At 39.5% G+C, this 106,552-nt stretch carries 94 protein-coding genes, 1 tRNA gene and 3 pseudogenes; 39 read left to right on the top strand and 59 right to left on the bottom strand.

Features of this window, described 5'->3' with window-relative positions:
- Positions 1-206: 206 nt before the first annotated feature.
- Complete coding sequence (locus C7B62_RS01760; protein ID WP_158260612.1) at positions 207-1,796, bottom strand: pentapeptide repeat-containing protein; 1,590 nt, start codon at positions 1,794-1,796, stop codon at positions 207-209.
- A 371-nt stretch (positions 1,797-2,167) separates the two neighbouring features.
- On the opposite strand from C7B62_RS01760, the gene C7B62_RS26415 reads away from it, so the two are divergent.
- The 6 genes from C7B62_RS26415 to C7B62_RS01730 all read left to right on the top strand — a co-directional run bounded on the left by C7B62_RS26415 (position 2,168) and on the right by C7B62_RS01730 (position 6,113).
- Positions 2,168-2,353 carry an excisionase family protein gene (locus tag C7B62_RS26415; protein ID WP_233219764.1) on the top strand — a complete coding sequence of 62 codons (186 nt, stop codon included), beginning with the start codon at positions 2,168-2,170 and terminating at the stop codon, positions 2,351-2,353.
- A gap of 228 nt (positions 2,354-2,581) precedes the next feature.
- A complete protein-coding gene (locus C7B62_RS01750; protein ID WP_106232879.1) occupies positions 2,582-3,571 on the top strand; it encodes a MarR family transcriptional regulator in 990 nt (329 codons plus the stop codon).
- The gene (gene dnaB / locus C7B62_RS01745; RefSeq protein ID WP_106232878.1) at positions 3,568-4,923 is read left to right on the top strand and encodes a replicative DNA helicase; all 1,356 of its coding nucleotides are present in this window, start codon (positions 3,568-3,570) and stop codon (positions 4,921-4,923) included. The genes C7B62_RS01750 and dnaB overlap by 4 nt, the downstream gene beginning before the upstream one ends.
- A 157-nt stretch (positions 4,924-5,080) precedes the next feature.
- Positions 5,081-5,377, top strand: coding sequence for a hypothetical protein (locus C7B62_RS01740; RefSeq protein WP_106232877.1), 297 nt, complete (start codon positions 5,081-5,083; stop codon positions 5,375-5,377).
- A gap of 117 nt (positions 5,378-5,494) precedes the next feature.
- Positions 5,495-5,722: a hypothetical protein gene (locus C7B62_RS01735; RefSeq protein ID WP_233219763.1), complete on the top strand. Its 228-nt coding sequence runs from the start codon at positions 5,495-5,497 to the stop codon at positions 5,720-5,722.
- A 1-nt stretch (position 5,723) separates the two neighbouring features.
- Positions 5,724-6,113 carry a type II toxin-antitoxin system VapC family toxin gene (locus tag C7B62_RS01730; protein WP_106232876.1) on the top strand — a complete coding sequence of 130 codons (390 nt, stop codon included), beginning with the start codon at positions 5,724-5,726 and terminating at the stop codon, positions 6,111-6,113.
- A gap of 33 nt (positions 6,114-6,146) precedes the next feature.
- On the opposite strand, the gene C7B62_RS01725 is transcribed toward C7B62_RS01730, so the two are convergent.
- From C7B62_RS01725 to priA, 6 genes are all read right to left on the bottom strand, one after another.
- Positions 6,147-7,148 carry an integrase gene (locus tag C7B62_RS01725; protein ID WP_106232875.1) on the bottom strand — a complete coding sequence of 334 codons (1,002 nt, stop codon included), beginning with the start codon at positions 7,146-7,148 and terminating at the stop codon, positions 6,147-6,149.
- Positions 7,149-7,388: 240 nt separating this feature from the next.
- Positions 7,389-7,462, bottom strand: a tRNA-Met gene (locus tag C7B62_RS01720).
- Between the two features lie 493 nt (positions 7,463-7,955).
- Positions 7,956-8,213: a FeoA family protein gene (locus C7B62_RS01715; protein ID WP_106232874.1), complete on the bottom strand. Its 258-nt coding sequence runs from the start codon at positions 8,211-8,213 to the stop codon at positions 7,956-7,958.
- The gene (locus C7B62_RS01710; RefSeq protein ID WP_106232873.1) at positions 8,213-8,581 is read right to left on the bottom strand and encodes a ferrous iron transport protein A; all 369 of its coding nucleotides are present in this window, start codon (positions 8,579-8,581) and stop codon (positions 8,213-8,215) included. The genes C7B62_RS01715 and C7B62_RS01710 overlap by 1 nt, the downstream gene beginning before the upstream one ends.
- Positions 8,582-8,694: 113 nt before the next feature.
- Positions 8,695-10,404, bottom strand: a complete 1,710-nt coding sequence (gene glpD, locus C7B62_RS01705; protein ID WP_106232887.1) for a glycerol-3-phosphate dehydrogenase — start codon at positions 10,402-10,404, stop codon at positions 8,695-8,697.
- 419 nt (positions 10,405-10,823) lie between these two features.
- Entirely contained in the window at positions 10,824-13,451 is a 2,628-nt protein-coding gene (priA, locus tag C7B62_RS01695; RefSeq protein ID WP_233219761.1) for a primosomal protein N', read from the bottom strand.
- 681 nt (positions 13,452-14,132) lie between these two features.
- Here priA and C7B62_RS01690 point away from each other — a divergent pair.
- On the top strand, positions 14,133-15,239 hold the full coding sequence (locus C7B62_RS01690) for an RNA polymerase sigma factor, RpoD/SigA family (protein ID WP_106232872.1): 1,107 nt from the start codon (positions 14,133-14,135) through the stop codon (positions 15,237-15,239).
- A 125-nt stretch (positions 15,240-15,364) separates the two neighbouring features.
- On the opposite strand, the gene C7B62_RS01685 is transcribed toward C7B62_RS01690, so the two are convergent.
- A complete protein-coding gene (locus tag C7B62_RS01685; protein ID WP_106232871.1) occupies positions 15,365-16,483 on the bottom strand; it encodes a branched-chain amino acid ABC transporter permease in 1,119 nt (372 codons plus the stop codon).
- A 278-nt stretch (positions 16,484-16,761) separates the two neighbouring features.
- On the opposite strand from C7B62_RS01685, the gene C7B62_RS01680 reads away from it, so the two are divergent.
- Both C7B62_RS01680 and C7B62_RS27035 read left to right on the top strand, forming a co-directional pair.
- Positions 16,762-17,859: a Stf0 family sulfotransferase gene (locus C7B62_RS01680; RefSeq protein ID WP_106232870.1), complete on the top strand. Its 1,098-nt coding sequence runs from the start codon at positions 16,762-16,764 to the stop codon at positions 17,857-17,859.
- A 258-nt stretch (positions 17,860-18,117) separates the two neighbouring features.
- Positions 18,118-18,234 (top strand): annotated as a pseudogene (locus tag C7B62_RS27035) (IS1 family transposase); the annotation flags it as partial.
- Positions 18,235-18,599: 365 nt separating this feature from the next.
- Here the strand turns inward: C7B62_RS27035 and recR are convergent.
- Positions 18,600-19,193 carry a recombination mediator RecR gene (recR, locus tag C7B62_RS01670; RefSeq protein WP_106232868.1) on the bottom strand — a complete coding sequence of 198 codons (594 nt, stop codon included), beginning with the start codon at positions 19,191-19,193 and terminating at the stop codon, positions 18,600-18,602.
- 356 nt (positions 19,194-19,549) lie between these two features.
- On the opposite strand from recR, the gene ppk1 reads away from it, so the two are divergent.
- Positions 19,550-21,706, top strand: a complete 2,157-nt coding sequence (gene ppk1, locus C7B62_RS01665) for a polyphosphate kinase 1 (protein WP_106232867.1) — start codon at positions 19,550-19,552, stop codon at positions 21,704-21,706.
- Positions 21,706-22,698: a 2-hydroxyacid dehydrogenase gene (locus C7B62_RS01660; RefSeq protein WP_106232866.1), complete on the top strand. Its 993-nt coding sequence runs from the start codon at positions 21,706-21,708 to the stop codon at positions 22,696-22,698. The genes ppk1 and C7B62_RS01660 overlap by 1 nt, the downstream gene beginning before the upstream one ends.
- A gap of 4 nt (positions 22,699-22,702) precedes the next feature.
- On the opposite strand, the pseudogene C7B62_RS27030 reads toward C7B62_RS01660, so the two are convergent.
- Positions 22,703-22,879: pseudogene (locus C7B62_RS27030) on the bottom strand (IS1 family transposase); the annotation flags it as partial.
- A 506-nt stretch (positions 22,880-23,385) separates the two neighbouring features.
- On the opposite strand from C7B62_RS27030, the gene C7B62_RS01650 reads away from it, so the two are divergent.
- Complete coding sequence (locus tag C7B62_RS01650) at positions 23,386-25,089, top strand: hypothetical protein (protein ID WP_106232865.1); 1,704 nt, start codon at positions 23,386-23,388, stop codon at positions 25,087-25,089.
- Positions 25,090-25,353: 264 nt separating this feature from the next.
- On the opposite strand, the gene C7B62_RS01645 is transcribed toward C7B62_RS01650, so the two are convergent.
- Positions 25,354-27,303: an AarF/ABC1/UbiB kinase family protein gene (locus tag C7B62_RS01645; RefSeq protein ID WP_106232864.1), complete on the bottom strand. Its 1,950-nt coding sequence runs from the start codon at positions 27,301-27,303 to the stop codon at positions 25,354-25,356.
- A 778-nt stretch (positions 27,304-28,081) separates the two neighbouring features.
- Here C7B62_RS01645 and C7B62_RS01640 point away from each other — a divergent pair.
- A complete protein-coding gene (locus C7B62_RS01640; RefSeq protein WP_106232863.1) occupies positions 28,082-29,173 on the top strand; it encodes a glycosyltransferase family 4 protein in 1,092 nt (363 codons plus the stop codon).
- Between the two features lie 48 nt (positions 29,174-29,221).
- Positions 29,222-31,627, top strand: a complete 2,406-nt coding sequence (locus tag C7B62_RS01635; protein WP_106232862.1) for an amylo-alpha-1,6-glucosidase — start codon at positions 29,222-29,224, stop codon at positions 31,625-31,627.
- Positions 31,628-31,767: 140 nt separating this feature from the next.
- On the opposite strand, the gene C7B62_RS26760 is transcribed toward C7B62_RS01635, so the two are convergent.
- Positions 31,768-31,890, bottom strand: a complete 123-nt coding sequence (locus C7B62_RS26760) for a hypothetical protein (protein ID WP_255413971.1) — start codon at positions 31,888-31,890, stop codon at positions 31,768-31,770.
- On the opposite strand from C7B62_RS26760, the gene C7B62_RS01630 reads away from it, so the two are divergent.
- Positions 31,889-33,883 carry a DUF3769 domain-containing protein gene (locus C7B62_RS01630; RefSeq protein ID WP_233219760.1) on the top strand — a complete coding sequence of 665 codons (1,995 nt, stop codon included), beginning with the start codon at positions 31,889-31,891 and terminating at the stop codon, positions 33,881-33,883. The genes C7B62_RS26760 and C7B62_RS01630 overlap by 2 nt on opposite strands.
- A 69-nt stretch (positions 33,884-33,952) precedes the next feature.
- Here the strand turns inward: C7B62_RS01630 and C7B62_RS01625 are convergent.
- From C7B62_RS01625 to C7B62_RS26405, 20 genes and pseudogenes are all read right to left on the bottom strand, one after another.
- A pseudogene (locus tag C7B62_RS01625) lies at positions 33,953-34,213 on the bottom strand (tetratricopeptide repeat protein); the annotation flags it as partial.
- Between the two features lie 186 nt (positions 34,214-34,399).
- Positions 34,400-34,549, bottom strand: a complete 150-nt coding sequence (locus tag C7B62_RS25555) for a hypothetical protein (RefSeq protein ID WP_158260611.1) — start codon at positions 34,547-34,549, stop codon at positions 34,400-34,402.
- Between the two features lie 2 nt (positions 34,550-34,551).
- Positions 34,552-35,076 (bottom strand): HAD family hydrolase, encoded by a 525-nt coding sequence (locus C7B62_RS01620; RefSeq protein ID WP_106232859.1) that lies wholly within the window; start codon positions 35,074-35,076, stop codon positions 34,552-34,554.
- Between the two features lie 177 nt (positions 35,077-35,253).
- Positions 35,254-36,099: a 3-deoxy-8-phosphooctulonate synthase gene (gene kdsA / locus C7B62_RS01615; protein ID WP_106232858.1), complete on the bottom strand. Its 846-nt coding sequence runs from the start codon at positions 36,097-36,099 to the stop codon at positions 35,254-35,256.
- Entirely contained in the window at positions 36,069-36,833 is a 765-nt protein-coding gene (kdsB, locus tag C7B62_RS01610; RefSeq protein ID WP_106232857.1) for a 3-deoxy-manno-octulosonate cytidylyltransferase, read from the bottom strand. The genes kdsA and kdsB overlap by 31 nt, the downstream gene beginning before the upstream one ends.
- On the bottom strand, positions 36,830-37,825 hold the full coding sequence (locus C7B62_RS01605) for an SIS domain-containing protein (RefSeq protein WP_106232856.1): 996 nt from the start codon (positions 37,823-37,825) through the stop codon (positions 36,830-36,832). Before C7B62_RS01605 ends, kdsB begins: the two co-directional genes overlap by 4 nt.
- 64 nt (positions 37,826-37,889) lie before the next feature.
- Entirely contained in the window at positions 37,890-38,717 is an 828-nt protein-coding gene (locus C7B62_RS01600) for an acyltransferase (RefSeq protein WP_106232855.1), read from the bottom strand.
- Positions 38,718-38,742: 25 nt separating this feature from the next.
- On the bottom strand, positions 38,743-38,967 hold the full coding sequence (locus C7B62_RS01595) for a hypothetical protein (RefSeq protein WP_106232854.1): 225 nt from the start codon (positions 38,965-38,967) through the stop codon (positions 38,743-38,745).
- 40 nt (positions 38,968-39,007) lie between these two features.
- Positions 39,008-40,123, bottom strand: a complete 1,116-nt coding sequence (locus tag C7B62_RS01590; protein WP_106232853.1) for a hypothetical protein — start codon at positions 40,121-40,123, stop codon at positions 39,008-39,010.
- A 62-nt stretch (positions 40,124-40,185) separates the two neighbouring features.
- Positions 40,186-41,370, bottom strand: a complete 1,185-nt coding sequence (locus tag C7B62_RS01585; RefSeq protein ID WP_106232852.1) for a glycosyltransferase — start codon at positions 41,368-41,370, stop codon at positions 40,186-40,188.
- A gap of 4 nt (positions 41,371-41,374) precedes the next feature.
- Positions 41,375-42,661 carry a tetratricopeptide repeat protein gene (locus C7B62_RS01580; RefSeq protein ID WP_106232851.1) on the bottom strand — a complete coding sequence of 429 codons (1,287 nt, stop codon included), beginning with the start codon at positions 42,659-42,661 and terminating at the stop codon, positions 41,375-41,377.
- A 349-nt stretch (positions 42,662-43,010) separates the two neighbouring features.
- Positions 43,011-46,634 (bottom strand): tetratricopeptide repeat protein, encoded by a 3,624-nt coding sequence (locus tag C7B62_RS01575; protein WP_106232850.1) that lies wholly within the window; start codon positions 46,632-46,634, stop codon positions 43,011-43,013.
- Between the two features lie 266 nt (positions 46,635-46,900).
- Positions 46,901-48,400 carry an FAD-dependent oxidoreductase gene (locus C7B62_RS01570; RefSeq protein ID WP_106232885.1) on the bottom strand — a complete coding sequence of 500 codons (1,500 nt, stop codon included), beginning with the start codon at positions 48,398-48,400 and terminating at the stop codon, positions 46,901-46,903.
- An 81-nt stretch (positions 48,401-48,481) separates the two neighbouring features.
- Positions 48,482-49,564 (bottom strand): dTDP-glucose 4,6-dehydratase, encoded by a 1,083-nt coding sequence (rfbB, locus tag C7B62_RS01565; protein WP_106232849.1) that lies wholly within the window; start codon positions 49,562-49,564, stop codon positions 48,482-48,484.
- A gap of 64 nt (positions 49,565-49,628) precedes the next feature.
- Positions 49,629-50,702, bottom strand: coding sequence for a glucose-1-phosphate thymidylyltransferase (locus tag C7B62_RS01560; protein WP_106232848.1), 1,074 nt, complete (start codon positions 50,700-50,702; stop codon positions 49,629-49,631).
- Positions 50,703-50,797: 95 nt separating this feature from the next.
- Positions 50,798-51,691, bottom strand: a complete 894-nt coding sequence (rfbD, locus tag C7B62_RS01555) for a dTDP-4-dehydrorhamnose reductase (protein ID WP_106232847.1) — start codon at positions 51,689-51,691, stop codon at positions 50,798-50,800.
- A complete protein-coding gene (rfbC, locus tag C7B62_RS01550; protein WP_106232846.1) occupies positions 51,688-52,233 on the bottom strand; it encodes a dTDP-4-dehydrorhamnose 3,5-epimerase in 546 nt (181 codons plus the stop codon). Before rfbC ends, rfbD begins: the two co-directional genes overlap by 4 nt.
- Positions 52,234-52,775: 542 nt before the next feature.
- A complete protein-coding gene (locus C7B62_RS01545; RefSeq protein WP_106232845.1) occupies positions 52,776-56,057 on the bottom strand; it encodes an alpha-mannosidase in 3,282 nt (1,093 codons plus the stop codon).
- Positions 56,058-56,235: 178 nt separating this feature from the next.
- The gene (locus C7B62_RS01540) at positions 56,236-57,735 is read right to left on the bottom strand and encodes a hypothetical protein (RefSeq protein WP_146132036.1); all 1,500 of its coding nucleotides are present in this window, start codon (positions 57,733-57,735) and stop codon (positions 56,236-56,238) included.
- Entirely contained in the window at positions 57,732-58,844 is a 1,113-nt protein-coding gene (locus C7B62_RS26405) for a DNA cytosine methyltransferase (protein WP_158260610.1), read from the bottom strand. The genes C7B62_RS01540 and C7B62_RS26405 overlap by 4 nt, the downstream gene beginning before the upstream one ends.
- A 373-nt stretch (positions 58,845-59,217) precedes the next feature.
- Between C7B62_RS26405 and C7B62_RS01530 the strand changes: the two genes are divergently transcribed.
- Positions 59,218-59,805 carry a Uma2 family endonuclease gene (locus C7B62_RS01530; protein WP_106232884.1) on the top strand — a complete coding sequence of 196 codons (588 nt, stop codon included), beginning with the start codon at positions 59,218-59,220 and terminating at the stop codon, positions 59,803-59,805.
- Between the two features lie 95 nt (positions 59,806-59,900).
- On the opposite strand, the gene C7B62_RS01525 is transcribed toward C7B62_RS01530, so the two are convergent.
- Positions 59,901-60,254, bottom strand: coding sequence for a helix-turn-helix domain-containing protein (locus C7B62_RS01525; protein ID WP_106232842.1), 354 nt, complete (start codon positions 60,252-60,254; stop codon positions 59,901-59,903).
- 108 nt (positions 60,255-60,362) lie between these two features.
- Between C7B62_RS01525 and C7B62_RS01520 the strand changes: the two genes are divergently transcribed.
- Together C7B62_RS01520 and C7B62_RS01515 are read left to right on the top strand one after the other, a co-directional pair.
- On the top strand, positions 60,363-61,451 hold the full coding sequence (locus C7B62_RS01520; RefSeq protein ID WP_106232841.1) for an alkene reductase: 1,089 nt from the start codon (positions 60,363-60,365) through the stop codon (positions 61,449-61,451).
- Positions 61,452-61,782: 331 nt separating this feature from the next.
- Positions 61,783-62,511 carry an SDR family oxidoreductase gene (locus C7B62_RS01515; RefSeq protein WP_106232840.1) on the top strand — a complete coding sequence of 243 codons (729 nt, stop codon included), beginning with the start codon at positions 61,783-61,785 and terminating at the stop codon, positions 62,509-62,511.
- Positions 62,512-62,627: 116 nt separating this feature from the next.
- Here the strand turns inward: C7B62_RS01515 and C7B62_RS01510 are convergent, their stop codons facing one another.
- Entirely contained in the window at positions 62,628-62,927 is a 300-nt protein-coding gene (locus C7B62_RS01510) for a Mo-dependent nitrogenase C-terminal domain-containing protein (RefSeq protein WP_106232839.1), read from the bottom strand.
- Between the two features lie 284 nt (positions 62,928-63,211).
- Here C7B62_RS01510 and C7B62_RS01505 point away from each other — a divergent pair, with 284 nt between their 5' ends.
- Complete coding sequence (locus C7B62_RS01505) at positions 63,212-64,273, top strand: Mrp/NBP35 family ATP-binding protein (RefSeq protein WP_106232838.1); 1,062 nt, start codon at positions 63,212-63,214, stop codon at positions 64,271-64,273.
- Between the two features lie 55 nt (positions 64,274-64,328).
- Here the strand turns inward: C7B62_RS01505 and fmt are convergent, their stop codons facing one another.
- The 6 genes from fmt to C7B62_RS01475 form a co-directional block, all read right to left on the bottom strand.
- Positions 64,329-65,330: a methionyl-tRNA formyltransferase gene (gene fmt, locus C7B62_RS01500; protein WP_106232837.1), complete on the bottom strand. Its 1,002-nt coding sequence runs from the start codon at positions 65,328-65,330 to the stop codon at positions 64,329-64,331.
- 230 nt (positions 65,331-65,560) lie between these two features.
- Complete coding sequence (locus tag C7B62_RS01495; RefSeq protein ID WP_106232836.1) at positions 65,561-66,076, bottom strand: HPP family protein; 516 nt, start codon at positions 66,074-66,076, stop codon at positions 65,561-65,563.
- Positions 66,073-66,591: a DUF1622 domain-containing protein gene (locus C7B62_RS01490; protein WP_106232835.1), complete on the bottom strand. Its 519-nt coding sequence runs from the start codon at positions 66,589-66,591 to the stop codon at positions 66,073-66,075. Before C7B62_RS01490 ends, C7B62_RS01495 begins: the two co-directional genes overlap by 4 nt.
- Before the next feature lie 135 nt (positions 66,592-66,726).
- Positions 66,727-68,712: a two-component system sensor histidine kinase NblS gene (gene nblS, locus C7B62_RS01485; RefSeq protein WP_106232834.1), complete on the bottom strand. Its 1,986-nt coding sequence runs from the start codon at positions 68,710-68,712 to the stop codon at positions 66,727-66,729.
- 111 nt (positions 68,713-68,823) lie between these two features.
- On the bottom strand, positions 68,824-70,080 hold the full coding sequence (gene purD, locus C7B62_RS01480; RefSeq protein ID WP_106232833.1) for a phosphoribosylamine--glycine ligase: 1,257 nt from the start codon (positions 70,078-70,080) through the stop codon (positions 68,824-68,826).
- Between the two features lie 72 nt (positions 70,081-70,152).
- Positions 70,153-70,785: a phosphoribosylanthranilate isomerase gene (locus tag C7B62_RS01475; RefSeq protein ID WP_106232832.1), complete on the bottom strand. Its 633-nt coding sequence runs from the start codon at positions 70,783-70,785 to the stop codon at positions 70,153-70,155.
- A gap of 167 nt (positions 70,786-70,952) precedes the next feature.
- Here C7B62_RS01475 and psaK point away from each other — a divergent pair, with 167 nt between their 5' ends.
- The gene (gene psaK / locus C7B62_RS01470) at positions 70,953-71,222 is read left to right on the top strand and encodes a photosystem I reaction center subunit PsaK (protein WP_370303716.1); all 270 of its coding nucleotides are present in this window, start codon (positions 70,953-70,955) and stop codon (positions 71,220-71,222) included.
- A 20-nt stretch (positions 71,223-71,242) separates the two neighbouring features.
- Here psaK and C7B62_RS01465 read toward each other — a convergent pair whose 3' ends face one another.
- Positions 71,243-72,904: an alpha/beta hydrolase gene (locus C7B62_RS01465; RefSeq protein WP_106232830.1), complete on the bottom strand. Its 1,662-nt coding sequence runs from the start codon at positions 72,902-72,904 to the stop codon at positions 71,243-71,245.
- 165 nt (positions 72,905-73,069) lie between these two features.
- Here C7B62_RS01465 and argF point away from each other — a divergent pair, with 165 nt between their 5' ends.
- Positions 73,070-73,990: an ornithine carbamoyltransferase gene (argF, locus tag C7B62_RS01460; RefSeq protein WP_106232829.1), complete on the top strand. Its 921-nt coding sequence runs from the start codon at positions 73,070-73,072 to the stop codon at positions 73,988-73,990.
- A gap of 60 nt (positions 73,991-74,050) precedes the next feature.
- Here the strand turns inward: argF and C7B62_RS01455 are convergent, their stop codons facing one another.
- Entirely contained in the window at positions 74,051-74,950 is a 900-nt protein-coding gene (locus C7B62_RS01455) for a DMT family transporter (protein ID WP_199194025.1), read from the bottom strand.
- A 38-nt stretch (positions 74,951-74,988) separates the two neighbouring features.
- Between C7B62_RS01455 and C7B62_RS01450 the strand changes: the two genes are divergently transcribed.
- Positions 74,989-75,381: a DUF1823 family protein gene (locus tag C7B62_RS01450; protein ID WP_106232827.1), complete on the top strand. Its 393-nt coding sequence runs from the start codon at positions 74,989-74,991 to the stop codon at positions 75,379-75,381.
- Between the two features lie 27 nt (positions 75,382-75,408).
- Here the strand turns inward: C7B62_RS01450 and C7B62_RS01445 are convergent, their stop codons facing one another.
- From C7B62_RS01445 to ftsY, 5 genes are all read right to left on the bottom strand, one after another.
- Complete coding sequence (locus C7B62_RS01445) at positions 75,409-75,864, bottom strand: NUDIX hydrolase (protein ID WP_106232826.1); 456 nt, start codon at positions 75,862-75,864, stop codon at positions 75,409-75,411.
- A 61-nt stretch (positions 75,865-75,925) separates the two neighbouring features.
- Positions 75,926-77,320, bottom strand: a complete 1,395-nt coding sequence (argH, locus tag C7B62_RS01440) for an argininosuccinate lyase (RefSeq protein ID WP_106232825.1) — start codon at positions 77,318-77,320, stop codon at positions 75,926-75,928.
- A gap of 86 nt (positions 77,321-77,406) precedes the next feature.
- Positions 77,407-77,643 carry a hypothetical protein gene (locus tag C7B62_RS01435; RefSeq protein ID WP_233219759.1) on the bottom strand — a complete coding sequence of 79 codons (237 nt, stop codon included), beginning with the start codon at positions 77,641-77,643 and terminating at the stop codon, positions 77,407-77,409.
- Positions 77,644-77,712: 69 nt separating this feature from the next.
- On the bottom strand, positions 77,713-79,143 hold the full coding sequence (locus tag C7B62_RS01430; protein ID WP_106232824.1) for a GAF domain-containing SpoIIE family protein phosphatase: 1,431 nt from the start codon (positions 79,141-79,143) through the stop codon (positions 77,713-77,715).
- A gap of 229 nt (positions 79,144-79,372) precedes the next feature.
- Positions 79,373-80,899, bottom strand: a complete 1,527-nt coding sequence (ftsY, locus tag C7B62_RS01425) for a signal recognition particle-docking protein FtsY (protein WP_106232823.1) — start codon at positions 80,897-80,899, stop codon at positions 79,373-79,375.
- Between the two features lie 404 nt (positions 80,900-81,303).
- On the opposite strand from ftsY, the gene C7B62_RS01420 reads away from it, so the two are divergent.
- Positions 81,304-81,876 carry a Uma2 family endonuclease gene (locus C7B62_RS01420; protein ID WP_106232822.1) on the top strand — a complete coding sequence of 191 codons (573 nt, stop codon included), beginning with the start codon at positions 81,304-81,306 and terminating at the stop codon, positions 81,874-81,876.
- Between the two features lie 16 nt (positions 81,877-81,892).
- Here the strand turns inward: C7B62_RS01420 and C7B62_RS01415 are convergent, their stop codons facing one another.
- The 3 genes from C7B62_RS01415 to C7B62_RS01405 all read right to left on the bottom strand — a co-directional run bounded on the left by C7B62_RS01415 (position 81,893) and on the right by C7B62_RS01405 (position 86,174).
- The gene (locus C7B62_RS01415; protein ID WP_106232821.1) at positions 81,893-82,888 is read right to left on the bottom strand and encodes a zinc-dependent alcohol dehydrogenase family protein; all 996 of its coding nucleotides are present in this window, start codon (positions 82,886-82,888) and stop codon (positions 81,893-81,895) included.
- Positions 82,889-82,947: 59 nt separating this feature from the next.
- Entirely contained in the window at positions 82,948-84,558 is a 1,611-nt protein-coding gene (locus C7B62_RS01410) for a reverse transcriptase domain-containing protein (protein WP_146132035.1), read from the bottom strand.
- A gap of 614 nt (positions 84,559-85,172) precedes the next feature.
- Positions 85,173-86,174, bottom strand: coding sequence for a glycosyltransferase family 2 protein (locus C7B62_RS01405; RefSeq protein WP_106232819.1), 1,002 nt, complete (start codon positions 86,172-86,174; stop codon positions 85,173-85,175).
- A 243-nt stretch (positions 86,175-86,417) separates the two neighbouring features.
- On the opposite strand from C7B62_RS01405, the gene dacB reads away from it, so the two are divergent.
- The 5 genes from dacB (at position 86,418) to C7B62_RS01380 (ending at position 90,615) form a co-directional block, all read left to right on the top strand.
- Positions 86,418-87,926 (top strand): D-alanyl-D-alanine carboxypeptidase/D-alanyl-D-alanine-endopeptidase, encoded by a 1,509-nt coding sequence (gene dacB / locus C7B62_RS01400; RefSeq protein ID WP_106232818.1) that lies wholly within the window; start codon positions 86,418-86,420, stop codon positions 87,924-87,926.
- 107 nt (positions 87,927-88,033) lie between these two features.
- Entirely contained in the window at positions 88,034-88,600 is a 567-nt protein-coding gene (locus C7B62_RS01395; protein ID WP_106232817.1) for an LCCL domain-containing protein, read from the top strand.
- A gap of 61 nt (positions 88,601-88,661) precedes the next feature.
- Positions 88,662-89,438: a pantothenate kinase gene (locus tag C7B62_RS01390; protein ID WP_233219758.1), complete on the top strand. Its 777-nt coding sequence runs from the start codon at positions 88,662-88,664 to the stop codon at positions 89,436-89,438.
- Positions 89,439-89,546: 108 nt separating this feature from the next.
- Positions 89,547-90,158, top strand: coding sequence for a chorismate lyase (locus C7B62_RS01385; RefSeq protein WP_199194023.1), 612 nt, complete (start codon positions 89,547-89,549; stop codon positions 90,156-90,158).
- Between the two features lie 121 nt (positions 90,159-90,279).
- Complete coding sequence (locus tag C7B62_RS01380) at positions 90,280-90,615, top strand: hypothetical protein (protein ID WP_106232815.1); 336 nt, start codon at positions 90,280-90,282, stop codon at positions 90,613-90,615.
- A 525-nt stretch (positions 90,616-91,140) separates the two neighbouring features.
- Here C7B62_RS01380 and C7B62_RS01375 read toward each other — a convergent pair.
- The 4 genes from C7B62_RS01375 to C7B62_RS01360 all read right to left on the bottom strand — a co-directional run bounded on the left by C7B62_RS01375 (position 91,141) and on the right by C7B62_RS01360 (position 94,290).
- Positions 91,141-91,728, bottom strand: a complete 588-nt coding sequence (locus C7B62_RS01375; protein WP_106232814.1) for a hypothetical protein — start codon at positions 91,726-91,728, stop codon at positions 91,141-91,143.
- Positions 91,729-92,131: 403 nt separating this feature from the next.
- Positions 92,132-92,758 carry an ImmA/IrrE family metallo-endopeptidase gene (locus C7B62_RS01370; RefSeq protein ID WP_106232813.1) on the bottom strand — a complete coding sequence of 209 codons (627 nt, stop codon included), beginning with the start codon at positions 92,756-92,758 and terminating at the stop codon, positions 92,132-92,134.
- Positions 92,759-92,790: 32 nt separating this feature from the next.
- Entirely contained in the window at positions 92,791-93,132 is a 342-nt protein-coding gene (locus C7B62_RS01365) for a RodZ family helix-turn-helix domain-containing protein (RefSeq protein ID WP_106232812.1), read from the bottom strand.
- Positions 93,133-93,324: 192 nt separating this feature from the next.
- The gene (locus C7B62_RS01360) at positions 93,325-94,290 is read right to left on the bottom strand and encodes a Rieske 2Fe-2S domain-containing protein (RefSeq protein WP_370303722.1); all 966 of its coding nucleotides are present in this window, start codon (positions 94,288-94,290) and stop codon (positions 93,325-93,327) included.
- Between the two features lie 208 nt (positions 94,291-94,498).
- Between C7B62_RS01360 and C7B62_RS01355 the strand changes: the two genes are divergently transcribed.
- The 10 genes from C7B62_RS01355 to C7B62_RS01310 all read left to right on the top strand — a co-directional run bounded on the left by C7B62_RS01355 (position 94,499) and on the right by C7B62_RS01310 (position 101,321).
- Complete coding sequence (locus C7B62_RS01355) at positions 94,499-95,374, top strand: TetR/AcrR family transcriptional regulator (RefSeq protein WP_106232810.1); 876 nt, start codon at positions 94,499-94,501, stop codon at positions 95,372-95,374.
- Positions 95,375-95,641: 267 nt separating this feature from the next.
- Positions 95,642-95,854: a hypothetical protein gene (locus C7B62_RS01350; RefSeq protein ID WP_106232809.1), complete on the top strand. Its 213-nt coding sequence runs from the start codon at positions 95,642-95,644 to the stop codon at positions 95,852-95,854.
- A 141-nt stretch (positions 95,855-95,995) separates the two neighbouring features.
- Complete coding sequence (locus C7B62_RS01345) at positions 95,996-96,337, top strand: cation:proton antiporter subunit C (protein WP_106232808.1); 342 nt, start codon at positions 95,996-95,998, stop codon at positions 96,335-96,337.
- Positions 96,334-97,842, top strand: a complete 1,509-nt coding sequence (locus tag C7B62_RS01340; protein ID WP_106232807.1) for a cation:proton antiporter — start codon at positions 96,334-96,336, stop codon at positions 97,840-97,842. Before C7B62_RS01345 ends, C7B62_RS01340 begins: the two co-directional genes overlap by 4 nt.
- Positions 97,815-98,201, top strand: coding sequence for a Na+/H+ antiporter subunit E (locus C7B62_RS01335; RefSeq protein ID WP_106232806.1), 387 nt, complete (start codon positions 97,815-97,817; stop codon positions 98,199-98,201). The genes C7B62_RS01340 and C7B62_RS01335 overlap by 28 nt, the downstream gene beginning before the upstream one ends.
- 32 nt (positions 98,202-98,233) lie before the next feature.
- Positions 98,234-98,485: a hypothetical protein gene (locus tag C7B62_RS01330; protein ID WP_106232805.1), complete on the top strand. Its 252-nt coding sequence runs from the start codon at positions 98,234-98,236 to the stop codon at positions 98,483-98,485.
- A complete protein-coding gene (locus C7B62_RS01325; protein WP_106232804.1) occupies positions 98,482-98,778 on the top strand; it encodes a monovalent cation/H(+) antiporter subunit G in 297 nt (98 codons plus the stop codon). The genes C7B62_RS01330 and C7B62_RS01325 overlap by 4 nt, the downstream gene beginning before the upstream one ends.
- A complete protein-coding gene (locus C7B62_RS01320) occupies positions 98,771-99,328 on the top strand; it encodes a DUF4040 domain-containing protein (RefSeq protein WP_106232803.1) in 558 nt (185 codons plus the stop codon). The genes C7B62_RS01325 and C7B62_RS01320 overlap by 8 nt, the downstream gene beginning before the upstream one ends.
- Before the next feature lie 2 nt (positions 99,329-99,330).
- The gene (locus C7B62_RS01315) at positions 99,331-99,993 is read left to right on the top strand and encodes a Na(+)/H(+) antiporter subunit B (protein ID WP_106232802.1); all 663 of its coding nucleotides are present in this window, start codon (positions 99,331-99,333) and stop codon (positions 99,991-99,993) included.
- Between the two features lie 344 nt (positions 99,994-100,337).
- Positions 100,338-101,321, top strand: coding sequence for a phosphotransferase enzyme family protein (locus C7B62_RS01310; protein ID WP_233219756.1), 984 nt, complete (start codon positions 100,338-100,340; stop codon positions 101,319-101,321).
- A gap of 177 nt (positions 101,322-101,498) precedes the next feature.
- Here C7B62_RS01310 and infC read toward each other — a convergent pair whose 3' ends face one another.
- The gene (infC, locus tag C7B62_RS01305; RefSeq protein WP_106232800.1) at positions 101,499-102,035 is read right to left on the bottom strand and encodes a translation initiation factor IF-3; all 537 of its coding nucleotides are present in this window, start codon (positions 102,033-102,035) and stop codon (positions 101,499-101,501) included.
- Between the two features lie 209 nt (positions 102,036-102,244).
- Here infC and C7B62_RS01300 point away from each other — a divergent pair, with 209 nt between their 5' ends.
- Positions 102,245-103,162, top strand: coding sequence for an alpha/beta fold hydrolase (locus C7B62_RS01300; protein ID WP_106232799.1), 918 nt, complete (start codon positions 102,245-102,247; stop codon positions 103,160-103,162).
- Here the strand turns inward: C7B62_RS01300 and C7B62_RS01295 are convergent.
- The 4 genes from C7B62_RS01295 to hemC form a co-directional block, all read right to left on the bottom strand.
- Complete coding sequence (locus tag C7B62_RS01295; RefSeq protein WP_106232798.1) at positions 103,146-104,312, bottom strand: iron-containing alcohol dehydrogenase family protein; 1,167 nt, start codon at positions 104,310-104,312, stop codon at positions 103,146-103,148. The genes C7B62_RS01300 and C7B62_RS01295 overlap by 17 nt on opposite strands.
- 19 nt (positions 104,313-104,331) lie before the next feature.
- On the bottom strand, positions 104,332-104,907 hold the full coding sequence (locus C7B62_RS01290) for a Ycf51 family protein (RefSeq protein WP_233219755.1): 576 nt from the start codon (positions 104,905-104,907) through the stop codon (positions 104,332-104,334).
- A 96-nt stretch (positions 104,908-105,003) separates the two neighbouring features.
- On the bottom strand, positions 105,004-105,333 hold the full coding sequence (locus C7B62_RS01285) for a DUF4175 domain-containing protein (RefSeq protein ID WP_146132034.1): 330 nt from the start codon (positions 105,331-105,333) through the stop codon (positions 105,004-105,006).
- A gap of 146 nt (positions 105,334-105,479) precedes the next feature.
- Positions 105,480-106,448 carry a hydroxymethylbilane synthase gene (gene hemC, locus C7B62_RS01280; protein ID WP_106232796.1) on the bottom strand — a complete coding sequence of 323 codons (969 nt, stop codon included), beginning with the start codon at positions 106,446-106,448 and terminating at the stop codon, positions 105,480-105,482.
- Positions 106,449-106,552 lie beyond the last annotated feature (104 nt).

Here is a 106,552-nt window from a genome sequence, read left to right as displayed (position 1 = left end):
TCGTCGGGCTACGATGGCTCGCTCAGGGAATGTTGAAATTCTAGATCTCTTCCCATGCCCGATTCGCTTCGCCGACTGACTTAGAGAGTCAAAATGGCATTTATTTATTGCTTTCACTCATTATTTGTCGATGTTTTCCTACTTTACATAAGGAATAACTTGCAACCAGTTTGATTGATTAAATTGGTTGGTTCTTTTGTCTCTATCTACATCACAAGATTTAGCAATATATTCTGAAGATTTACAAGATGATTATCATACACAGAAGATCTAATCATTTCTAACTGATTGCCAGCTATATTGCCCTTTGCTATTTCAATTCTTTCACCTTCAAAACCATGTGGTATTTCGCAAATAATTATTTCATCATTTATTCCCTCAATTGTACAATTTTGATTTGCAAATTTATTTTTTTTGGTTGAATAAAGTATTTTTTGTGCAATTGATATTGCTTGCTCAAACTTATCTTTCTGCTCTGTTTGGATATAGTCAAATGTTCGTTTTAAAATATCAAAATCTTCAAAGATAAAAGAACTTTCTACTAAATCATCTTTTATTTCTAAAATTTTTCTATGGCTATGGCTAAGTCTATTTACTTTTTCTGAATCTGCTCCATCATAGTCTGGAACAATTTCAGTATACAAATAGTTTTTCTCCTTAAAAACAACTACAAAAGGTGGAATTATATTAAGTCCTTGATGAGTTGCAAATAGACTAAACTTTCCTTTGTATCTATAATCTCCATATTTATTTACGAGAAGCTTAGAATATTTAACAATTTCAGTTTCAAGATTATAGTAACTAACAAATTTTTGAGTCAGAAGAGGATCATAGCGCTGTAAACAAGTATATTGTGCTAAAGCGAGATTGTTTACTGGAATCCCTTCAAATCCATTTGGTGAGATAAATATATCTTCAGTCTTTATATCGTCTATATTAGTTTGAATGAATGTAGAACCATAAATAGAACATTGGCTGAGAATAGCTTTTTTAAAAGAAGCTTGATTAAGATTAGCTTCTCTTAATTGTATGTTAGTTAATTGTGCAGATTCTAAATTTGCCTGTTTTAAATTTGCCCCTGAAAGATTAACTCTAGAAAAAATTACTTTTTTCATACAAGCTTTTTCAAAAGTTACTTCCTTAAAATCCGAATATAAAATATTAGCCTCGCTTAAATTAGTTTCTTTAAAAATAGCTCGATCAAAACGAGCATCTTTAATCTTTACTTTACTTAAATTTGCTCCTGAAAAATTAGATCCACAAAAAGATCCTCCCTCAAGCTGGGCTTTCTCTAAATTAGCTTCAGCCAAGTTGGCTTGCTTCATTTGTATGAAATTACCCCTCAATCCAGCTAAATTAGCACCTTGTAGGTTGTAACCATCTAAGTTATCCAATTTTCCAGCTACCAAATAGATACCAGATAATTGAGGAATTACATCAGGATTTTTCTCCCGCCAGTTATTCCAAGTCCTAACTCCTTTTTCTAGCATTGATAAATGCCGTTTGTTGTACTTAAGAGTTTTATTTTCTATATCCAAATCTTCAATCTTAGATGTTGGTTGTTCTATAAAGTCAATAAATTCTTCAAAAGATAAATTAAGCAATGAGGCGATTTTTGGAAAATGCATCATGTCAGGAGTCAGTTCTCCTTTCTCCCAGCGAGCTATAGCTGATTGAGTAACGGAAGGATCAAATAATTTTCCAAAATTTCCTTGCGTCAAATTATTAGTTGTTCTGATTCTTTTTATTAATTCTCCCAAAAGATAGCTACGTGAAGTCATTGTAGTATTGGTCACTGTCTTTTGCAGCAAAAGCTTATTTATACAATGTAATTTTAAGTACTTGTTATTCTAACATGGAATAAAAATTGAAAATACGTTTTTTTTATGAGTATAGATACTTTTGTGTCATTTTTATTAAAAAGTGTGATATCTTGAGACAAGATTCGATTTAATAATTTGAACAATAATGAAAAGAGCCGAGACAAATAGGGTTCACCGTGCAAAGTGAAAAAGCCCTTCAACGCTCGACTCTCTATTGCCAGCTTTCGCTGCGCTACTTATATTTTACTCGACGAAAGTGAAATATTACCTAGCTTATCGAACAGCTATCTTTTGGAGAGTCATTGTGTTTTGTATCTCGGCGCATAACCAAATAGGAGAACAACATGACAACTCTTACAGCGCATGAAACTCTAACTCATAGTAATTGGCTAAATAAACGCACTGCTGCCCAATTATTAGGAATTTCAGTCCACACTTTAAAGCTTTACCGCCAAAGGCATTGGACTTTAGGGATTCATTTTCAGTATTTGAATTCACGCACTATTCGATATCACGAAGGACTCTTGTGAGATTGGCTTGCCAATATTTCTCAGCCTTTGGTTCATCAAAGAGGTATCGAAATATATCTAGGATCTTTGCTTTCCAATCAGACCAGAAAGCGCCGTCAATTTAGATAATCAATCTCTAAACTGATTTCTACTTAGGCTTTTGCGTTCCTTCAAAATTAGACATTTTACCTTCTATTTTCACCTTAGAAGGTAACTTCTTACTATACATTTTTGCTTCACCTAAAAATCATGACACTAAACAGAATTCACAGAAAGTTTTATCCTCTTCAAAGTGATGAATGGCTTGAAACTGTGAAACAACTAAATCATTCCGAGCTAAAAGTTCTCTACTATGTACGCTCTCTAGATCCTTACAATAAAGGTATTTCCATCACCCCTATTAAGATAGCCAAGGATTTATCTACAGAAAAATCTAAAATGCACCGTTCTACTGTTGGTAGAGCATTGAAATCATTAGACAGCAAAGGTTTTATTCACATGGAACTGCTCCAGGTTCACATCAAAGTTAACCCTAAAGGTTTTTTGTCACAAGCAGAAATAGGAAATATTGCGGACACACAACCAAGTTGCGAGCAGACAACAACAGTTGTGTCACCGCAACCAAGTGTGCCTGAACACAACTTAGAGTGCAGCCAGGCAACAGAATGTGCGCTCAGGCAACAATCAAGACCTGAAGCCAAGTCAGAGCAAGGGTTTCAAACTCCTAAGATCTCTAAGACTTATATAGACTTTAAAGACTCTCTCTCCGAAAGCGAGAGGGAGAATTATTTGAAGTTTGTCAGAGAAACGATTCAAAACTTTAGGCAGCCAATACAAGATCTTGAGGCTTGGTTAGCCAGTCAAACAAAAGCTGGGCAAAATCGCTGGGAAGTTTATTACCTGAAATACCAGAAAGACAATAAAGTTCGTAAACCTAACTCTGATTCAACTTCAGTTCCTGATGGAGCAAAACAAAGAGCGATCGCCAACTATCAGAGACAGTTAGACCAAGAAAAAAATGGTCAAACAAAAACTGGAAATGAAGTATCTACATCAGAATTCAATCGGCTACTGGATAATCCTGACAACAAAATTAAAAGAATCGACCAACTAGAAAGTCAATCTAAACCCATAACTAAACCGTTCGGAAGATACGTCTCTGAAAGCTGCGAACATTTACGAAACTTGAGAATGACGAACCTCTTTTCTAACGAATCAATTCAAGGGAGTATAGCGTGAAAGAACCAAATTTACCTCCCGCCAATATTGAAGCTGAAGAGGCAATTTTAGGAGGAATCTTATTTGATCCTCAAGCAATTTTCCAGGTTGAAGCTTCTCTAGTTCCTTCTGCTTTCTATGTTTCGGCTCACAAAGAAATTTATCAGACTGCCTTAAAGCTTTATCATCAAGGCAATCCTACGGATTTTATGGCTATTAGTACCTATCTGGCAGATCGAGACAGATTAGATCAGGTAGGCGGAACTGCTAAATTGGCTAAGTTGTTGAACCGAACGATTTCGGCAGTGAACATTGATCGCTATGTCGATTTAGTGATGAATAAATACTATCGAAGAAAAGTAGTTGAGGCTGGTCATAAAATCATCGATCTAGGCTACGATTCCACGCTTGAACTGGAAAAGCTCTTGAATGATTCGGAGCAAGAAATATTCAGCGTCACCCAGCAAGGGATAAGATCTGATACAGACCAAAACAGCGAGATTGCTATGTCTGCTTTTAATCAGCTTGACGAAGAAAATCCGATTTATCCTACTGGTATTCTAGAACTCGATAAACTAATTATTGGATTTGAGCCAGGGACATTGACCCTCTTGGCTGCTAGAGCATCGATGGGCAAAAGTGCGATTTCTCTCTATCTCGGCTTGCAACAGATGATTCTACATAAATTGCCTGTAATCATCTTTTCTCTAGAGATGACCAAACATCAGATGGAGTATCGGCTTTGGAGCTTGATGAGTCGCATGGATTGCTATCAGCATCTAGATTTAGTTCCAATTAATGGACATCGCCTTCGTCAACATCGCGCTGGATTATCTTCTCTCACTGAAAAGGAAATGGAGAGCATCGCCAAGATTGTTGAGGTTGCTGTAGATCTGCCTCTTTACATGAATGATAATCGGGGAATCAACGTAGCGAGAATTGCTTCTGAGGCTCGTCAAGTTAAAGCCAGAGAAGGAAAATTAGGTTTGGTCATTGTGGATTATTTGCAAATGATGGCATCTGATAATGGTGGTAATCGCAGTTATGAATTAGGTGATGTGGGTCGAGGACTATATCAACTAGCTGGAGAATTGTCAGTTCCAGTCTTAGCCTTATCTCAAGTCGGTAGGGGAGTAGAAGGAAGGCAAAATAAACGTCCTATGATGTCAGATCTTTCTCAGTCGGGAATTCTGGAAATGGTTGCAGATAATATTATCTTTGCTTATCGGGATGAATATTACGATCCTGGAACTTCTCAACCTGGAATTTTAGAGTTGATTTTGGCTAAAGCCAGACATGGAGATACGGGAACAGTTGAAGTGCTGTTTGATAAGTCTTGTGGGATGATTCGCTCTCTTAAAGAATTTGCTTAGTTGGATGTTAGAGCAGCAATTATCAAGACTGACCGCCCTAAACTACAAAACTATTTTCAAAAACTTCCACGACTTATGAATGATCCTTTTGAATAGAGAAGTCGCTGAAAGATTCACAAGTCAAATCAATGTAAAGAAAAGCAGAACAGGGAATTTAATGAACAGATATATTACCGAACAAGAAGTCAGGGCAATATTTAAAGACGAAATGCGTAGAATGGTTGGAACTGTTGCTGAACCTCAAGATATTGAATGGCTGCCAACTTCAGAAGCCTGTAGAAAATTAAATTATCCATCTCAGGATAGTTTAAGAAAAGCAGTTTCTAACGGAACATTGCGATTGGGTTTTGAAGTGCAGGATAGACGTTCTCCTGAAAGTCGAAATTGCTCTTACTATTTCAATATTCCAGCTTGTGTGAAACGGTTAAATACTCCCCCAGAAAAAAGAGCTTAGGCAGTTAAGAGTTTCGGTCAATCAATCAGCAACTTCTAATTCACATCAAACGTAATTTAGAAATTGCTGATTTTAATCAATACAATAAATTAAGTAAGCTTTGATCAGCGAAAAAGAATGATGAACACAAAATTAATTGATTCTTTAGTACAGATAATTAGTTCGTTGACAACAGAAGAGAGAATAAATCTCGAACAAAAGTTGCAAGTTAAAACTATATCTACGGAAATCAAACTGTCTAACCCCCAGGATGAACCTTTTGTGGGTATGTGGAAAGATCGAGAGGATATGGAGGATAGTAGTCAGTGGGTACGTCAGGTAAGGCAGCAAGAATGGACAAGTTAAAGTGAAACAAAAGCTTTTAATTGATACAGATATCCTAATCGATGTTAGTAGAGGAATTCCAGTTGCTATTAATCGCCTTCAATCAGCAGCAAACAACTCAATTTCAGCTATTAGTACCATTACTCAAATGGAGTTAATCGTTGGCTGTCGGAACAAAACAGAATTACAAAATCTTGAAAAGTTTCTGCGATATTATGCAATTATCAAAGTTAATGAATCTATCTCTGAGAAGGCAGTTGAACTATTGAGCCTGTACCGTCTAAGTCATGGTTTACTAATTCCAGATGGATTAATTGCAGCAACTGCAATAGTAACTAATATACCTTTACTTAGCAAAAATCAAAAAGATTATCGTTTTATCTCAGAACTTAATTTACTTTCCTATCCTTGAAAATAGAAATTATTTTTGCCCTCGTATAAAACCTCAGACAGTCGGGGGTTTAGGTCTATCTGACCTGTCAATTAGCAATCGGTAAAATCTATCCTCATCATTTTCATTGATCCATCGCTTATAAGTATCGTTATGTACTTGAGTTTTATGAGCCATCATTCTCGCTGCCATTGAATCGGGAATGAAGCCCATCGCTCTAATTGCCCAACAATGGCGTAAATCTCCAGGTTTACATAAACCGTATCTTCTAAATGCTGTACTTACTCTATGTCCCAAGTCGCGATTATTTTGTCCTGTTATTTGGGGTAAATCTATATGTTTATATAGCTCCCATTCTTTGTACCATTCAGGATATAAGCAGTAGATTCTACGAATACCATAATGATTTTTGCGGTAAGTGGATATCAAATGCCCTGGCGGTTCAAGTAAACTATCCAAATCGACATAAAATAGTTCGTGATTTGATATACCATAAGCAGCCATTAATCCAAAAGCACGTTGCCAATGAGGGTTTGGTATTGACCAGTAATGCTTAATTATTTCTTCTTCAGTTGGCAGTAACCGATCATTATTTTTTAAGTAAGAATAATTTCCTTTATATCTTGATAAATCAACTTCTATTTCTGCAAATTTAGCAAGACTGCTTGCTGCCATTACTGCCCTCTGTCGTTGTCTAGTATCTGGGTCAGTAGTTAAAACAAGCTGAATTAATATTTCTTCTGTTAAAGTTTCTTCAGGGTTCAGCCGTTTAAAAATATGGTTATAATCGGTGTTCCAAGTAGTTTGGCTTTGCTTGTTTCTCTCTTTGCGGTTGAAGTAATCTGCTTCAAACTCTTCAATCCAGTAACCAGAGCGATCGCGATTTTTTGATTGACTACTACCCCATTCATCCCACCTAAATTCTTTTAAGGCTAATTGACAGGCTAGCTTCTGAGCTTGCTTTTCTGCACTTTGAATTCCCGCAGCATTACAATAAATTCCTAGACTAATAACCTGTTGAGAAGTTTGATCTTTACCTTTCTTTGGGGGAAGCATTCCCCTGAGTGATAATTTCTGACCTCGTTTAAATATCTTGATTCCAGAGTTTGAGGTCTTGAGCCTACTGTTGGCTTTCTCCAGAAGAATGGCTAACTTATCCAAGCTCTAAAACTGATCTAAATTTGATCTAATTTTAGAGCATTTTTAAGAGGGTTTGGTCTGTTTCGAGAGTTTTAATGATACTGCTAGAAACTATTAACCTTTGCTACTATTGGCTCCACGCCTTACTTCTTAAAGTGTCAGAGGGGAGACTTGAACTCCCGACCCTCGGCTTATGAGTCCGATGCTCTAACCAACTGAGCTACTCTGACATATCTAACATAAATACAAATATAGCAAAATTACCTACTTAAGTAAAATTTATTTGGTACTGAAATTTTGTTCTCATTTATTCTAGCGATTGACATACATTGAGTTTAACCAAGGTAGATGAGATAGTAACTAAACCAATATAGCTTGATCGGGCGAAAAGAGGATGCTCATTTTCTTTTAAGATCAGGTAAATTCAAAATGTTATTTTATACATATAGTCATTTTAATTAATTTCCCTATGGTTACTTTGTATTAATGATGATGGTGAATTTTACTTGTTACTTGTTACTTGTTACTTGCTACTTCGTTATAAGATCCACTGGTTGCTATTTGAAATGACTATAAAAGCTTTGGCTCTGGCGTTGTCAAGTTTTTTTGCTTAAAAATTGGTTAGGATACTGTGGTAGAGATCGCTATTTAATCGTGTTTTGCTCAAACTTCTGATTTTTCTTGGTACTTGGATACTGATACTGTTTGCGGGTAATTCGGTTGCTAGTCGATCTCATCTTCTAAGGGGGTTTCCACTATTAGAGCATTTACCTCTGGCTTAGAAAGAGTAATAATTTTTTCCTGAAGCATAATCTGTACTGCACCTTGAGGAAGATTTAAGCTCAACACAACAAAAGGAGTCCCTGGTAGTAATCCTTGAGATATTAGTTTCCCCACATAGCCACCGTAAACTCGACTGTAGCCCACGATAGTACCTATTGAGCCAGTCGATAATTCGGGAATATTAATTGCGCTCCTCATTATTTTACTTCACCCGCTAAAGTAACCACAATTCTCTGAGCAATTTCTTTGCTAATGCCAATCAAACTGTTGTTTAGCTTTACTACTACCGAACCAGTATCAGTTCTACTGACTATTTGCACTCTTCTATTAGGCTTAAGCTTGAAATTCTGCAACTGACGCATTATATTTTGTGGTGCGTGAATCTGTTTAAGAGTAATCAGATCTCCTATCTCTGCTCGATCTAAGAAACTACTATTAAGATCTAACTGGAAGCGATCGCTTAATACTGGGGTCAGCTTAATGGCAGAATCACTGACGAAAACAAATTCCTGAAATCTTTTAGACTTATGTGATGTCTGGTGTTTAAAGTTGATAACCTGATTCATGAGGAATAAAAGTTATTGATAGTAATTTCTATTTAGTTTTCCTTATCTATAGATATATCGCGATTAGTGCTTATTGACAATATTTTTAAATAGATTTAAGAATTGGGGGGCAATCAATCAAACTTGCGGAGTTGCTGACATAATTGATAATCGGGGATGCAGTTGTATTCCATATAAAAACGATAATCAGCACAGGCGCGATCGCATTCTTGGAGATTCCAACCACAGTATTGTTGCAGGGTTTTAGTAACTACAGGCAGTAGATTTAAGCCATAATGACCGTTAATTGCTAAAGTGCTACGACGACGCAAAATATCCACTAGGGTATGAGCAGACTCTTTGGTTACGGCATAAACTATCTGAGCTTTGATATCAAGTAAATCTGGGCTAATACACTCTCCTAAAGTCGGGTTTTCCTTCGTTAAAGCTAAAACCTCAAGAGCGATCGCCCCATAAACAGAGAACAGATAGTAAATTGTCTCAATTGAAAGGCTAGATCCATATTCGTTAATTGTCTGTTGAATTCGTTTGTCTTGGGGTAGAATGCAGCCAGGCAGGGGTAGAAAAGCAGTTTGACAAGATCTAGGCGATCGCTTCATGCGTCTGAGGATCTGATCTACCATTTCTTCCCCAACGTGGCGATAGGTAGTTAACTTCCCACCAATTAGGGAAAATAAATTGTCCACACCTTCTTGGTGGTGATCAAAAATAATATGCTTGCGGGTAATGCTGCCTGGTTTTTTTCCTTCGGAGTTGGGTAAAGGACGCACACCCGAATAGGTAAACCGAACATCATCCCGTTTTAAGTTAGCCGTGGGGATAACACTATTAACTTCTTGCAATAAATAGTCAATTTCGTGGTTGTCAGCTTTAATCTGCTTAAGATCACCTTGATAGGATAGGTCGGTAGTGCCAATGAGGTACTTACCTAACCAGGGAATAATAAAAAAAGGACGACCATCAGATTTCGCCTCAACGTAGAGAGTTGTTGCGGGTGCGCCAGGAAATTTGTCAACTACAAGATGACTACCTTTGGTGCCACCATTCTTGTTTGCGTTGCCAATAGTAAATTGATTTCCCGCTTTGCTACCTCGTTGACATACCTGATCGATCCAAGGTCCTGCGGTATTAATAATTACGGCATCTGGACTACCACGAAGAACGATTCTTTGTCCCGTTAGCTTATCCTGGCAGACAACGCCAGTAATGCGAGAATTCTCAAGGGGCAATTCCATCACTTCTAGATAGTTAAGAGCGATCGCTCCAGCATTTTGAGCCGAGATTATATTTTCCAGGCAAAGACGCTCCGCTAAAGCGACTTGAGCATCATAATACTGTGAACCACCGACCAGATTTTCTGCTTCCAGGGTGCGAAATAACTGCTTAAATTTTGCCTGGGGCAACATCCGATGAACAGGAAGGGTTTTATCAAAGCTCAAGAGATCGTAGAGCATCATCCCTGCCCAAATCTGCCAATAAGGACGAGAGCGATCAGCTTTGCTGTTGCGCTTCGCGCAATCGCGATATACAGGGATAGTAAGCTGTAGTGGCGCGACTAAATGAGGTGCGATACGGAGTAGAATTTCTCGTTCTTTTAAAGACTCTCTAACTAAGGGAAATTCAAAATGCTCTAAATAGCGCAAACCACCGTGAATCAGACGGCTAGACCAGCTAGAGCTACCGCTAGCAAAGTCATTCTGTTCGACCAGGATCGTCTTGAGTCCTCTTAGAGCAGCATCTCTGGCGACACCTGCACCGTTAATTCCGCCACCGATAATAATTACGTCGTATTCTGTTTGTTGAATTTGCGCCAAATCTCGCAGGTTGTTGATGGGAAACATGAGTAAAAAGGTAGTAACGCACCATCATAGATTTTCGATTATATGATCAAGATCGATCGCGTTACTCCAATTTAATGGATAAATACCAGAGCGAATAAATCGATGAATGCTAGAAAAAGCTCCTCCCTGTGGTTGATTGCACAATCCATGATGAACGGGATTGTAGTGAATATAATCACAATGATTGACAAAATCTGTCTCATCTCTAATAAAATGTTCCCAGAAACGACGCTGCCATAAATTACTTTCTTTACGTGCGATTCTCGATTTAGAAATATCAAGATCAATTTCTAACTTTGTACCATAATATTTAGGATGGGATTAGATGAGATTAGTGCGTTATGCTTCGCAGTAACACACCCTACCTTTTATATTTCCCTAAATAGAACTATGGCAACTGTTTATTCAATATTAATCGGATCGACATCAATAGTCATGCTGACGGATCGAGGTAAATGTGATCGCAGTAAAGTATTAAGATCGGGTAAATTATCCTTGGCTGCTGCGGGAAACTTGAGGAGAATTTGCCAGCGATAACGACGGGCAACCCGCATAATATTGGCTGGTGCTGGACCTAAAATTTCGTATTCTGGGTTTAAGGTTTCAATCAATATATCTGCCAAGCTTTGGGCAGCTTGAGCTACTTCCTGCTCGTCAATACCGCTCAGTTTAATCAGAATTAAATTTCCGTAGGGGGGATAGTTTAGTTCGGCTCTTTGCTCTAGCTCAGTTAGGCTAAAATCATGATAGTTATGAGTTTGAACAGCCTGAATGACAGGATGTTCGGGGGAATAGGTTTGCAAAATTACTTTTCCTGGAAGCTCTCCCCGACCGGCTCTACCTGCTACTTGGGTCAAAGTCTGAAAAGCTCTTTCGGCTGCACGGTAGTCACTGCGATGTAACAACCCGTCTGCTGCAACAATACCCACAAGGGTAACTCCCGCAATATCTAAACCTTTGGTGAGCATTTGAGTGCCGATCAAAAGATCTGCTTCTTTGTGAATAAAGCGATCGATTAACTGACGATGTGCGCCTTTATTTCTGGTGGTGTCGCTATCATAGCGAATTGTGCGTAAGTCAGGAAATAATTTGGCTAATTCCTGGGTAACTTTTTGGGTGCCGCTACCAAAAAACTTGAGATAGGGAGAGTTACATTCTGGACAGATTTTCGGCTGGATCTGAGTATAGTTGCAATAGTGGCAGCGCAATAGTTTGGCTGCGCCCTCATGAGTATGATGATAGGATAAAGAAACATCACAGTTTGGACAATCCATAACATATCCACAACTACGACAGGAAACAAAAGTACTGTGTCCTCGCCTGGGGATAAATAAAATCCCCTGTTGTCCTTGGGATTTCATGTCGGCGATCGCATTTTGCAAAGATAAACTGAAGATAGATCTATTCCCGCGACTCAATTCCTGACGCAGATCGATAATTGATACTTGCGGTAAGGGGCGTGAAGCAATCCTTTCGGGTAACGATAAATAAAATACAGATGAGGCAGCTGATTTTTCTGTTCCTGTTTCATTCTGTAGGGGCGATTCGCGAATCGCCCCTACTGCGGTTAAACTTTCTAAAGAAGGAGTGGCAGAACCTAAAACTAGAGGGCAATTTTCTAACTCAGCCCGCCATTGAGCCACTTGACGGGCGTGATAGGTAGGGGTCGGACGATCCTGCTTAAAACTGGAGTCATGTTCTTCATCCAAGACAATTAAGCCCAAATTGGGCAGAGGAGCAAAGATCGCCGAGCGCGTACCAATGATTACTTGCGGTTCTCCCTGAATTGTCTGTCGCCAAGTATCGTAACGTTCATTAGCCGATAATTTACTGTGATATACGCAGACTTGTGTCCCAAATCGAGCGCGAAAACGGTCAGTCAGCTGAGGGGTCAAACCAATTTCAGGGACTAACACTAAAGCAGATTTTCCCTGTTCTAAGATCGGTGCGATCGCCTGAAGATAAACTTCGGTTTTGCCTGAACCTGTTACGCCATGCAGCAGAATTTGAGCATAATTTTGTTGGGCATTAATTACTGCAAGAGCATCTTTTTGATCCAGACTAAGCTCTTTGGGTCGATCTGCTGCTTGGAGAACACCCTGTTCTTGACGCAAAATTTCTCGTTCAGAAAGAACAACGCAACCTTTGGCCTCTAAATTTTTAACCGTAGTGGAAGTAGTACTGCATAAATCAATTAAGTCTTTGAGCCATAGCTCTCCTCCCCTGTTTTTGAGCATTTGTAATATTTCTTGCTGTCTGCTAGTGAGATCCTCAAGCAAAATACTGGTTGCTAGAGTGACGGCAGTTTTCAGCTTGGGCTTGGCTCGTTGAGGCGGTTCGAGGTAATTTTCTACCCACCCCCTTTTGCTTAGTTCTTTAATCCCACGGCTTGCCCCTTTTACCTTATTTCTGAGATAATTAACACTATAATCGCCGTCTTTTTGACTTTGTAACAATCTCAAAACTTTTCCTGCTACTACACTACAGAAAGTTTCTGCACCAGGAGGCAGAGTGGAACTTAATCTAACTCTTCTTTGCGATCGCCCTAATAAACCAGGAGGCAGAGCCACCCGAATTGCACTCATTAGATCAGTACAGTAATAGTTAGCAATTTTTTCTAGCAACTGCCAATAGGTATCTTGAAAAAACCCTGAAGTAATTACGTCTTCTATAGGGCGAATTCTGGCAGGATTCAAATCCGCAGGAGGAGAGGGAATCAGACGGATCGCAATCCCCCCTATTATCTGCATACCGAAGGGAACAGCTACTATGTCTCCAGACTGTACTTTTAACTCAAGCGGTAGACTGTAGGTATACAATCCTTGAGTTTCCCCTGGAGAATCAACTAAAACTTCTACCCACTGCGGAGGATCAATTTGATAGTCTACTTCTGGTTCAGCAACTAACAAGCTAGTTTGAATCGCTGATTTGTAGAGAGAAGCATACGCAGTGGGTTGACCATCAAGCGTTAGTTTATGGCGATCGCTACTATTTCTTGAGGACATATCCTGATCTGTATCAGTTGGCATTGAAACCTTATTTTAGTCTACGTACAAGAATACTATCTTAAGAGCCACTTTATGTGGATAATTAGTTTCATTGACTTGCAGACAATAAAATATTGGTAGAAACACTTTTTTTTGTATGTTAAATAACATTAATGTCATAAATCAACAGCTAAAATCTTAATGTCAAATAAATCACCAATATTAATAAACATACCTTGAGGTCATTACCTTCTTACAAACAGCAATTCAAAGTAAAGAGGAATACATTTTTTTATCTAATTTTGTGACAGTATATTAAGAGATTATGCTGGAATAATACACTGACAAACGGATTCAGTTTCAATCATTTAACTAAGCTCTAACCAATATTACAAGCTAAACACAGCTATTCATTCTAGGTTAAGTAATCTATAAAAATACTCTATCTACAGTAAAAAAAACCTTAAGAAAATCTGTCTTTTTTATATAAAAACTCGGAAGTGTGAGAGCTTAATAACCAAAGTAAAGCTTAGATAACAAAAAATTATTTTTCTGGTTGATAAGTTACATTGCTTATCATTCATATCGGTATTTATGCTCATAAGTAAGTTCGTCGATTGATATAAGCAAAATAAATGTAAACTCGTTTTTTAATTCAAGAACACCTATAAATTTTCCGTTAAACACCTAAAAAATCTTTTTAGTAAAAGAGGAAATAAGCCCATGACGACAGTGAAATTGACAGAAAAAGACAGCTACATTATAGACATTGCGATCGACGAAGTTACTGATGATCTGAGCGAAGACTTTAAACTGGTTGAGGCAGAATATTCTGATGGGAATCAGGTTTCTGGGACGGGTAGTCGGCGCAAGCTTCCTTTGGAAGATAATATTGGCGCGTTTTTTAAAGAGATGGCTCGTTATCCTCTTTTAACCGCAGAAGAAGAAATTATCTTGGCAAATGATGTCAAATTAATGTTGCAGGTTGAAAAGGTTAAGCAAAAGCTGCGAGAAAAAAATCAGCAACAGCCGACTAAAGAGCAATTATCGGCAGCGATGGAATTAGAATCTCCAAGACAGTTAGAAATGCTGCTATATCGCGGGAAAGTCGCAAAACGTAAAATGATCCGCTCCAATTTGCGTTTAGTAGTTTCGATCGCCAAACGATATCTTAACCGAGGTGTTCCTTTCCTAGACTTAATTCAAGAAGGTGCAATTGGACTGAATCGAGCCACGGAAAAGTTCGATCCCAACAAGGGCTACAAGTTCTCCACCTATGCCTACTGGTGGATTCGTCAGGCAATTACCCGTACCATTGCCAATGATGCCCGTACTATTCGCTTACCGATTCATATTGTTGAAAAATTAAACAAACTCAAAAAAGCCCAGCGCCACCTCAAACAAAAACTTCAACGCAATCCCAGCGAAGATGAGTTGGCTCAAGAGTTAAAAACATCCCCTACCCAACTGCGTCAATTATTAGAATTGCGCCGTCAATCTTTGTCTTTAAACCATCGTGTCGGAAAGGCAGAAGACACAGAATTAGTTGATTTGCTAGAAGATAGCGAACTACAACTGCCTGAAGAGCGAATGAATGAAACCATGATGCGCCAGGAGATCACTGATGTTTTAGATGATGTCTTGACTCAAAGAGAAAAAGATGTGATTTGCTTACGTTATGGTTTGTCTACCAGTCAACCCTACACCCTTGAAGAAGTTGGGGGTATGTTTAGTCTTTCCCGTGAAAGAGTACGTCAGATTCAAAGTAAAGCAATGCGTAAACTGCGCCGTCCTCAGGTAGCTCGTCGTCTTAAAGGCTGGTTAAATTAATCGTTATTGTTGATTTAAGGGTTTAATTTCCAGATTTCAATTATGCAGCATCGATTAATCAAATTAATCAATACTTCCCAACCTCTCTTGTAATTAGGAGAGGTTTTTAGTTTCAATGCTCATGGCTAACTGCTCAAAGTTAACTCTTCTTTCTTGCCCAAAATTCCCTGAGGTCGCCACACCATTAGGATCATCAAAATTAAACCGATGATCATGATGCGAAAAGCGCCTTCTTGTGAACTATCAAACCAACCTAATTTGGGTAAATAAAAGCGAGTTAAAGCATCATAAGCCCAAAAAATAATTGCGCCCAATAATGCCCCAGGATTTTTTCCTGCTCCCCCGAGAACCACCATTGTCCAAACGTTAAAGGTAACAAGAGTTTCAAAGTTACTCGGATAAATAGTAGTTAACTGCCAGGCGTAAAATGCGCCTGCAATACCAGCGATCGCACCACCGAGCATAAATGCCTGAAGCTTATACCAAAAGACGTTTTTACCCAACGCAGTGGCAATTTCTTCGTCTTCGCGAATCGCTTTTAATACTCGACCCCAAGGTGATTTGGCTAGTAGCTCTAGACCCCAATAAACTATGGCTACCGTCCATAAAACCAAGAGCATTAAACCTGCTTTATAGTTATAGTCCAACAAAGCAAAGCAACTGTTAACATAAATACCCAGAATTACTCCCAAGCCAATAATTCCCCAGATCAGCAAACTAACTTTTTGAGTAGGTTGATAGCTTGTACCCTGAATTTCTTTCCCTTCTCGCCATTGGGATCGCAAACCACGCCATAGTTGCCCCACAGCGAATATAGCCAGCACAGTTAAAATGGCAATCAAAAAATATTTTTGCACTAAATTAGGGTCAAAACGTTCTAAAGGTAGAGGAAAGCCTCGAACTCCAAAAGACCCTTTGGTTAACCAGTCCTCATTGAGTGCTACTAAACGTAACATTTCGGAAACTCCAATGGTAACGATCGCTAGATAATCTTCCCGCAGTCTTAAAGTGGACAAGCCAATTAATAATCCGAGCAAAGCAGCGATCGCGATTCCTGCGATCGCTGCTAAGATAAGTGGTACGCCTTGAGAACTCAGCAGAACTGTTGTATATGCCCCCACAGTCATAAAGGCTACGTGACCAAAGTTAATCAACCCGGCATAACCCCACTGCAAATTTAAGCCCAAAGCAAATAAGGCATATAATCCCACATAGATTGTTAGAAAAACTAAATAACCAACCATTAGATTTTAAAGCTATAAAGCTGTTAACTGCATTCTTGCAGCAGATTGTAGCTTAGTTCTCCTAAATTTGCTGGAATATATATATTACATAAAATTCAAGTTAAGCTCAAATAAGTTGATTTGTCGGCAGAAATAAGTTACTTTGATGAGACTAAAAATAGCTTTGGCGATCGCCCAAGGAAATTCAGAATTTATTTTCAATCGAAAATATCAGTAAAATTAAAGATTCAAGCAGTAGGTAAATTTCAGTTCAAATAAAATATTACCACTATATAAATATGGAATTAACCCAAATATTTCAAGCTATTGAAGAAACGAGGTTTTTGAAACAGCTATCAACACATACAAGATTGTTTTTTGTCGGGGATGCTGCTCCTTTAACCTACATTAAAAACTTTTTTAGTAATCATCAAAAGATAGATCAAAACTATTACTATGATTTGTCTACTAAGACAATAGTAGAACTCAATAATGTTCCCGACTTAAATTCATATCAAGCAATTGTAGTGGTTTCTTTAGAAAATGAAGCATCTTTATTGTTTACCGTTGCTCAACAGCTAAGTACGGTTGTTCATCCTGTTATATTGCAATTATTTGCTGATATATTTATTAATTTGTTGTGCGATCGCTATTTATTGCAAACTGCTTCTCAAGATCATCAAAAACCGAAAAAATCTTACGCTATTCTAACAACACCTCGCTCTGGTTCAACCTATCTTTGCGACTTGCTTGACTCTACTGCGATCGCTGGACATCCTTCAGAACATCTGCGGTTGGCGACGCAAGAATTAACTCGTCACTGTAGTTTTAATTATCTTAAGTTACTACATAATCTGATGGAGTATCGTACTACTAGTAATAGTGTATTTGGTACTAAGCTAATATCCCATTTCTTGTTTGAACTGCAACGAGCAAAACCTGAATTTGAACAAATTTTTCAGTCTATCGATCAGTTTATTCTCTTAATTAGAAAAGATAAGCTAGCCCAAGCTATTTCATTAGTCTTGGCTCAAAAAACTGAGGTTTGGCATCTTCATAGCGATGCTAAAAAAAATAGCTATCAATCTCAATTGGAAAGTATTAAAATTGACGATAATTTACTTAATGATGTAGAACAGAAAGTTCTCTTTATTGAGCAGCAAGAAGATCGTCTCAAAAAAACCTTAGCCAATTATCAAATAGAGCCTTTAATAGTAATCTATGAAGATATCATAGATGATGCCCCAGGACAGATTAATCGCATTTTAGACTTTCTCAACATAAACAAACCAGCACAATATATCATGCAAATTAATTCTGGAGTTAAGCGTATGCCTTCAACCATCTCACAGAAAATTATTTGTCAATATCAGGAAAGAAAAAGTATGGTGCATTAGGCTTTACAGTACTTTTTAAGTGGTTAGACTACTATTAGATTAACTTTTTTCCTGCACTTATTTATAGAGTGTTCGGGTGAGCAGAGACTGTAACACTGTAACAAACTTCAGCATCTGCTCACCTGATTTGTCGATCCAGCAGCGCTAAAACTATGCTAGCGGTACTTAAACAATTTTAGTAGTTATAGTCATTCCAAATAAGGGTAGTCCTAAAGATGTAAGGATATAAAATAGTGAATTGTAGATTCTTTGATTTTCATGGCAGTAATTTTTCCATCTTGTCCTTCATGTAATTCGGAACAAATTGTTAAAAACGGAAAAATTCACAATGGCAAGCAAAATTATAAATGTCGAGACTGCGGCAGACAATTTGTGGAAAATCCACAGCATAAAACTATTCGTTAAGAAACCAAAAATCTGATTGACAAGTTGCTTTTAGAAAAAATTCCTGTCTTCTGGTATTGACAGAGTTACCGATGTTTCAGAACCTTGGTTACAGAATTATGTCAATAATAAATATAAATCAATTCCTAAACAAGTAAAAGTTAAGGTGAAAAAAAAGGACAAATAACTATCCAATGTGATGAAATGTCCTAAAGGATTCCTAAAGCTATTAGCTTAGAGCTAATAACCATTTGACAAACAGCGTAGTCTCTTAACTTGTCACCAATGGCTGAGAGCTAATAGCTACGAACAGTAATACTATCAATTTCATACCTGGATTCAGCAACGCCAGAAAATCAATCCAATTCCCGTCTACCTTCTAAGGCTCTTGCCAGGGTAACCTCATCGGCGTATTCTAAATCCCCGCCCATGGGTAAGCCAAAGGCAATTCTCGTAACTTTAGTAAAAGGTCTAAGCAATCCATTAATGTATAGCGTAGTAGTTTCTCCCTCAACGCTGGGACTAATCGCTAAAATAACCTCTTCAATTTGTTCTTTAGTGATACGACGCACCAATGCCTCAATATTAAGCTGCTCAGGACCAATACCGTCCATCGGCGAAATTACTCCCCCCAGGACATGATATAGACCACGGTATTCTCTGGTTTTTTCCAGGGCAATGGTATCACGAGAGTCAGCAACAACACAGATCGTAGTGCGATCGCGATTTTGATTACTACAGATCGAACAGATAGGTTCGGCAGAAAGATGGAAACAAACCTTACATAGGCCAACTTGTTGTTTGGCAAAGATCAGTGCCTGAGCGAGTGCCTGGACTTCTTTTTCTGGGCGTTTGATGAGATGCAGGGCTAATCTTTGGGCGGTTTTCGGCCCGACTCCAGGCAAAAGCTGTAGCTGCTCAATTAAACGAGCTAAAGGAGGCGTATAAATGGCGAACTCCGATAATTATCTTGATGTCTAAGAAAATGTATTATATCAAATTAGTACTTACTACCGACAAGAGTTACTTAAAATCAGCAAATAATTTAGCTATCAAAAGCTACTTCTTAATCAATCCTTAGACAGCATTTATTACTATGGGCAGATGAAGTTCCTGTATTAATTTAGGATAAGATTTTAACAGCCAACTTGACTAACTAAAATCTTTTATAAGATGAAATACAAAAAAGAATGATCCAGATAAACTCTCCCCCAGTCATGTCATTTGTAGTAAATATTTAAGTTTAAGTATTTCAGATAATCTCTCTACTCTACATATTCATATTCATTCGGTAAGCGCCCAAACAATGACCAGTACCAAATCCACTAATAGTGCCATTAATCTCAGCGATCCTCAGTATTATTTCAATCGAGAATTAAGTTGGCTAGAATTTAACCGACGAGTTTTAGCTGAAGCACTAGATGAGAGAACGCTATTATTGGAACGTCTTAAATTTATGGCGATTTTTAGCTCGAACCTAGATGAATTTTTTATGGTCAGAATTGCTGCTTTAAAACAACAGGTGGAAGCAGGAGTGAGTAAACTGTCGGCAGATGGGCGTACAGCCCAACAGCAGCTAGAGGCGATTACTAAAATTCTGACCCCGATGTTTCAAGAACAACATCAGCATTTTGAAAAAGTACTGAAAAAATCCTTGACCAAATCAGGAATCTATCTGCTTAATTATGTCGATCTTAATCAAGAGCAAAGAACTTATATTAATAGTTATTTTGAAGACTATATTTTTCCTGTTTTAACTCCTCTGGCAGTAGATCCATCTCATCCGTTTCCCTATATTTCTAATCTGAGCTTGAATCTGGCGGTAGTTTTAAAAGATCCTCAAATCGATGAGGAATTGTTTGCCAGAGTAAAAGTTCCCAAAGTACTACCTCGCTTCGTGGCTTTACCAGAAGAATTAAGACAAAAGTATCGAGGTAATCCTGGAGTTTGGACAGGTGTGCCGATAGAACAGATTGTGACTCATAATTTAGAGTATTTATTCTCGGGGATGAATATTTTAGAGTCTTACGCCTTTCGAGTGACACGTAATGCCGATATTTCGGTCGAAGAAGACGAGGCAGATGATCTATTGCTAGCAATTGAAAAAGAGCTACAAAAAAGACGTATTGGGGGGTCGGCGGTGCGGTTAGAAGTAGAAGCTTCGATTCCTACTGAACTACGCTCGATGATTATTCAAGAACTTAGTTTAGAAGAAAACGATGTTTATGATGTTGATGGCTTACTCAGCTTAGGGGATTTGATGTCTTTTTTATCCCTACCCCTAAGCAATCTTAAAGATAAACCCTGGAACTCCGTACTTCCTCATCGTTTGAGTTGGTTAAAGGAAGAAAATGACTCCATGAGTGAAGGAAACAACTTTTTTAACGTGATTCGTAATGGTGATTTGCTAGTACATCATCCCTATCATTCCTTTAGTAACACTGTTCTGCGCTTTGTCACCGAAGCTGCCCACGATCCCAATGTCCTGGCGATCAAAATGACTTTATATCGTACCTCTGGAGATTCACCAATCATCAAAGCTTTGATTGCCGCAGCACAGAATGATAAGCAGGTAGTGGCATTAGTCGAGCTTAAAGCGCGCTTTGATGAAGAGAATAATATCCTGTGGGCAAAAAAATTAGAGCAGTCAGGAGTTCATGTAGTTTATGGTGTCACTGGACTTAAAACCCACACTAAGATTACTTTAGTAGTACGACAAGAAAAAGAGAAAATTCGCCGTTATGTTCATATTGGGACAGGCAACTATAATCCTAAAACCGCAAAACTTTATACAGATTTGAGTTTGTTAAGCTGTCGAGAAGACTTGGGGGCAGATTTAACGGATTTATTCAATTTCTTAACTGGTTATTCTCGGCAAAAATCCTATCGTAAATTGCTGGTTGCTCCAGTTAATCTGCGAGAGCGCATGGTCGAGATGATCAATCGCGAGGCGGAAAATTGCCGTCAAGGCAAAACAGGACGGATTGTCGCTAAAATGAACTCATTAGTCGATCAGCCAGTAATTAAGGCGCTGTATGAAGCTTCTCAGGCTGGAGTTGAAATTGATTTAATTATTAGAGGGATCTGCTGTTTGCGACCAGGATTACCCAAGATCAGTGATAAGATTCGCGTTATTAGTATTATTGGGCGCTTTTTAGAACATTCACGTATTTTCTATTTTCATAATGACGGACAAGAAGAAATTTATATCGGTAGTGCTGACTGGATGACCCGTAATTTGAGTCGTCGAGTCGAAGCGGTTACGCCAATTGAAAGCCCTGAAATTTTTCGCGATCTTCAGGAAATTTTGGGGGTGATGCTGGCGGATAACCGTAAGGCTTGGGAATTGCAGTCAGACGGAAGTTTTAGACAAAGAAAACCGCAAAAAGGAGAAGAGGTTCATAGCACCCACGATATCTTTATGGAAATGGCGCAACAATCGGCTGGAATGGCTTCTAATTGATGAAAATTGCAGTATTTAGCGCAAAACCTTACGATCGCCAGTTTTTGGCTCAAGTTAATCAAAAATATGGTCATGAACTCAAGTTTTTAGATGCTGGTTTAGATGCGCAAACGGCAGGTTTAGCCTCTGGGTTTGAGGCGGTATGTGTTTTTGTCAATGATCGCCTGGATCGAGAAACAATTCAAATCTTGAGTAGTCAAGGGGTTAAATTAATTGCCCTGAGATGTGCGGGGTATAACAACGTCGATCTTGAAGCTGCTGCTGAATTGGGGCTGGCGGTTGTTCGAGTACCTGCCTATTCTCCTCATGCCGTAGCCGAACATGCGATCGCCTTAATTTTAACTCTCAATCGCAAAATACATCGGGCTTATTATCGTGTCCGTGAAGGTAACTTTGCCCTGAATGGACTACTGGGTTTCGATTTGCATGGTCGCACTGTGGGCATTGTTGGGACGGGAAAAATTGGTCGTCTCACGGGTCAAATTCTCCATGGTTTTGGCTGTCGGATACTGGCTTATGATTTAAATCCTAATCAGGAGTTTGCCGAGCAATTTGGGGAATATGTAAGTTTAGAGGATTTGCTTGCTCAATCAGATATTATTAGTCTCCATTGTCCCCTCACGGAAGATAATTACCATTTAATTAATACCGCAGCAATTAGCCAGATGAAGCCAGGAGTGATGTTAATTAATACTAGTCGCGGGGGATTGATCGATACGAAGGCGGTAATTCGAGGCTTAAAATCCCAACAAATTGGTTATTTAGGACTAGACGTTTACGAACAAGAAGGTAAACTGTTTTTTGAAGATTTATCTGGAGAAATTATCCAAGATGATGACTTTGAACGGTTGCTTACTTTTCCTAACGTAATTATTACAGGACACCAGGCTTTCTTTACGGCAGAGGCTTTGAATAATATTGCCGAAACCACTTTGTCTAATATTACCGCGATCGCCTTAAACCAACCCTGTGAGACGTTGGTGAATGCGTAATGCTTTAAATAGAAGCAGGTATAGTTTTAAATTTCAGATAGAATAGCAACAGGCGGATGGAATACTTCAATATATCTATGGATTTAGAGCAAAAGAAAGTTTTACGCCGTATTCTAGCCAAATAATGTTTAAGACGCGTATTTTCTCCCTCAACTCTGGTCATGTAAGTCTTACTTACTAAATGATCTTCAGGTGAACGGTACACTTGAATTGAATTCAAGTGCCTGCGTTCACTGCATTCCGCAGCTGAATATACATTGGATAAACTTTCCAACCATCCGTCACGTACCAGAAACTATGCCAGCATTGAAAAAAATGTTCCCTAAAGGACTAGCTAATCCTTGAGGGCATATGCATCAAGAAGATAAATACGGATGATTGATTTGTTTACCAACTGACCCTGGGTTTTTGCTCGCTTATTGATCGTGAAGCTAGCGAAATTTTTAGATTTATCTCTCTAGTAGACGTAGGCATAAATAAAGCTACCATTTTGTCAGCCTGAAACCCTGATTATATCTAACTTGCTACTTGAGACCGAAGGGAATCCTTTAGGGCTACTTACTACTTGCTACTTAAGCGAAGCGGTACTAGCTATTTTTGAGAATTGGTATAAACTGTTTTTTGAAGATTTATGCGCTTAAACCAACCCTGTGAAGATTTGTCTCGATTACCTAGTTCTTAAATTAAATGCCCTATCAACATTATTGGCTATTGCTGTTATGGATAACGATTGGAACTTGTCTACGCTTTATCCATCTAGAAACATTGCCACCGTGGACTGATGAAAGCGCCACCCTTGTTTTTAGTCTTGGAAATAGTTTTTATGATGTTCCTTTAAATCAATTTATTGGGGGACAAACTCTCTTAGAACCACTTCAGCTCAACCCCCAAGCAGGAATCGGTGATGTTATCAGACTTTTGCAAACAGAAAGTACTCATCCTCCTTTCTATTTTGTGTTAACTCATTTGTGGTTAAAACTTTTTCCGCCCGTTAACGGGTTAGTTTCTATTTGGGCAGCAAGATCGCTTTCGGCTTTATTGGGAGTTCTTGCCATCCCCGCAATTTTTTACTTCTCCAGATTTGCTTTTCGTTCTCTGGTGGGCGGACAAATAGCTGCTGCTGTAATGGCAATTTCACCGTTCGGCATTTTTTTATCAACTCAGGCGCGTCATTACACCCTGGTGATTTTAATCATTATCGCTTCTTTAGCATGTTATGTCTGCGCTGTTCGAGCAATTAAGCGACAAAAAATTATATCTTTTGGGCTGGTGACTATTTGGATTGTCGTTAACTGTCTGGGGATTGCCACCCACTACTTTTTCGTTTTGAGCCTAATGGCAATGGCGATCGCTATTGCCCAGCTAATGTGGCTGCAATGGCGACAAGATCGAGCTGTTCTTACTCAACCTTATTGGCGACAACTATACCTTGTAGCTTTAGGTTCTTTAAGTGGCTGTTTAGTCTGGTTGCCTACCATCTTGGCGGATCGCAATAGCGCCCCAACTGAATGGATCTATGCCAGTAATGCTGCGGAAAAATGGCTAGAACCAATCGGCAGATTTTTGTTATGGTTGATGAGTATAGTAATTCTGCTCCCTTCGTCCGTATACAATGCCTCTTTGGGTATATTTATTGTTTCTGGACTACTAACACTAATTTTTTGGTGGCGCAACTTACCTCGTATAACTTTGGGACTAAAACTACAACGTCAAGATCCTCAGCAACAAGACGCAATTTCTGCCTTAAGCAAATATTTTCTAGCTGCGATCGCGCTTTTTTTTAGCATTACCTATAGTTTAGGCATGGATTTAACTCTAGCAGGCAGGTTTCAGTTTGTTTATTTTCCTGTAGTTATAGCCTTAATAGGAGCTAGCTTAGTCCCTTTTTGGCAAGAAGACTCGTCTAAATTTACCTTCCCAGAGCAAAAACTAGCAACATTTCCGTCAAACTCAAGCAAAAAAATCGTCATTACGTTTCTATCCATTGGGCTATTGAGTGGAGCGATCGCCAACTTAAATCTAGGCTATCTCCAAAATCATCGTCCCGATATCATGACCCAAAAAATCATCAAAAGTTCAACAGCCAGAATTGCGATCGCCACCAGCTACAAACATCACGGACAGACGGGCAGAATGATCGGTATTGCCTGGGGCTTAAAAAGTCTAAAAAATATTGATTCTCCCCTATTTTTTCTAGCTCAGGACAATAATGCTCAAAGTTCAGCAGCAATACTAACCCAACAACTAAGTAAAATAAAACGTCCTGTTGATTTATGGCTGATCAACTTTCCAGCTGAAATTGATCTAACAACCCAAAATTGTGTTGCCGATTCTCAGTCTGATGGTGTGTTAGGACAACATGATTATGAGCTTTATCGTTGTCTGAATTAACCTGAGTTCGGGATTAGCTCAAATCCTTATTTTGAAGGTATTTAAAAAATACTATTTTCCGTTCTTCTTTCATAGTAGAGTTGCATCCAAACTATCTCAAAAGCTAGAGCTTAGAGCTTAGAGCTTAGAGCTTACAGCTATCTCCACCAATTAATCTGCTTAACCCGAACTCAGGTTGAATTAGAAAAATGGGAGGATAAATCAATAAAAATGGCTTAGAATTTATCTAAGCCACAGCAGCAGATTAATTTGATGGGGCAGATTTTACCTAGCTGCTGGTAAAGCCTTTAAAGTCTGAGGTTGAGGATCTACTAGCAAGCTTCTAATCAATCTGGCTGCTAGTTTTTGAGCTAGACCTTCAGCAACTCTCTGTCCAATTTTTTGGGTTTCTGGCTTAGTAATAATTTTAGCCACAACGGAAATTAAACGAGTCGGATTAAAGCCTGGAGTTTGCTGTAAAATACCTACAATATTTTTGAGGTGAGTCATAGTGTAAGAGTCTTGCCTATATTCTACGGGGGTTTCTTGCACTGCCAAGCCTACTCTTTGACGGAAAGTAGTCGAGATATTAAAGATAGTTCGCCGACCAATACTATCGATCGCACTAATTAACTCTTCAGTAATGCGATCCCGAATAAAAGCTCCGCGATCGCTATATAAATAATCAAGCGCCTGATCCACTACGCTATCAAAATCATAGTCTCTAGAGTCTGTCGCGTTGTTGAGCAGGTTTTCTAAGCGATGCCAGCGGAAACCCTCCTCTTTAAACAGCAAGTCTTTTAGAGATGCTCGTAGTTCAGGTGCGGGGTCAGTTAAAAGTCTTTTGGCAATATAGGGATAAGCCTTACTTAAAACCTTAAACTCAGGATCGACACCAATAGCAATTCCTTCTAAAGTAACCATTGAACGGATAATTAGGGCATAGTACGCAGGAACAGTAAAAGGAAATTCGTACATCATTGCCGACATCTGATCGGTAATACTCTTAAAATTTAGTTCCGCAACACTAGCACCTAAAGCATTACCAAAGACATTAGCTAAGGCAGGTACAATCGGTCTTAAGTCTGTATCGGGTGTCAAAAAGTCTAGTTTCACATAATCTTCTGACAGAGCCTCAAAATCGCGGTTAACTAGATGAACTACTGCTTCAATCAAACCATATCTTTGATAGGGTTTGATTCGGCTCATCATGCCAAAGTCTAAGTAGGCTAACTTACCGTTGTCCATTGCCAACAAGTTACCAGGATGAGGATCGGCATGAAAAAAGCCATGTTCTAGCAACTGTCTGAGAGAACATTCCACGCCAATTTCAATAATATGAGTAGCATCGATTCCTTTTGCCTGCACTGCTTCAATATCGGTAAGTTTAGTGCCATCGATCCATTCCATAGTTAGGACTCGCTTACCCGTATATTCCCAGTAAATCTTTGGCACATAGATTTCTTCCATATAGCCATAAAATTCCTTGAACTTGTCGGCGTTACGACCCTCTTGATTATAGTTAGTCTCTTCAAAAATTCGTTCCGCTAGCTCATCAATAATGGCGCGTAGATTAGAACGTACCTGCTTAATGTTGTCTTGGACAAATCCTGCCAGTAGTCTCATAATGTAGATATCAAGACTAATACGACTGTTAAGACCAGGACGCTGCACTTTGACTGCTACTTCTTCTCCTGTTTTAAGACGACCCTTATATACTTGACCTAAAGATGCAGCAGCGATGGGTTGTGGAGATAAATCAGCATAAATTTCTTCTGGTCTTGCGCCTAATTCTTCCTCAATAAAGCGAAATGCTACTTCATTGGGAAAAGAAGGAATCTTATCTTGGAGGGTAGTTAATTCTTCCAAATAAGCAGGAGGAACAACATCTGGCCTGGTAGATAACGCCTGACCGATTTTAATGTATGCAGGACCTAGCTTAGTTAAAATTTTAATTAATTGGCGCGCTCTGGTTTTTTGTTTAAGCAGAGAATTACCAGTAAAAGTATCCCACCATACCCCTAGTGCAAAGCGAGTAAAGGGAAATAAAATAGCAATTAAACGACCTACGACCAAAAAAGGACGCTTACGATATTGAGCGTTATTGGTTTCTGGGTTATAACGCCAGTCCGCATTAGGCTCATCATAAGCTAACTCAGTATCCTCATAGGTGTCGATCCCCTGGGAGGGAACGGTAATGATGTCTGTTTTAGATAAGACTGTCTCTTGAAGCATAGATAGTTTTAAAGACTGACGTTAACAACTTTGTTAATAATTGTAACAAGAGATCGAAATAAACTGTTCTTTCTTGGGATTAGTCGGGATGATTGAGGGCAAATTATAGCCATTACGTATAAAAGTTAGGGCAACTTTTAAACCTTGCTACTTGAGACCGAAGGGAATCCTTTAGGGCTGCTCGCTACTTAAGCGAAGCGTTCCTAGTTTGCCTAATTTTTAGTTCTCAATATCAAGATCAAGCAGAGATTGCTGTTACGAATAACCCCCACATAATTAGAGAGTGAATCAATTGCGACCAAGCTTTTACTGATTCAGAAATTGCTAAATTCATCATCTTTTTATCTTTTTAAACCCCAATAAAAAATTGTTCCAATAGTTCTACTTCAGTCTTAAATAGATTCAAATTCAAGAGATTAATATTAAATAAGCGATCGCTGATTGAGAAAATAGCGATCACCTCAATATACTGTCTAAAAGCTTAACTACGGTAGAAAGAATCTACTTAGATTGTTAGGGAAGTAAGACTTATTAATGCTTATTTAATTGAAATATGCATTTACTATCACAATTACTTACTCCAGTCATACCTAAAACTATCTGTATATTTGGCGTCTATTTCTACCCTCAGGAAGAGGTATTTTAAAAGAGTTATAAGATAACCTAAAAACAAAATCACTAATTATTACCAAATAAATAAACTGTAGAAATCTATCAAAAAGTAGATAGTACAGCTGGCATTTTTGATTGATATCGCCAATTTTTAGGAGTTTTAAAGATGAAAATTGCTCAAATTGCCCCTCTCAGCGAACGAGTACCACCAACTGCTTATGGTGGTACGGAAATTATAGTTAGCTTACTTACAGATGAATTGGTGCGGCGAGGTCACGAAGTTACGCTTTTCGCTTCAGGGGATTCGCAAACTCTGGCTCATTTAGAATCATGTTGTCCTAAAGGTTTACGCGAGGCACAAGCAAGCTCAGTAGAAATTCCAGTTTATCAAAGTCAACAGCTCAATCGAGTCTTTAATCAAGCTGGGGAATTTGATTTGATTCACTCTCATATAGGAGAAGTTGTCTTTCCCTATGTAAATCGCGTTGAAACTCCCACCTTACATACAGTTCACGGTATAATCCCAGCTCAGATTGAACAGTTGTGGCGAGATGCTCGCCAACAGAATTTTATCAGTATTTCCAATTCACAACGACGCAACGATCTTCAATTAAATTACCTAGCTACCGTTTATAACGGGATTGATACAGACAAGTATCATTTCTATCCTCAGCCAGATAATCCTCCTTATCTGGCTTTTTTAGGTCGAATGTCGCCAGAGAAAGGGCCGCAGTTAGCAATTGAAATAGCCAAACGTACTGGCTGGCATTTAAAAATGGCAGGAAAAATAGATCCTGTAGACCGTGAATTTTTTCAAAATCGAATTAAACCCCTGATTGATGGTCAACAAATTGAATTTTTGGGTGAATTCAATCATCAGCAAAAATGCCCCCTGTTAGGGAATGCAGTAGCAACTTTGTTTCCAATTACCTGGTCAGAACCTTTTGGCTTGGTAATGACAGAATCAATGGCAGTCGGTACACCTGTAATTGCGATCGCTATGGGTTCGACTTTTGAAGTAATTGAAGATGGTAAAACTGGATTTTTATGTCACAATGTCGAGGAATGTATTGCTGCTCTTGACCGCATCAGGGAAATAGATCGAGTTGCCTGTCGGGATCGCGTTGAGGCAAAATTCAGTGTTGAGCGCATGGTTGATGACTACGAAGCAGTTTATCAAAAACTGTTAACTAAACAGTCCCTAGATAATAATCGCGTGACCAATTTAGCGGTCGATAATAATCGCTTAACGGCGTAAAATTTTAACTAATGAACTAAGCCTAAATTGTTAACTTATTAAGGTGCTATGACAGAGCCTCTCGAACTTGATGGCAAAACCTATATTCCAGCCGAAACTGCTCCGCTCCCTCAGTGGCCGTGCGTGATCAACAATTCGAGACTTTCAACTTTAACTCTTAAAGACGACGATATTTTCTTAGTTACGGACACTCTGGGCAATATTCCTGGCTGTTTGCCAGGAGAAGTAACCACAAGTGTCGGACTATTTTGCCAAGATACTCGCTTTTTAAGTCGTTTGGAGTTACAAATTGATGGTCAGTTACCGATTTTACTAAGCAGTAATGCCAGCCGTGGTTTCGCTATGTCTATTCTTTGTGCCAATCCTCATTTGGAAAACCGACAAATCGGTGCAGAAACGATTGGCATTGAACGAGAAATTGTGATCAATGGCGGACTGTTTGAACAATTAGCGATTACTAATTACAGTACTAGTCCAATTAGTTTTGAACTTAGTCTGAGTTTTGATGCCGATTTTGTCGATCTGTTTGAAATTCGTGGCTGGGAACGCAAGCAGCATGGCAAATTGCTACGTTTAGTGTCTGAGACAGAAAATAGCACAGTAGAAATAGAAACAGTAGAAGCAGAAGCTACCTCCCTTGAGAATTTAGAATCCGCTCCCTCTGAAGCCAACCTCGACCAAGCGATTAGTCCTTTTATCTATGAATCTCGCTCCGAGTTTTCGAGCAGTAATTTGGCGCGATCGCCATCAAGGACAACTCCAATTGAAGATTTGATTTTGGCCTATCAAGGGTTAGATGGTGCGGTAAGCTCGTCTCGCATTCAATTTTCTGCTCGCCAGCCTGACTATTTGAAAGGTTATACTGCTATTTGGCGCATCGAGTTGCATCCCCACCAAACTACACATTTGGGCTATCGCGTACAGTTGCTGACTAATAATCGTTCTATTTCCAAAGTTGGGACACCCATGACTTTAATGCAGGCAAAAGCAGCAGAGTCGATGGAGTTACAAGAATGGCAGCAGCAAGTTACCATAATTCGCTCTGATAGTAATACCTTTAATCGCCTGATTGAGAGGGGAGAGCAAGATATTTATCTGCTGCGCCAAAGTTTTGAAGAGCGAAAATTCTTATCGGCGGGAATTCCCTGGTTTTCGACCTTGTTTGGTCGAGATTCAATTATTGCAGCTTGGCAAACCCTGATCCTCGATCCCAAAATTGCCAAAGATACTTTATTTATCCTCGCTCAATACCAGGGTACAATCGAAGACCAATGGCGGGAAGAATCACCAGGCAAAATCCTGCACGAATTACGTCTGGGAGAAATGGCTCGCTGTGGCGAAATTCCTCACACCCCCTACTACGGTACGGTAGATGCTACACCGCTGTGGCTGATTCTTTATGCTGAATATTATGCTTGGAGTGGCGATCGCGATACGATCGAACAGTTGTGGGAAAACGCTCTGGCTGCGATGAGTTGGATTGATCGCAACAGCAACTCAACAGGTTATCTAGCTTACACTCGTTATTCTCCTAGTGGTCTGCTCAATCAGGGTTGGAAAGATTCTGGAGACTGCATTGTTAATCGTCAAGGTCAATTAGCCACAGGGCCGATTACCCTCTGTGAGGTTCAAGGTTATGTTTATGGGGCGAAAATGCGTCTATGTGCGATCGCTGAACTCATGAAAAGAACCGATCTAGCTGGCAGATGGTATCGAGAGGCTTTAGAACTCAAAAATCGCTTCAACAAAGACTTTTGGCTGCCCGATTTAGATTACTGTGCTTTGGCTTTAGATGGCGAGGGAAAACCAGTAGATAGCATCACAAGTAATCCAGGTCATTGTTTGGCAATGGGTATTCTTAAGCCTGATAAAGCGATGAACGTAGCTGAGAGATTACGTGCGCCAGATTTATTTAGTGGTTGGGGCATTCGTACCTTGAGCAGTTTGTCTCCTGCTTATAATCCGATGGGGTATCATGTTGGTTCGGTTTGGCCTCACGATAATAGCATTACTGCTTTGGGTTTACGCGCTACCGCCAGGGAAATTGTGGGAGACTCTTCTAGTTTAGTCGATCAAACCCTCGAAGTGGCGACGGGAATTATTGATATGACTCTTCAACAACCCTATCTACGACCACCAGAACTGTTTTGTGGATATGAACGGAGGGAAGAAAACACTCCTGTGCGCTATCCCGTCGCCTGTTCTCCTCAAGCTTGGGCAACAGGTACGCTATTTCAACTTTTACAAGTGGCAATTAATCTTGTTCCCGATGCTGCTAATAATCGCGTGCGCGTCATTGAGCCAGTTTTACCCGAATCTGTTAATCGTCTTTCCTTACACAATCTTAAGGTAGGTTCGACCATACTTGATTTAGAATTTGAGCGTTCGGGCAATACTACTGCCTGTCGGGTGGCGAAAAAGCGTGGTAATTTGAGGGTTGTTTTTGAAGCTTAGGAGATAGCTATAAGTTATAAGTGATGAGCTAATTGCCATACAAGGGATCGATCGACAAAGTAGTATCTTAATTTACCAATTAAAAGAGTTATACTACGGAGTTGTTGCCAAGACCCCTTTATGGTTAGTTTGTTGCGCTGTTACATTAGCATAACCTTATGGGTGTGTTTGCTACAGTCCTCTTTATCGGCGGCGGAGTTGCCCAAAGTGGCAAAAGCTGCTGATTTACCGCATAAATTGCGACCAACCCAGAGTAGTTTCATGATTGCGCCCAAATCTGCTTACTATTCTCAATATTTAATTACCCAATCCAGAAGCGATCGCCAAAAGCTGATCATCCCTACTGACAAAGATGCTCCATCTGGAGCTGCAATCGAACAGGTAGAGGTAATTGAGGTAATTGCCGATCGCCAAGAATACGATCAGTTAAAAGGAATAGTAACGGCTCAAGGGAATGTGGTGATGCGCTTTGCGCAATCTGTCCTGACCAGCGATCGCCTGGAGATTAATTTAAACGATCGCCTGGCAATGGCGCAAGACAATGTAGTCCTCAAGCGAGGGCAACAAGTTTTGCGAGGGCAGAAATTTGAATATAATTTGGTGGCGGATCGAGGGACTGTTTTTGCTGCGGGAGGAGAAATTTATCAGCCTACTTTGAGTCAAGATACGAACTTGAACCAGCGGTTAAGATCAGGTAATGTTGCAGAACCAACCTTGAGCGAGCGCTTAATTAATAGTCAACCATTAACGAACGTTACTGCTACAGAAGGAATTGAGCTTAATCTGGGCAGCCAAGGAATCGACCTTTTGGGAGATAATGATAATACTACTGGTGGTTCAACCATTAAACGATTGAGGTTTGAGGCAGATAAATTAGACTTTGAGGGTAATAATTGGACAGCGGCTAATCTTCGCCTGACTAACGATCCTTTTTCCCCTCCTGAATTAGAGTTAAGAGCCAAAACAGCTACTTTTCAACAGTCAGAGTCTACTGATGGCAAGCTGGCCACGACTGAGTCTAAATTAGTGATTGATGATCGTTTAAAAATTCCGCTTTTAGTTAGCGCATTTGCCTTTAATAGTCGTGCTTTTAGACCAGAACTGTTTAATTTTGCCTTTGATGGAGATGAGCGGGGTGGATTATATCTAGAGCGTACCTGGAAGCTGTTTGATGGTCAGCAGTTTAGCTGGAGCATTACCCCGCAATATTTTTTACAGCGAGCATTATTACCTTCGGCGTTTGGCTTTAGTGATGAAGATCAAGGAGGACTAATCGATCCCTCTGTGTTTGGTGTAACTACCGCTATTCAAGGCGATTTTAGTCCGAGAACAACCTTGAAGGGTGATCTTTCCTTAGCTGGGATCGAGCTAGACAATTATGAAGACAATTTAAGAAGCAAGGTTGAGCTACAGCATCGACTCGGCAATCTCAACAATCCCTATCAACTAGCCCTAGAATACAACTATCGCGATCGCCTATTTAATGGCTCATTAGGTTTTGAAACTGTGCAAGAGAGTATTGGCGGGGTAATCACTTCGCCTCAAATAACTTTAGGCAAAACTGGTGTTAATTTAAATGTCCAAGGATCGATCAAAAACATTGATAGCGATACCGATCGAGCAGATTTACTAGCAGCAGACCGAAGCAACGATCGCATTAATTTAACTCGATACCAAGGAGCCGCATTTCTCGATAAGAATTTCTCTTTGTGGACTGGTAAAGCGTTACCCAGCACTAAAGAGCAGGGATTACGCTATACTCCTGTTCCCATAGTTCCCTATCTAAATCTATTTACACAGGTTTCGGGAGTCGGCAGTTTCTACAGCAACAATGATTCTCAGCTATCTTTGGAAGGAAAGATTGGGATCGAAGGACAAGTCGGTCATTTTTCCCGCAACTGGCTCGATTATACGGGTTTTCAATTCAGCTATTCCCAAAATCTTCGTGGTGATGAATCGCCGTTTCGCTTTGATCGTTTAGTAGATCGGCAAATTTTATCCCTTAACCTAACTCAGCAGATTTATGGTCCAATTCGAGTCGGGTATCAAACATCAATTGATTTACGCGATCGCGATGTAATTAGTAGTGACTATATTCTGGAGTATAGTCGCCGTACTCATAATATTATCTTGCGTTATAATCCTGTCTTAGAAATTGGTTCTTTTAGCTTGCAGATCAGTGATTTTAATTGGCAAGGAAATCCACGGCCTTTTGAAAATGAAGGAATTACTCCCGTGATCCAGGGAGTTGATTAAACTGAGAGAAAAAAGGTGGCTGAATTTCACTTGCTATGAAGCAGCCAGACCTTTTTCTTAATAACTAATTTAGACTAATTGTGGTTCGCGCTCGTTAACATGGATATGAACCTGGGTTTTTTCTTTAATCACTACACTTATCTGAGAAAAGATCTTATTCATTTGTTGGGGATTTAATTCAATCGCTTGTTGATAGGAAGCAAAAGCTTCATCAATATCACCTTTTTGCAGTTGAATATTACCCAATATGTAATGAGAATTAGGATTGTCGGGATTTAGTTCAATCGCTTGTTTATAAGATTTTATTGCTTCATCTAATTTATTTTGTTTAGCTAATAACTTTTATGCTTAATTAACCTGAGTTCGTTCGGGATTAGCTCAAATCCTTATTTTGAAGGTAATTAAAAAATACTATTTTCCGTTCTTCTTTCATAGTAGAGTTGCATCCAAACTATCTCAAAAGCTATTAGCTTACAGCTATCTCCACCAATTAATCTGCTTAACCCGAACTCTGGTTTAATTAGGAACAGTCGATTTTTGTTGGATTAATAAATGTACAGGGAATCTATGAATCTGATATTCTTGATTAAAAGCTGAAGATTGATTTAAATATTTGCCAATCAGTTTATTTTGGCAGTTAGCATATACGATGCAAATTTTTTTCATGATTAATTTACTCTGATATCTGGAGAATTAACTTTAGTTTGATTTAGCAAAAGATTACAAACTTCTCTGACAGCACCTTGACCACCTAATTGTTCTGTAACGTAGATAGCGATCGCTTTATTTTCAGGAATTGCATCGGCTACGGTGAGAGGAACACCAACTGATTTAAGCACAGGTAAATCATTGAGATCGTCACCCATATAGGCTACTTGAGATAAGGATAAATTCAGTTTTTGACACAGATTTTGCAAGACAATCATTTTATCGGCTACACCAATAAAACAATTGGTAATACCTAATTTTTGCGCCCGATGGTTTGTGGCAGGAGAGTCATTCGCACTGATAATAGCCACTTCTATTCCCGCTTGCATAATTAACTTAATTCCTTTGCCATCTTTGACATTAAATTTTTTACAGACTTCTCCTTTTTCTGTATAGTAAAGTCCGCCATCAGTTAGTACGCCATCCACGTCCAAAACCAATAGTTTAACTTGAGCAAAACTTGATCTTAATTTAGTTTCTATCATAGTCAATTTATACTAAATTCTTTTTGTAGCATATAGATTTAGTCTGATTGTATTTACCAATTCGATTAATCTTAAACAATTAATAGACAAGTGTTAATGTTTTGTTAAAAATTCGGTTAATTTAATTAGAGGAAAGGAAAAACTTGGATTTAACCAATCCTCTTTAAATTTACTATCTTAGACCAAGACTGGTAGAGAAAGATCGGCTTCAAGGCTATTACGAACGTTTAAGATCGATTTCAAGACACTTTCTAACTGCGCCAAATAAATCATATTAGGGCCATCACTCAAACCCCGATCGGGATCTTCATGAATTTCCATAAACAATGCATCCATGCCAATGGCAGCAGCAGCACGAGCTAGGTAAGGCACAAATTCTCGCTGTCCTCCTGATTTATTCCCCTGTCCTCCAGGCATTTGCACACTATGGGTAGCGTCAAATACGACAGGATAGCCTAAAGCACGCATCTGAGGTAGAGAGCGAAAATCGACAACTAGAGTGTTATAGCCAAAACTAGTACCGCGTTCGGTTAACAAGATCCGATTATTGCCACAGGATTCTAGTTTAGTCACCACATTTTGCATGTCCCACGGCGCTAAAAACTGACCTTTTTTGACATTAATAGTTTTACCTGTCGCAGCAGCAGCCACCAAAAGATCGGTTTGTCGACACAAGAAGGCAGGAATTTGCAGCACATCGACAACTTCAGCAGCGATCGCCGCTTGTTCGGGAAGATGAATATCAGTCACTAGGGGTACACCGATTTCGTCTTTCACCCTTTGCAGAACTTTCAAACCCTCTTCAATCGGATAGCCACGAAAGGAATTGATCGAGGTGCGATTTGCTTTGTCAAAGGAAGATTTAAAGACAAAATTAATCTTTAAGCGATCGCATACTTTTTTAATCTCTCTTGCCATCTTCAGGGTGAATTCTTCAGATTCGATTACGCAAGGTCCACCAAATAAGGTTAAAGGACAATGATCACCAACGGCTAAGCTATCTGTGATTTGAGTTCTGACCATAATGTATTTGTCTCCAAAATTAGTTTTTGAGCTTTAATTAAATCTTCAGCAGTGTTGACTTCCACTACGGCTTTAGCCGTTTGACAGACTCGAATAGTGTAGCCATGTTCTAAAACTCTCAGTTGTTCTAAACCTTCACACTGTTCAATCGGCGTAGCGGAAAGCTGCGTATATGTTGCCAGAAAATCTTGACGAAAGGCATATAGCCCTAGGTGATGATAAACTGGCACTTTGACGGGATTGCGATAATAAGGAATCGGCGATCGCGAGAAGTAAAGAGCCTGTTGTTTTTGGCCACACACAACCTTGACCGAGTTAGGATCATGATATGCTGTATCCTGGTCTAAAGGACAAGCTAGGGTAGTCATTTCTGGCAATTCTCCTTCTAGATATGGTGTGACCAATTCTCTTAACATCTCAGGAGTTACAAAAGGTTGATCTCCTTGGACATTTACCACCACCGCAAATTCAGGATATCTGGTGGCTACTTCGGCTACACGATCTGTACCTGTAGTATGTTGAGAACTGGTTAGTTCAACTTCGCCACCAAAAGCCTCGACGCGATCGGCTACCAGTTGACTATCAGTCGCCACTACAACTTTAGTAAATACTCGAGAGCTTACTGCTGCTTCATATACCCACTGCACCATCGGTTTATCACCAATCAATGCTAAAACTTTGCCCGCTAGTCTTTGAGAATTATAACGGGCGGGAATCACTGCTAGAATTTTCATGACAAACCACTCCTCACGATATCGTGTAGACGAATTAGACCAATGCTTTTTTGTTCGCGATCGACAACAGGTAAAACCGAAATTTGTGACTCGCGTTTTTCCATCAGCTGCAAAGCAGCATAGGCTAAAGTTTCAGGCGCAACCACCGTCGGATTGATGGTCATCATGTCTTTAGCCGTCAAACAATCCAATTCAGTTGATTGAATTTTCATGATCCAGCGACGTAAATCACCATCTGTAATAATCCCCAGTAACACCCCCTCTAGGTTAACTATATTGACCGCACCAAATCCTCCTTGAGTTAAAGCACAGACTACTTCAGTCCATTTTGCTTCGGGAGTTAGTTTAGGATAGTCAATGCCATGCATTAAATCTGCTACCCTTAAGGTAAGGCGTTTCCCTAGCCTTCCCGCAGGATGATTAAAGGCAAAAGCTTCTGGAGTTAAACCTTTGATCTGCATCAGGGTCATTGCCAAGGCGTCACCAATCGCCAAAGCAACGGTAGTGCTAGTAGTTGGGGCTAAATTAAGGGGACAAGCTTCGCGATCGACAGAAGCATCTAAAACCGTATCGGCAAGCAGAGCCAAGGTTGACTTAGTATTACCTAAAATGCCAATAATTGGCACTGAGCGCAGTTTTAAATGAGGAATCATGGTTAGCAATTCATCAGTCTCACCACTATTGCTCAACATGATCACAACATCTTCTTTCGTGACGATCCCAAAATCACCGTGAAGCGCATCGCAAGGATGCAAATAGATAGCTAATGTTCCAATGCTGGTAAGAGTAGCGGCAATTTTTTTTGCCACAATCCCCGATTTGCCTACCCCAGTCATGATTACTTTTCCCAGGCAATTCTTTAATAGCTCAATACTTTGAGCTGCCTGTTCTCGATCTAACTGTTCAGAAGTTCTATTAATAGCAGAAGCTTCAATTTTAAGCAATTGATAGATATGAGACGCAGGAGAAGTTTGAATTGGTTCTGTATACATTTTAAGTAGAGTATCTAAATAATACTTAGTGAGGAATCAAGCGAACAATCTTAGCCTTCAGCAGTTAAAAATGTTTAACTGGCAGCAACTTCTCTAATCTCATTAGTTCATCTTTGCGTTCACTTTCTACTTTGGTTCTATGCCAAGAAACATTTTGTTTGATAACTTTTGCTGGCGAACCAATAGCTAGAGAAAAGCGAGGTATCTCGCTCGCAACTAATGATCTAGCCCCTATAATCGATCCTGATTTTATTTTTGCTCCTTTGAGTATTAGTGATTCTTGAGCAATCCAAACATGAGATTCCACCAACACGTCAGCAGCATTGTTAATAACTTCATGGGAATCTAGATCGAATATATCGTGCATATCTGAACACCTAATCCAGGTATTGGCTGCAACCATACAATCGTCATCTATAAAAATTCCTTTGGAATCATTAGTTACACAAGTGACTCCACTAGAGGTTGAATCTTTACCCCAATAAACACAAGAATTTGGTGAATGCATCCAAACTGTAAACCAATTTTTGTGACGACTGTTTTCATTGAGAATTACCATGCCTTGTGAGTCATAAAACCTAATATCACCAACTCCAATTTTGCTTTTGTTGGCAGCAAAAAAGACATTATTAGAACCATGAAATTCAAGAGCAGTTTTTTTCAAAAAAGGATTATAGTTTTTGCCGATAATAATATAATTTACGGCTTCGCTTGATTGAGGAAGCTTATTTATCGATAAATTATTGGGTAGTTGTTGCTCATAAGTAGAATTTTTTTTAACACAGATTATTTCATAGGTATCTAATTGGGATAAGAAAGTATTTCTGTCTGATTTAGAAAAATTGCTTTCAATTAAATTGAATATTTCTAGACTTAGCTGATGATAATTCATAAGATATTGTTCCTAAACAATTTTTCTAGTAAGATTTGGCTGGCATTGAAGCAATTTTTTTTAAATTATAGTCAAATTGAGTAATAATTTGTTGATAATTTGAGCTGTCTATTGTATTAGTTAAAAATTCTCCACAAAATACTCCTAAATAATCAATAACATAAACAATTGAACTATTTTCGTCTAAAATCTTTCTAACTTGAGATTTTAGTTGAACGGTAAAATATTTCTCAATTTTTTTAGTCGACAATTCAGCTCAAATCAGTAAATAAAATCTAAAAGAGGTTATCCTACTGTTTATATAATTGACAAATTATATCTGTATCAACAAAATTAAAGCCCCAAAAGCTACGTAATGAAGTTCTAATTCTGTTTGGTTTTTTAGGTATTTTTACCTCTGTAATTGGACTAGTTGCTACTAAAGGTGCAAGAATTTTACGCCAAAAGTCTGCTGAAAAAATTACATCGTCAATAGTAAAGAAAGAGCCTAATTGAAATTCACCTTCGTTAAAGTCATCTGTAAAGCGAAACGGATATTTTGCCAAATGATGACCTTCTTTCCCTAAATATCTAGCTTCAATTGAGGTACTCGAACTAATACTATATACTGCCTCGATATTTTCGTGAGACATTAAATAGTAAAAGTTATCTGTAACCGTCATACAGTTATTAAATAGACGAGAAATTGAGATGGCTTCAAAGGGATCGGCACTGTAGGGATGAGATTTAATAATTAAAGTATCATATGAATTAGAAATTTCACTAAACTTATCGAGGAAATTACTAACCTTGTGAAATTTACCTTCATTAATTAAAACTTTATCATCTGTAGTTTGCCCTGCAAAGAGTGCAGCCTTGCCTGAAATATCTAATCGCTTTAAACGATTCATTGATGCCATGACAATTCCAGCTTGAATTAAAATAGATTCTTCGGGAATCAAATAATTATGTAATAGCTGAGAGATTTCACGATTGTTACTTCTAATCCCAAAAATAAGGTCATCGAGAAAGCGAATCGGATGAATGATAATATCTATAAAAGGAATATGTAAATGATCCAGAGCAGATTTTAACAATTCTGGTAACTCAAAGGCAATAACAATTGAGTTTCTAAAGCTTAACCAAACCTGCTGCAAAAATTCTTCACTAAAATCATTATGATAAAAAAGTTTAGGCCATCCTTCCATAGAGATATCTTCACCAATCATGCGATAGCCTGAGCTAACCAAAGATATATCTTGTTTAGAAAATAATTCTGTTTCTACAGGTAAAGAAGTCGCTAGCTGTAAAGGATTTTTAAGAGCGTGATATAACCATTTGATATTTCCATCTTGAGTAGGTCTTTGGTGATAACTAACTCGAAAAATATCTCCTGTGAATTTTATTTGTCTGTAGTTAGTTTGCATAAATTTAAATCGTTACAACTAAAGATAGAACACAAATAAATGATGATGATGTCTGTAGACAATTAGCAGTAACTAATTAAATCGATCAGCGGTTGATAGCAACTTTCAGGTGAAAACTGTTGCTCGATAGTATTTTTACCCTGTTGAATTAATTTGGCTGCAAGATTTGGCTGTTTGACTAATTTAATTAAACCTTCAATAAATTCCAGACGATTATGAGCAACAATCATGCCATTTTCATCTTGATTGTTTATCCCAACACTACCTTCTTGGGATGAGATGAGCGGTTTAGCATAAGCTAGTGCTTCTAAGGTTTTGATTTTTAATCCTCCGCCCACAAAAACAGGGTTGATCATGCAGTCTACTAACGAATAGATTTCTGCTTGAGTTAAATTGTCTGACATGTTGATGATGGATTCATCAGCATCACAAAGATCTTGAAATCTATCTCCAACCTTGCCAAAAATATATAGATTAAGATTTAGTTGCTTAACTATTGGCCAGACCTGCTGTAAAAACCAATCTAAACCACTGCGATTAGCTTCGTTATCAGCACCGATAAAGCCAATATTTTTGATTTCAGTTGATTTTTGATATTGAGCGTCATATGTTACTGAATGAGGACATAGTAGCAGCACTTTTTGAGGCAGCATTTTACGGAGAATTTCATATTCGTGATTTTGAATTGCTATGACTGCATCAAAATGATTCAGAATAAACTGTTCCTGTTGATAGGAAACTGACATAGAAATTGCGTTGAGCATTTTATGCTGATAAAAACGATACTCTCGAAAACACATAACGTCGTGAGTGTCGATTAATTTTAAGCAATTGCTGGGTATAGCATCCTGTAAATAAGCAAGATATATATACTCAATTAGCACTACATTTGGTTGAGCCACAGCAAGATACTGAGCAAATGTTGTGTAAAAAGCATCATGTCTTCTTTTTTTTAATCCCTGCACGTTAGCAAAAGAAGATAATTTGGGTAAGCCAGCTTCTTCTGGATTGAGATGTTGATCGAAGTCTTTATAGCTAACTACCATGTTTTCTAATCCAACTTCTTTGATCTGAATCCTTCTTTGTAAACCAATAGTTCCAAAGTAAAATATTTTCAAAGAACAATGATTTTTTAGTTCCTTTACTATTGCCAAGATCCGCTGGTGGCTACCCATTTTACCTTCCCAAAAAGCAGCATCCGTTGCCAAGACGACTTTTTTTTGCTTCACAACTTTTTTTAAGTTCATCTTACTAATTTGTGCCTGAATAACTAGGAATCAAACTAACTCTTTCAACCAACAATCCAATCGATCTGGAATCAGATTTTTGGGGAACTACAGTTTCATCTATGATTAAATCAATAGCTAGAAAAGATTGGATTTTTTCTTGAGGAATTATAATTTCTCCTCTGATAACTGCGGGAAAAAAACCATTTTTCCTTTGAATTACAGATGTTTCTAAGATCTCATCGTTAATATTAATTTTTAATGTTTGTAAGAGATTAGGCTTTGATTCGGCTCGAATAATCATTTCGAACTGATATTTTCCAGTTATTGGGTAAGGTAGAACTATTGATGAAACTGTTCCTGGTCCACTCCAGCGTCCATGTTCTTCAGCATCATACCAACCAGAACCAACAATGCGTTCTTTTAGTTCGCATTTAATCAATATTGCTTTATTTAACCCAATAATTTTTTCTAATTCAACATTCTGTTTCGCCTGTGGATCTACAGTATCGCCAGAAGAATTAAGTACCTTTGTTTTTAAATAGTGAATATCAGTTTTTATTTCTGCTAAACATTGCACTAAGGCATCAACATCCATTTCTTTTTTTCCCTCATTAATATGACATAATAACTGATTTAAAAGGATTGAATATTTTTCGACAATAGCGGAGTCAGTTAATTTACGTCTTAATTCACTAATGGTTAGATCTACACAATGTTCAATATCTTGAGGAGTTTCTCTAGCTGGAGAACTTAATAGCTGTTGTTTCTCCTCTGGGGTATAGCTATATTTTTGTGTTTGATTAAAAGCATAACTGCTTTGATAAATCTTTTGTTCTAGCTGTTGGTTAATGATTTTAGATTGAGGAAAATACTGAGTGGCAGTCTTTTTAACGTCGATCGCATGGTCATAAAGCTTGACTTGAATTAACAAATCAATTAACTTGGCGTAAACCCATTCTGGCTGATTTGAATCTAAATCAATTGACTTTTGATAAGAGGCGATCGCTTTGTCTAAATGATTTATTTTATGAAAAAAGATACCAGATGCTCTGGCAATTTCTGCTGAATTAGTATAGATTCGGTTGGCTTTTATAGTTAAAGTATGAGCCGTATCATAATTACCTATTTGGGCTGATACTGTAATCGCATTAGCATAAATCCACTCTGACTGTAATTCATTTAGCTCGATCGACTGTAAATAGAGATTAAGCGCATCTCCTAACTGATTCTGCTTATGCTTAGTGACTGCTTGAGTATGTAGCTCTTCAATTTGATTCTCAATATTTTGGCTTTGTGTTTTGGTAGTCATCGAAATAAATTATGGTACACAAGTGAATGAATCAACAGTGGATTTTGGCGAGAACTATTTCTGAAAAAATTTATTTTAGCTATTGCTAAAAATAGGTTATGTATTTTTTTAAGTTAACAATTTTGCTTAATTATCTTAAATCAATACATATTATTTACTAGTTAATTTCTACATAAAAATAGCACTATTCAAATATAAAAAACATTAGTGTAATTACGGATAAATCATTATTTTCTTTTAAGTATAACTGTCAATTGTTAGCATTTGCTCATGAAAAAATAATTAAATATATTTAATAGTTTTAACGGATAAATAAAACATAGTTGGCTAATTTATCCGCTGATACTTTTTAGGTTGGAGAAAATTTCAATAATTGCCTTAACTTTTCCTTAATTAGATTAGGAGTATAAGAAGCGATCGCTTGATGAGAATTGCTAGAGATTAAATTCCAAAGAGACTTATCTGTATAAAGACGGAGAATTTGTTGAGCAAAGTTAAAAGAATTATCTGCTTCTAAAACATGTTGTTCGGGAACGAGATTCATCCCTTCTGTGCCAATTTGAGTAGAAACTATGGGCAAACTGTATTCCAAACTTTGACCGATTTTACCCTTCATCCCTGCGCCATATCTGAGGGGAGAGACAGACAGTTTATGACTCAAAAAATAAGGACTAACATCATCAATATAGCCAGGGACAATAATGAGATCGCTTGCTAAAGCCAAAACTTCAGCGCTAGGGTTATTACCCAGCAACGTTACTTTAATCTCAGGGTTAATTTTCCATACCAGAGGCATGATTTCTTGGCAAAGCCATAGCACCGCATCCACATTAGGCAAATGATTGTAGCTACCGATAAATAAAATTCCTTCACGTCGATCAAAATCGGCAAGATCGCCATCATAGGCAAGATGAATATTCGGGATTACGGCAACTTCATCGACACCTTGCATTTCCAGGATCTTTTGTTCTGTGGCTGTTACCGTAATTGTTAGATCTGCCAAATGAGCCATTTTTAATTCTTGTCCTTGCATTTCAACCCATTGTTCTTTAGTGCAGTGGGTGGGATTAATTTCCCAGGCTCTTTTTAGTCGTAAATAATGGAGATCGATCGTATCGTAAATCAGCTTTATTGAGGATTTCTGGCGAATGAGCGCAGCATATTTTTGATTCAGTTCAGGACGACAGATCCAGGCTAGGTCGATTAAATTCAGGCGAGACTCAATTTGCTCTTGAATTCCCTTACCGTAGCCTGATTGAGTATATAAAACCTCAATCTGTAGGTTCTGTAAAATAGAAGTATAAGGTTCTTCCTTAAATCCGTTATCCGCAGCGAAGATAACATGATAGTTTAACTCCTTCAAGATTTTCAACAGTTCAAATAACCTGCGCGAACCAGATTCGCGATCATAGCTAGGCATATAGCTATCAATCACCAAGATAGTCTGGTAGCCAAGATGCTTTCTGGCAGCTAGAGCAACATGATCTGTTTCCGTACTCGATAAATAATGATCCTGGCTTAAATTAGCTTGCCACTTCTGTTTAAACTTGATGGCATTAACTGCCTGATGTTTTTTAGTGCCGCTAGTAATTGAAGTTCCCGAAGTAATTCCCTCATAGTGAATTACTTCAGACTTCGGTTGATACATCACCTTCATACCTAACTGATGGCGAATTGCAAAACACAGATCGGTATCTTCATAATAAGCAGGAGCAAACTTGGTTTCAAAACCTGTCAAGCGCTCAAAAACCTCTTTTTTAACCATTAAACTTGCTCCTGAACAATAGTCTACAGGGCGCAGATAATTATATTCAGGGGCATAAGAATTGTCCTGTCTGCCATAGTTCCAGGCTGAAGCATCTTGCCAGACAATTCCTCCCGCTTCTTGAAGAATTCCTTGAGGATAAATCAACTTAGAACCTACCGCCCCAACTGAATCGTTTTCCGCCAAAACTTGAACCAAACTGGCAATACAGTTCGCCCTAATTTGCGTATCGTTGTTGAGAAAATAAAGATATTTACCTTTGGCGATCGCTGCCCCCTGGTTACAGGAACAAATAAAGCCTTGATTGGCTGGTTGATTGATTAAATTAACCCCCTTCAGGGATGAGATGATTGACTCAGTTTGATCCGTCGAACAGTCGTTAACCACAATAATTTCGACAGGAATAGATCGATCAAAGTTGGAAGCGATCGCCTTGAGACATCTAAGAGTGTAATCTAACTGATTATAAACAGGAATAATAATCGATACTTCTGGAGTTTTGCTGTGAGGTAAAAATTGCTGTAACTCAGCAGCGAAGGCAACACAGTCGATTGGGTCGGGAACAATGGGGGTAATTGCTTTAGATAAAGCAAAACTTCCCTGATATTGCTGAATTCTGCTCAAAACATCGATATTTTTGGGCTGTACCTGAAGTGCCATTTGATAGGTAACTAGAGCCTGATCTGGTTTATCCGACTCTGCCAAAATATCTCCTAACTTAAGATATAAAGCTACGTTGCGATTATCGATCGCCAAAGCTTGATGATAAACATCAGGATTATGGGGATCTTGTTGGATAGCTAGGAGAAAATAATCTAAGGCTTGCTGACGATCTTGCTCACTACGACGATAAAGAGCCTCCCCTAACTTTTGCTGTACTTGGGGCAAATCCGCTTGAAGTTCAACTGCCTGTTGGTATGCAGCAATTGCTTTGCCCCATTGACCTAACTTGCTATAGGCTTCAGCCAAATTATAATACGACCAGGGAAAATCAGGATTAAGTTTGATTGCCTGTCGATATGCAGGAATCGCTTCTGACCATCTAGCTAACTGAATCAAAGCATAGCCAAGATTATTGTATGACCAAGAAACTTTAGTTTTCAAAGCGATCGCCTGACTATAAGCCTTAACCGCATCTGACCATTGTTTTTGCTGGCTTAGTACTTCTCCTAGTTCATGATGGGCTTGGACATGCTGAGGATCATATTGAACTGTTTTTTGATAGCATAAGACAGCCCGTGACCACTGCTGTATCCCTTGATAAATATTACCCAAGGCAAAATATAGTTGAGGATGCTGTTGCTGTTTTAAACCTAATAGATAGCAGGAAATTGCCGCTTTTAGCTGACCTGATTGGATTAATAACTCGCTCAAAGCCAGATAAGCCTCAATTAACTGAGGCTGTTGCTTAATTGCTCGACGATAGCAGGCAATAGCCGACTCGTGCTGACCTTGACTGGCAAAACGTTTACCCTGTAATAATTCATGAGACTGCGGTGAGTCACCAGAAGCTTTTTTAACAGGGATCGCACTCAAGTCTGAAGCTGGTGGAGAATTTAGCGATCGCAGATCGACTGCTTGAATATTATTAGTACCGTTGGTCAACTTTAAAATAAGACGACAATATTTAGCTGCCTCCGACCATAATCCTAAGCATTCACAGAGCTTGAGAATTTCCTTATAGGTTTCGACCCGTTGAGGTTTAAGTTTAGCTGCTGTCAAATATTGTTCTAGAGCAGCTTTAAACTCTCCCTGCTGTTGTAAATTCCGCCCTTGTTTTAAATAATTATCTATTAAATCAACTTGGGGTGAGATTTGGTCATTTTGAGAAATATGTTGCTTTGATAACAATCTGGCTCTAGCCAAATGCTTCTTGACCGCAGTTAAATTGGGGTCGATCTTGAGAGCCTGTTGATAATAGTTGATCCCTAGCTGATAATTTTGTTGACAAACGTAGAGAGTTCCCAAGTTGGCATAAACTTCCACAAAATTAGGCTGAAGCTTAATCGCTTCTTCATAATAGCCAATCGCTTCTTTTGCTTGATCAGTTCGTTGCAGAGCGTCTCCCATCAGCTTATGAGCCAGAGAGGAATGTTGATTTAAAACAAGAGCTTGAGCGCAGGCTTGAATAGTTTTCTGCCATTGCTTAGACTGCCAGTATTGTTGTGCTTGTTCTAAACAAGCTTGAGCCTCGTCTACTTGGAGCATTTTCAAATCGGGTGAGAAGAAATTAACTTATGGGTGCAACTAATCGCAGAACTTAACATTGAATTAGCCAATTGACAACTTAAATTAATTGTTTCTTGATTTATAGTCTGTAGTTAATTGCTTAAAGCCCCATAAATCAAGCTTTTTGCAACCTTATTATTTTCATAAAGTCGTAGCAAGAGGTAAAACTTGCTACTTGCTACCTACTACTTGTGAAAGCTTAGAGCTACCTCCACCGATTAATGTTCAACCCAAACTAATGTTATTTAAGGCAACCAGTAACCAGGAAAAACCTTAGTTAGATCCCGCATTGCTTTATTCACACTTCGGGCAAACTGGATATGAGGTTCATCGGGTTCAATCGGAATGATCTTCGCTTCTGCACCTATACCAAATCTCTTCACAACTAAGTTAGCTGCTTCTAAACCAGTGACATAAGCCTTCTCTTGTGACCAAGAACCGTGTTGGGTGACAATCCAATCCCCACTCATAAATAAATTGGGAATATCAGTTTGAGCCTGGAGTAAATTTTGATAACTACCAGGGAAGAAGTGAGTTACTCCTTCTTTGACGCGAATGACGCTGCTGTCTATTACTTGGGCTTCAGCAAAAGCGGGAAGACAGGTGGCTAGATCTTGCTGTACCTTAGCAATAATTTGGGCATCGCTCATGGGTAAAAGTTGATTGGCGTGATAGAAATCTGCTTCGACTACGGTATTGGGTTCATTTTGATACTCGTCATGGAGATCGTTGAGATCGAAGAATGTCCACCCAGTAGTGGGATCAAAGCCAAAACAGGCATTAGAAGGAAGAGGGATATTAATTTTGCGGTCAAACCAGAGGCGAGTAGCTAAGACATCAATACCTTTAAGATTAGCCAAGTTGCGAAATTGAGCATAACTATTTAACTTACTACTACTGGCAACTATTTTCTTGATGCCACTGACACTAACACCAGATATAACCGCATCAGCAGCAAAGAATTCTTCACCGCAGATCACGCCAGTAGCTTGACCTCTATCATCAATGACAATATCGCTAACTCGTTGATTGGTTAAAACTTTGCCCCCTGCTTTTTCTATTCGATCAATCCAGGGTTTAAAAATCTTGTCCCCCACTGTTCCCCGACACCAAACCACGTCAAAATCTGGTTGATGAGCCAGGATAAAGTAATAGAGCATTCCCAAAGCAGCAGCAGCGGAACACTGTTCTCCTGGGGCAAATAAACCCACTAACAGCATAGGTTCAAAAGATTCTTGATATAGTCTTGCCGAAACCCCAAACTGTTTAAATAATTCTCTGGCAGTGACTTTATCGTAGCGTTGCCAGGCCTCATCAGAATTATCAAAGTCTACCACTGCATATAGCAAGGGTAAAGCAGAAAGGCGATCGCTCAATGGTAGACGTTGAAAGCGAGTATAGATAAAAGTACCTAGTGGAGAGGGTAAACGGGGGCGATCCTGAAAGATGGGCGACTCTACTTCCAAACCAGCAGGAGAATACTGAGACGAACGAGTAAAACGGGTAAAGGGATCGAGATTGAGTTGTTTAACGAGGCTGAAAATATTGCAGTAGGGATACCAAAAACCATGAATGCCACCTTCAACGGATCTGCCTCCTGGGGTTTTCCAACCTGCAACCAAACCACCAGGATAGGGTGCGGCTTCTAGCAAGGTAACATCATATCCCTGTTGGGCTAAATGATGGGTTGCGCCTAAACCTGCCCATCCCGCACCTATGACTACAATCTTTTTTTTGTCTGACATTGCCATCTTATTGACTATTCTTACTCTGTTAACAGGGGGAGCCCTAAAGGATTACCCTCCCGTCCTTTGCATCATAGCTATTTAGGCATACACTTGGTCGTAGTAATTTTTATACTCATCACTAAGTAAAGGCTGCCACCAATCTTGGTTAGCTAAATACCATTCTACGGTGCGTCGTAAACCTCCCTCAACGGTTTCTTGGGGACTCCAGCCTAATTCTCGCTTGATTTTGCTAGCGTCGATCGCATAACGGCGATCGTGTCCTGCGCGGTCTTTTACAAAGGTAATTAGTTCTTTTGAAGGACGTACAGGGAGATTGGGCGCAAGCTCATCCATCAATTCACACAGTTGTTGCACCAGATCGAGGTTTTTCACCTCGTTATTTCCCCCCACATTATAAGTTTCTCCTGGCGTACCACGATTAATCACCACGTCTAATGCTCGACAGTGATCTTCTACATAAAGCCAGTCCCGAATGTTTTGTCCATCACCATATACTGGTAGAGGTTTTCCTAGCAGGATATTAATACAGGTCAAAGGAATTAACTTTTCAGGAAAATGGAACGGGCCATAGTTGTTGGAACAGTTGGTAATTATGGTGGGCATACCGTAAGTATGAAAATATGCCCGCGCTAGATGATCACTTCCCGCTTTGGAGGCTGAATAGGGACTATTGGGGGTATAGGGCGTAGTTTCGGTAAAGGCGGGATCATCTGCTTGTAGACTGCCATAAACTTCATCAGTGGAAACGTGCAGAAAGCGATGGCTTTGAGGTTGCTCTCTTTGATTCCAGCGTTGGCGAAAGGCTTCTAAGAGGGTAAAAGTTCCCACCACGTTAGTCTGCACAAATGCCCCAGGCCCTAATATAGAACGGTCGACATGAGACTCAGCAGCAAAGTGGGCGACGGTATCAATATTGTCTGATTCTAAAAGATTGTCGATCAAAGTGCGATCGCAGATATCTCCCTGGACAAATTTAAACTGAGGATTATTTTCTAAATTTACTAGAGTATTTCTATTGCCTGCATAAGTCAAAGCATCCAATACCACCAGGCGATCCTTGGGATAACTTTTACTCCAATGATAAACAAAGTTAGAACCAATAAACCCTGCACCTCCTGTAATGAGAAGATTTCGGGGTATTTGATGATTATCTTGCTGCATATATTTTAGGCTTTGCTGATTTGAAGCATGAATTGATAGTGATCTCGTTTTTAGCTGAGATGTATTAGGTTAATTCTATTTGGGAATCGTCACCAATCATAAACCGTAATGCTTTTGGGCGTTGAGGTGCAACCTTCAGGTGCGCTCTTTCACCAATCAGACTATCGACAATCCGCGAACTAATTCCTTCTAAGGTTGCTCCTTGAAGAACTACGCTATGCTCAATATCAATGTCGATTAGGGTGGTGTTATCGGCAATGCTGCTATAAGGACCGATAAAGCAGTTTTGAATCTTACAGTTTTTACCAATAGTCACTGGACCACGAATCATTGAATTGGTGATCTGAGAGTTTTGCCCGACATGTACTCGACCACTAATTTTACTCTGGTCATCGATCGTTCCTTCATGGGTAGATTCCAGACAAGTATCCAGAATAATCTGATTGGCTGCTAACAGGTCGTCTTTTTTCCCTGTATCGAGCCACCATCCTGTTAATCTGTGAGAAGCTACTGCCTCTTGTTGATCGATTAAATACTGGATGGCATCGGTGATTTCTAACTCTCCTCTAGGAGATGGCTGGATATTGGCGATCGCCTGATGAATTTTGGGCGAGAAGAGATAAACTCCCACTAAAGCTAAATTAGACGGCGGATTTTGCGGTTTTTCAATTAACTCTAAAACTTTTCCATTGGCATCTACCCGCGCCACCCCAAAGGCACTGGGGTTTTCTACTTCACATAGTAAGGTCAGAGCATCTAAATGTTGCGCTTTAAACTTGTCAATAAATAAATCGAGTTCACTCTGAACTAAGTTATCTCCTAAATACATCACAAAAGGAGAATCCCCTAAAAAGGGTTGCGCCACCTTAACCGCATGAGCCAGTCCTAAAGGCTTATCTTGGGGAATATAAGTAATGTTTGCCCCAAAGCGATCGCCATTTCCTGTTTTAGTCTGTACTTCCCCCCCCGTTTCAGGACTAATGATAATGCCGATTTCGCTAATTCCTGCGGCAACGATTGACTCAATGCCATACCAAAGGATCGGTTTATTGGCGACGGGAACTAATTGTTTTGCACCTGTATAAGTCAGGGGACGTAATCTCGTACCTTTCCCACCAGATAGAATAATTGCTTTCATTTTTAATACTTGTAATTGGCTAGCTTCGTTTAGGGTGAGACTGTATTAGCTTTTAGCTTTGACCGAAGGGAATCCTTTAGGATAGCTTTTAGCTTTTAGTAATTACTAATCGATTTCCATTCACTAAGCATCTTTCTTAGAGAATCCCGCCAGTAGGGAGGATGAATTCCTAGTGTTTCCGTGATTTTGGTTTTGGCTAATACGGAATAGGCTGGACGTTGAGTGGGAGTGGGAAACTCGGCGGTAGTGATGGGTATAACCTGTTTAACTTTTACAGGAAATCCCAGTTGTTTAGCTTCGTCAAAAGTTGCTAGGGCTAAATCGTACCAACTAGCTACACCACTATTAGTAAAGTGATATATCCCGTTAATATTTTCATCTGCCCAAGATTTGGGTAGTAACTGAGTAATTGCCAGGGCAATATCATAAGACCAACTAGGACTCCCAATCTGATCGGCGACTACCTTTAACTCTGTTCGCTCTGAACCCAAGCGCAGCATGGTTTTAACAAAGTTGCCATGACCTTTAGAACCATATACCCAAGCAGTACGCAAAATTAAATGGCGATCGCAATTTTCTCTTACGCCAATTTCCCCCAGTAGTTTAGACTTGCCGTATACTCCCAAGGGATCAGTGGGATCGCGCTCTTGATAGGGAGTATGATTGTGACCATTAAATACATAGTCGGTGGAAATATGCAGTACCGTTGCACCTATATTTTGAGCGGCAACGGCGATCGCTTTGGGTGCTGTGGCATTAATTGCCATAGCCAGATCAGATTCGCTTTCCGATTTATCCACGGCAGTATAGGCAGCAGCATTAACAATTACATTAGGCTTAATTTCGGCAATTCGCTCCTGAATTTGTTCAGGTTGGCTTAAATCTAGTGATTGACGACCAACACCAATCACTTCGCCGATGCTTGGTAGAGTCTGCTGTAGTTCTTGTCCTATTTGTCCTGTGATGCCAATTAACAATATTTTGCTCATGCAAACACCTCAGCTTTTTCTAAAGGTAAGCCAGAGCGATCTTTCACCGATAACACTGGTTCTCCCTCGATTTTCCAGTCTATATTAAGTGCAGGATCGTTCCACAAAATCGAACGTTCATGTTCTGGCGAATAATAATCAGTGGTCTTATATAAAAAGTCTGCCATTTCTGATAAAACCACAAACCCGTGAGCAAAACCAGGAGGAACCCAGAGTTGTCTGTAGTTAGTTTCACTTAAAAGGCATCCCGTCCATTGTCCAAAAGTTGGTGAACTCTTACGGATATCTAGCGCCACATCATATACTGAACCAGTCGTCACCCGCACCAGTTTTCCTTGAGGGTTTTGGATTTGATAATGTAGACCTCGTAATACATTTTGAGCAGAACGAGAATGGTTATCTTGGACAAAACCATTAGTCACACCAGTTTTCTCTCTAAAAGTTTTTTCATTAAAGCTTTCCAGAAAAAAACCGCGCTCATCACCGAAGACTTTGGGTTCAATAATTAAAACATCGGGAATTTTGGTTTGAATAACTTCCATAAAGCTTTTGATCTAATAGTTATTTGCTATTGGTATTTAGGGAAGCAGGCATAATTATTTATCAAAGATACAGCAACTAACGACTATAGTAATACGTACTCAAGTTCGGACATTTACTACCTACTACCTAAGGCGGCTTTTTGGTAAGAATACTCTTACCAAAAACGCGCCGTACTACCTACGAACAGTTAACTAAACTTGCCCTAATATAACTTTGTACGGCTATAGTAGCCAGCTTTGCTTTCTCTACAAATCAATGATTTAAGCATTGTCTATTTAATTTCACCCACTTATTTAAGAATAAATTTGTCTCTTTCCTCCAGTGCATCCAGTTATGAGAACTTCTTTTCCTAAGAGAAATAAATCTTAACCCAGGCTAGAGCAAAGGATTATTCTCTAACTGCATTACAATAACATAGTCAAGTTTAAAGCAATCTTAGTAAAATTATGGAGTAGTTATTAATATTTTTACTTTTGAACTATTTAGAGTAATTTCTAATTATTGATGGTTGATAAAAGAAATTAATTTAGATTAGCTGTATTTAGAGATATTTTTTGAGTTGAAAACTACTAATTTGATAAGGTTTAAGTTGATTTAGTTTTTGATTGTTCAGCTGTTTTCTCCCTAAACAATCAATTTGCTTATCTAACTCTAGATTTAAGTCACTTCTAAGCTTAAGCTTCGTTTCTGTTCCCCACGCTTCATAGCAACGTAAAGTTAATTGATGATTAGATAACTGCAACGCCATTAAAATTAAGTTGTCGGTAGATAAATTTAATAATTCACTTTCAGTTGGTAGTTGCTGACTATGATGATTATTTTGCTCTGGTTGAGTCAGAATTACTGTCTGCAAGGGCGTATTTAATTCATAACCTTTTTGGACAGTGTTGGCTTCTTGCCAGCTATTTTGATGGGGATAGATACAATAGGTAAAATGATGGATTCTGCGATCGCTCTGTGGATCTGGCCAAGTCGCTGCCCTCAATAAAGTTAGGCGCAGTTGATTTGGTTGAGCATCATAACCATACTTGCAATCGTTAAGTAAACTAACTCCGTAGTTTGCTTTTTCGTCTGTTAAATCCGCCCAATTTAAGGCGGGTACTTCCCATTGAGCTTTTTCTGCTGGTGTTTGCGGTTTGGTAGTACGTTGAATTGTGCCACAGGGAATTTCGTAGGTAACATAATCGCTAGTTAGATTTAAGGGAAATGCCACCTTGACCATGATATGGGTTTCCTGCCAATCAACCGTGTTTTTTATGGTTAAGAGATTTTCCTGTGTTTTTAATATATAGTCTTGAATAAATTCTGAACTATTAAACTGTTTAATTACTCTAATTACCTGTTTGAATTCGCTATCTTCTAACCACTCAATTGATGTTAGTTGAGTATCAGATAATTGCTGCTGCTCATATTCTGGATCGATATTCCAAGCATCCCAATACTGTCCTTGGTCTGTAAAAGCCTGTAGTTTATTGGCAGGCGATCGCAATACTTCTCGTTCATTGATCTTGTCAAAAATACTATCTAAATTGCCAGTTTGGGGATTAACAATAACTTTTAAATAATTATTTTCTAACAGGTAATCCACTTTAAATTCATCCTGCGATCTAGTTCCCAACTCTTGACACAACCAATACAGACTGTAGCCTACCCCTGGAATATCTTGAGCCAGAAAACTCAATTTACCTGCTTGATTGCTATTAGCAGAAATTCTGTTTCCTTGATGATCCCAGAGCCAAAAGAGATGTTCATCATTAAATCTAGAATCTTCTAGAGTTACTATTTGCGATCGCTTCCAGTTCAGAGAGTTAAACACAACTATAGGTACAGCATTCGCTTCGGGCGCGTCAGGCAACTTAATACTTGTAGCAATGGTATTCAAAGCATGTTGCAAAAGACTTTCTCCTAGAGCGATCGCCTCCTCCCAGTCTCGATTAGCTTCTGTAAAAACTTCGGCGATCGATGTTCCAGGCAAGATATCGTGAAACTGATTAAATAAAACCTTCTTCCAGGCAATTTCCACTAGCTGTTGAGGATTTGCTTGACAAAAACCTGCTTTTTCAATTATTTTTTTTATATTGGGAAATAGTGGCTGAATATCAAACCTGTCTCCACAAAGCAGCATTGCCAAAGTTGACCACAACTCCGCCTCATAGAGTAACCTTTCACAACGGCGATTATATTTTTTCTGATCGGCATGAACCGTATAACAACCACGGTGCAATTCTAGATAAAGCTCATCTCGCCATATCGGAAACTGATGCCGAGTAATCCCTTTATCCTCTTCCATACCTGCTGCGCCCTGAGCATTCCCTGACATCTTCTTCTTATCTTCCTTTGCGTCTTGGCCCCAAACTAAGCGGGATAAACGACTTTGCGCGAAACCTCCTCCAATCCGCCTCAAATAATCCCTAGCAGTAACAAACTCAATTTGCGGAAAAAATGGGGAGTTATGCCATTTAGCAGCAACCTCCAACATATCTCTAGTTGGGCCACCGCCATGATCGCCTACTCCTGGTAGCCAAAATATCTCCTGTAAACCTGTCTGCACTTCCCAATCAACTCCATAGTTAGTCATGGTAATCGGGTTCGTATCCATTACTCCCGTCACATTGGGAGGAGACATGAGAGTTAATAACTGCGTCCCGTCGGGAGACTCCCACCAGAAACAGCCATGAGGAAACTTGGTCGTGTCATTCCAGTGCAGTTTACCCGTTACAAAATATTCAATCCCGCACTGTTGCATAATTTGGGGTAGTTGCCAAGTAAACCCAAAGCTATCAGGTAGCCAAGCAACTTTAGCTATTTCGCCAAACTTCTCCTGATTGTATTGCTGTCCATAGATAAATTGTCGGATTAACGATTCACCACTCACTAAGTTAGTTTCAGGTTCAACCCACATCCCGCCTAATATTTCCCATTTATTGGATCTAACGGCAGCCTGAATTGACTTAAACAACTCAGGGCGATTATGCTCAATCCACTCGTATAAGGCAGGGCTAGTATGACCAAAAGTAAGAGCGGGAAAATCTTGCTGTAGATTCAGGACAGATTTAAAAGTTCGTTCCGCAACTTCATAGGTTTCATCTGTTGTCCATAACCAAGCCATGTCCAGGTGAGCATGACCGAGTAAATTAAAACGACGCTGTTTAATATCCTGTGCCAAGGGTAATAAGCGCGATCGCAACTGTGCCAAATCATCGTTAAACTTATCAGCCTGTGCTAGATGCTGCCAGTCAAACCGATTTAATTTTGCTGCTAACACCTCTAAATCTGCGGGTTTAAATTGAGACAGATACTTGCTTAAAACAGTAATTTCATCCGCAACTAAACCAGGGTCGATATTTTGGGGAGTATTTACTTGTTCATAAATCAAATGCGATCGCATTAAAGCCCCAATATCATGATGCGGACTAACCAGGCGAATAGTAACCAGATATTCTTGTCCTGGTTGAGCATAATCTGTAATTAATACCCGCGCTGAAGAATCAAATAAATCCCCCTGCTGCACCAACTCCCCGTTAATAAATATTTGAGCATCTGTCGCCCACCAAGTTAAGACTAAACGTAAACTCAACCCCTCGATGGGATAACCCTGTAGTGTTTGGGGAATAACAATCTGCTGCCCTAGCCATTTAACCTCTTGTCCTGAAGGAAAAACTACATAGCCTTTGTCGTTCAGTGTTGCTGTGGGAGATTTAATCAGATCTGCTGGTACTGAAGTATTGCCTAAATCCTGCCAACTAGCTTGTACCTCTGATTGCACTAATTGTCGTAATTTAGCGATCGCTTTTTGGATAGTTAGAACAGGGTTTTCCAGCATAAGTTTAAGAGACTGTTTGCAAAGTAAATACTAAGGAAAGATTCTGTATATTCTCCTCGAAAAGAGTGGTTATACGGAATTATTCCGCATAATAAATATTTAGCTTGTTTTAGTCCTCGGTGAGGGCAGTACGTAGAAATACTTGTGATGGTAGTTGATGGTAAGGTGTTCTAAGCCCTCAACTAGCATTTTGAACCTCAAGCTCAACCGCTCCAGCAGTTAACGCTAAAAATGAGTCTGCCCTTGAGCAGAGGAGTCCGATATTTATATCAGATGAAAAATAATCGGGTGTCCATGTTGGAAGTTGCAGAGTGTTGCCAAGAACCAAGATAGAATTTGGTCTTACTTGAGTTTGAAGTTGCCTTCTGTATCGATACTCCGATAGTTGCCCTACACCCAAACGGATACGTGGTTGAAAATTCCGACGATTGATAGTCTTAACCTCAAAAATAGTTTCAAAACCGTCTTTCTCCGCAAGCAAATCTACTGAGTTCGGATCGTCTGCCACGTTATACGAGAGTTCTGTCAGTTTTGTAGCAAGCCGTGCAACGATTTCTTGATGTTGACGTGTTTTATCACGCAATCGTAGCCTGCCCTGAATCAGACTTTCTACATCAACGGTGACATCAACATCAACAATCTCAGGAATGCTTGGTGAAAAAGGTCTGAGATTAATTTCTGATATCTCGACAATTACAGAAGGACTATCGATTTCATCTAGTAATTCGTGATCAGGATAATTCTCTGAGAGGTATTCTTGGCTACGTAACTCATCTGGTGTTATCCATTGAGATTCAATGCTTGGGCTACCAAAGAAGCCATACCAAGCTAGAGCATTTTCAAGCTCAACTGAACTTTGTGGTATCCAAAAAGTTACTGGATCAGCATGAAAATCTAAAATAGTTTGAAGCTGCTCAATTTCTGCCAAAACGCTAGGTGCCAAAGAGATTCTATTGCCTTGTTTAACAGCAAAATCACCTTGACCCAGAAACTGAAACCACTCTTGAACATCTCGCAGTCTTCGCTGATCTGCTTCGGACGTGTTACCCGTTTGTCTCAGTTGCAATAATCTTGTGTAAGCCTCTTGCCAGTCGCTATTGCGAATTGTTGGTACAAGCGCTAGAAGACATTCACGAGTGTCTAGAGTTGGAGAATATCCTTGCCGATACAGTTCAAGCAAGATTTGTAGAATCAACACTCCTGGCTTTATCAGAATTCCTGAATTGATATCCAATTCCATTCTATTTGCTGGAATACTGATTCCTGCTTGTGATAATTCTCCTTTCACCGCAGGAGATATAGCTGTCTTATGTCCATTCGGGTATTGATAAGCAAGAACTTGAGTAGAAAAAAGTTCAGAGTAACCAATCGTACCATCAATGAACATTAATCCGATTGGTGTTAATTGTGGTTGTTTAATATATCTTGTCGAATAAATTAAACCTAAATCAGGTAGGATCTGCTGGTAATCACGCCAAGCATCTATTTGACCAGAATCTGCTCTAACATTTGGGGTGAAAATTCCTTCGGCGACTAAAGCCTGGTTAACCAATGCACGATAGTTAGAATATCGCCTGAACCGATACGCTGAATCAAGAAGAGCAAAAACTTCTCTTGAGTTTACTCTTCCCATATGGTGATTGAAAGACCATGAATATCCAGGGTAAGGAAGTGTCAAAATACTAACTCCTTTTTCTTCAGGCTTTCCAGGGCAGTCCTGATAGACTTTCCGACTGCAAGCGCAAGCAATGGAGGTACCGCGTTACCGACCTGCCTGTACTGTGCTGTCGAGGTTCCCAAAAATCTATACCAGTCTGGAAATGATTGAAGACGTGCTGCTTCTCTTACAGTAATGTGCCGAGGATGATATGGATGAATATGAGGTCTACCACCTCCAGCTTTAGAACCAACTAACACTGTCCCTGAAGGTCTTTCAGGGTCAATTCTATCTGTGTGGTCTATCTTGTCTCTTCCACCTTGAGGGATTTGCTCATATCGACTACGTACTCTATCCCCATGAATACGAATGTCATGGTTGCACAGTCCATCGACGTTTTCTAAGGCAAACTTTGCAGGTATCCAGTCTGGTAAGTGCTGATTAAGCAAATCTAAACTTGATGGATCACGGTACTCAGGATCAGGAAATACAAATTCAGTAGGCTGGCGGAAGCCCACAACAAAGACCCTCTTTCTGATCTGCGGTACTCCATAATTAGCAGAATTTAGAGTGGAAGTGTAAAGGTCATATCCAGTTTCAACTTGAAAATGGTAATAAAGCTTTTCCCAATCTTCACCACCATTAAGAGTTAATAGACCTGGAACATTCTCAAAAACAAAGGCTTCAGGCTCTAACTCATTGATAAGACGAATATAGTCAAAAACAAGTTGTCCTCGTAAATCTGAGAATGAGCCTCTTTTGCCTAAAATGCTAAATGCCTGACATGGGGGACCTCCTGCTATGAGGCTTATTCTCTCTGACTTCACAAGCTCTTTGATTTTTTGCCCCTTCAAGTCTCTGATGTCTTTAGGTTCTGTTACACAGTTTTGAAAATTATAGGAAATGGTATCGCAATAATATTGAACTTCATCATTCGCATACCTGAAGTCAAACCCTGCCAGCGATAAGCCTAGATCTAATCCACCACCACCTGAAAATAACGAAACAGCAACTAACTCCTTGCTCCTTCTCTGGGGCAAGCGTAGAGTATTTAGAGCGGTAAGATGAGAGTTCATCGAGGTTTCAAGGGCTTGTTGTACAGGTGTTCTGGGTATATGATTATATCTCAAAATGCGACGTTCAGTTCTTTGCTACTGTAAAATAAAAATACGCTTAAATAACGTTAGTGTGATCGCCGATCTTGTAGGTTGGATAGAGTCCGCGAAACCCAACAAATACACTATGCTGTATCTCTAACTTCACTAACTATCGTTAATTGGCGATCCAAAGGCTAGGCGAAGCCTAACCGCTTTTTGAATAGTTCCAGCAGGGTTTTCAAGCATAAGTTTAATTTCTTAATTTATTTTTGATATATTTTGTTCGCTCCATTCTGCCCGTAAAAATAAAGAATCGGCTAAGTTAGAGGTGGCAATTCGGGAGAATTTGCGAGGATTAGGGTATGAACTTTAAGTTGGTATCACTACTTTTAAATAGGAGATGGTTATGATTGCAGCTAGAGAGCAAGAGCGACACTTTACACCTGAAGAGTATTTTGTTTGGGAGGAGCAACAATTAGAAAGGCATGAGCTAATCGATGGTCGCGTGTATGCGATGAGTGGAGGCACAAAAAATCATAGTGCCATTAAACTGAATATTGGCATTTTAATCAAGACTCACTTGCGGGGTAGTAAGTGTAGTGTTTTTAATTCAGACTTAAAGGTTAATATCTTCAATACTCACAACTATACCTATCCCGATCTAAGTGTCACTTGCGATCCGCAAGATAATTCTAGCACTCAATATATTACCTATCCCTGTTTAATTGTTGAGGTTTTATCGGATAGCACTGAGGCTTATGACCGAGGCAAAAAGTTTGAAAAATATCGCCGCAATCCAAATTTGGTTGATTATGTTTTAGTGAGTTCTGATGAGATAGCGATTGATATTTATCACAAAAACGATGCGGGAGATTGGTTGATTCTAAGCTATCGAGCGGGCGATCTCGTAGAGCTTAAAAGTATTAGTTTAAGTTTAGCGATCGAGCAGTTCTATGAAGAAATTGTTTTCGAGCAGCAATCTGAAATTTCTTAGAAAAAAGACTATCTAAAATCTAAAAAAGAATGCGGAGAAGTTTGCGATCGCTTTTGGATAGTTGCAGCAGAATTTTCAAGCATAAGTTTGATTTATTAATTTATTTTTGATACATTTTGTTCGCTCCATTCTGCCAGTAAAGACAAAGGTTCGACTAGGGTTTCACCCAAAGGCGTGAGAGAATATTCAACCTGTGCAGGAACTGCTGGATAAACTTTTCTTTTGACCAAGCCATTCTGTTCTAATTTACGAAGAGTTTGAGTTAAAACTTTTTGAGAAATCCCTTCTATTTTACGTTCCAATTGTTTATAACGTCTGGTTTGATAAGCAAGACAATAAATAATAATTACACTCCATTTATTGCCGATAATATCCAAAACTTGTTGAGTAGGACAATCAAGAGTGAATATTTCGGGTTCTGGACGATTACGGATTAATTTACGCACCATTTGGTATGTATCTTACTTTTGAGTACCTTCTTGATTGATGGTACGGATAGGCTTAATGATATCAGTAGGGTATTTACTACTCAAGCAAAAATTAACTAAATCCAAATTATGAACTCTAATCTTTTTGACTCTTTTCAATTAGGCTCAAATAATTTAGACAACCGTGTGGTGATGGCTCCCATGACTCGCTTACGTGCTGATGGGACAATTCCCACTCAGTTAATGGCAGAATATTATGCTCAACGTGCCACTGCTGGTTTAATTATTACTGAATGCACTATGATATCTCCCCTCAGTCAAGGATATATGAATGTACCTGGTATTTATAACGAGGAGCAAATTCAAGGTTGGAAATTAGTTACTAATGCAGTTCACGCTCAGGGCGGTAAAATATTTTTACAAATTTGGCATAGTGGCAGAGTAGCTCATTCCGCTCTACTTAATGGAGAAAAACCAGTTGCACCAAGTGCGATCGCAGCTACAGGTCAATTACATACTCCTATTGGTAAGGTAGAGATAGAAACTCCTCATGCTTTGGAAACCTCAGAAATCTCCGAAATTATTGCTCAATTTCGTCAAGCAACAGTCAATGCAAAACAGGCTGGTTTTGATGGAGTAGAGTTACACGGCGCCTTTGGTTATCTAATCGATCAATTTTTACAGGATGGTTCAAATCAACGCCAGGATAAGTATGGTGGATCGATAGAAAATCGCGCTCGTTTTTTACTAGAGGTAGTTGAAGCAGTAACTCAAGTTTGGAGAGGTGACTGTATTGGAATTAAATTATCTCCTAGTAATACTTTTTATGGCATGGTTGACTCCGATCCTCAAGCCACTTTTAGCTACGTAATCAAAGCCTTGAATAATTTTAATTTGGCATATATTCATCTAATGGAAGCCAATGAAGTTGACCTAAAGACTCGTCAGGTTATTGATCCCGTTTTACCCATTTTTCGTCCTCTTTATCAGGGAAATATTATTACCAATGGTGGTTATAACAAAGAGACAGGAAATAGCGCGATCGCTTCTGGAAATGCCGAGTTAGTTTCTTACGGTAGACCATATCTAGCTAATCCTGATTTGGTCAAGAGATTTGTTGCTAATGCTCCCTTAAATGAACCTGACCCCAGAACTTTTTACGGTAGAGGTGATACTGAAAACGCAAAAGTTGGCTATACAGATTATTCTTTTCTTTGAATCAAATGCTTTATTACTACCTAAACCGCATCCAGTTTGAAACCAGGGGTTTTTAAGTTAACTCTGCGCAAGTAGCCCTAAAGGATTCCCTTCGGTCTCAAGTAGCAAGTTCCACACCCGCGTAGCAATGAACTTCTGTTAAACTTGTTAAAAAACTATGGTTTTCTATGTAGACGAGGTTTAAATTAATTATGTGATCAAATTGGAATTGACTCAGGACAGATTTAACTTTTTGAAAGTAGTGAAACACAAAGTCTTCTGGGATTGACGTAGTGTGAATCCGCCACCTAACAATCTGATTGTACACCGACCGTTTTGCTGAAAAGCACATATGAGTTTGAGTCAAAAGAAAATTGCACTTATCACTGGGGCTAACAAGGGGATTGGCTTTGAAATCAGTCGCCAGTTAGCTCGACTGGGTATTAAAGTCGTGATGGGCGTTCGGGATGCTACCAGAGGAGACGTATCTGTAAATCAACTATTGCAAAATGGTCTGGATGTTGAGTTTAAGTGCTTAGATGTGACCGATGGTGAGAGCATTGAGGCTATTCGTAGCTACATAGACAAGACATACGGCAAGCTAGATATCCTGATTAATAATGCTGGTATCTGTCTTGATTCAGGACAGAAATCCAGCAAAGTTAGCCTAGAAGTTATCAGACAAACATTGGAAACAAATTTCATTGGTGCTGTGGCAATAACTCAAGCATTACTACCACTGATTCGTAAGAGTAAAGCAGGTCGGATTGTGAACATGAGTAGCGGGCGTGGTTCACTCACACAACATAGCGACCCCAATTGTCACTACGCTAAGACTTTGGCATACAACTCATCTAAAACGGCTCTTAATTCGTTTACAGTCATGCTAGCAGCGGAACTGAAAGACACAGTTATTAAAGTAAACTCTGCTGATCCTGATTGGTGTCGTACAGATATGGGGACAGAAGCGGCAACTCATTCTGCTGAAGAAGGCGCAGATACACCCGTGTGGTTAGCAACATTATCTACTGAGGGTTTCACAGGAGGCTTTTTCAATTCTCGTACTCCTGTACCTTGGTAGCCAGCCAATACTGTTCGGTTAAGCTCAAAAGATGAGTTAATGAGAGTATCCGTAATAAAAAGCTAATGAAACTGTTGCCCCTAACTCTGATTAATTGAGTGCATGACTGCTGAGAATTAGTATGAACAATAGGGAGTAATGTCTTCGCCACATTCATCGGCAAGAAAACACAGGGCGCGAAATCTCAAGCCGATCAACTCCTCGTATAAGGGATTGAATTTGCACAAAGCAGGAATTTTCACTATAACTCGATCAAATGCTCGTATTTCTCTGGCAAAAGGACATTGAGCAGGAATCAATCTAACAATACGTCTTGCAGTTTGCTCTTGTTTGATCTCTAAATTATTGAGCCACTGCTGGAGAAATAGTACAAGTTTGAAAGTTTTCTGTTGTCGTTTCTGAATTAAAGTTGTCATCCTGTTTAATTTATTTTGTTTAACTATTGCTATACAAATAAGCTAACACAATCTTTTTAGCACTTTAATATAATTATTTTTTATCATTGATTAGCAAAATTTATCAAAAAGCTTTAAGCTCTAGAATCTAAACTTTTAAATTAACTACCTGCGATCGCCACTTTGAATTACAGCATTATTAATTGTTAATTGATTAGCCTGCCCTTTTACACTGATAATTAAGCATAGGTAACAATACTTGGTTTTGATCAAGAATGGCGATCGCTTTTTAGAGGATAAAAATAATGTTGGATAGTAAATCAGTTTTAGAAGTATTACGTCCCGTACAAGATCCAGAGCTACAAAAGAGTCTTGTCGAGCTAAATATGATTCGCAACGTCGTGGTTGAGGGAGGAAAAGTTAGCTTTACTTTGGTCTTAACTACTCCTGCATGTCCTTTGAGAGAATTCATTGTCGAAGATTGTCAGACAGCAGTTAAAAAGCTACCTGGAGTAGAAACCGTGGAGGTAGAAGTTACTGCCGAAACTCCTCAGCAGAAATCCTTGCCCGATCGCGCTTCTATCCCAGGAATTAAAAATATTCTGGCTATTTCTAGTGGTAAAGGTGGAGTGGGTAAAAGTTCCGTTGCCGTAAATGTAGCTGTTGCTTTAGCTACCAAAGGTTCTAAGGTAGGCTTGTTAGATGCCGATATTTATGGTCCAAATGCCCCGAATATGTTGGGTTTGTCTGATGCCAAAATTGCGGTGAAACAGGGTAAAACTGGCGAAATACTCGAACCTGCTTTTAATCATGGGGTAAAGCTTGTTTCCATGGCGTTCTTGATCGATCCAGATCAGCCCGTCATTTGGCGAGGACCAATGCTGAATGGAATTATTCGTCAGTTTCTCTACCAGGTAGAGTGGGGGGAATTAGATTATCTAATTGTTGATATGCCACCTGGTACGGGAGATGCTCAGTTGACTATGGCGCAAGCTGTCCCTATGGCAGGGGCAGTAATTGTGACCACACCTCAGACGGTATCTTTAATTGATGCGCGGCGTGGCTTAAAAATGTTCCAGCAGCTAGGGGTAAACCTTTTAGGAATTGTCGAGAATATGAGCTATTTTATTCCTCCCGATCAGCCAGAGAAAAGCTACGATTTATTTGGTTCAGGTGGTGGCACCAGAACGGCTCAAGAATTGAATGTTCCCTTACTTGGCTGTGTTCCCCTAGAAATTGCCCTGAGAGAAGGAGGGGATAACGGGACTCCTATTGTAGTTTCTGCGCCTGAATCTAAATCTGCTCAAGCTTTAGTGGCGATCGCCGAACAAATTGCTGCTAAGGTATCTATTGCTGCCTATGCCTAATTTGTTTATTTATACCATGTATATGCTAGGAGCAATGCGCGAATTTTCCCTACCGTTAACCGTTATCAATTACGGTACCGACTTCGATCCGCATACCGTTAACAAAGTCCCAGCCAGACTGAGGGCGTTTACCTGCAAGCTGGACTTGTTTAAGGAGTAGCAACCCCAAACCTGTTTGGACTAATCCACCATGATTTTTGAGGTTTTTAACAATCTCTCCTGGTTTACCTGTAAGGGTTGCTAATTCAGCATAATGTTGCTTAATATTCCCATACTCTGCGGGTAAATCATTAATTGTGTTTTGAGTAATTGGTACTGTAGCGCTTATTTTTAAGGTTTTGTCTGCTAAGGTGGCGAAGCAGTTAGGGAAAAATCCTCTGACTTGGTTGTGGATAGCGATCGCGCTTTTTGACCAATCAATAGCAAAGTCAGCTTTGTCAATCAGGCGCGCATAACTAGCCTGACTATCATCTTGAGGTGTAGGAGTTAGAGCTTGCTGTTCTAGTTGAAATAGAGTTTCTAACAGCAAGTCTGCACCCTGATTAGCTAGATTTACAGCTAGATCGTGAGCATTATCGAGTAAATTAATTTTTGTTTTGGCTTTGAGCAGCATATCTCCCGTATCCATTCCAATATCCATCAACATCGTCGTAATTCCTGTCGTGCGATCGCCATTAACAATACTCCACTGAATTGGTGCTGCACCACGATATTTAGGCAACAAAGAACCATGAACATTGATACAGCCAAGCTTAGGCATCTGGAGAATTTCCGCAGATAAAATTTGTCCGTAGGCAATAACGACAAAAGCATCTGCTTCAGTCGCGATCAGATCATCTAAGGTTTGACGATCTTTCTTGATTCTTGTGGGCTGCCATACAGGTAAATTATGCTCTAGAGCGACTTGTTTAATGGCTGAAGGCTGAGTTTTACTACCACGTCCCCTTCTCTTATCAGGTTGCGTTACCACTCCTATCACTTCAATTGACGAGTCTGACAAGAGCTTGTTTAGAGTAGGAACAGCAAATTGCGGAGTACCAAAAAAAACGATTTTCATATATTGTGTTCGATCTTATGCCTGCATTAAAACTCGTCAGTTTGTAGCTTTAAGCTTTAAGCCTAAAAGTGCTACAAATACTTTACCAACATTCTTTGCTAAACTATCCTGTTATCGCCTCCGCACATTGAGAACGATTAAGTTTTTACTTTTGGTTTTATTGAAAATATCTTAAAAGCTTATATCGCATAGCTACTTCCACCAATTAATGTTCTTATGCCGAACTGAGGTTACTTACGACTGAGTCTTGCCAACAACCACAAAGCAGAGCGTTGCAAACCAACTAACAAGAGTATGATACTCAAAGCCAAACTAAACAAAACTAAATTATTTTGACTACCAGTACGTAACGCAAAGCTTAAGGATGTAGAAACCGCTGGAGGATGCATTGCATCTAACAAAATCATCAACACGATTGTAATAACCATGGCACTACCACCTGAAAAGTAGCCTGAGCCAAACAATGTGTAGGTTGTAAATCCGATTAGAGCTGCCATTGTTTGAGAAGTTATCAGTGTTCGCACAGTGTTTGTGCCATGCTGGGGATCGAGGTAAATTAGAAATGCGCTAGAGGCAAGAGAAGCAAATAACAACCGTTGATGACTCAACGACTCAACCAAAGCCAGTACTGTTAAAACAACGACAGTCGGAGCAAAAGCCAGTGCCAGTTCTCCCTTCCAATCCAGTCGGCGACGTAGCGATCGCTTTGCTCCTTGAAGTGGCTGTAAGCTAGAATGGCGGTTCATCCTATTCTCCTGTTCATTTCACTGCGATCGCTTTGCTGCTGCGGTATTCGGCGCTGTTCCCCCTGCTGAATCTCTCGCTCTAAGAAATAATTTAACAAAGTTCGTAACAAGACGATTTCGCCTAAACTCAAAATGTCTTGCCGACTCGGTGCAACTGCGGTGCGGAGGATATCACTAGCTACGGTAAATTCTAAGCCTAACGCCAGTACTCGTCCTAATTGCAGGCGAATTCCTTCAGTAGAATCAAAATGAAGGCTAGAGCGAGCAAAAAATAATCGCAGATAAAGGGTAATGCCTCGTACGACTGCACCGCCAATGACGATCGCTGCTGCAATCTCTGCCCCTGCTGCTAAATAGCCGACGATAACCCTCAGCCATTCCTCTAAAGGACTGATTACCTGAGGTTCTCCTGCGACTTGTTCTGTGTTTAAACTTAAAAGAGCAACTAATCCCAGAATCAGTGTGAGGGGAAGAATCAAGTTTATTAATGATTCTCGTAATGGCTCTCGTTTCATATTTTCATTCAATTTGGAAGGAACAGCTACTAATATTAGGCTATATGTTCAAACTATATCTTGCCAAGCTCGCTTTCATCCCTCTGGCGAATGACAAGTTTTTCAGGTAATTGGAGTTTGAATAGTTACGTTTATTTACCTATTATTTTTTATTATTTCTACGGGTTGCTCAACTTTTGCTTGATAAATAGGGAGTTCAAACCAGAAGCTTGTACCTACCCCTACTTCGCTGTCGATATAAACTCTACTATTATGCTTTTCAATAATATTTCGCACAATTGAAAGACCTAAGCCCGTCCCTTCCAAGGTATGAACTCGATTTTCAACGCGGAAAAAGCGTTCAAAAATAGCTTCTTTGTCCTCTGCTGAGATACCAATTCCCGTGTCGGCTATTTCAATTTTGACGGCAGATTGATTTAAGGTATTTGATTCTGCTTTAGTTTGATAAGCACGCACCGTTACTTTACCCCCTGCGTTAGTAAACTTGAGGCTATTACCGACTAAATTAGTTAGTACTTGCAGCAGCAAATCGTAATTACCCAAGACAGGAGGCAGATCGGTTTCTATTTCCTGATATAGCTCAATACCCTTATCCTTGGCATTTAACTGACAAGTTCTTAAAGTTTGTTCTATAGGTTGACTGAGATAAACTTCACTTAAATCATAGGTGTGAGATGATTCTAGGCGTGATAAATCTAAAACATCATTAACCAAACGAGTTAAACGATCTGTTTCGTGGTTGGCAGTGTCTAAAAATTCTCGGCGCTGTACATGAGTTAGATCTTCGCCATATTCGGAGAGGGTTTCGATAAAAGACTTGATATTGAACAAAGGTGTTCTTAACTCATGGGAAACATTGCTAATAAACTGACTTTTAGCCTCGTTTAGTTCCACCTCGCGAGTGATATCCTGAATCGTCATGGCAATACCTTTAATATTTTCGCTGCCACCGTCTAAAACTCGACTTAATAAAACGCGGATCGTTCGGGAAACGGGCTTTTGTAGAGTAATGCGGAATTCATCGCGATCGCTTAATTGATTTAAATGATGTTGTTGGTTATGCTCTAAAGTATTTTCTTTTGTCGGCTCAATCTTTCTCTCGATCATCTGATAAAGAGGTTTGGTCAATTTAGTCGTCAACTCAGAAGGAAGACGATGCAGAATATTATCACCAAGGGCATCTTCTTTCCAACCAAAAATACTTTTAGCCGTTGGATTTACCAAAATAATATGCATTTCAGGGTCAATTAGCACTGCACCATCGGCAATAGTAGAAACTAGGGTTTCTAGCTTGGCTTTTTCTGAAGTTATTTCTTCAACGTTTTGTTCGTTATAGTTTTCCAACTTTTCGGCCATTAAATTAAAGCTAGAAATTAATTCTCCCAACTCTCCTCTTAGGGGGAGATCGATTCTTTGCTTAAAGTTTTTGGCGGCAATGTTTTTGACTCCCACTAAAAGCTCTTTAATTGGTCGGGTGATCATCAAGGCATTAAATACATTACCCAAGATCACCATCGCCCAAATGGTAATAAATACGGCAATAGTCACATCCCGCGTTAGGTTAGAAGATGCCACAATGGTTGGATTAGGATTAATGCCAACTGCTAATACTCCTAAGTACTCTCCATTATGACGCAGAGGCACAAATACATCCGTCACCTGTCCATTGGGGGTTTGATGTTGTCGGACAAAGGGTAAATCGCTGTTTTGAGCATAGTCTTCAGGTAAAGAAATTCGGCGTTCGATAGTTAGATCATTTTGAATTTCTGCTTGGGAATAGGGAATGCCAAAAAAGATACTGCCCGATTTGTCGGCATAGATGATGTAGCGAATACTTGAAGTGCTGCGATAAAAACGAGTTGAGAAATCCGCTAGTCCTTGAAGATCTTCTTCTGCCACCAAAGGCGCAGCATTAGAAGCAATCAAGATACTGAGGTCACTACCAAAACGAGTATCGTTAATATTAGATTGCAGTTGAATTGTGTTTACTGCCCAAAAGGTTAAACTACTCATAATCAAGGAAACAACCAAAGTGGCAGCAGCCATCAGCTTCGTCTGGAGAGTAAACTCAGACCACCAGAGGGCAATAATTTCTTTGATTTTGGTCAGAAAAGTCAACAAGAGATTTGGTAGTGATAATAAATGTTAAGTTACTTGAATTATAGTTTACCAATTGTGAAACAAAATGATAATTAAATGTTGTGATTCATGCTTTTCGCTTAACGACTACGATTATCTGTACTTGTGTCCAATATCACGACGATAATACATAGCCTCAAACTCGATCGATTCCATGGCAGCATAGGCGATCGCTACCGCTTCAGCAAAAGTATCCCCCACCGCAGTGATACCCAGTACTCTACCGCCGTCTGTTAATATTTCTGCTTGGTGTAATTTTGTTCCAGCCTGAAAAACGATCGCGCCTTTTTGTTCAGCTTCAAGAATACCAGCGATCGCTTTTCCCTTTTGATAAGCATCAGGATAACCACCCGCAGCAGCGACGACACAGACTGCGCTCCCTGATTTCCACTGTAGGGGAGGCAATTGTGCTAGTCTTTGTTCGACACAGGCAAGCAGAATTTCATCCAAAGGAGTCTTTAATAGAGGTAAAACCACTTGAGTTTCAGGATCGCCAAAGCGACAGTTAAATTCAATCACCTTTGGTTCGCCCGCAGGGGTAATCATCAAGCCTGCATAGAGAACACCACGATAGTCGATTCCTTGTTGCTGAAGAGCTTTTAAGGTTGGCTGCAATATTTCTTGTTCAATTCTTAGGCTCAATTCCTCCGTCACCAAAGGCACAGGAGAATATGCCCCCATCCCCCCTGTATTCTTGCCCGTGTCTTTTTCCCCAATGCGTTTGTGATCTTGAGCGGGAGAGAGAGGACGGATGGTTAAACCATCAGTGACGGCTAAAACCGATACTTCCGAACCTGTCAAAAATTCCTCAATGATCAATTTACCTGAGTTCTCTAGTAATTCAGCTACTGCGGCGATCGCTTCTTCGATAGTCGTCGCCACAATCACCCCTTTTCCCGCAGCCAAACCATCCGCTTTGACCACAATGGGCGCACCAACTGACTGAATATAGACTTGAGCTGTCTCGGCATCAGTAAAGGTTTGAGACTTAGCCGTGGGCACTTTTGCCTGAGTCATAATCTCTTTTGCCCAAGACTTGCTCGACTCAATTTTTGCCCCTGACTGGGTTGGGCCAAAAACGGCAATCTGACGTTCTCTTAAATAATCGACAATACCCAAAGACAAGGGAACTTCTGGCCCAACCACTACCAAAGAAATTTGGTATTCTGCCACTGCTTGAGCAATACCCGCAAAATCATCTACGGCGATCGACAGGTTGAGACAGTTATGCAGGGTCGCTGTACCGCCATTGCCAGGAGTGCAAATCACCTGTTCGACATTAGGCGACTGTAGTAATGTCCAGCCCAAGGCGTGTTCTCTACCGCCGTTGCCGACTACTAGTACTTTCATAAATTGAAGCTCATTACTTTAGCAAGGCTGTAATTATCCCACGACTCATAATTAACAAATCAAAATTAATTATTAATTGCCGTTGATTGCTGCAAATAATTGAGCCACTTGACCCAAATGTTTATCTCCTGGCGATCGCTCTACACCACTAGAAAGATCAATTCCATTAGGCTGTAAACGAGATAAAGCCTCGCCTATGTTATTTGGAGTTAATCCCCCTGCCAGCAGCCAAGGAATAGCTGGTTTAAACTGAGCCAGATCTTGCCAGTTAATAGTGTGACCTGTTCCGCCCAACATCTGAGGATGATAGGCATCTAGCAATAAAGTATCTACACAATCTAGATAAGCTGAGGTTTGGGCTAAAGATTCCGCCGACTTAATCCGCAAGGCTTTAATTAATTCAATTTCTGGTGCAATTTCTTGACGTAGTTGTCGACAAAATTCTGGAGATTCTGCACCGTGTAGCTGAATCGCCGACAAATGAGCCTGGTGGAGAACCGAACAAATTTCTCTTAAATCGTGATTGGCAAAGACCCCCACCTTGATTGTTGCCTTGGGTAGCGCGTCGGCGATCGCTCTTAAGCGATCGGGAGTGATGTATCGAGGAGATTGGGTAACACAGATAAAACCAATACTGTCTGCTCCCAGTTTAACAATTGCCTGACCCTGCTCAATCTGGGTAATTCCGCATATTTTAACTCGCATTGGTTCAATAGTTGGCTAATTAAAGGATTTGGTTGTAAAAGTTTGCCTTACTGTTAATTATTTAAAAGAAACACCGTTTTGTACAGAGAGATTTTTATAATTCCTATAAACAAAACACAGTCGATAGAAATAAAAATATTTGATTAGCAAGGGAAACTAAATTTATTATGACTAACTTTATTTTGGCAGTTCAATCTACTCCTTCCACTATTGACTGGAATCCTTCGGTGGCTTTAGTAATGATTATGTCAAACTTATTTTGTATAGCTATTGGTCGCTACGCGATTCAAAATTCTGGACAAGGACCAAGTTTACCAGTACCTAAACCTGAAGTGTGGGATAAATTTGGTCTACCCGAATTGCTGGCAACCACAAGTTTAGGTCACATATTAGGAGCTGGAATTATTTTGGGTTTGGGCAACGCAGGAGTCCTTTAGCAGTGAGCAGTGAGCAGTAATTATTTCTGTTCTTGAGATTTTAGTTTTAAAATATCGGGGTTTAGAGATTTGATTAATCTGAGAGGAAATTTTTGCCTGCTCATAACTGCACCATATTCGGCGTTAAGATAATTTTCATAGGCTTCTTTTTCGGTAAGATATTTGCCAAAAAAAGCTAATCCAAGCTGTCTGACATAATCATGAGCAATTTTGGGACTAGGTCCGATCGCTTTTTCGGGAACAGGAATACTCCCTGCTGATTCATTTAAAGTGGAAAAATGAGTACCGCCTTTGAGCAGCACCAAATATTTTTTAGGGGTGGTTAACCAAGTAAAAGGAATAATTTGCTCAGATAAGGCAGGAGTGATCGGGTCTGAACTACCTGAGATGAACATGACGGGAAGATCAATTTTGCTCAAGCTTTCTTCGCCAAAAATAGAACTAACTAAGGGATTAATGGCGATCGCTGCTTTAATCCTCTCATCCTTGAGTTCTGTTTGGGTAGCAACTAAAGGAATTTGTAGTGCTAGGCATTGAATAAGCCAAGATAAATTCCAAGAGTTATCTAGGTTAGGGCAATCACGATTGAGGGAGTTCCAGTTGATTTCTGCTCCTGCTAATGCCAAGGCAGTATAACCACCGAAGGATTGACCGATCACACCGACGTTATCAACATCAATTTTATGACCAAAACTAGCCTCAAGTCGGTCGAGTAAAAATTTGATATCTAAGGGACGATTAATTAGTTCTTCTGGAGGAGTTACATCGCTTTCTAAGCCATTTAACAAGCCTTCAATTTGCTTGGCACTGCTGCCTGGATGTTCTGGTACTGCCACGGCGAAACCGTGAGAAGCGAGATGTTGCGCCAGATAGGCGAAAGTAGTTAAGTCGCCGCCTAAACCGTGGGAAATGACGATTAAAGGTAATTTCCGCCGTTCTTTGACCTGGGGTAAGTATAAATCTACGGGGAAAGTGCGATCTCGACGGCGATCGCGTATGGTTAACTTCTGCTGGCGATAGGGATAGGCTCCAGAATTTAATAAGTTGAGATTTCTTTCTTGAGGTGCAAAACTTGTAACATCTTGGCTTTCTGTAATTACTTGTTGTTCTACCGCTGCTACAGACAGAGCATTATTTTGAACTACTTTACTCAAATCTTTGAAAATTTCAAATCCTTGGCGAGAATCGACTCTTAGGGCATCAGTGGGAAACTTTTTGAGTACATTGAGAGGAGTTAAGCCTTCATCTTGGTCTGCTGCTGCCAAAATTAATGCTGAACGAATCGCATAAAAACCTGGTTGACGACCCTGAGTTTTAAAAACTCGTGACATACGCTCTAAGATCTTCTCTCCCTGATATGAATAGAGAAATTGAGCGATCGCTAAATGACTAAAATCAGCACTACTAGTTAGACCAACCTTAAACTGCGCTAACTGTTCGGGGGTCAGAAAATCCGTATAGCTTTTTAATTCACTACTAATTTTTCCAGTCTTAGCATAGGTTTCCAGCGAATCAACCGAAACCGCAAACTCTAGCACTCCATAATTTAAAATTATTTCTTCTGCGGCAACAGCCTTCTTCCCTAAATATGCTTCTAACCCGATACAACATCCAAGCTGCAACATTCCCACAGCTAGACAAGAGCAAAATTTACTACGGTCAAAAGCTATCGGGTTCGTCATGGAATTTGCGAGCAAAGCAATGAAACTATTCCAGTTGTAACATTTCTTCTCAGCCTAATTTAATCTCATCAATTGGCGATCGAGCATTGATTGTAGTCTACCTTTGGCTTTAGAATTAACTCTTCTCATCTGATGTCTCCACTCATTATCTAAATATTTAGCAACATGAAACAGCTTACAGGAAGAGACTTACTTGGCACTGCCGATTTGAGTACAGCAGAAATTATGGGCATATTAAAACTTGCTCGTCAGCTCAAAAGCCATGAATTAGAGCTTAAATGCAATAAAGTTCTGGGTTTGCTGTTTTATAAAGCCTCAACTCGTACCAGAGTTTCTTTTAGCGTGGCAATGTATCAGCTGGGAGGACAGGTAATCGATCTTAATCCGAGTGTGACTCAAGTTGGTCGTGGTGAACCAATCAAAGATACTGCTAGGGTTTTAGACCGCTACCTTGATATTTTGGCAATCCGTACCTTTGCTCAAGCTGACTTGGAAACTTTTGCCAACTATGCTCAAATTCCTGTAATTAATGCCCTTACAGATTTAGAACATCCCTGTCAGATTTTGGCGGACTTAATGACGGTTGAGGAATGTTTTGGCTCGCTGGAGGGCAAGACTCTAACTTATTTAGGGGACGGCAATAATATGGCCCACTCTTTGTTGTTGGGTGGAGCATTGACTGGTTTAAATGTGAGAATTGCTGCTCCCAAAGGATATGAACCCGACCCAGAAATTGTCAAACAGGCTCAAGCAATTGCTGAGGGTAAGTCAGAAATCGTCGTTACCCAAGATGCGATCGCCGCTGTGGAAAATGCTCAGGTGGTCTATACCGATGTTTGGGCAAGTATGGGGCAAGAAGAGCTGGCCGACCAAAGAATCCCTGTCTTTCAACCCTACCAAGTTAATTCTCAGCTTTTGTCACATGCCGATACTAATGCAATTATCTTGCACTGTTTACCTGCTCACCGAGGAGAAGAAATTACCGCTGAAGCCATAGAAAGCGATCGCTCTCGCGTTTGGGATCAAGCAGAGAATAGAATGCACGCCCAGCAAGCATTAATGGCGAGTTTATTAGGATTAGTCTAAAAAAATCAGTAGTAGGGGCGTTTCGCGAAACGCCCCTACGTTAGCCCCTATGTTCATTCTCTAGGCTGATGGTTTGATAAATACTCCTATTCCCCATAAAATTATTAAACCTCCTAGCAAGAGATTAATTGAGGGAACTTCTCTAAAGACGATCGCTCCAGCCAAACTAGCTATCACTGGCTCAAATAATAAACTCAAACTAATGACCGTCGGCGAAACCCAACGCACTGACCAATTGAGACTGGTATGACCGATAACTTGCGACATTACCGCCATTAAGCATATATATAAATAAACTTTGCCCTCATAACCGAAGTAACTAACACCAAATAAAAACGGCAGGGGCAACAAACAGAATGCAGCCGTGGAATAGGCGATCGCAATATAATTACCCGTATCTAAACCCCTGCGCTGCGCCTGAGAACCAAAGATAATATATAAACTAGACATTACGGCACCGATTAAAGCCAGTATGTCGCCTAAAATTGGATTACTATACCCTCCTCCTTGGCCGCTATCAGCGATCGCCATGATCATCCCACCACATAAGGCAATGGCAATGCCAATTATGCCTTGTGGACTCAACTGTTCTCCATACCACCACCAAGAAAACAATCCTACCCAAATCGGATTGGTGGTCACTAGCACTGTAGAAGCAGTGATGGAAGTATAAGCTAGAGAGGTAATCCAGGTCGCAAAATGAATTGCTAAACATAACCCTGCGGCGATCGCATAATAATAAGCATGAGACTTATTGTGGTCTAACTGTAGATTCTTCCAGCTAGGTAAGAGAATGATCGCAGCCAAGATCATCCGTGAGGCTGCTAAAAACAGACTAAAACCCAGCTTGTTATTAATGGTGACGGCATCAGCCGCCAAACGAACCCAGATTGCAGCCAGAGAAACCCCAATAATGCCAATTACGACCACTAGCAAGATTTGCGATCGAGCAGGCTTAATCATTAAACATCGATTCCCTAAATAAATATCTTTAATCTATGTCTAACTTACCTCCATTAAATACCGAGATAATCTGGTCTATTCTCAACGAAGAAATCGCCGATACAGTCGTTAATCAGCTAGTCTGGCATTATCTCGGCTATCGCTACGATGAAGTTAATCAAACTTGGGATCTGACAGAAGTTGTAGACGATTGGGGGGAACAATACCCAGAACCGCCAGACTTTATTGCCAACCGTCCCCCAACAGTAAAACTAACTCGCTCCATTCCCAAAGAGAATAAGCAGTTACTTAAAGACAAACTAGGATTTAAAGGCTATAAATTGGGCGAATTTGGTCCCAGGCAAACTCGTCGCGCCACCGCTGCTAATTGGCTTTTAAACTATTTGGAAACTGAGGTAAGGGCGAACAGCCCTTCGCCCTTACAGTGATTTCATTGCTGGTTAATTTGCTAAATATTAGGCGATCGCAACTCGATCATTAAGGTAGTCTTGTAACTGTCGATCATGGTCGTGGCAGAGATCCCCCAAAGGCAACTCATCCCTGGTAAAAGCTTTCACCTGCAATACTTCTAACTTATCTTCAGCTTCTAATTCTCCCTCGGCTAACACCTCTAACAAAATTGAGATTGAATGTAAACGAGGATCCCGCTGAGGATCGGAATATATACCCCGTAAACTTTTAATTTTGATCAGGTTCAACCCCGTTTCTTCTCTTAATTCTCTGCTGGCAGCATGGGGTATATCTTCTCCCCAATCAACCATTCCCCCAGGCAAACCCCACTGACCTGAATCCCTACGCTGAATCATGACAATACGACCATCAGGCAAAACAGGAATAATTGTTGTCCCCGTAACAGGATGACGAAAGATAATACCAAGTACTGTAGAAATAAATCGCCAAGAACGACCCATAGGAAAAGATATTAAGTATGTATGTAATGTTTAATTTCAACTCTCAAAGCCAAGAATCTAGTTATTTAATCTGATCATTTAATAAAGACTTTGCTCGGTCGATTGCTTGCTTTACTTGAACTAACCCCGTTCCCCCATAACTATTACGAGCCGAAACTACCTGTTTTGGAGCGATCGCTTCATAGATATCGGCTTCAAAGGCGGGATGCAGTTGTTGCCATTCTTCTAAACTTAGATCTTTGAGCAGTTTTCCCGCAGCGATACTGGTTTTTACTACCTTACCTACCAAATTATAAGCCTCCCGAAAGGGAACGTCTTTAGATGCTAAATAATCGGCAACGTCAGTGGCGTTAGAAAAGTCTTCCGCAACTGCTGCTGCCAGTCTAGGGGTTTTGAATTCAATCCCTTCATTGAGCAAAATAGTCATCGCTTCGAGACAGGCTTTAACAGTTTTAACTCCATCAAAAACTCCTTCTTTATCTTCCTGGAGGTCTTTATTGTACGCCAAAGGTAAGCCTTTCATGATAACTAATAAAGCCTGAAGATGACCAAATACACGACCTGTTTTCCCCCGTACTAGTTCAGGAATATCAGGATTCTTTTTCTGGGGCATAATGCTTGAACCTGTGGCACAGGTATCTTTCAGGGCAATAAAACTAAACTCTTGGGATGCCCAAAGAATCATCTCTTCACTAAGGCGACTCAAATGCACCATGATTAAACTGGCAGCACAGAGAAATTCGATCGCAAAATCGCGATCGCTAACTCCATCTAAACTATTTTCGTAAATCCGCTCAAAGCCTAGTAATTCAGCCGTATAATGTCGATCAATGGGAAAGGTCGTTCCCGCTAAAGCACCACAGCCTAGAGGAGAAATATTCGTCCGCTTGAAAACATCTTCTAATCTTTCCCAGTCGCGTTGGGTCATCTGGAAATATGCTAAAAGATGATGAGCTAAACTGATTGGTTGCGCTCTTTGGAGGTGAGTATAGCCAGGAATTAAGGTTTCCACGTGCTGCTCACTGTGATTGAGTAATGCTGCTTGAAACCGTCGTAAATACTGCTGAATTTCTCTGATTTCGGCTCTGAGATATAGCCTGATGTCAGTTCCCACCTGATCGTTTCGCGATCGCGCCGTATGCAGTTTTTTACCTGCATCCCCAATAATGGCAATTAATCTTTTCTCGACAGCAAAATGAACGTCTTCAGCTTCTACTCCAGGATTAAAGTTTCCTGCTTGATACTCCTGCCGAATTTGTTCTAAACCCAAGACAAGTTGCTGGGCTTCTTGATCGGTAATAATTTTAGTTTTAGCAAGCATTTTGGCATGGGCAATCGAACCAGTTAAATCGTATTCAATTAATTCAAGATCAAAACCAATACTGGCATTAAAAATAGCGATCGCAGGATGCAGAGCCGATTCAAAGCGATCGCTCCAGGTTTTTTGCTTGCTCACAATATCAAATCATCAATTATTACGACTCAATTATTCTAAGTCATTAGCTATTGTTTCCTCTGCACCTGCCAAAATAATAATTAACTTTAGCCAGTAAAACCTTTGAAGGTATAGCCAAAAAATGAGCCAATTAATAATGCCCAAACTTGACCTGAATCAATAAAGTTGTACCAAGCATCTTGGATTTGACCTAAAACATCAGGATCTTCAATATTTTGAGCCAAAAGATTAGCAACAGATAGTAGGTAATTGTGATCCAGGTCAAATATCATCTGAATTAACTGATTATTGAATAAGATTTCCATCAGCTTAAAATTTTCCATAGTGTAGGATTCGCACCTAATCTAATCTCAGATTGCTTAAACCGCCAGTATAAGTAACTTATTCAGCTATTAATCAATTGCTTGGATTTGCATAACGATCGAAGTCATATCATCACCATGACTTTTACTAGCACCACTAAACTGCTTCACTTGACCAAAAACATGGTCGAGAATTTCGGCAGATGTATCGAGATGCTGACAAGCCCATTTAAAACAGAGACAAAGATTTTCTTCATCAAAGCGATCGCCGTTTTCATTGGCAGCATCGGTAAACCCGTCCGTATAATAAATGATGGTATCTCCAGGAGCAAGCTGTACCGTAGCATCCTCATACTCTGATTCCATATCCAGACCAATTAACATCCCCCAACTATCGAGTTTTTCTAGAGTGTTAGTAGCTTTGCGCCACAGCAAAGGAGGATTATGAGCAGCATTGGTAAAAGAAAGAGTTTGTCTTAGGGGGTCATATTCCGAATAGAACATACTCACGAAGCGGTGTGAGTTTTCTAAGTCAGCGTACATGACACGATTGAGATGACGCATAATTTGCGCAGGAGAATGACGATTAAGCACCTCAGCCCGCAGCATTCCCCTCGTCATGGTCATAATCAAACCAGCGGGAACACCTTTACCCATAACATCCCCAATCACAATGCTCCAGGGTACGTCTGAACCAATTTCAGGCTCACTATTTTTGAGGCGATCGTAGTTAGTGGGAATAAAATCATAATAATCTCCCCCCACGCGACTGGCAGTTTCACATTTGGCAGCAATGGTTAGCCCCTTAATTTGGGGGCATTTACTTGGCAGTAAGCGCAACTGAATTTCCGAGGCAATTTCTAGTTCACGGTCTTGTCTTTCCTTAGAACGTAACTCCACCGTCAACTCATGATTGGCGATCGCTACGGCAGTCTGATCTGCTACTAGCTGAGTTAGTTTTCTCCGAGTAGGACTCCAAGTATAGTCAGCCTCAGTGCTAAAGACATAGAGACGACCTTGTTCAATATTCTTAACTAAAATTGGTGTACCAAAAAAATGCACTTTCGGTTCTAATTCTTGGCGCATTTTTTGATCGATAATTTCCGATAGTTGAGCAGAAGTATTAGCCGTTTGCTGATGATTAATTTGATAATTTACTCGTTTAAATACTTCACTAACTTCTAAACCAACATGATGATCTTGGCAGTGAATTTGCTCTAAATGTACTTTACTGTCTTTATATAAAATCAATGCCCCACCAATGGAATCAGTAACTCTGGCTGCCATGAGGGGAGTTAATTCCAAAAATTGATTGAGGTTGCTAAAACTACGCAGGGCAAATCCCAAAGAGCTTAACAGGTCTTGAATTTTATTTTGTTCCCTTTGGAGATTAGCTACTAATTCTTTTAGCGCCACAATGGCGTTGGAATTTTGTACGGCAGACTCACCAACACTATTGTTTTCTTGAGAGGGATGGCTATGAGAAGATGCGACAGTCATTGCCTCTACAAATTTAGACATTTTTTAGTTCATTAGTCAAAAATAGGTTTTGAATACAGTAATACTAAAATATTCAATTAGATAATTATGAGAGTAACTTTTATATTATCTAATGACCACTATCTCAAATAAATTGATTTCAAAATATAGGTTGATTTATGATAACTCTAAATAGCTAGTGCGCCCATAAACTTATCGTAAAAACACCTAAGTTGAGCAAAACAGACAACTTAAGAATTATGTAATTTGTTTAACCATTAAGTAAAGCTTCGACAAATTCATAGCTAGAAAATGGTCGCAAATCCTCAATTCCTTCTCCTGCACCAATAAAACGAATTGGTAAATTTAATTGCTGTGTTATCGCTAGAGCCACACCACCTCTAGCACTACCATCGAGTTTAGTTAAAACAACACCACTAAGATTTGCTGCTTCAGAGAATACTTGGGCTTGGCGCAAACCATTTTGTCCCAAAGTGGCATCTATAACTAATAAAGATTCTACTTTAGCGTTGGGGGCTTTCTTATCAATAATTCGACGGATTTTTGCTAATTCCGTCATGAGATTTTGTTTATTTTGCAGTCTTCCTGCGGTATCAACTAAAAGTAACTCAATATCTTTTGCCTGGGCAGCAGCGATCGCATCAAAGACCACGGAAGCAGGGTCGGTATTTTGTCCTGGGTTAGCAATTACCGGAGTATTCGTCCGTTCGCCCCAAACCTTAACCTGCTGTACCGCAGCAGCCCTAAAAGTATCCGCAGCAGCAATTAAACAGCTATAGCCAGACTTTTGACCCAAGTTTGCTAGTTTACCGATGGTCGTGGTTTTACCTGCGCCATTTACCCCTGTCAACAGCCAGATATTAAACTCATCTTTTTCAGGTACAAAGTCGCTATTTGGTCGATTTTGCAGAGGTTTGTCTAAAATATCTTGCAAAATAGTTTTAAGATAGGCGATCGCCTGATCTGGAGGCAAAACTTCTTCTTTTAATTTGCGTTGCAGGGTTTCAATAATGTAATCAGTAGCTTCAATCCCAACATCCGCCTGTAATAAAAGACTCTCAATCGACATGACCGCATCATCATTTAAAGGGCCTTTGCCGACAATTGCCTTGAGTTGATTGACTAAGCCAATACGAGTTTTTCCAAGTCCCTGACGCAGTTTCGTCAGCCAGTTAATTTCTTCTTCTGAAATATTTTCAGCAGTTCGACCGCTTTTAGCGAGGACTTGGGATGACCAAATAAAATCTTCGTCTAATTCTGTTTCTGATACTGGAACTTCTTCGACAGGGGTTTCAATAGCTGTCTCTTTCAGCTTGGCTAATCCCTGGGACTTTTGCATCCAGGCAGGAACGTTAGCTGCTGCTTGAGGAGTTGGTGACTCAGTTTGATTTTCAATTTCATTTTCGGCGGTAGTTTCCGCTGTAACTTCCTCTGCACCCTCAATTTCTTCCTCTAGAGCTTCTGTAGATTCTGGTACGGATTCTGCTACATCTGGCTCATTGATATCAGGTTCTACTATCTCTACTTCATTAGCAGATTCGGATTCTTCTTCTATATCTTCTGTTCTAGGTTCTTTTGCCTGTTCAACTGTTTGTTGGGCTTCCCCTTTACGTTCCTGAATATTTTTATAGGCAGCCTTAGCAAAAGCAAGATAATCTGGTTCGGCTACATCTGCTGATGACTCTTTAGCGTCTGTAGTTACTTCAGGTTGAGTTTCAGCAGGTTTTGTTTCAGGCGGTTGCTGTGCTTGTTCGTTACGGCGAAACCAATTAAACATTGTATAAGAGAGGTGAAGCTACTTTGAACAGTTTTATAGATGATACCAAGGTTCGCTTTCAGATAGATTCTTAGTTCGAGTGGTAATTACACTACAAATTATTTAGTTAGCAGAGAAGCAAATCTCAGCAGCAATAATTACTCAAATACCCATGGCGATCGCAAAGCGTAGGCGAGCCTTTGGGGAAGCCTAAGCGCAATTTATCGCTCTCTCTATAACTATAATCAACAATAGGTATTTCATTATTTTGCTATGACTTTATCCAAGATATCCGACAGCAATGATCACCTATAGTCATTTCAAATAGCAACCAGTGGATCTTATAACGAAGTAACAAGTAACAAGTAACAAGTAAAATTCACCATCATCATTAATACAAAGTAACCATAGGGAAATTAATTAAAATGACTATAGTATTACAGATTTCTCCTGTATGGGAAATGAGCGCAGATAGTTTTTTTGATTTTTGTCAACTTAATTCTCATCTTCGTATTGAACGTACTGCTACAGGAGAACTAATGATCATGTCCCCAGCGGGTTCGGAAACAGGAAATCGCAATTTCAAATTAATTCAACAACTAGCTAACTGGACAGATCGAGATGGTAGTGGAATTGGTTTTGATTCTTCTGCGGGATTTACCTTACCTAATGGATCGACTAGATCGCCTGATGCTAGCTGGATTAAGTTGACCAAATGGAATAGCTTGTCTGCTCAACAAAAAACTAAGTTTGCTCCTATTTGTCCAGACTTTGTAGTGGAACTAAGATCTCCTAGCGATAATTTGAAAATGCTTCAAGATAAAATGCAAGAATACATTGATAATGGTGTATCCCTTGGCTGGTTAATCGATCGCACTACTCGTCAAGTTCATATTTATACACCCAACAGTGAGGTAAACAGTTTGGATAATCCTCAAACTATCAGTGGAGAGCCAATTTTATCGGGTTTTGTGCTGGATTTGGCTAAGATTTGGTAATATTAGAAATAATTTTTCAAAAAGATTGATTCAAAACAATTTTGCCGATCGCCTGTCCTGATTCTAGATGAGCATGAGCAGCAGCAACTTCAGAAAAGGTAAAAGTTTGATCGTCTAAAAGCGGACGTATTTGTCCTCGATCAACTAACTCAGCTAGTTTGACTAGAATCTTGCCGTGATAGGCACGGTTAATGCCCGACAACATTGGTAGAAGCATATAAACCAAATGTAAAGTTAGTCCTTTAGCGTGCATCAGGCTCAAATCTTGTTGGGAGGTCGAAACTGTCGATATCACTGTGCCATTTAGCTTTATTGCTTGGAAAGCATTTTGTAGATTATCGTTACCCACGGTGTCGAAAACAAGATCGAAGCCCTGACCATCAGTATATTGGGCGACAAATTCCTCTGTAGTAGTATCAGTATAGTTAATGGCGACATCTGCGCCTAGGGTAAGAGCGATCGCCGCTTTTTTCTCACTAGAAACGGTAGCATACACTTCTGCGCCAGCCCATTTTGCTAACTGTATTCCCAGATGACCGACTCCTCCAGTACCGCCATAAACTAAAACTTTTTGACCAGATTGTACTTGGGCGCGATCGATTAATCCTTCCCAAGCGGTAATTGATACTAAAGGTAGTGCTGCTGCTTGCGTCATGGTTAAAGATTTGGGCTTATGAGCAATTAAATTGCTATCCGCCAGCATATATTCTGCTAAAGCACCGCCTGTTCCTTTGACACCACCCGCACAGCCATATACTTCATCGCCTACTTTAAAAGCATTGACTTTACTTCCTACTGCTTCAACGACTCCCGCTACATCCCCATGCAAAACGGCAGGAAAATCTGGAGTAATATTCGGTATCAAACCCCGACGTATTTTAGTGTCTACTGGGTTAACACTAGTTGCTGCAACTTTTATCAGCACATGATTAGGTAATAATTCAGGCTTGGGTAAATCTGTCAGATGGAAACTATCTGGTGCGCCAAAATGTTCAATGACAAATGCTTTCATGGTTGATGTTTATATGGAAACGTTATCTTTACTTTTGTACCGTTGTTATGATGCTTCACCTAACAATTAGGCAGCCGCCTCCAAAAATTGGGTAAAAGATGATTCAGCTTTGCTAAATGTTCTTCATATTCAGTTTGATTAACTGGAGCAATCTCAATACTCTCATCTCCAGGATGTGAAATTGTATTACGGTTTCGTCGATCAAATATTGTTATTACAAACATAATTTCAGAATGACCTGCAATGGACTCAAGCCAATTTACTACATGATTTCGATCATAATGATTTCGGGTTACACTTGACTGCTGATTACAAAAGCACCATTCTTGTAAAACATTCAATAAATGGTTATAAGCTAAACCGTGTACTCCACGTCTTTCCGCAATAATTGTACGGCGAACTTGTTGCATAATACTTCTGTGTGCCTGTAGGCAGCTATCTTCTATATTGATATAGCGATTACTGGAAGGAGAAAGTGGGTTTACAAGACGACCAAGCAAATGAGTATATGGATTAGAAGATGTTTTAAGAAGATGGCTTACTTCATTATTGAACTCTCCGTTGTATTCCTCGATAAGCATTAAATACTCAGCTAAATGAACAATAGTTAAGGATAGTTGTGGGTTTCTCAAACCCTCGCAAACATAGGCAAAGAGAGTATTTAGTGCAGTTGGTACACGAGATATTAAGAAAACTAAAACCTTTATGCTCTTTGACATTAGAGCAGGATGCCAATCCTGGAAAACTGCTTCAAGTTGCTGTTGAGCCTGCTCGCTGCGCGTGTAATGAACAACAGCTTTTTGAAAACACTGTTTAAGAGCTAAATCATCATTAGTTGCAATTCTATCTATATATCCTCGCTGTCTAAACTGCTCTCTCAACGTGCTTAAAACTAAAATTGCGCGATTTAAGGTTTCTTGCGGCGGCTCTCCTCCTTCCTCTGGTAAAGGACGGTAGAAACTTACAAGACGACTACGTTCAATCAATTCGTCAACCTCATCCTCTGAGGTAAGAATATCTAATCTGGTTTTAAGCGGATTTAGGGTTAATCCAAGATTACTTGACAAATGTTCACCAATTCGAGTCGAAATATCAAGCATTTTTGTTCCAATATTCTCATTAATTTCTACATTAGGGAATTGCACAGTGAGAAACATATCATCAACATAGCGATGAAAAGTAAGGGATGTATTACTCTCCATCTGAATCTCACGTACACAACAGTCAAGCGGGTAAAGAAAGAGATGGCTCAAAAGATTGGAGACAATATTCTGTTGAGATATAGGCAAACCTTCTGAACGCCGCATTATTAAAAATAAGATTTCTCGGATTGTCAACTGCGTATGCTCGTCATAACGAAGGCGAAGTCGTGATGCTGGCAAAGCTTGATCTGCTAAAACTTGCATGAGACGAGAATGATCAATCGAACGGAAAAAATCTTGAATATCTAGGTGCAAAACAGCAACTTTATGATTCTGCACTTGGCGACGTACTGCTCTGCGTATATTCCTTGTAAATTCTTGATAATCTTCCTGATAATTGATCTGGCTTCCCTTTGGATTTTCTAAACGAATATTTGCGCCATAATAGGTATAAATTGATGCACGTTCTTGAATCGCATTCAATTCAATTCGCATTGCTTGCGTTAAATCAAGAAAATAAAATCCCAAAGCGTAATACAGTATCCAGAGGGAAATTTCAAGAAAATGAAACTGACGTACTCCACCGTCACCTTTAGGAACAGAATAAGGAATAGCACGGAATAAGCCCGGATAGTTAAAACAGAGGTCGTTGCAAACGTAATTGGTGTAAAACTGCTCTAAAACAATTATAGCAAGAGCATTCTCCCTTCTAAGAATTTCTAAATCTAAGCTGCGATGACTGCGTGAGTTAGATTGAATTTGACAAGTCAGAAGTTCAATAGCCTTCCTGACATGTTCCTCTGTTAAAAAAAAACCAATTGGAACGCTGATGGTCTATTCTCCTGCTCTCGATCAAATATTCAACATTTTACCCAAACTAAATGATTTTTTGCTGTGGTTAAAGGCGAAGCTGATTCCTGAGAAAAGTAGAAAAATAGAATCTTGGAAACTTCACCACCAATTTTATTCCACCTAAACTCTAAACACTGACAAGTAAGCTCTCAGCTAATTCCCCTGTATGGGAAGTTATCCAGAATTATTCTAGATATCATACTTTATGTTTGGGTCGTACCATCTTAACCTCGATCTCTCCAAATGCACTTTGTTCTCTCAAAAATGCGATCTTTAATACCAAACCAAGTCTACTTTTTACCCACAATATCTCTGATCCGATAAATTGGTCTTCTTTGGGATTCATGGTAGGTACGCATTAAAAGTTCGGTTACTAAACCAAAGCAAAATAAATTGACTCCCGTAATGATCAGTAAAACTGCCAAAATCAGTAAAGGGCGATCGCCGATATTTTGATTGAAGAATAGTTTGACAATCGTGAGATATGTTCCCATGGCTATCCCCGTTAATAAAGCAATCACCCCACCTAAACCAAAAACATGCATCGGACGAGTCAGAAATTTCTTCATGAAGTAGACAGTTAATAAGTCCATCACGACTCGAATCGTTCTACCTAAGCCATATTTACTTTGACCAAATCGTCTGGCATGGTGACGTACTGGTACTTCGCCAATGCGCGCACCTTCGATATAGGCTAAAGCTGGTAAAAAACGGTGCAATTCACCATAGAGGTTCATGTCGGCAATTAGTTCAGCGCGGTAGGCCTTGAGGGAACAACCATAGTCGTGTAGTTTTACCCCTGTCACCTTGGCGATCATGATATTGGCAATTTTTGAGGGCAATAGTCTAGTCAAGGCTGCATCCTGTCTTTTGATCCGCCACCCACTCACTAGATCGTAGCCTTCTTCCAGTTTGCCCAACAGCAGCGGAATATCCGCAGGATCGTTTTGCAAGTCGCCATCTAAAGTCACGATTACTTTTCCTGTAGCCAATTCAAATCCTGCTGCCATTGCTGGAGTTTGCCCATAGTTACGTCGTAGGATTACTGCTTTGAGATCTGTTCTTCTTTGAGCAAGTTCGGTCAAGACATCGGTCGAACCATCTTTTGAACCGTCATCAACACAGATGATTTCGTAATGCAAATTGGTTGTGGCTACAGCATTAGCGATCGCCTGTACTAAAGCTTCGATACTTTCGGCTTCGTTATAAATCGGCACAACTACTGATAAATCTAGCTGGGGTGAATCTAAGACAGAGGCGCGGATAGGGTTTTCTAAAGAAGGAGATGACATAGGAATGTTAGTAGTGTGGACGAATCAGAGTCAAAGTACCGTTGACTGATTAAGCCTCCATGATCTTGAACAAATATTATCTAGCATTAGAAATCTCTTGTCACTATATTGGCTTTGAGCCTTCAGCCCTAATAAGCCCTAAGCTTTTATAGCCTCAATATCTAAAACAAATTCTGTTAATTTTTCAAATATTATCTGTTGCATTTAATATTTAACGACATCATTTAAATTTTTCTTGACTAGATGAAATTAGTTTTTAGTTGGTTCAAGCTGGCTGGTCTATTGTGTTTGCTCTCGGGAAATTCTCTTTTGATTACGGCAACTTGGGGTACGGAAGGAAAGCCAAAACCAACTCTACAAAACTTAGACAAGAAACCGAAACGGTTTTGTACTCAAGATTTATCTCCAGCTATTGAACAGGTTATTAATCGTCCTAAGTTGTCGCGATCGCGTTGGGGAATTGAAGTTCAAACTCTTACGGGGAAATCTTTATATAGTCTTGATGGGGATAAGTTTTTTAATCCTGCTTCAACGCTAAAGCTACTAGTCTCTGCTGCGGGGTTACTAGAATTGGGTGCAGATTATCGGCTTAAGACACCAATTTATAGCCAGGGAAATCGGCCAGTTTTAAGCGTTCTGCGTGTTAAAGGACAAGGAGATCCCACTATATCGACTCAAAGCCTAAAAAATATAGTACATCAGTTGCAGGTCAAGGGAGTTAAACAAATTAAAAACTTAATTATTGATGATAGTTATTTTGCGCCACCGACAATTAACCCAACCTGGGAATGGGCAGATGTTCATAGTTATTTTGCCACGGCAGTTAACAGCACTATTCTTAATCAGAACACTGTTACTTTAACTTTGTTACCTCAGCAGATTGGGCAACCTGTCAAATTCTTTTGGGATGATGCGATCGCCGCTAATCAATGGCGGGTAATTAACCAAGCGACTACAGGAAAAGCAGATCTTGAATATGCGGTGGAGATTGATGGAGATCTGGGTCAACCTCTGTTAAAACTTCGTGGAGAATTGGCGGTTAATCAACCTCCTGATGTTTGGGATTTAGCAGTAGTAGATCCTGCTCAATATTTTTTAGAATCGCTACGTTTTCATCTCGCCCAGGGTGGTATTAATGTGAGTAGAGGTACTGTAATTGAACAACAAGTTGAGCGAGAAAATCAAGATTTATTAGATACAGAATTAACGGCAATTTATGCTCCACCACTACAAAAAATATTAGCCGAAATTAATCAGGAGAGTAATAACCTCTATGCAGAAGTATTAGGTAAAATACTAGCTCAAGAATTACAAGTAGCAACACCAATTGATGCCATTAACCAAAGTCTTAAACAGATCGGCATTAAACCAAACGAATATGTTCTAGTTGATGCTTCTGGTTTATCTCGTCAAAACCTAGTGACTCCTCAAACATTGGTTGAAATCTTGCGCTTAATGTCTCAATTAAAAACTAATAAAATAGCTCAAACTTATCGTCAATCCTTAGCTATTGCAGGAATTAAAGGTACTTTAAAAAATCGTTTTATTGATACTCCCATCGAAAATCGTCTTTGGGCTAAAACAGGAACCTTAACAGGTGTAGGAGGATTATCAGGATATCTACAAACTCAGTCCAACTCGACTCTAATTTTAAGTATTTTAGTCAATAATTCTGAACTAGAAAATAAAGAGATTCGCCAAGCAATTGATGAAATAGTTGTGATCGTAAACCAGCTTGAGTCGTGCGAATAGTCACTGAACAAATAAAGTTCCCAGGGTTAGATAAAGATATCAACAAGCTTTAGACAAAATTATAAAAATGCTGTGTTTGAATCACCCTTACTTTAATCATCAAAACTATGAAAACTATTAAAGCTAGTTCACCAATAAAATTGATCGTTGCTAGTTTAGCGATCGCAACTAGTACAAGCTCTTGGCAACCCATTCATGCTCAAAGTGCTGAAGAAAAAGTGCCAGAAATAGGCTGGAATAGCAAATTAAGCAGTATGGGGATTAACAAAATTGAAAATATTGGCAAAACTTATGATTTTTACTGTCAAGCCGCCACTGAAGATTTAATTCATGCTTCCATATGGGGAACTAATTTCTATACTTTAGATTCGGGAATTTGTAGCACGGGGGTTCATGCAGGCATGATTTCTGAAGCTGGTGGAACAATTCAGATTGAATTAATTAAAGGACAAGAGTTTTATACAGGAAGTAAGCAAAATAAGGTTAAAAGTGAAGATCATGTCAGTACCGATCTCAGTTATACCTTTAAGGGTGAAACGTTAGTAAATCAACAAACACAGACACAAACTTCAACACAGCCTCGCCCTTCGATAATTGAAAGGGTAATGGTTGACACTTTACAAAGAGGTGTAGAGCGCTCAATTGAAAAAGCGATTATCAGTATCTTTGATTAACTACAATTTTGGCAAAATTTTGTTTCAATATAACTAGATTAAAAAGTATCTAAAAATTCAAGTGAATGAGTATAGTTGGTTGGCATTAGCTGCTGGTAATTCTAGGCTACACTGGGGATGGTTTAAGCATCATACTCTAGTGCATACTTGGGATAGTCCTCACATTTCCAACACGATTAAACCAGATCAACTACCACAGCTATTTTTTTCCTCTAATTTAATTAAACAAGGTTTGTTTGATGTTCCCGTGCCCATATATCTAGCTTCCGTGGTATCTCATCAAACAGAACGCTGGCAAAATTATCATCAATTAAACCTAGTTAATTTGTCAGATATCAAGTTAACTAATCTTTATCCCACTATAGGAGTTGATCGCGCTTTAGCGGTTTGGGGAGCGATCGCAACTTATGATCGAGCCTGTCTAGTAATTGATGGGGGGACAGCCTTGACTTTTACAGGCGCAAATCAACAAGGACAACTAATTGGTGGGGCAATTTTACCTGGGTTGCGATCGCAGTTACTTACCCTCAAGCACAAAACTTCTGCCTTACCTGAAGTAGAGCTTCCTGATAGTCTACCGCCTCGCTGGGCATTAGATACCGATACGGCGATCGCTAGCGGAGTTTTATATACGGCGATTTCAGGCGTATATAATTACATTCTCGATTGGCTAAAGCAGTTTCCTGATAGCCCAATCATTTTTACAGGAGGAGATGGGGAATTACTCTTAAGCTTATTGCATCAGCAGTTTCCCGATCTTTCGGCTCAAGCTACAGTCGAGCCTCATTTAGTTTTTCAGGGAATTAAGTTAGTTTACGCCCAAAAAAATCCTCAATAAATTTATATTTAAATTGAGCGATCGCCTCAAAAATTTTATCAAAAGCAAGAAATTTTCCACAAAGAGCGTTACGATTTTATTAATAAGAATAAAGTTTTGTAACCAAACGTGACTGCAACTCAACCATTAAATCTTTACACTACCCCTCGTAGCTGGCACTCTCTCAAGCCTATTTGGTCAGGAGACAAAGAAGCCATACAAGAAGGACTACCTCACGAACAGCTATCTCCAACTTGGCAAATGCTCTTGCTAGGTGATGGTTCTCCAACTCATTTGTTGCAGTTACTTACGGGAGAAAGAACCGAAGTAGACGTAATTGATATGTCCTTAATTGGCACAACAGATGATAGCGCACCAGCAGAAATTAAATTTATCACTGAACCCCGATTAAGAAGGCAGGTATGGCTGAGGACTGCTTCAGGTCAAAGATTAGCTTATGCTGCCTCTTGGTGGAATGGTAGTAATGTTGATGATTATCTTCAGAATCGTTCTTTACCTGTATGGCGAAGTTTGGCTGATCTACATACAGAACTATATCGAGACGTGCGCGGAATTTATTATGGTCATTGTCCCGAATTAGAAACAGCATTTGAGCAAAAAGCGCCATTTTGGGGTCGTCATTACCTTTTTTGGCATGATCGCCAACCTCTGACCTTAATATATGAAGTCTTTTCTCCCTATTTACAGAAATATCTCGGTCAGATGATTCAAAAAAACTGAGCAAATAAATCTAAAGTCTTTGTTAGTTCTTCACTGGGTTTTAACAGGCGGACTCTATACTTTCTAGCAAAGTGCAAAAATATAATTGTGCTTTTAAGACAAATTACGAGGAATTAAGATTATGGGTTTTCTAGGAAAACTATTCGGTAAAAAAGAAGAAGATAAAGCCAAAAGTGCTGGTAAAGTTGCCGTAGCAGCATCATCAAAAAACAACAGCATTGCTCCTGAAAAAGTTGGTTTAGATGGTCAGTTTGATGAAAGCGGTTTAGCCAAGCGTGTAGCCCAAGCACTAGACGAAGCTGGGATTGACGATACTGTAGGTCTATGGGTTGCTCAAACAGGTAGCACTGTAGTTTTGAAATACAATCCTGATGCTGAAGGTGTTCTTGCTCAAGCAGAAAAAGTAGCTAAGGGAGTAGAAGGTGCAACTGCGGTAAACACTGTGCCTAATAGCTAATTTACAGTCATTTTCATTTGAATAGACTACGTTTTGAATTAATTAGTTCGTAGCTTTTAGCTTTTAGCTCTAAGCTTCTTAGCTTTTTTTAATTTTATTGTTGTGGTCTACTTATTTGAGCGCGGGGAATGCGCCACCTACGGGCGCATATGCAACCGCGATGTTGTAAAAGCACAGTAACTATAATCTAGACAATACCTAAACAACATAGGACTATGGTGTCGCTACATCTAGTCCTTTTTTTAATAAAAAGATATATAGTCATTCCAAATAACAACCAGACGATCTCTGAGAAAAGTAGTAAGTAGCAAATAAGATTTGACCTTATTATCAATACCAAACTACCATAAGGATATTAATTGGAATGACTATAAAATATTCAGTCACAAGCTAAGGATTTACAGAGACGATCAAATATTTCTGTATAGTAAGCGAACTATAGTTTAGAACATTGTTATGGCAAGGGTTTATGCGTCTTAACCTTTGCTTCGACTGCTGTAAATCTTTTTTTTTAGTAATAACTTGTTAAGGTTTTGGCTCTACTTGAGTTTCATCTCGGTTTAATTCTGGATTAAGAGTAGAGTCTGGTTCTGAAGATTTTAGTTCTTTTTCAGTTGTTTCTGGGGTGGTATTCATTTCATTTCTAGGAGTTTCTGATGTAGTCGCAGGAACATTAATTGAATTCTCAGTAGGTTTAGATTCAGACTGAATAGGAGTAGGATTAATAGGTTGTATTTGAGGGATAGGAACTACCTCTTGAGTTTTTTCAATTGTTCTTTCAATAACAGTTGTTTCTCGATCTACAGGTTCTACTGCTTCTGGTTTGACATTTTCATTAATAGTTGAATTATCGGGAACTGTTGTAGGTTGATTATTACCATTAAAAATGAATAAAGCTGCCAAACCCAAAGCAGCCAGAAGGGCTAACATAAATCCGATAAATAATCCTGTAGAATTATCACGTTCTTTGATAGTAGTTTCTATTGGCAAAGGGGTTGCTTCCCTTTTACCTTGATAATATCCGTCTCGGTAGCTTTTTTCTGATTCGGTAATAGGTCTAGCATTAATACTATTTTCAAACTCATTTTGATTTTGATTGTTGGAAGTTTCCATATTTTTTTTTTAGATGATATTAGATTGAGTTAATAGTTATTTTCGAAATAAGTAGTTTCTAATTAACAAATCCAAAATAACAATTTATTAATAAGCTAACTTCTATCTAAAGAATGATTAAAAATTAAATTAATAGTAAAGTTGATCTTTTAAAAATAAAGTTATAGCGAAATAATAAGAATATTAAAAATAGAGTTAATTTGAACTAAAAATATTAGTTTTTAAAAGAGGTTAAAATAGTTTAGGCTGTGATGCATTTAAACTGTGTATTATTCTTTTAGAAATCTAATCAGTAAACTCTCTCCTCTACTCCAATACTCCACTACTTCTCTACTTTCCCAAAACAACAAATTTAAAGCTCAACAGCTTATGAGTTGTATTAACTTAGTGACTCAACTATTAATTATGAACTGCGGTTTAAATAAATTTTGCGAGTATCAGTGTCTAGATAAATCCAACCTAAATCTTGTAAGCGAGTCGTTAAGTTAGATATGGTCACTCCCAAATCTGTCGCTATTTGATAAAGATGCTGCCATTTGGTTAAATCTTTGTCCTGCTTTAATTCTGTAAGTATGTGTTGTGGCATGAGCAAACATCCAGCAAAGTACTGTGCTTGCCATTCAATTCTTGCTAAATTACTACTGCGACAAAGAAAAGGCTTTACTTGAACATCAACACCTTTTTGTTTCAGTCGAATGTAGCGTTCTACTTGTTCCACATCAATATGCAGTACCCAATGTCCAATTTCATGAGCAATAGTTGATTCGCCAAAACCTCCTTTTAATTGGGGAATATTTTCATTGATTTCGATCAGTTTTTCTAGGGGTAAAATTCTGGCAGCGATCGCTCCTTGTTCGTCATCGGGTATTGTGTCCCAAACCAAATTTAGATCTAAAAATTCGGCAATAATACTGGCATCTATGGGTAACTGTAGTGGATTGTGTGATCGCTCCATCTGCAACCAAATATTTAAAGCGTAAGCTTCGATTTCTAGTTTAGAAATGAATCGAAATGGACGAAAAACACTCACAAAAAATACCCGTTCTCATGATTAACCGTTAATTAACCGTCAGTTTTAGAAGCTTCGCGAAACACTCTTTGAGCAAATTCAGGATTTTCTCGCATCCGACGAAACAAAACTGGCAGATCTTTATAATGTTGCTTGAGCAAGTCTTCTTCTTGCTGGGGAATTCTACCTGCTAAAAAGATTAACTGTTCTTCATTTAATTTTAGATGCTTTGCTAAACCTCGGATCACATCTTCTTTAGGCGCATAGTCGGCGCGATTGTTTTCTAGCTTGGATAGATAGGTAAAATCTATTTGCAATAGTTTGGCTAATTCTCTTTGAGAATACTTTTGCTCTTTTCGCGCTTGACGAATCAATTCACCAAAATTTTGGGACACTTTAATTATTCCTGGTAACTATTTACCTACATCATAGTTTAGCTTGAATAAACAATCAACAAAATTATCATAGTTGTCAATGGATTAATTTAATTTAACTAATCAACTCAAATCATTAGTTATATGAAATACCAAAAACATGACTCCCCCAGTCATGCCATTGCTCGCCAACATTTATTTAACTATTTCAAGTTATCTTTGCCAATTGGCAAAATTGCGATCGATCCAATCCATTCCCACCTCGTTATTTAACCTAATTTTTTTGGGCGCATCAGCATATATCTTGCTCAAAATGTCACTATCTTGTTCGACGACCACTTGATTCAGCCCTAAAAGCTGATTTTTTAGTAATTTACTCAGCGGATTAGTAGCTTCGCCAAACAATAAAACATATACACGAGTTTTTGTTGGTGATTCTGGAACAAAAAGATTACACTGAGCTATTTTTCCCAAGGGACTTTTGCCGTATAAAACAACTAAACTAGGAAAAAAATTCTCTAAATGAGCTTCGATGACATCAGGAACTATAAACTGTTTAGGTTGCTTAAGCTTTTGCCAGAAGGTTTTTGGAGCAGTTGGCATGTCATAAAAAGCTGCCGAATGATAGCCGTTATCAATGAATTTTTTAAATCTGACTTCCGTAATTTCAAACAAGTCTCGATGAGTTCCATTTTGATGATTATAGTCGTGCATAATTAATAGCATCGATCGCAAATCTGTTTCTACAGTAGTATCAGCGGTAGCGCCAATAAATTCGTATTCTTGGGCGATTTCAGCTAAAACATTAGGAACGGGGATTCTCGGTTCATATCCGCCGTAAGACCAAATGAAATCACTCTGGATAATTAGTTCTAAAGATTCTAATTGCGGTAATGTTTTCTTATTTGTTCCTGGTAAGATAGTGCAGCCATGGTGGTCAAACTCCAAAGCGTGAAACGGACAGACAACGTTACTTGAACCATCTGCTTGAATATTACACCAGCCTTCAGATAGCATTGCACCCATATGAGGGCAGACGTTAGACAAACCGCTGATCTGTCCTGATTTATCCTGCCAGATCACATAATCTTTGCCATAGAGCGAAACCTTGAATGGTTGGTTTACAGGTAGCATCGATCTATGAGCTATTAGCCAGGGCGCACCTTCTAACATCGATATATTCATATTCATTAGACTCATTTAATAAAAATCACTAAAAATTTGCCTCAATAACTAGCCCACGACAACTAAAATATATATTGTCGCAAGTTTGCGATCGTTTAGATCTAAATATTTAATAGCTTTAAGCTGAATTTTTTGGCTAAACCCAAACAAAATTATCTTTATTTGATTTTAAATATATGACAATAAATTCGCTTTTGTCAAGATGAAAAAAACTTCTTTGCGTCGTCAACCCCAACAGAAACGCAGTCAAGAACGTGTTGAAAGAATTTTAGATGCAGCAGCAATTGTTTTTGATGAAGTCGGTTTTGAAGCAGCCACGACTCATGGGATCGCATCTCGTGCGAAGACAGCAGTAGGTTCTCTCTATCAATTTTTTCCCGATAAGCTAGCCATTTTTAATGCTTTAGAGTTGCGCCACGTAGAACGGGTAAAGATTATGTGGGACAAATTATTGCGTCCTGAAATCATCCAGCTACCATTTGCGGACTTTATTCACGCTTTAGTTACTCAAGTTGAACAATTATTTGAGCAACCTACTTCTAGGATAGTTTTTATTCAATTTTTTGTTTCCCCGACTATTTTTAGGAACATAGATCCCAGCTTTACTCAAGAAGCAATTGAATTTGTAGCTAGGTTATTAAAAGCTCGTAATCCTAAGTTAACCACTCAAAGAAGTCTCATTTTAGCCGAAATCTGCGTCAACGCAACTAATGCGCTTATTTTGCTAGCTTTGAAAAGTAATCAAGCTCATTACCAAGCAATAACTCTAGAAATTGAAGCTCTGCTGAGAGCTTATTTAAAAGCTGATGTAGGGGATGATGAAGTTCATCAGTCAATCCAACCTCTGGATAAGTTGATTAGCTCCCATCAGCTTAATTCACGTCAAAGTCTAATCCTCAACTACGCTTTCAGTAATTCTGAAATTACCATCAAAAACTGTGAGCATATGTTTCCTAATGTTTCCCGACGCACTTTACAAAGAGATTTAAAAACTTTGAGCGATCGCAACTTATTACTGTGTCAAGGCAACACCGATCAACGCTCTTATCGGCTTAATTTCGCCGCAATTAACTTGTGACAACTGATGACATTTGTAAGTACTTGTATATTTAAACTTTGATAGTCCATCAAAATAGTCTTAAGCATTTGATTCGCCAAGAAAAAATAGCGCCACATCGACAAGAGACAGAAAAAACAAATTACATTGAAAGATTTAATTGCCTTCTCAGACAGCGATCATCTCAATTAGGTCACAAATAATTGAATAGATTGTTTTTTTCTACAAACTTGTATAGTATATTTACTATGATAAATATTCTTGCATAGGCAAAAAACTATATAAACTATGAATTATTTAGTTTCCGATAAAAATACCTTGATTTGGTTCTGTTTCACTCTGTATGCTGTGACGGCAGTTTTTTTATTGCCCAACATCATTGAATTCAAATCCTCAACCATAGATGTTTCTGAGCAAAAAGTCTGGCAATTTACTTCTCGGTTTATTTTAAGAATTGCCTTGGTTTTGCCGATGGTATTTTTACTCAAAAATGCCATTTAAAATAATCGACGCGCTAGCTAACGAGAAGCGCAACACTCAGCAATATGGGGGGGTTGCCAGCATCGGTAACTTTGTGAGAAGCTACCCTTGAGGACAGCTATCAGCTTTGCAATCTTTCACGCTATCAACTGGTATCAACTCATGACAGTATTAGAAGCTTTTGTATTCGCTACAGTTTTATGTGGCTTTTTTGGCATCATTTTTAAGCAAAATCTAGTGATGAAAATCATCTCGATGGACATCATGAGTACAGGAGTGATTGCCTACTATATCTTAGTAGCTTCCCGCACGGGTTTATTTACGCCTATTGTCGGGAATAAAAATAATGTGGCTTATGCCGATCCTGTTCCGCAAGCGGTTATTTTAACTGCGATTGTCATTGGTTTTTCGATTCAAGCTTTGATGCTGGTAGGAGTTATGAAGCTGGCGAAAAACAACCCTACTTTAGAAATTAAGGCGATTGAAAAGAATAATATGTCATGACCGAAATAACAATCGCCTGGCTATCTTTACCATTTTTTGTAGGATTCGTAATTTATCTATTTCCCAAGCTTGATCGCATTTTGGCATTAAGTATAGCTGTGATTTCCGCTGCTTATGCCACGCAGATCTTTGTGGAGGAATTAGTTTTAAATATTCAGCTAGTAGATAACTTTGGCGTTACTTTAACCGTTGACCAATTAAGTGGCTTTTTTATTTTAACTAATGCTCTGGTGACAGCAGCAGTAATTATTTACTGTTGGCAAACTGGTAAAACCGCCTTCTTTTACATGCAGCTAATTATTCTCCATGGTAGCGTCAACGCTACTTTTATCTGTGCCGATTTTATTAGTCTGTATGTGGCATTAGAGGTAATTAGTATTGCTTCGTTTTTGTTAATTGCCTATCCTCGAACGGACAGATCGATTTGGGTAGGGTTGCGCTATTTATTTACCAGTAATGTCGCCATGCTATTTTACTTGGTGGGGGCAGTGCTAGTATATCAGGCACATAATTCTTTTAGTTATGCGGGTTTGCGCGGTTCTCCCTCAGAAGCAGTGGCGCTAATTTTTCTCGGATTATTAGTCAAAGGGGGAATTTTTGTCTCTGGTTTATGGTTGCCCCTAACCCACTCTGAATCAGAAAGCCCAGTCTCGGCGGTCCTTTCGGGCGTAGTAGTCAAGGCAGGGGTATTTCCTCTGGTGCGTTGTGCATTGATATTAGAAGAAATCGATCCAATTGTGCGATTGTTTGGCGTGATTACAGCAGTTTTGGGAGTAGGTTTCGCTGTTTTCGAAAAAGATAGCAAGCGGATGCTAGCATTTCACACTGTTTCCCAGTTGGGTTTTGTGTTAGCTGCGCCAATGGTGGGGGGTTTTTATGCTCTAACCCACGGTTTGGTCAAATCGGCATTATTTCTGATTACGGGAGTTTTGCCGAGTCGCGACTTCAAACAATTACAACACCAGCCAATGGATACTAAAATTTGGCTAGCTTTAGCGATCGCTAGTTTTTCGATCTCTGGTTTTCCGTTACTGTCTGGTTTTGGGGCAAAAGTTTTAACCAGTAAAAATTTACTGCCCTGGCAAGTGATTGGCATGAACCTGGCAGCTTTGGGGACAGCTATTTCCTTTGCCAAATTTATTTTTTTACCCCATCAAAAACTGGCAGGCAATGGCGATCAAATGATTAAGCTTGACGAGAAGACAGGGGAACAGGGGGACGAAGGTAAAAAGATTCAGCCTGGGTTTTGGTGGGCAATGGTTATTTTGCTGGGTGGCTTAGTGGGAGCTAATGTTTTTTACTATCAAGCTTATAGCCTACAAAATACAATCAAACCCCTAGCAACCATCGCTTTAGGTTGGGCAGCGTATCTGGCGGTCTTTAAAAAATTAGTAATTAAAATTCCGCGCGATTTAGAGCTGTTCGACCATTTAATGGGAGTAATGAGCCTGATGTTAATCTTACTTTTTTGGATTGTATGGACGCAAACACAATATTTAACTTAATTTTACGGCTAACAATTTGGTTGCTGCTGACCAATAATTTTGGATTGCTTAATCTTGCTATCGGTCTGGCGATCGCTTTGTTGTTACCTCAAAGTCGAACCGCTCCAGTGAAAATTAAGGATTGGCTACAGGTATCATGGAAGATTATCAAGGCAATTCCCCAAGCATATATCGAAGCGATTCAAATGATGCTGCGTCCTCATAACCAAGAAGATTTTGTTCGAGAAACAGTCAAAGCAGAACGCACTCCAGGATTAATTTTTCTTGATATTTTTCTCATTACTTTTACCCCGAAAACTATTGTCACTAAATACGATAAACAAGGTTGGTATGAGGTTCATCGAGTTAAACCGAAATAAAAAGAGTGCAAGAAAGATAAAAACGGACAACTATGGATTCAATTTTAATCGCTATGATTTTAGCTTTATTAATCCCTATCTACGAAGCTTGGCAAGATGACGATATTTGGCAAACAATACTGGCATTTACTAGTATTGCCACCAAAACTTCAATTATGATGCTGGTTATTTCAGTTTCCAGAGATGATTGGTCAATTGGCGTGGTGGCGGTGATTATCCTCAGTGTAGGCAATGCAGGATTAATGTTAATGGCACATTTAATTAAAAGGATCAATGAAGCATGATTGATATTTTAAGCTATGGCTTGATAATTCTAGGCATTATCTTCTGGTTTTGGGGAACTTTGCCTCTGATTGGCAATAGATCTGTCTTATTTAAACTTCATAGTCTTTCGGTTGCCGATACTCTGGGTTCAATGGCAATTTTAGTGGGACTACTACTCAAAGTACCTAGCGAATGGTCTTTGTTACTGCTAGCAATTATCACCCTGGCAATCTGGAATACAGTGCTGGGCTATGTTATTGCCTATTGTGCTAGCGATAATTCACAACTAGCTAACACAAATAAACATGACTGATAAATATATTTATATAATTGTTGCTTTACTGCCTTTGGCATCTTTCATCTTGGTATTTCAGGTCAATCCCTATCATGCCCTCGTCATCAGAGCTATTTTAGGTGCGATCGCTGTATTAGTCTATGTTATTTTAGGGGCTGCGGATGTGGGTTTAACAGAAGCTTTAGTTGGCACAATGTTGGCAGTTACCCTATATGTAATTGCAGTACGTTCTTCTCTAGTCATGCGTTTGGGAATACTCAAGCAAAATACTCCCCAGCCAGAAAGTTACTTTACAGAACTAGTAACTAGCTTAAAAAAAGCTCTCGATAAGTATCATTTACGTTTAGAACTAGTCGAATATCCCGACAATCAATCCTTACAACAGGCATTAGTTAGTCAAGAAATTCACGCCACCTGTATTGAACAGCAGCATTCCCAACCTAACTTAGAAGCAAAATATCAAACTGCAATCAGAGTACATCGCTTGTTTGAAATTATGCAGCAAGAATTAACAGCGTCGGAAACAACTTTGACTTATGTACCCATAGCCAATCAGGAGCATCAATAATCATGAAATGGGCTTATCTTGTCGCGGGCATCGCCTTATGGATCAAAATGATAGTCATGCCTAATCCCACAGCAGAATTAGCAGAAATATCAATTGTCGAATCAATTCTCAAAGATACTGGTGTCAGCAATGTCGTATCGGGAATTATTTTCCGCAACCGTCTTTATGACACGATTTTTGAAGTGGTGGTGTTTACCATCGCTATTTTAGGAGTCAAGTTTCTCCTGGCAAACGAAACACCAATCAGAACTCTGGTTCAATTTAGCGATCGCCCTTCGATTATCCTCGCACGCCTAGGTGCAACTATTGCTGCACTCGTAAGTATTGAATTGGCTATTCGTGGTCATCTTAGCCCTGGCGGGGGTTTTGCTGCGGGAGTAGCTGGAGGAACAGCGATCGGCTTAATTGCCATCACCTCATCTGCTGAATGGATGGAAGGAATTTACAAAAAATATCATGCCGCCACTTGGGAAAAGATTTCGGTGCTAATTTTTGTTATCTTAGCTGCCATTACTTTGGTTGGATGGGAATTACCCCATGGAGAATTAGGGGCATTATTTAGCGGTGGTATTATTCCCCTGTTAAATATTTTAGTGGCAGTTAAAGTAGCTTTGGGTTCTTGGGCAGCAATCTTACTTTTTACTCGCTATCGAGGATTGCTTTAATCTAATCTAATAAATTGGGATAAAGTTATCTTTTCCTCACATAATTTTAGCAATCTCAAACTTTAGTATTATTTGATACTTAATGTTTCCCCCGCGAGCAAGTAGATTATAAAAATGCTTACCTATAATTTTTTGATTAAAGGCAGGAATTTAGTTACTAAACGGTGATCTTAGCGCTTGAATCTTCGCTCTCGACAGGCAAACCCTCCTTGCCGATAGGCACAAAGGAATGCGCGAGTCTTGACTTAGCCCCAACTGAAGATTACTAAATCTGTAGTTAGTATTGTAGTTAGTATTGTAGTTAGTACTGTAGTTAGTAAAAGGTCTTATTATCAATGGTAGCGATGGATGTATTTCCAGCCATCTATTCTACTCTTTCACCCCAAGCCTTGATCGAAGGTGTACTGACAGAGTATGAACTAGGAACGATTAATCAATGTCTATTCTGGCATCGAGGTTTAAGTGATATTTATCTGATTGAAACAAAGCACAAAGCTTATATTCTCAAAATTTCTCATCACCATTGGCGTTCTCAATCAGATATCCAGTTCGAGCTTGAATTTCTTGACTTTCTAGATCAGCACAATTTACCTATTGCTAGTCCTTTAAAAACCAAGTCAGAGCAGTTGTGTGTAACTATTAATGCAGTTGAAGGCGATCGCTATGCCGCCCTTTTTCCTTACGCTCCAGGAGAAATTCCCCAAGGCGATCTCAATCTTGAGCAGAGCAGGATTATGGGTCAAGCTTTAGGTAAACTTCATCAGACCTCTCTTCAGTTTAAAAATGAAACTCCACGCCAATGTCTCAACCTAGATTATTTATTAGATGATTCTCTAAAAACCATTAAGCCCTATCTTCGAAATCATCATCAAGATCAGCCTTATTTATTTGCAGTAATTGAAGAGATCAAACAGCAGCTAACCTGCTTAGATAAAACTGCTCCTCTATGGAGCGTTTGCTGGGGCGATCCCCATAGTGGCAATGTCCACTTCACCACAGATAACCAGATTACCTTATTTGATTTCGATCAATGTGGCTATGGCTGGCGTGTTTTCGATCTGGCGAAATTTTTACAGGTGTCTCTCAGCGCAGGAATTGATCGTAAGGTAAGAGATTCCTTTTTTAAAGGCTATGAGGATGTTCAGCAATTAACTGATGCTGAAGTAAATTCTCTGCAAGCCTTGACTCAAGTGGCTCATATTTGGACATGGGCAATTAGCATTAAAGCTTCCGCAGTCCATAATTGGGCTAGAATAGATGACTTTTACGTTAATCGGCGTTTAAACCATCTGAAGAGATTAAGTAGCCAAGACTGGCAGTTGTTTTAGTAGTAGTTATCTACTACCCACTACCTACTACCTGTACGGGTAAGACATTGCCTTGCCCCTATCTACTACCTAAGTCCTAATCTAACTTTGTACAGCTATATTTGCGACACAATTAAAAAAGAGAAGGAGATCAACTGCCCTTCTCTCTTGTTTGCCAGAATAAGAGGTGAATCTAACCTACTTCTTTGGTGACAACATCATCATCATGTTGCGCCCTTCTCGTTTAGGGAATTGCTGTACTTCGGCATACTCTTCTAAATCTTTAGCCATCCGACGCAGTAAATCTTCCGCTAATCTAGAGTGTTGAATCTCTCTTCCGCGAAAGCTAATGGTCGCTTTAACCTTGTCTCCTGACTTGAGGAAGCGTTGAGCATTTTTGACGCGCACATTATAGTCATGCTCTTCAATTTTGTAGCGCATTTTTACTTCCTTGACATCAGCGTTATGCTGCTTTTTCTTCGCTTCTTTAAGCTTTTTGTCTTGCTCGTATTTATATTTCCCATAGTCCATAATTTTACAGACTGGGGGTTTAGCGGTTTCGCTGACTAGAACTAAATCTAAGCCTTGTTCTTGCGCTCTGGCGAGAGCTTCTTTAGGCGTAATTATACCTAGCTGCTCTCCTTCAGAGTCGATAACGCGAATCTCGGGGAAGCGAATTCTTTCGTTGGTTTTGGTTAAATCGCGACTGTTGTTACTGCGTCTTCTATCTCTCACAGGCGTACTTGTTCTTTCCTTTTATGTTAGTAATATTTTGAACCAAAATATGATGATAAAAACTGAATATCATCTACCATCTTACCGATCTTATTATTAATAGAATGTTAAGTTAATTTTATCTTCAACTAATGCTTATGACTTAACCAGCACCAGATACACTTTGCATCATCATGAGCTATTTTGTAAATATTTTTTAAGTAATTAACTTGAATACAAACCAATCTTGGCAAGAACGCATCGGCAATCAAAGAGAGTGGGTTTGGCAAGGATGGCAAACTCGCTATAGTTACCTCAGAGCGAAGCAAAAAACAGATATTACGGCAACTCCACCCATAATTTTTATTCATGGCTTTGGCGCAAGTATCGAGCATTGGCGTCATAATTTGCCTGTAATCGCTCAGAATCATACAGTATATGCTTTAGATTTACTAGGCTTCGGTGCATCGAGAAAAGCTGACACAGAATATAGTGCTGCTTTATGGACAGAACAAGTTCATGATTTTTGGCAGACTTTTATTGGTGTTCCTGTCGTTCTTGTCGGCAACTCTATTGGGTCATTAGTTTGTTTAAACGCTACTGCTGTCTATCCTGAAATGGTTCAAGGTTTAGTGATGTTGAGTTTACCAGACGTGTCGGTGCGAGAGGATATCCTCCCACCGCTAGTTAGACCAATAGTGACGGGGATTGAGAACTTGTTTGCTTCTCCTCTATTAATTAAAAACCTACTTAAGCTAGTTAGAAGACCAAACATAATTCGCAAATGGGCAGGGATTGCCTATCCTAACAAAGAAGCGATTACTGATGAGTTGGTAGCAATACTCTCTAATCCTGCTTACGATGATGGTTCAGACCAAACCCTATTTCGCCTCACTCGCAGCGTAAGGAAAGCTAGCTTTGCCGAGTCAGTTAGAGATCTATTACCCCCAATTAGAGTTCCTATGCTGTTAATCTGGGGATTACAAGATAGAATGATCCCGCCTGGTCAAGCAAGAGCGATCGCCGAGTTAAATACTAATTTAAAGTTAATTGAATTAGAAAATGCGGGGCATTGTCCCCATGATGAATATCCCGAACAGTTCAATTCTTTATTATTAGACTGGCTGGAATCTACGCCATTTCTTTAGGAGTGAGTGGCTTCTCGCCCCTACTAGTTTCCGCTACGGTAGACACCATTGCTGCTGCTAGCTGTTCGGCGGATACAGTGAAGGGTAATCGGTGAATGTCTGACTGGGGTTGAGTTGCGATCGCCGTTACCTGACGCAGTTGAGCCAGAGTAATCTCACCTAAACCTAAATCTTCCAGGGACTTGGGTAAGCCAATTTCACCATAAAACTTAAGTAGCTGCTGGCGGGCTGATGCTGCTAACTGATTACCCTGCACCATTTCTTCTAGGCGTAGCTGAACTAAGATACCATAGGCTACTTTTTCGCCGTGGAGTACGTCATGAGCTTCTAGCAGATGAGTTAAGCCATTATGCACCGCATGGGCAGCTACTGTACGACAGTCTGCCCCGCCAATACCGCCAATGACTCCCGCCAGCAATACTGTGGCATCAACTACCTCCCGCCAAGCATCACTCTCAGTATCTTTCAGGGCGATCGCCGATTTTTGCAATAAAATATCTCGCAATACCCTCGCTTGCTGTACTGCTGAAATTAACAAGGTAGCGTTGGAATTACCACTGCTAACAGAGGCTTCATACCATTTAGCGATCGCATCACCAATCCCCGCCACTAAAGTGCGTTGAGGAGCAGTACGGACTAGTTCATAGTCGAGAATTAATAAATCGGGACAGCGACGCAAAGTAACATCATATTGAAATGCCCCTGCCTCAGAATAGACATTAGATAAGGCTGTCCAAGCTGCACAGGTAGCTCCCGAAGTAGGAATCGTGACTATTGGTAAACCGCACTGGTAAGCAACTAATTTTGCCATGTCTAGAGCCTTACCACCACCAACACCAATAATTACATCAGCCTGATGCTGTTGAACTATTTCTTTAAGTCGCACCAAAGAAGATTCGGCACAGTCAGGGGTATAACTAGCTGTTTTACTAGTCAGCTTGGCTGCTTTAAGCGCAGGCTGTAGAAAAGCTGTTACTACTTTTAAGGTTTGATTCCCGCCGATTACTAAAGGTCGAACACCCAAAGCAGCAATTTCCTGACTTGAATTAGCCAGACAATGATTACCTCGTAATACTCTGGCCGGAGCGATCGCTAAAGGACTATACTCGGTTACTTGGGTGCTTAATGCTTCAGTGGCTGGCTTATTCATATTCTTAGATTGAATCACTCTAGCTTGATAGTCGAGGCAGTTGCGCTACATTTTCCGCAAAGACTTCAATGTCGATATCTTTGCTACTACGATCTGTAATTGAGCGTTTGGCTGTCCCCAAAAACAAAGGTTTAGATACTCCTGGCTGAGGATGTAGTACAGTTCTTAACTTAATTGTAAACTGATCGTTGCCTGCTGTGCCTGTTCTACCATATGAGTATAGATCGGTTGCCGCCTGAATTAAGGTCGGCTCAATGGCTGATTCTTCTATCTCAGGAGATACGGCTACTACGGCTTGATTAGCTCCATTATCGTAAATTAGAGTATAACGAGCTGCACCAGGAATTTGGGCATGGGGAAATAGACCTAAACCTAAAGCGAAAAAACCAGCAGTTAACACTCCCATAAAGCTGGTCACACCTACTAGGCGAAAACGAAAGCCCCAACCGAGGACGAACGCTGCAATTGTCACCACTAAGGAAATAACAGTAGCAATTCCCAACCATTTGGCACAGGTAAAAAGATCGATCATGGGAAACAGTCTCTGATGATTAAGCAAATTTGCACTAAAAAAACTAGAAGTTGGTAGTTTCATCTATCCAACCTCTAGTTCTCAGGATAATATTAATTGTGCTGTCTAGTCTAAATTGTCCTGAGTCAGCAAAAATTATAAATAATTAAACTACTATATTTATTGACCTTCTTGCATATTGTCAGCGCCTTCTTGCATAGCATCGCCAGCATCGTCAGCGCCTTCTTGCATATTGTCAGCACCTTCTTGCATAGCATCGCCAGTATCGTCAGCACCTTCTTGGACAGCATCGCCAGCATCATCAGCACCTTCTTGCATAGCATCGCCAGCATCATCAGCACCTTCTTGCATAGCATCGCCAGCATCATCAGCGCCTTCTTGCATAGCATCGCCAGTATCGTCAGCACCTTCTTGTACTTGACCAGCAGCACCGTCAGCATCAGGAGTTTCAACTTGATCGCCTGCACAAGCAGTAAACAATAAAGACAAAGCAACGAATGCGGGAACAGCCAGGGTTTTAATTTTCATATTCATCATTTGCAAGATTCAAAAAATTTAATTAGACTACTAATTGATACTCGATAATTTGTGTAGAGTCAAAGCAATTGTGCATTTTTGATTAAATTTAGTTTTATTTACCCACGTCCTACTTCTGCAAAAATTTTGGCTAATATTTCTCCTGCCCCTTGTTCCTTTAATTTCCCTGCTAGCTCTACCCCTAATTTTTCTGACTCATTTTTATTACCCCTGACAGAGTCTTTAAGTAATTGTTGACCATCAAGACTAGCAACCATCCCAATTAAAGTTAGCTGGTCGTTTTCAATTTGAGTATTTACACCTATGGGTACTTGGCACCCGCCTTCTAGTTCTCTCAAAAATGCTCTTTCCGCCAATGCGCGATCGCAACTGTCAGCATCTTCTAAGGCTTTCAAAATCTTCAGAATTTCTCGATCTCCTGCACGGCATTCAATCCCTAATGCCCCTTGTCCCACTGCGTGGAGAGAAATATCTGAGGAAATATGTTGGTGAATGCGATCGCCCATATCTAATCGCTGTAATCCAGCCACTGCCAAGATAATTGCGTCATACTCTCCTGCATCAAGCTTTGCCAAACGAGTATTAACGTTACCTCGAATATCTTTGAATTCTAACTGGGGAAAATGGTGGCGAAGTTGGGCTAAGCGTCTGAGGGAAGATGTGCCGATTACCGAACCTGCTGGCAAGGTTTCTAACTGTTTGTCTTGATGCTTTTGATTGACTACTAGGGCATCAGCAGGATCGACCCTTTTAGTAACACAGCCTAGCATTAAACCTTCTGGTAGGTTAGTTGGCAGATCTTTGAGGGAATGCACGGCAAAATCTGTGGTGTGGTTGAGCATTCCCACTTCTAACTCTTTGGTAAATAGACCTTTATCACCAATCTTGGCTAATGGAACATCAAGAATTTTATCTCCTTTAGTACTCATTTCCTCAACTTCAAAACTGATATCAGGAAAGTGCTTTTCTAATTCAGCTTTTACCCAGTAGGTTTGCACTAAAGCAAGCTGGCTTTTGCGAGTACCAATACGAACAGTACGCTTATCAATTTTAACGGAGGATGTCATAGGAAGTAGTTTAAAAAAATCAAATAATCACTCGATCTAGCGTATCGTAATTCAAGATGGGTATTGATTAATTTTGTTTGCTTTTTGATCGTAACTAATTTATG

It is taken from the genome of Pleurocapsa sp. CCALA 161 (assembly GCF_003003995.1).
GTDB lineage: Bacteria > Cyanobacteriota > Cyanobacteriia > Cyanobacteriales > Xenococcaceae > Waterburya.
The sequence above is the reverse complement of the archived record's forward strand: the minus strand, read 5'-3'. Positions and strand labels throughout refer to the sequence as shown.

Coding starts and splice junctions, on each gene's coding strand:
- C7B62_RS26415 (WP_233219764.1), top strand. CDS start 2,168: ATGACAACTCTTACAGCGCATGAAACTCTAACTCATAGTAATTGGCTA.
- C7B62_RS01750 (WP_106232879.1), top strand. CDS start 2,582: ATGACACTAAACAGAATTCACAGAAAGTTTTATCCTCTTCAAAGTGAT.
- C7B62_RS01740 (WP_106232877.1), top strand. CDS start 5,081: ATGAACAGATATATTACCGAACAAGAAGTCAGGGCAATATTTAAAGAC.
- C7B62_RS01735 (WP_233219763.1), top strand. CDS start 5,495: ATGATGAACACAAAATTAATTGATTCTTTAGTACAGATAATTAGTTCG.
- C7B62_RS01725 (WP_106232875.1), bottom strand. CDS start 7,148: ATGCTTCCCCCAAAGAAAGGTAAAGATCAAACTTCTCAACAGGTTATT.
- C7B62_RS01715 (WP_106232874.1), bottom strand. CDS start 8,213: ATGAGGAGCGCAATTAATATTCCCGAATTATCGACTGGCTCAATAGGT.
- C7B62_RS01710 (WP_106232873.1), bottom strand. CDS start 8,581: ATGAATCAGGTTATCAACTTTAAACACCAGACATCACATAAGTCTAAA.
- priA (WP_233219761.1), bottom strand. CDS start 13,451: ATGCCAACTGATACAGATCAGGATATGTCCTCAAGAAATAGTAGCGAT.
- C7B62_RS01690 (WP_106232872.1), top strand. CDS start 14,133: ATGACGACAGTGAAATTGACAGAAAAAGACAGCTACATTATAGACATT.
- C7B62_RS01685 (WP_106232871.1), bottom strand. CDS start 16,483: ATGGTTGGTTATTTAGTTTTTCTAACAATCTATGTGGGATTATATGCC.
- C7B62_RS01680 (WP_106232870.1), top strand. CDS start 16,762: ATGGAATTAACCCAAATATTTCAAGCTATTGAAGAAACGAGGTTTTTG.
- ppk1 (WP_106232867.1), top strand. CDS start 19,550: ATGACCAGTACCAAATCCACTAATAGTGCCATTAATCTCAGCGATCCT.
- C7B62_RS01660 (WP_106232866.1), top strand. CDS start 21,706: ATGAAAATTGCAGTATTTAGCGCAAAACCTTACGATCGCCAGTTTTTG.
- C7B62_RS01650 (WP_106232865.1), top strand. CDS start 23,386: ATGCCCTATCAACATTATTGGCTATTGCTGTTATGGATAACGATTGGA.
- C7B62_RS01645 (WP_106232864.1), bottom strand. CDS start 27,303: ATGCTTCAAGAGACAGTCTTATCTAAAACAGACATCATTACCGTTCCC.
- C7B62_RS01640 (WP_106232863.1), top strand. CDS start 28,082: ATGAAAATTGCTCAAATTGCCCCTCTCAGCGAACGAGTACCACCAACT.
- C7B62_RS01635 (WP_106232862.1), top strand. CDS start 29,222: ATGACAGAGCCTCTCGAACTTGATGGCAAAACCTATATTCCAGCCGAA.
- C7B62_RS01630 (WP_233219760.1), top strand. CDS start 31,889: ATGATTGCGCCCAAATCTGCTTACTATTCTCAATATTTAATTACCCAA.
- C7B62_RS26760 (WP_255413971.1), bottom strand. CDS start 31,890: ATGAAACTACTCTGGGTTGGTCGCAATTTATGCGGTAAATCAGCAGCT.
- C7B62_RS25555 (WP_158260611.1), bottom strand. CDS start 34,549: ATGAAAAAAATTTGCATCGTATATGCTAACTGCCAAAATAAACTGATT.
- C7B62_RS01620 (WP_106232859.1), bottom strand. CDS start 35,076: ATGATAGAAACTAAATTAAGATCAAGTTTTGCTCAAGTTAAACTATTG.
- kdsA (WP_106232858.1), bottom strand. CDS start 36,099: ATGGTCAGAACTCAAATCACAGATAGCTTAGCCGTTGGTGATCATTGT.
- kdsB (WP_106232857.1), bottom strand. CDS start 36,833: ATGAAAATTCTAGCAGTGATTCCCGCCCGTTATAATTCTCAAAGACTA.
- C7B62_RS01605 (WP_106232856.1), bottom strand. CDS start 37,825: ATGTATACAGAACCAATTCAAACTTCTCCTGCGTCTCATATCTATCAA.
- C7B62_RS01600 (WP_106232855.1), bottom strand. CDS start 38,717: ATGAATTATCATCAGCTAAGTCTAGAAATATTCAATTTAATTGAAAGC.
- C7B62_RS01590 (WP_106232853.1), bottom strand. CDS start 40,123: ATGCAAACTAACTACAGACAAATAAAATTCACAGGAGATATTTTTCGA.
- C7B62_RS01585 (WP_106232852.1), bottom strand. CDS start 41,370: ATGAACTTAAAAAAAGTTGTGAAGCAAAAAAAAGTCGTCTTGGCAACG.
- C7B62_RS01580 (WP_106232851.1), bottom strand. CDS start 42,661: ATGACTACCAAAACACAAAGCCAAAATATTGAGAATCAAATTGAAGAG.
- C7B62_RS01575 (WP_106232850.1), bottom strand. CDS start 46,634: ATGCTCCAAGTAGACGAGGCTCAAGCTTGTTTAGAACAAGCACAACAA.
- C7B62_RS01570 (WP_106232885.1), bottom strand. CDS start 48,400: ATGTCAGACAAAAAAAAGATTGTAGTCATAGGTGCGGGATGGGCAGGT.
- rfbB (WP_106232849.1), bottom strand. CDS start 49,564: ATGCAGCAAGATAATCATCAAATACCCCGAAATCTTCTCATTACAGGA.
- C7B62_RS01560 (WP_106232848.1), bottom strand. CDS start 50,702: ATGAAAGCAATTATTCTATCTGGTGGGAAAGGTACGAGATTACGTCCC.
- rfbD (WP_106232847.1), bottom strand. CDS start 51,691: ATGAGCAAAATATTGTTAATTGGCATCACAGGACAAATAGGACAAGAA.
- rfbC (WP_106232846.1), bottom strand. CDS start 52,233: ATGGAAGTTATTCAAACCAAAATTCCCGATGTTTTAATTATTGAACCC.
- C7B62_RS01545 (WP_106232845.1), bottom strand. CDS start 56,057: ATGCTGGAAAACCCTGTTCTAACTATCCAAAAAGCGATCGCTAAATTA.
- C7B62_RS01530 (WP_106232884.1), top strand. CDS start 59,218: ATGATTGCAGCTAGAGAGCAAGAGCGACACTTTACACCTGAAGAGTAT.
- C7B62_RS01525 (WP_106232842.1), bottom strand. CDS start 60,254: ATGGTGCGTAAATTAATCCGTAATCGTCCAGAACCCGAAATATTCACT.
- C7B62_RS01520 (WP_106232841.1), top strand. CDS start 60,363: ATGAACTCTAATCTTTTTGACTCTTTTCAATTAGGCTCAAATAATTTA.
- C7B62_RS01515 (WP_106232840.1), top strand. CDS start 61,783: ATGAGTTTGAGTCAAAAGAAAATTGCACTTATCACTGGGGCTAACAAG.
- C7B62_RS01510 (WP_106232839.1), bottom strand. CDS start 62,927: ATGACAACTTTAATTCAGAAACGACAACAGAAAACTTTCAAACTTGTA.
- C7B62_RS01505 (WP_106232838.1), top strand. CDS start 63,212: ATGTTGGATAGTAAATCAGTTTTAGAAGTATTACGTCCCGTACAAGAT.
- fmt (WP_106232837.1), bottom strand. CDS start 65,330: ATGAAAATCGTTTTTTTTGGTACTCCGCAATTTGCTGTTCCTACTCTA.
- C7B62_RS01495 (WP_106232836.1), bottom strand. CDS start 66,076: ATGAACCGCCATTCTAGCTTACAGCCACTTCAAGGAGCAAAGCGATCG.
- C7B62_RS01490 (WP_106232835.1), bottom strand. CDS start 66,591: ATGAAACGAGAGCCATTACGAGAATCATTAATAAACTTGATTCTTCCC.
- purD (WP_106232833.1), bottom strand. CDS start 70,080: ATGAAAGTACTAGTAGTCGGCAACGGCGGTAGAGAACACGCCTTGGGC.
- C7B62_RS01475 (WP_106232832.1), bottom strand. CDS start 70,785: ATGCGAGTTAAAATATGCGGAATTACCCAGATTGAGCAGGGTCAGGCA.
- psaK (WP_370303716.1), top strand. CDS start 70,953: ATGACTAACTTTATTTTGGCAGTTCAATCTACTCCTTCCACTATTGAC.
- C7B62_RS01465 (WP_106232830.1), bottom strand. CDS start 72,904: ATGACGAACCCGATAGCTTTTGACCGTAGTAAATTTTGCTCTTGTCTA.
- argF (WP_106232829.1), top strand. CDS start 73,070: ATGAAACAGCTTACAGGAAGAGACTTACTTGGCACTGCCGATTTGAGT.
- C7B62_RS01450 (WP_106232827.1), top strand. CDS start 74,989: ATGTCTAACTTACCTCCATTAAATACCGAGATAATCTGGTCTATTCTC.
- C7B62_RS01445 (WP_106232826.1), bottom strand. CDS start 75,864: ATGGGTCGTTCTTGGCGATTTATTTCTACAGTACTTGGTATTATCTTT.
- C7B62_RS01435 (WP_233219759.1), bottom strand. CDS start 77,643: ATGGAAAATTTTAAGCTGATGGAAATCTTATTCAATAATCAGTTAATT.
- C7B62_RS01430 (WP_106232824.1), bottom strand. CDS start 79,143: ATGTCTAAATTTGTAGAGGCAATGACTGTCGCATCTTCTCATAGCCAT.
- ftsY (WP_106232823.1), bottom strand. CDS start 80,899: ATGTTTAATTGGTTTCGCCGTAACGAACAAGCACAGCAACCGCCTGAA.
- C7B62_RS01420 (WP_106232822.1), top strand. CDS start 81,304: ATGACTATAGTATTACAGATTTCTCCTGTATGGGAAATGAGCGCAGAT.
- C7B62_RS01415 (WP_106232821.1), bottom strand. CDS start 82,888: ATGAAAGCATTTGTCATTGAACATTTTGGCGCACCAGATAGTTTCCAT.
- C7B62_RS01405 (WP_106232819.1), bottom strand. CDS start 86,174: ATGTCATCTCCTTCTTTAGAAAACCCTATCCGCGCCTCTGTCTTAGAT.
- dacB (WP_106232818.1), top strand. CDS start 86,418: ATGAAATTAGTTTTTAGTTGGTTCAAGCTGGCTGGTCTATTGTGTTTG.
- C7B62_RS01395 (WP_106232817.1), top strand. CDS start 88,034: ATGAAAACTATTAAAGCTAGTTCACCAATAAAATTGATCGTTGCTAGT.
- C7B62_RS01380 (WP_106232815.1), top strand. CDS start 90,280: ATGGGTTTTCTAGGAAAACTATTCGGTAAAAAAGAAGAAGATAAAGCC.
- C7B62_RS01375 (WP_106232814.1), bottom strand. CDS start 91,728: ATGGAAACTTCCAACAATCAAAATCAAAATGAGTTTGAAAATAGTATT.
- C7B62_RS01355 (WP_106232810.1), top strand. CDS start 94,499: ATGAAAAAAACTTCTTTGCGTCGTCAACCCCAACAGAAACGCAGTCAA.
- C7B62_RS01350 (WP_106232809.1), top strand. CDS start 95,642: ATGAATTATTTAGTTTCCGATAAAAATACCTTGATTTGGTTCTGTTTC.
- C7B62_RS01345 (WP_106232808.1), top strand. CDS start 95,996: ATGACAGTATTAGAAGCTTTTGTATTCGCTACAGTTTTATGTGGCTTT.
- C7B62_RS01340 (WP_106232807.1), top strand. CDS start 96,334: ATGACCGAAATAACAATCGCCTGGCTATCTTTACCATTTTTTGTAGGA.
- C7B62_RS01335 (WP_106232806.1), top strand. CDS start 97,815: ATGGACGCAAACACAATATTTAACTTAATTTTACGGCTAACAATTTGG.
- C7B62_RS01330 (WP_106232805.1), top strand. CDS start 98,234: ATGGATTCAATTTTAATCGCTATGATTTTAGCTTTATTAATCCCTATC.
- C7B62_RS01325 (WP_106232804.1), top strand. CDS start 98,482: ATGATTGATATTTTAAGCTATGGCTTGATAATTCTAGGCATTATCTTC.
- C7B62_RS01320 (WP_106232803.1), top strand. CDS start 98,771: ATGACTGATAAATATATTTATATAATTGTTGCTTTACTGCCTTTGGCA.
- C7B62_RS01315 (WP_106232802.1), top strand. CDS start 99,331: ATGAAATGGGCTTATCTTGTCGCGGGCATCGCCTTATGGATCAAAATG.
- C7B62_RS01310 (WP_233219756.1), top strand. CDS start 100,338: ATGGATGTATTTCCAGCCATCTATTCTACTCTTTCACCCCAAGCCTTG.
- C7B62_RS01295 (WP_106232798.1), bottom strand. CDS start 104,312: ATGAATAAGCCAGCCACTGAAGCATTAAGCACCCAAGTAACCGAGTAT.
- C7B62_RS01290 (WP_233219755.1), bottom strand. CDS start 104,907: ATGAAACTACCAACTTCTAGTTTTTTTAGTGCAAATTTGCTTAATCAT.
- hemC (WP_106232796.1), bottom strand. CDS start 106,448: ATGACATCCTCCGTTAAAATTGATAAGCGTACTGTTCGTATTGGTACT.